At 40.4% G+C, this 115343-nt stretch carries 115 protein-coding genes, 9 tRNA genes, 12 pseudogenes and 1 riboswitch (1 of these 137 running past the window's edge); of the genes and pseudogenes, 87 read left to right on the top strand and 49 right to left on the bottom strand.

All coding sequences use genetic code 11. From position 1 onward, the window contains the following. From alr to AC4CV5_RS17755, 12 genes are all read left to right on the top strand, one after another. On the top strand, positions 1-977 hold the 3' portion of the coding sequence (gene alr / locus AC4CV5_RS17810) for an alanine racemase (protein WP_490923475.1). Its footprint begins 193 nt before the window's first position; only the last 977 of its 1170 coding nucleotides appear in the window; its start codon lies off the left edge, out of view; the stop codon is at positions 975-977. Positions 978-1093: 116 nt separating this feature from the next. Next, positions 1094-1375 carry a type II toxin-antitoxin system antitoxin EndoAI gene (gene endB, locus AC4CV5_RS17805; RefSeq protein ID WP_003225183.1) on the top strand — a complete coding sequence of 94 codons (282 nt, stop codon included), beginning with the start codon at positions 1094-1096 and terminating at the stop codon, positions 1373-1375. 4 nt (positions 1376-1379) lie between these two features. Then, positions 1380-1730 (top strand): type II toxin-antitoxin system endoribonuclease NdoA, encoded by a 351-nt coding sequence (ndoA, locus tag AC4CV5_RS17800; protein ID WP_003156187.1) that lies wholly within the window; start codon positions 1380-1382, stop codon positions 1728-1730. 116 nt (positions 1731-1846) lie between these two features. After that, entirely contained in the window at positions 1847-2671 is an 825-nt protein-coding gene (gene rsbRA, locus AC4CV5_RS17795) for an RsbT co-antagonist protein RsbRA (protein ID WP_166854223.1), read from the top strand. Between the two features lie 4 nt (positions 2672-2675). Next, positions 2676-3041, top strand: coding sequence for an RsbT antagonist protein RsbS (gene rsbS, locus AC4CV5_RS17790; protein WP_003225190.1), 366 nt, complete (start codon positions 2676-2678; stop codon positions 3039-3041). A 3-nt stretch (positions 3042-3044) separates the two neighbouring features. Further along, positions 3045-3446, top strand: a complete 402-nt coding sequence (gene rsbT / locus AC4CV5_RS17785) for a serine/threonine-protein kinase RsbT (RefSeq protein WP_014112733.1) — start codon at positions 3045-3047, stop codon at positions 3444-3446. A gap of 11 nt (positions 3447-3457) precedes the next feature. Continuing rightward, entirely contained in the window at positions 3458-4465 is a 1008-nt protein-coding gene (rsbU, locus tag AC4CV5_RS17780; protein ID WP_248602455.1) for a phosphoserine phosphatase RsbU, read from the top strand. A gap of 62 nt (positions 4466-4527) precedes the next feature. Then, positions 4528-4857, top strand: a complete 330-nt coding sequence (rsbV, locus tag AC4CV5_RS17775; RefSeq protein WP_014662855.1) for an anti-sigma factor antagonist RsbV — start codon at positions 4528-4530, stop codon at positions 4855-4857. After that, positions 4854-5336: an anti-sigma B factor RsbW gene (gene rsbW, locus AC4CV5_RS17770; protein WP_003225198.1), complete on the top strand. Its 483-nt coding sequence runs from the start codon at positions 4854-4856 to the stop codon at positions 5334-5336. The genes rsbV and rsbW overlap by 4 nt, the downstream gene beginning before the upstream one ends. Then, a complete protein-coding gene (sigB, locus tag AC4CV5_RS17765) occupies positions 5302-6090 on the top strand; it encodes an RNA polymerase sigma factor SigB (protein ID WP_003225200.1) in 789 nt (262 codons plus the stop codon). Before rsbW ends, sigB begins: the two co-directional genes overlap by 35 nt. Further along, entirely contained in the window at positions 6090-6689 is a 600-nt protein-coding gene (gene rsbX, locus AC4CV5_RS17760; protein WP_166854220.1) for a phosphoserine phosphatase RsbX, read from the top strand. The genes sigB and rsbX overlap by 1 nt, the downstream gene beginning before the upstream one ends. Positions 6690-6794: 105 nt before the next feature. Further along, positions 6795-8954, top strand: coding sequence for a Tex family protein (locus AC4CV5_RS17755; protein ID WP_490923471.1), 2160 nt, complete (start codon positions 6795-6797; stop codon positions 8952-8954). Between the two features lie 9 nt (positions 8955-8963). Here AC4CV5_RS17755 and cmpA read toward each other — a convergent pair whose 3' ends face one another. After that, the gene (gene cmpA, locus AC4CV5_RS17750) at positions 8964-9077 is read right to left on the bottom strand and encodes a cortex morphogenetic protein CmpA (RefSeq protein ID WP_003225207.1); all 114 of its coding nucleotides are present in this window, start codon (positions 9075-9077) and stop codon (positions 8964-8966) included. 103 nt (positions 9078-9180) lie between these two features. On the opposite strand from cmpA, the gene AC4CV5_RS17745 reads away from it, so the two are divergent. From AC4CV5_RS17745 to phrI, 14 genes and pseudogenes are all read left to right on the top strand, one after another. Beyond that, the gene (locus tag AC4CV5_RS17745) at positions 9181-9633 is read left to right on the top strand and encodes a SprT family protein (RefSeq protein ID WP_166854218.1); all 453 of its coding nucleotides are present in this window, start codon (positions 9181-9183) and stop codon (positions 9631-9633) included. 122 nt (positions 9634-9755) lie between these two features. Further along, positions 9756-9830: transfer RNA gene (locus AC4CV5_RS17740), tRNA-Asn, on the top strand. A 4-nt stretch (positions 9831-9834) separates the two neighbouring features. Next, a tRNA-Ser gene (locus tag AC4CV5_RS17735) sits at positions 9835-9925 on the top strand. Between the two features lie 29 nt (positions 9926-9954). After that, positions 9955-10026 (top strand) — tRNA-Glu (locus AC4CV5_RS17730). Positions 10027-10037: 11 nt separating this feature from the next. Further along, positions 10038-10112, top strand: a tRNA-Gln gene (locus AC4CV5_RS17725). 27 nt (positions 10113-10139) lie between these two features. Continuing rightward, positions 10140-10215 (top strand) — tRNA-Lys (locus AC4CV5_RS17720). A gap of 11 nt (positions 10216-10226) precedes the next feature. Beyond that, a tRNA-Leu gene (locus AC4CV5_RS17715) sits at positions 10227-10308 on the top strand. 81 nt (positions 10309-10389) lie between these two features. Next, positions 10390-10473 (top strand) — tRNA-Leu (locus AC4CV5_RS17710). Between the two features lie 177 nt (positions 10474-10650). Further along, positions 10651-11718 carry an FRG domain-containing protein gene (locus tag AC4CV5_RS17705; RefSeq protein ID WP_490923468.1) on the top strand — a complete coding sequence of 356 codons (1068 nt, stop codon included), beginning with the start codon at positions 10651-10653 and terminating at the stop codon, positions 11716-11718. A 211-nt stretch (positions 11719-11929) separates the two neighbouring features. After that, the gene (locus AC4CV5_RS17700) at positions 11930-12454 is read left to right on the top strand and encodes an NAD(P)H-dependent oxidoreductase (protein ID WP_490923467.1); all 525 of its coding nucleotides are present in this window, start codon (positions 11930-11932) and stop codon (positions 12452-12454) included. 743 nt (positions 12455-13197) lie between these two features. Further along, the gene (locus tag AC4CV5_RS17695) at positions 13198-17778 is read left to right on the top strand and encodes an isopeptide-forming domain-containing fimbrial protein (protein ID WP_490923466.1); all 4581 of its coding nucleotides are present in this window, start codon (positions 13198-13200) and stop codon (positions 17776-17778) included. 6 nt (positions 17779-17784) lie between these two features. Next, entirely contained in the window at positions 17785-18357 is a 573-nt protein-coding gene (locus tag AC4CV5_RS17690) for a class D sortase (RefSeq protein ID WP_490923465.1), read from the top strand. Positions 18358-18796: 439 nt separating this feature from the next. Then, positions 18797-19485: pseudogene (locus AC4CV5_RS17685) on the top strand (response regulator aspartate phosphatase); the annotation flags it as partial. Beyond that, on the top strand, positions 19442-19561 hold the full coding sequence (gene phrI, locus AC4CV5_RS17680; RefSeq protein ID WP_490923463.1) for a phosphatase RapI inhibitor PhrI: 120 nt from the start codon (positions 19442-19444) through the stop codon (positions 19559-19561). The pseudogene AC4CV5_RS17685 and the gene phrI, both read left to right, overlap by 44 nt. A gap of 224 nt (positions 19562-19785) precedes the next feature. Here phrI and AC4CV5_RS17675 read toward each other — a convergent pair whose 3' ends face one another. The 5 genes and pseudogenes from AC4CV5_RS17675 to AC4CV5_RS17655 form a co-directional block, all read right to left on the bottom strand. Further along, positions 19786-20100, bottom strand: coding sequence for a YfzA family protein (locus AC4CV5_RS17675; RefSeq protein ID WP_248602456.1), 315 nt, complete (start codon positions 20098-20100; stop codon positions 19786-19788). 292 nt (positions 20101-20392) lie between these two features. Continuing rightward, positions 20393-20687 (bottom strand): annotated as a pseudogene (locus tag AC4CV5_RS17670) (SMI1/KNR4 family protein); the annotation flags it as partial. Positions 20688-20695: 8 nt separating this feature from the next. After that, positions 20696-21214, bottom strand: a complete 519-nt coding sequence (locus AC4CV5_RS17665) for a hypothetical protein (protein WP_166854198.1) — start codon at positions 21212-21214, stop codon at positions 20696-20698. A 10-nt stretch (positions 21215-21224) separates the two neighbouring features. Continuing rightward, positions 21225-22944, bottom strand: a pseudogene (locus AC4CV5_RS17660) (ribonuclease YeeF family protein). A 304-nt stretch (positions 22945-23248) separates the two neighbouring features. Then, positions 23249-24196 carry a hypothetical protein gene (locus tag AC4CV5_RS17655; RefSeq protein WP_490923462.1) on the bottom strand — a complete coding sequence of 316 codons (948 nt, stop codon included), beginning with the start codon at positions 24194-24196 and terminating at the stop codon, positions 23249-23251. 84 nt (positions 24197-24280) lie between these two features. Between AC4CV5_RS17655 and AC4CV5_RS17650 the strand changes: the two genes are divergently transcribed. Next, on the top strand, positions 24281-24628 hold the full coding sequence (locus AC4CV5_RS17650; protein WP_166854195.1) for a hypothetical protein: 348 nt from the start codon (positions 24281-24283) through the stop codon (positions 24626-24628). 251 nt (positions 24629-24879) lie between these two features. Here the strand turns inward: AC4CV5_RS17650 and AC4CV5_RS17645 are convergent. Together AC4CV5_RS17645 and desA are read right to left on the bottom strand one after the other, a co-directional pair. Further along, a pseudogene (locus tag AC4CV5_RS17645) lies at positions 24880-25132 on the bottom strand (T7SS effector LXG polymorphic toxin); the annotation flags it as partial. A 497-nt stretch (positions 25133-25629) separates the two neighbouring features. Further along, positions 25630-26658 (bottom strand): Delta(5) desaturase DesA, encoded by a 1029-nt coding sequence (gene desA, locus AC4CV5_RS17640; protein ID WP_166854194.1) that lies wholly within the window; start codon positions 26656-26658, stop codon positions 25630-25632. Between the two features lie 861 nt (positions 26659-27519). Here desA and cspC (AC4CV5_RS17635) point away from each other — a divergent pair. Continuing rightward, positions 27520-27723, top strand: a complete 204-nt coding sequence (gene cspC / locus AC4CV5_RS17635) for a cold shock protein CspC (RefSeq protein WP_010333136.1) — start codon at positions 27520-27522, stop codon at positions 27721-27723. Between the two features lie 751 nt (positions 27724-28474). Next, a complete protein-coding gene (gene cspC / locus AC4CV5_RS17630; protein ID WP_166854193.1) occupies positions 28475-28678 on the top strand; it encodes a cold shock protein CspC in 204 nt (67 codons plus the stop codon). Between the two features lie 399 nt (positions 28679-29077). Here cspC (AC4CV5_RS17630) and AC4CV5_RS17625 read toward each other — a convergent pair whose 3' ends face one another. After that, positions 29078-29242, bottom strand: a complete 165-nt coding sequence (locus AC4CV5_RS17625) for a BC1881 family protein (protein WP_490923461.1) — start codon at positions 29240-29242, stop codon at positions 29078-29080. A gap of 548 nt (positions 29243-29790) precedes the next feature. Continuing rightward, the gene (locus tag AC4CV5_RS17620; protein WP_166854191.1) at positions 29791-30252 is read right to left on the bottom strand and encodes a CarD family transcriptional regulator; all 462 of its coding nucleotides are present in this window, start codon (positions 30250-30252) and stop codon (positions 29791-29793) included. A 354-nt stretch (positions 30253-30606) separates the two neighbouring features. Here AC4CV5_RS17620 and AC4CV5_RS17615 point away from each other — a divergent pair, with 354 nt between their 5' ends. The 3 genes and pseudogenes from AC4CV5_RS17615 to AC4CV5_RS17605 all read left to right on the top strand — a co-directional run. Next, positions 30607-31299 (top strand): FadR/GntR family transcriptional regulator, encoded by a 693-nt coding sequence (locus AC4CV5_RS17615; RefSeq protein WP_373924290.1) that lies wholly within the window; start codon positions 30607-30609, stop codon positions 31297-31299. Continuing rightward, positions 31296-32504, top strand: coding sequence for a CynX/NimT family MFS transporter (locus tag AC4CV5_RS17610; RefSeq protein ID WP_490923460.1), 1209 nt, complete (start codon positions 31296-31298; stop codon positions 32502-32504). The genes AC4CV5_RS17615 and AC4CV5_RS17610 overlap by 4 nt, the downstream gene beginning before the upstream one ends. Before the next feature lie 102 nt (positions 32505-32606). Continuing rightward, a pseudogene (locus AC4CV5_RS17605) lies at positions 32607-33026 on the top strand (DUF1259 domain-containing protein); the annotation flags it as partial. Between the two features lie 659 nt (positions 33027-33685). Here AC4CV5_RS17605 and AC4CV5_RS17600 read toward each other — a convergent pair. Next, positions 33686-34558, bottom strand: coding sequence for an AraC family transcriptional regulator (locus AC4CV5_RS17600; RefSeq protein WP_326222580.1), 873 nt, complete (start codon positions 34556-34558; stop codon positions 33686-33688). 256 nt (positions 34559-34814) lie between these two features. Between AC4CV5_RS17600 and AC4CV5_RS17595 the strand changes: the two genes are divergently transcribed. From AC4CV5_RS17595 to AC4CV5_RS17560, 8 genes and pseudogenes are all read left to right on the top strand, one after another. Further along, positions 34815-36203, top strand: a complete 1389-nt coding sequence (locus AC4CV5_RS17595) for an aminotransferase-like domain-containing protein (protein WP_490923458.1) — start codon at positions 34815-34817, stop codon at positions 36201-36203. A 111-nt stretch (positions 36204-36314) separates the two neighbouring features. After that, a complete protein-coding gene (locus AC4CV5_RS17590) occupies positions 36315-37595 on the top strand; it encodes an MFS transporter (protein WP_490923456.1) in 1281 nt (426 codons plus the stop codon). Positions 37596-37837: 242 nt separating this feature from the next. Beyond that, a pseudogene (locus tag AC4CV5_RS17585) lies at positions 37838-37956 on the top strand (ATP-binding cassette domain-containing protein); the annotation flags it as partial. A gap of 119 nt (positions 37957-38075) precedes the next feature. Continuing rightward, complete coding sequence (locus AC4CV5_RS17580; protein WP_166854185.1) at positions 38076-38453, top strand: hypothetical protein; 378 nt, start codon at positions 38076-38078, stop codon at positions 38451-38453. 378 nt (positions 38454-38831) lie between these two features. Then, positions 38832-39149, top strand: a complete 318-nt coding sequence (gene arsR / locus AC4CV5_RS17575) for an arsenical resistance operon transcriptional regulator ArsR (RefSeq protein WP_490923454.1) — start codon at positions 38832-38834, stop codon at positions 39147-39149. Between the two features lie 60 nt (positions 39150-39209). After that, positions 39210-39620, top strand: a complete 411-nt coding sequence (locus AC4CV5_RS17570; protein WP_490923452.1) for an ArsI/CadI family heavy metal resistance metalloenzyme — start codon at positions 39210-39212, stop codon at positions 39618-39620. A gap of 171 nt (positions 39621-39791) precedes the next feature. Continuing rightward, positions 39792-40137 (top strand): annotated as a pseudogene (locus AC4CV5_RS17565) (HAD hydrolase family protein); the annotation flags it as partial. Positions 40138-40352: 215 nt separating this feature from the next. After that, positions 40353-40946 (top strand): YdeI/OmpD-associated family protein, encoded by a 594-nt coding sequence (locus tag AC4CV5_RS17560; RefSeq protein WP_456520753.1) that lies wholly within the window; start codon positions 40353-40355, stop codon positions 40944-40946. 455 nt (positions 40947-41401) lie between these two features. On the opposite strand, the gene AC4CV5_RS17555 is transcribed toward AC4CV5_RS17560, so the two are convergent. Further along, positions 41402-42097, bottom strand: a complete 696-nt coding sequence (locus tag AC4CV5_RS17555; RefSeq protein WP_456520754.1) for a YdeJ family lipoprotein — start codon at positions 42095-42097, stop codon at positions 41402-41404. 617 nt (positions 42098-42714) lie between these two features. Continuing rightward, positions 42715-43476 carry an MBL fold metallo-hydrolase gene (locus AC4CV5_RS17550; RefSeq protein WP_456520755.1) on the bottom strand — a complete coding sequence of 254 codons (762 nt, stop codon included), beginning with the start codon at positions 43474-43476 and terminating at the stop codon, positions 42715-42717. 231 nt (positions 43477-43707) lie between these two features. Between AC4CV5_RS17550 and AC4CV5_RS17545 the strand changes: the two genes are divergently transcribed. Next, a complete protein-coding gene (locus AC4CV5_RS17545; RefSeq protein WP_222143601.1) occupies positions 43708-44118 on the top strand; it encodes an Lrp/AsnC family transcriptional regulator in 411 nt (136 codons plus the stop codon). A 153-nt stretch (positions 44119-44271) separates the two neighbouring features. On the opposite strand, the gene AC4CV5_RS17540 is transcribed toward AC4CV5_RS17545, so the two are convergent. Then, complete coding sequence (locus AC4CV5_RS17540) at positions 44272-45135, bottom strand: DMT family transporter (protein WP_490923450.1); 864 nt, start codon at positions 45133-45135, stop codon at positions 44272-44274. A gap of 154 nt (positions 45136-45289) precedes the next feature. Between AC4CV5_RS17540 and pdxR (AC4CV5_RS17535) the strand changes: the two genes are divergently transcribed. Together pdxR (AC4CV5_RS17535) and AC4CV5_RS17530 are read left to right on the top strand one after the other, a co-directional pair. Continuing rightward, entirely contained in the window at positions 45290-46681 is a 1392-nt protein-coding gene (gene pdxR / locus AC4CV5_RS17535; RefSeq protein WP_490923449.1) for a MocR-like pyridoxine biosynthesis transcription factor PdxR, read from the top strand. A gap of 237 nt (positions 46682-46918) precedes the next feature. Continuing rightward, positions 46919-47344 carry a MaoC family dehydratase gene (locus AC4CV5_RS17530; RefSeq protein WP_166854177.1) on the top strand — a complete coding sequence of 142 codons (426 nt, stop codon included), beginning with the start codon at positions 46919-46921 and terminating at the stop codon, positions 47342-47344. 52 nt (positions 47345-47396) lie between these two features. Here AC4CV5_RS17530 and AC4CV5_RS17525 read toward each other — a convergent pair whose 3' ends face one another. Both AC4CV5_RS17525 and AC4CV5_RS17520 read right to left on the bottom strand, forming a co-directional pair. Beyond that, positions 47397-47969, bottom strand: coding sequence for an alpha/beta hydrolase (locus AC4CV5_RS17525; protein ID WP_456520757.1), 573 nt, complete (start codon positions 47967-47969; stop codon positions 47397-47399). Between the two features lie 82 nt (positions 47970-48051). Continuing rightward, positions 48052-48381, bottom strand: a complete 330-nt coding sequence (locus tag AC4CV5_RS17520; protein WP_456520758.1) for a winged helix-turn-helix transcriptional regulator — start codon at positions 48379-48381, stop codon at positions 48052-48054. A gap of 400 nt (positions 48382-48781) precedes the next feature. On the opposite strand from AC4CV5_RS17520, the gene AC4CV5_RS17515 reads away from it, so the two are divergent. After that, entirely contained in the window at positions 48782-49654 is an 873-nt protein-coding gene (locus AC4CV5_RS17515) for a YitT family protein (RefSeq protein ID WP_166854174.1), read from the top strand. A 100-nt stretch (positions 49655-49754) separates the two neighbouring features. Here the strand turns inward: AC4CV5_RS17515 and AC4CV5_RS17510 are convergent. Then, positions 49755-50190 (bottom strand): annotated as a pseudogene (locus AC4CV5_RS17510) (winged helix-turn-helix transcriptional regulator). A 223-nt stretch (positions 50191-50413) separates the two neighbouring features. Between AC4CV5_RS17510 and aseR the strand changes: the two are divergent. The 4 genes from aseR to AC4CV5_RS17490 all read left to right on the top strand — a co-directional run bounded on the left by aseR (position 50414) and on the right by AC4CV5_RS17490 (position 53504). Continuing rightward, entirely contained in the window at positions 50414-50725 is a 312-nt protein-coding gene (gene aseR / locus AC4CV5_RS17505; RefSeq protein ID WP_376768339.1) for a metal-responsive transcriptional regulator AseR, read from the top strand. A gap of 15 nt (positions 50726-50740) precedes the next feature. Next, the gene (locus tag AC4CV5_RS17500) at positions 50741-52039 is read left to right on the top strand and encodes an arsenic transporter (RefSeq protein ID WP_222143606.1); all 1299 of its coding nucleotides are present in this window, start codon (positions 50741-50743) and stop codon (positions 52037-52039) included. A gap of 22 nt (positions 52040-52061) precedes the next feature. After that, the gene (gene arsC / locus AC4CV5_RS17495; protein WP_166854171.1) at positions 52062-52481 is read left to right on the top strand and encodes an arsenate reductase (thioredoxin); all 420 of its coding nucleotides are present in this window, start codon (positions 52062-52064) and stop codon (positions 52479-52481) included. Positions 52482-52721: 240 nt separating this feature from the next. Then, positions 52722-53504: a GNAT family N-acetyltransferase gene (locus AC4CV5_RS17490; RefSeq protein WP_490923448.1), complete on the top strand. Its 783-nt coding sequence runs from the start codon at positions 52722-52724 to the stop codon at positions 53502-53504. Positions 53505-53792: 288 nt separating this feature from the next. On the opposite strand, the pseudogene AC4CV5_RS17485 reads toward AC4CV5_RS17490, so the two are convergent. Both AC4CV5_RS17485 and AC4CV5_RS17480 read right to left on the bottom strand, forming a co-directional pair. Beyond that, positions 53793-53945 (bottom strand): annotated as a pseudogene (locus tag AC4CV5_RS17485) (LCP family glycopolymer transferase); the annotation flags it as partial. Between the two features lie 45 nt (positions 53946-53990). Then, positions 53991-54893 (bottom strand): DMT family transporter, encoded by a 903-nt coding sequence (locus tag AC4CV5_RS17480; protein WP_490923447.1) that lies wholly within the window; start codon positions 54891-54893, stop codon positions 53991-53993. 156 nt (positions 54894-55049) lie between these two features. On the opposite strand from AC4CV5_RS17480, the gene pdxR (AC4CV5_RS17475) reads away from it, so the two are divergent. Further along, on the top strand, positions 55050-56474 hold the full coding sequence (gene pdxR, locus AC4CV5_RS17475; RefSeq protein WP_490923446.1) for a MocR-like pyridoxine biosynthesis transcription factor PdxR: 1425 nt from the start codon (positions 55050-55052) through the stop codon (positions 56472-56474). A gap of 47 nt (positions 56475-56521) precedes the next feature. Here the strand turns inward: pdxR (AC4CV5_RS17475) and AC4CV5_RS17470 are convergent, their stop codons facing one another. Then, positions 56522-57967, bottom strand: coding sequence for a pyridoxal phosphate-dependent decarboxylase family protein (locus tag AC4CV5_RS17470; protein WP_490923445.1), 1446 nt, complete (start codon positions 57965-57967; stop codon positions 56522-56524). 136 nt (positions 57968-58103) lie between these two features. Beyond that, entirely contained in the window at positions 58104-58727 is a 624-nt protein-coding gene (locus AC4CV5_RS17465) for a flavin reductase family protein (protein WP_166854166.1), read from the bottom strand. 89 nt (positions 58728-58816) lie between these two features. On the opposite strand from AC4CV5_RS17465, the gene AC4CV5_RS17460 reads away from it, so the two are divergent. Continuing rightward, on the top strand, positions 58817-59497 hold the full coding sequence (locus tag AC4CV5_RS17460) for an ArsR/SmtB family transcription factor (protein WP_490923444.1): 681 nt from the start codon (positions 58817-58819) through the stop codon (positions 59495-59497). Between the two features lie 65 nt (positions 59498-59562). Here AC4CV5_RS17460 and AC4CV5_RS17455 read toward each other — a convergent pair whose 3' ends face one another. The 3 genes from AC4CV5_RS17455 to AC4CV5_RS17445 all read right to left on the bottom strand — a co-directional run bounded on the left by AC4CV5_RS17455 (position 59563) and on the right by AC4CV5_RS17445 (position 60418). Then, on the bottom strand, positions 59563-60006 hold the full coding sequence (locus AC4CV5_RS17455) for a carboxymuconolactone decarboxylase family protein (RefSeq protein WP_222143610.1): 444 nt from the start codon (positions 60004-60006) through the stop codon (positions 59563-59565). A gap of 89 nt (positions 60007-60095) precedes the next feature. Further along, on the bottom strand, positions 60096-60272 hold the full coding sequence (locus AC4CV5_RS17450) for a hypothetical protein (protein ID WP_166854163.1): 177 nt from the start codon (positions 60270-60272) through the stop codon (positions 60096-60098). Continuing rightward, entirely contained in the window at positions 60269-60418 is a 150-nt protein-coding gene (locus tag AC4CV5_RS17445; protein ID WP_166854723.1) for a hypothetical protein, read from the bottom strand. The genes AC4CV5_RS17450 and AC4CV5_RS17445 overlap by 4 nt, the downstream gene beginning before the upstream one ends. Positions 60419-60690: 272 nt before the next feature. Here AC4CV5_RS17445 and ydfH point away from each other — a divergent pair, with 272 nt between their 5' ends. The 4 genes from ydfH (at position 60691) to AC4CV5_RS17425 (ending at position 65592) form a co-directional block, all read left to right on the top strand. Further along, positions 60691-61914 (top strand): two-component system sensor histidine kinase YdfH, encoded by a 1224-nt coding sequence (ydfH, locus tag AC4CV5_RS17440; RefSeq protein ID WP_326222571.1) that lies wholly within the window; start codon positions 60691-60693, stop codon positions 61912-61914. Continuing rightward, on the top strand, positions 61907-62548 hold the full coding sequence (gene ydfI / locus AC4CV5_RS17435; RefSeq protein ID WP_490923442.1) for a two-component system response regulator YdfI: 642 nt from the start codon (positions 61907-61909) through the stop codon (positions 62546-62548). Before ydfH ends, ydfI begins: the two co-directional genes overlap by 8 nt. A gap of 121 nt (positions 62549-62669) precedes the next feature. Further along, on the top strand, positions 62670-64841 hold the full coding sequence (locus AC4CV5_RS17430; RefSeq protein WP_490923440.1) for an MMPL family transporter: 2172 nt from the start codon (positions 62670-62672) through the stop codon (positions 64839-64841). A 190-nt stretch (positions 64842-65031) separates the two neighbouring features. Further along, entirely contained in the window at positions 65032-65592 is a 561-nt protein-coding gene (locus tag AC4CV5_RS17425; protein ID WP_490923541.1) for an HAD hydrolase-like protein, read from the top strand. A gap of 99 nt (positions 65593-65691) precedes the next feature. Here the strand turns inward: AC4CV5_RS17425 and AC4CV5_RS17420 are convergent, their stop codons facing one another. Then, a complete protein-coding gene (locus tag AC4CV5_RS17420; RefSeq protein WP_326222568.1) occupies positions 65692-67080 on the bottom strand; it encodes an aminotransferase-like domain-containing protein in 1389 nt (462 codons plus the stop codon). Positions 67081-67221: 141 nt separating this feature from the next. On the opposite strand from AC4CV5_RS17420, the gene azlC reads away from it, so the two are divergent. From azlC to AC4CV5_RS17400, 4 genes are all read left to right on the top strand, one after another. After that, positions 67222-67953, top strand: a complete 732-nt coding sequence (gene azlC / locus AC4CV5_RS17415; RefSeq protein WP_166854157.1) for an azaleucine resistance protein AzlC — start codon at positions 67222-67224, stop codon at positions 67951-67953. Next, positions 67950-68282, top strand: a complete 333-nt coding sequence (locus AC4CV5_RS17410) for a branched-chain amino acid transporter permease (RefSeq protein WP_072565804.1) — start codon at positions 67950-67952, stop codon at positions 68280-68282. The genes azlC and AC4CV5_RS17410 overlap by 4 nt, the downstream gene beginning before the upstream one ends. A 355-nt stretch (positions 68283-68637) precedes the next feature. Beyond that, positions 68638-69960: a branched-chain amino acid transport system II carrier protein gene (gene brnQ, locus AC4CV5_RS17405; RefSeq protein WP_490923438.1), complete on the top strand. Its 1323-nt coding sequence runs from the start codon at positions 68638-68640 to the stop codon at positions 69958-69960. Positions 69961-70111: 151 nt separating this feature from the next. Beyond that, positions 70112-70558 (top strand): Rok-like winged helix domain-containing protein, encoded by a 447-nt coding sequence (locus AC4CV5_RS17400; RefSeq protein ID WP_248602474.1) that lies wholly within the window; start codon positions 70112-70114, stop codon positions 70556-70558. Positions 70559-70901: 343 nt separating this feature from the next. Here AC4CV5_RS17400 and AC4CV5_RS17395 read toward each other — a convergent pair whose 3' ends face one another. The 3 genes from AC4CV5_RS17395 to mneP all read right to left on the bottom strand — a co-directional run bounded on the left by AC4CV5_RS17395 (position 70902) and on the right by mneP (position 73573). Next, the gene (locus tag AC4CV5_RS17395; RefSeq protein ID WP_248602475.1) at positions 70902-71591 is read right to left on the bottom strand and encodes a DUF554 domain-containing protein; all 690 of its coding nucleotides are present in this window, start codon (positions 71589-71591) and stop codon (positions 70902-70904) included. A 90-nt stretch (positions 71592-71681) separates the two neighbouring features. Continuing rightward, a complete protein-coding gene (locus AC4CV5_RS17390) occupies positions 71682-72494 on the bottom strand; it encodes a MerR family transcriptional regulator (protein ID WP_490923437.1) in 813 nt (270 codons plus the stop codon). Positions 72495-72679: 185 nt separating this feature from the next. Further along, positions 72680-73573: a manganese transporter MneP gene (mneP, locus tag AC4CV5_RS17385; protein WP_166854152.1), complete on the bottom strand. Its 894-nt coding sequence runs from the start codon at positions 73571-73573 to the stop codon at positions 72680-72682. A 482-nt stretch (positions 73574-74055) separates the two neighbouring features. Here mneP and AC4CV5_RS17380 point away from each other — a divergent pair, with 482 nt between their 5' ends. The 4 genes from AC4CV5_RS17380 (at position 74056) to AC4CV5_RS17365 (ending at position 76697) form a co-directional block, all read left to right on the top strand. Then, complete coding sequence (locus AC4CV5_RS17380) at positions 74056-74676, top strand: nitroreductase family protein (RefSeq protein WP_222143620.1); 621 nt, start codon at positions 74056-74058, stop codon at positions 74674-74676. Between the two features lie 26 nt (positions 74677-74702). Beyond that, positions 74703-75641, top strand: coding sequence for a ring-cleaving dioxygenase (locus AC4CV5_RS17375; RefSeq protein ID WP_490923436.1), 939 nt, complete (start codon positions 74703-74705; stop codon positions 75639-75641). Positions 75642-75783: 142 nt separating this feature from the next. Next, complete coding sequence (locus AC4CV5_RS17370) at positions 75784-76173, top strand: DoxX family protein (RefSeq protein WP_010333166.1); 390 nt, start codon at positions 75784-75786, stop codon at positions 76171-76173. Between the two features lie 185 nt (positions 76174-76358). Then, positions 76359-76697, top strand: a complete 339-nt coding sequence (locus tag AC4CV5_RS17365) for a thioredoxin family protein (RefSeq protein WP_166854149.1) — start codon at positions 76359-76361, stop codon at positions 76695-76697. A 43-nt stretch (positions 76698-76740) separates the two neighbouring features. Here AC4CV5_RS17365 and AC4CV5_RS17360 read toward each other — a convergent pair. From AC4CV5_RS17360 to AC4CV5_RS17325, 8 genes and pseudogenes are all read right to left on the bottom strand, one after another. Beyond that, a pseudogene (locus AC4CV5_RS17360) lies at positions 76741-76977 on the bottom strand (MocR-like pyridoxine biosynthesis transcription factor PdxR); the annotation flags it as partial. After that, a pseudogene (locus AC4CV5_RS17355) lies at positions 76961-77167 on the bottom strand (hypothetical protein); the annotation flags it as partial. The pseudogenes AC4CV5_RS17360 and AC4CV5_RS17355, both read right to left, overlap by 17 nt. Before the next feature lie 79 nt (positions 77168-77246). Then, positions 77247-77474, bottom strand: coding sequence for a spore germination protein (locus tag AC4CV5_RS17350; RefSeq protein ID WP_490923434.1), 228 nt, complete (start codon positions 77472-77474; stop codon positions 77247-77249). A 213-nt stretch (positions 77475-77687) separates the two neighbouring features. Next, positions 77688-77885, bottom strand: coding sequence for a hypothetical protein (locus tag AC4CV5_RS17345; protein ID WP_490923539.1), 198 nt, complete (start codon positions 77883-77885; stop codon positions 77688-77690). A gap of 26 nt (positions 77886-77911) precedes the next feature. After that, positions 77912-78052 (bottom strand): hypothetical protein, encoded by a 141-nt coding sequence (locus AC4CV5_RS17340; protein WP_490923433.1) that lies wholly within the window; start codon positions 78050-78052, stop codon positions 77912-77914. Between the two features lie 175 nt (positions 78053-78227). Continuing rightward, entirely contained in the window at positions 78228-78662 is a 435-nt protein-coding gene (locus AC4CV5_RS17335; RefSeq protein ID WP_222143623.1) for an Hsp20/alpha crystallin family protein, read from the bottom strand. A 12-nt stretch (positions 78663-78674) separates the two neighbouring features. Beyond that, positions 78675-78917, bottom strand: coding sequence for a spore germination protein (locus tag AC4CV5_RS17330; protein WP_014112826.1), 243 nt, complete (start codon positions 78915-78917; stop codon positions 78675-78677). Between the two features lie 62 nt (positions 78918-78979). After that, entirely contained in the window at positions 78980-79252 is a 273-nt protein-coding gene (locus tag AC4CV5_RS17325; RefSeq protein WP_148964515.1) for a spore germination protein, read from the bottom strand. A gap of 233 nt (positions 79253-79485) precedes the next feature. On the opposite strand from AC4CV5_RS17325, the gene AC4CV5_RS17320 reads away from it, so the two are divergent. From AC4CV5_RS17320 to AC4CV5_RS17310, 3 genes are all read left to right on the top strand, one after another. Next, positions 79486-80085, top strand: coding sequence for a TetR/AcrR family transcriptional regulator (locus AC4CV5_RS17320; protein WP_166854147.1), 600 nt, complete (start codon positions 79486-79488; stop codon positions 80083-80085). Then, positions 80082-80426, top strand: coding sequence for a DoxX family protein (locus AC4CV5_RS17315; RefSeq protein ID WP_166854146.1), 345 nt, complete (start codon positions 80082-80084; stop codon positions 80424-80426). The genes AC4CV5_RS17320 and AC4CV5_RS17315 overlap by 4 nt, the downstream gene beginning before the upstream one ends. Before the next feature lie 156 nt (positions 80427-80582). Further along, complete coding sequence (locus AC4CV5_RS17310; protein WP_166854145.1) at positions 80583-81056, top strand: GNAT family N-acetyltransferase; 474 nt, start codon at positions 80583-80585, stop codon at positions 81054-81056. 11 nt (positions 81057-81067) lie between these two features. Here AC4CV5_RS17310 and AC4CV5_RS17305 read toward each other — a convergent pair whose 3' ends face one another. Beyond that, the gene (locus tag AC4CV5_RS17305; protein ID WP_166854144.1) at positions 81068-81397 is read right to left on the bottom strand and encodes an HIT domain-containing protein; all 330 of its coding nucleotides are present in this window, start codon (positions 81395-81397) and stop codon (positions 81068-81070) included. 486 nt (positions 81398-81883) lie between these two features. Here AC4CV5_RS17305 and AC4CV5_RS17300 point away from each other — a divergent pair, with 486 nt between their 5' ends. Both AC4CV5_RS17300 and AC4CV5_RS17295 read left to right on the top strand, forming a co-directional pair. Next, positions 81884-83062, top strand: coding sequence for an MFS transporter (locus tag AC4CV5_RS17300; protein ID WP_166854143.1), 1179 nt, complete (start codon positions 81884-81886; stop codon positions 83060-83062). 21 nt (positions 83063-83083) lie between these two features. Then, complete coding sequence (locus AC4CV5_RS17295) at positions 83084-83650, top strand: TetR/AcrR family transcriptional regulator (protein WP_166854142.1); 567 nt, start codon at positions 83084-83086, stop codon at positions 83648-83650. A 40-nt stretch (positions 83651-83690) separates the two neighbouring features. On the opposite strand, the gene vmlR is transcribed toward AC4CV5_RS17295, so the two are convergent. From vmlR to dinB, 3 genes are all read right to left on the bottom strand, one after another. After that, complete coding sequence (gene vmlR, locus AC4CV5_RS17290) at positions 83691-85319, bottom strand: ABC-F type ribosomal protection protein VmlR (protein ID WP_490923431.1); 1629 nt, start codon at positions 85317-85319, stop codon at positions 83691-83693. Positions 85320-85652: 333 nt separating this feature from the next. After that, positions 85653-87029 carry an amino acid permease gene (locus AC4CV5_RS17285; protein WP_222143630.1) on the bottom strand — a complete coding sequence of 459 codons (1377 nt, stop codon included), beginning with the start codon at positions 87027-87029 and terminating at the stop codon, positions 85653-85655. A 174-nt stretch (positions 87030-87203) separates the two neighbouring features. Continuing rightward, positions 87204-87722, bottom strand: coding sequence for a damage-inducible protein DinB (gene dinB, locus AC4CV5_RS17280; protein WP_248602481.1), 519 nt, complete (start codon positions 87720-87722; stop codon positions 87204-87206). Between the two features lie 166 nt (positions 87723-87888). Here dinB and AC4CV5_RS17275 point away from each other — a divergent pair, with 166 nt between their 5' ends. The 4 genes from AC4CV5_RS17275 (at position 87889) to AC4CV5_RS17260 (ending at position 92503) form a co-directional block, all read left to right on the top strand. Then, entirely contained in the window at positions 87889-88347 is a 459-nt protein-coding gene (locus tag AC4CV5_RS17275; RefSeq protein WP_248602482.1) for a MarR family transcriptional regulator, read from the top strand. Continuing rightward, positions 88344-91001, top strand: a complete 2658-nt coding sequence (locus AC4CV5_RS17270) for an MMPL family transporter (RefSeq protein WP_490923429.1) — start codon at positions 88344-88346, stop codon at positions 90999-91001. The genes AC4CV5_RS17275 and AC4CV5_RS17270 overlap by 4 nt, the downstream gene beginning before the upstream one ends. A gap of 138 nt (positions 91002-91139) precedes the next feature. After that, positions 91140-91742, top strand: coding sequence for a TetR/AcrR family transcriptional regulator (locus tag AC4CV5_RS17265; RefSeq protein ID WP_490923428.1), 603 nt, complete (start codon positions 91140-91142; stop codon positions 91740-91742). Positions 91743-91762: 20 nt separating this feature from the next. Continuing rightward, on the top strand, positions 91763-92503 hold the full coding sequence (locus AC4CV5_RS17260) for an SDR family oxidoreductase (protein WP_490923426.1): 741 nt from the start codon (positions 91763-91765) through the stop codon (positions 92501-92503). 41 nt (positions 92504-92544) lie between these two features. On the opposite strand, the gene AC4CV5_RS17255 is transcribed toward AC4CV5_RS17260, so the two are convergent. Together AC4CV5_RS17255 and AC4CV5_RS17250 are read right to left on the bottom strand one after the other, a co-directional pair. Next, the gene (locus AC4CV5_RS17255) at positions 92545-93174 is read right to left on the bottom strand and encodes a nitroreductase family protein (protein ID WP_003240607.1); all 630 of its coding nucleotides are present in this window, start codon (positions 93172-93174) and stop codon (positions 92545-92547) included. 15 nt (positions 93175-93189) lie between these two features. Beyond that, on the bottom strand, positions 93190-93684 hold the full coding sequence (locus tag AC4CV5_RS17250) for a MarR family transcriptional regulator (protein WP_222143635.1): 495 nt from the start codon (positions 93682-93684) through the stop codon (positions 93190-93192). 345 nt (positions 93685-94029) lie between these two features. Here AC4CV5_RS17250 and AC4CV5_RS17245 point away from each other — a divergent pair, with 345 nt between their 5' ends. Continuing rightward, a complete protein-coding gene (locus tag AC4CV5_RS17245; RefSeq protein WP_490923424.1) occupies positions 94030-95238 on the top strand; it encodes a Bcr/CflA family efflux MFS transporter in 1209 nt (402 codons plus the stop codon). A 35-nt stretch (positions 95239-95273) separates the two neighbouring features. Here the strand turns inward: AC4CV5_RS17245 and AC4CV5_RS17240 are convergent, their stop codons facing one another. After that, the gene (locus AC4CV5_RS17240) at positions 95274-96011 is read right to left on the bottom strand and encodes a sulfite exporter TauE/SafE family protein (RefSeq protein ID WP_222143637.1); all 738 of its coding nucleotides are present in this window, start codon (positions 96009-96011) and stop codon (positions 95274-95276) included. A gap of 233 nt (positions 96012-96244) precedes the next feature. Between AC4CV5_RS17240 and AC4CV5_RS17235 the strand changes: the two genes are divergently transcribed. The 3 genes from AC4CV5_RS17235 (at position 96245) to AC4CV5_RS17225 (ending at position 99651) form a co-directional block, all read left to right on the top strand. Beyond that, positions 96245-96919 (top strand): GntR family transcriptional regulator, encoded by a 675-nt coding sequence (locus tag AC4CV5_RS17235; RefSeq protein WP_373924336.1) that lies wholly within the window; start codon positions 96245-96247, stop codon positions 96917-96919. Positions 96920-97040: 121 nt separating this feature from the next. Further along, positions 97041-98303: a glycoside hydrolase family 18 protein gene (locus AC4CV5_RS17230; protein ID WP_166854129.1), complete on the top strand. Its 1263-nt coding sequence runs from the start codon at positions 97041-97043 to the stop codon at positions 98301-98303. 160 nt (positions 98304-98463) lie between these two features. Further along, positions 98464-99651: a glycosyltransferase gene (locus AC4CV5_RS17225; protein ID WP_222143640.1), complete on the top strand. Its 1188-nt coding sequence runs from the start codon at positions 98464-98466 to the stop codon at positions 99649-99651. Positions 99652-99690: 39 nt separating this feature from the next. Here the strand turns inward: AC4CV5_RS17225 and AC4CV5_RS17220 are convergent, their stop codons facing one another. From AC4CV5_RS17220 to AC4CV5_RS17205, 4 genes are all read right to left on the bottom strand, one after another. Beyond that, positions 99691-100401 carry a membrane lipoprotein lipid attachment site-containing protein gene (locus AC4CV5_RS17220; RefSeq protein WP_490923423.1) on the bottom strand — a complete coding sequence of 237 codons (711 nt, stop codon included), beginning with the start codon at positions 100399-100401 and terminating at the stop codon, positions 99691-99693. Positions 100402-100466: 65 nt separating this feature from the next. Next, the gene (locus AC4CV5_RS17215; protein ID WP_166854126.1) at positions 100467-101855 is read right to left on the bottom strand and encodes an alkaline phosphatase family protein; all 1389 of its coding nucleotides are present in this window, start codon (positions 101853-101855) and stop codon (positions 100467-100469) included. 425 nt (positions 101856-102280) lie between these two features. Next, positions 102281-102766, bottom strand: a complete 486-nt coding sequence (locus AC4CV5_RS17210) for a DUF4944 domain-containing protein (RefSeq protein WP_248602483.1) — start codon at positions 102764-102766, stop codon at positions 102281-102283. A gap of 17 nt (positions 102767-102783) precedes the next feature. Beyond that, positions 102784-103263, bottom strand: a complete 480-nt coding sequence (locus AC4CV5_RS17205) for a GNAT family N-acetyltransferase (protein WP_248602484.1) — start codon at positions 103261-103263, stop codon at positions 102784-102786. 81 nt (positions 103264-103344) lie between these two features. On the opposite strand from AC4CV5_RS17205, the gene AC4CV5_RS17200 reads away from it, so the two are divergent. Both AC4CV5_RS17200 and AC4CV5_RS17195 read left to right on the top strand, forming a co-directional pair. Then, the gene (locus AC4CV5_RS17200; RefSeq protein ID WP_326222546.1) at positions 103345-104322 is read left to right on the top strand and encodes an HD domain-containing protein; all 978 of its coding nucleotides are present in this window, start codon (positions 103345-103347) and stop codon (positions 104320-104322) included. 158 nt (positions 104323-104480) lie between these two features. Next, positions 104481-105098, top strand: a complete 618-nt coding sequence (locus AC4CV5_RS17195) for a YdhK family protein (RefSeq protein WP_166854122.1) — start codon at positions 104481-104483, stop codon at positions 105096-105098. A 15-nt stretch (positions 105099-105113) separates the two neighbouring features. Here AC4CV5_RS17195 and pbuE read toward each other — a convergent pair whose 3' ends face one another. After that, on the bottom strand, positions 105114-106280 hold the full coding sequence (pbuE, locus tag AC4CV5_RS17190; protein ID WP_248602486.1) for a purine transporter PbuE: 1167 nt from the start codon (positions 106278-106280) through the stop codon (positions 105114-105116). A 54-nt stretch (positions 106281-106334) separates the two neighbouring features. Then, positions 106335-106434: riboswitch (purine riboswitch) on the bottom strand. A gap of 175 nt (positions 106435-106609) precedes the next feature. Here pbuE and AC4CV5_RS17185 point away from each other — a divergent pair. From AC4CV5_RS17185 to gmuG, 8 genes are all read left to right on the top strand, one after another. After that, positions 106610-106921 (top strand): PTS sugar transporter subunit IIB, encoded by a 312-nt coding sequence (locus AC4CV5_RS17185; protein ID WP_166854120.1) that lies wholly within the window; start codon positions 106610-106612, stop codon positions 106919-106921. Continuing rightward, positions 106921-107253: a PTS sugar transporter subunit IIA gene (locus tag AC4CV5_RS17180; protein WP_166854119.1), complete on the top strand. Its 333-nt coding sequence runs from the start codon at positions 106921-106923 to the stop codon at positions 107251-107253. The genes AC4CV5_RS17185 and AC4CV5_RS17180 overlap by 1 nt, the downstream gene beginning before the upstream one ends. 18 nt (positions 107254-107271) lie before the next feature. Beyond that, entirely contained in the window at positions 107272-108600 is a 1329-nt protein-coding gene (celB, locus tag AC4CV5_RS17175) for a PTS cellobiose transporter subunit IIC (RefSeq protein ID WP_166854118.1), read from the top strand. Between the two features lie 18 nt (positions 108601-108618). Further along, on the top strand, positions 108619-110016 hold the full coding sequence (gene gmuD, locus AC4CV5_RS17170) for a 6-phospho-beta-glucosidase GmuD (RefSeq protein WP_490923418.1): 1398 nt from the start codon (positions 108619-108621) through the stop codon (positions 110014-110016). Between the two features lie 147 nt (positions 110017-110163). Next, complete coding sequence (gene gmuR, locus AC4CV5_RS17165) at positions 110164-110877, top strand: transcriptional regulator GmuR (protein WP_166854116.1); 714 nt, start codon at positions 110164-110166, stop codon at positions 110875-110877. Positions 110878-110905: 28 nt separating this feature from the next. After that, the gene (locus AC4CV5_RS17160; RefSeq protein ID WP_490923417.1) at positions 110906-111805 is read left to right on the top strand and encodes an ROK family protein; all 900 of its coding nucleotides are present in this window, start codon (positions 110906-110908) and stop codon (positions 111803-111805) included. After that, positions 111802-112749 carry a mannose-6-phosphate isomerase, class I gene (manA, locus tag AC4CV5_RS17155; RefSeq protein ID WP_490923415.1) on the top strand — a complete coding sequence of 316 codons (948 nt, stop codon included), beginning with the start codon at positions 111802-111804 and terminating at the stop codon, positions 112747-112749. Before AC4CV5_RS17160 ends, manA begins: the two co-directional genes overlap by 4 nt. Positions 112750-112767: 18 nt before the next feature. Then, entirely contained in the window at positions 112768-113856 is a 1089-nt protein-coding gene (gene gmuG / locus AC4CV5_RS17150; RefSeq protein WP_490923413.1) for a mannan endo-1,4-beta-mannosidase, read from the top strand. A gap of 50 nt (positions 113857-113906) precedes the next feature. Here gmuG and AC4CV5_RS17145 read toward each other — a convergent pair. Then, a pseudogene (locus AC4CV5_RS17145) lies at positions 113907-114760 on the bottom strand (manganese catalase family protein). A gap of 336 nt (positions 114761-115096) precedes the next feature. On the opposite strand from AC4CV5_RS17145, the gene AC4CV5_RS17140 reads away from it, so the two are divergent. Together AC4CV5_RS17140 and AC4CV5_RS17135 are read left to right on the top strand one after the other, a co-directional pair. Further along, positions 115097-115173: transfer RNA gene (locus AC4CV5_RS17140), tRNA-Arg, on the top strand. 14 nt (positions 115174-115187) lie between these two features. Next, a tRNA-Gly gene (locus AC4CV5_RS17135) sits at positions 115188-115261 on the top strand. Positions 115262-115343: the final 82 nt, after the last annotated feature.

Raw genomic sequence — 115343 nt, 5'->3', positions numbered from 1 at the left:
CCGTGGCCATTCTGGATGAAGCGATTTCCCTGCGCAAGAAGGGCTTGAAGGCGCCTATCTTGGTGCTTGGCGCGGTTCCCCCGGAGTATGCGGATATCGCGGCTGAATATGACCTGACCTTAACAGGTTATTCTGTTGAATGGCTTCAGGAAGCCGCCCGCCACATGAAAAAAGGTTCTCTTCATTTTCATTTGAAGGTCGATACGGGGATGAACAGGCTTGGCGTAAAAACGGAAGAAGAAGTTCATCACGTGATGGCGATTCTTGACCGCAACCCCCGTTTAAAATGCAAAGGGGCATTTACCCATTTTGCGACAGCGGATGAAAAAGAAAGAGGCTATTTTTTAAAGCAGTATGAGCGCTTTAAAGAACTGATTGCTCCGCTGCCGCTAAAGAAAATGATGGTGCACTGTGCGAACAGCGCCGCCGGCCTTCGTCTGAAAAAAGGCTTTTTCAACGCGGTCAGATTCGGCATTGGCATGTACGGCCTCCGTCCGTCAGCCGACATTACGGATGAAATACCGTTTGAACTGCGTCCTGCATTCACCCTGCATTCGACGCTGTCTCATGTCAAATTGATCAGAAAAGGCGAGAGCGTCAGTTATGGAGCGGAATACACAGCTGAAAAAGACACATGGATCGGGACGGTGCCTGTCGGCTATGCGGACGGCTGGCTTCGAAAATTAAAAGGAACCGAGATTCTTGTGAAGGGTAAGCGGCTGAAAATAGCCGGCCGAATCTGCATGGACCAGTTTATGGTGGAGCTGGATCAGGAATACCCGCCGGGCACAAAAGTCACATTAATAGGCCGGCAGGGGGATGAATATATTTCCATGGATGAGATTGCAGGCAGGCTCGAAACCATCAACTACGAGGTGTCTTGTACAATTAGTTCCCGTGTTCCCCGTATGTTTTTGGAAAATGGGAGTATAATGGAAGTAAGAAATCCTTTATTGCAGGAAAATACAAGCAAATAGCTATCACATAATGGAGAATTCATAAAACAGCTTTGCTTGAAGAGTGAATAATGGTATCATTATCACTGGATGGATAAAAGAGTCGTATCCGTAAGTTTGGTGGAGGTGTATGTTTTTTGTCTGAATCCAGCGCAAGAACCGAAATGAAAATCAGCTTGCCCGAAAACCTAGTAGCTGAATTGGATGGTGTAGCGATGCGGGAGAAACGAAGCAGAAACGAACTGATATCACAAGCAGTGAGAGCGTATGTCAGCGAACGAACAACTCGTCACAACCGTGATTTGATGAGACGCGGCTATATGGAAATGGCGAAAATCAACCTGAATATTTCTTCTGAGGCTCACTTTGCGGAGTGCGAGGCTGAAACGACAGTTGAGCGCTTAGTCAGCGGAGGATAATCATTTGATTGTGAAACGCGGCGATGTTTATTTTGCTGATTTATCTCCTGTTGTTGGCTCAGAGCAAGGCGGGGTGCGCCCGGTTTTAGTGATCCAAAATGACATCGGAAATCGCTTCAGCCCAACTGCTATTGTTGCAGCCATAACAGCACAAATACAGAAAGCGAAATTACCAACCCACGTCGAAATCGATGCAAAACGCTACGGTTTTGAAAGAGATTCCGTTATTTTGCTGGAGCAAATTCGGACGATTGACAAGCAAAGGTTAACGGATAAGATTACTCATCTGGATGATGAAATGATGGATAAGGTTGATGAAGCCTTACAAATCAGTTTGGCACTCATTGATTTTTAGACATATGTGCAGGTTGCTCAAAAAGAGCAACTTTTTTTGTTTTCAAAAAACATAAACGATATAATAGTGAAATAACGTAAAAAAATATGTTGTTTTTTATTGGGAGGTAAGCGAATTTGATGTCGAATCAGACTGTATACCAGTTCATTGCCGAGAATCAAAATGAACTGCTCCAACTGTGGACTGACACACTAAGAGAATTAAGCGAACAAGAGTCATATCAGCTGACTGACCAAGTGTATGAAAATATATCTAAAGAGTATATCGACATTCTTCTCTCATCTGTTAAGGATGACAGCGCTGCTGAAAGCCAAATCAGTGAACTGGCGCTTAGAGCCGTTCAAATAGGGCTTTCTTTGAAGTTTTTGGCTACGGCGCTCGCTGAATTCTGGAAGCGTCTCTACACGAAGATGAACGATAAGAGATTGCCAGATCAAGAGAGTACGGAATTAATCTGGCAGATCGACCGCTTTTTCAGCCCGATTAATACAGAAATCTTCAACCAATACTCAATCTCTTGGGAGAAAACAGTATCACTGCAAAAAATCGCGCTGCAGGAACTATCTGCGCCGCTCATCCCGGTGTTTGAAAATATCACTGTGATGCCGCTTGTCGGAACAATTGATACCGAACGTGCTAAACGAATTATGGAAAATCTTCTTAACGGCGTCGTCAAACACCGGTCACAAGTCGTGTTGATCGATATTACGGGCGTGCCAGTGGTTGATACGATGGTTGCCCATCATATTATTCAAGCGTCTGAAGCGGTAAGGCTTGTCGGAGCGAAATGCCTGCTCGCCGGAATCCGTCCGGAAATTGCTCAGACCATTGTTAACCTGGGGATCGATTTATCCCAAGTTATAACTAAGAATACCCTGCAAAAAGGAATTCAAACGGCTTTGGAAATGACAGATCGAAAAATTGTTTCATTGGGGGAATAACATTTTGAGACATCCGAAAATCCCGATCTTGAAACTGTATAATTGCTTATTAGTGTCCATTCAATGGGAACTTGATGACCAAACCGCATTAACCTTTCAAGAAGACTTATTAAATAAAATATACGAAACAGGTGCTAACGGAGTTGTCATTGATCTGACATCTGTGGACATGATTGATTCCTTTATCGCTAAAGTGCTGGGCGACGTGATCACGATGTCTAAACTAATGGGCGCAAAAGTGGTTTTGACGGGAATTCAGCCCGCTGTGGCAGTGACGCTGATTGAGCTCGGAATCGCACTAGAGGAAATCGAAACTGCGCTCGACTTAGAGCAGGGGCTTGAGACATTGAAGCGGGAATTGGGGGAATAGCGAATGAACGACCAATCCTGTGTAAAGATCATGACAGAATGGGATATTGTGGCCGCCAGACAACTGGGACGAAACGTTGCAAAAGAACTGGGTTTCGGCACGGTAGACCAGGCTAGAATTACAACGGCTATTTCAGAATTAGCCAGGAACATTTATTTATATGCCGGTAAAGGCCAGATTGGAATTGAACAGGTCTCTGACAGAGGAAAAAAGGGCCTGAAAATCATAGCGGAAGACCAAGGGCCGGGAATTCCTGATATCCGTAAAGTCATGGAAGACGGATTTTCAACGTCTGGCGGACTTGGAGCGGGACTTCCCGGCGTGAAAAGGCTGATGGATGAATTCAGTTTAAATTCCGTAGCGGGGGAAGGAACAGAGATACAAGCCATTAAATGGCTTCGGTAGGAGGTAAGAAAGTGGATTTTAGGGAGGTTATTGAGCAGCGATATCATCAGCTGCTTAGTCGATATATAGCCGAATTAACAGAAACATCTTTATATCAAGCCCAAAAATTCAGCCGAAAAACAATCGAGCACCAAATTCCTCCGGAAGAAATCATCAGTATTCACCGAAAAGTGCTGAAGGAGCTGTATCCGAGTCTCCCGGAAGATGTTTTTCATTCGCTGGATTTTTTAATAGAAGTCATGATTGGATATGGAATGGCTTATCAGGAGCATCAAACCCTCAGAGGGATACAGCAGGAAATCAAATCAGAAATCGAAATCGCGGCAAATGTCCAGCAGACGCTGCTCGGAACAAAGATTCCGCAGGAAGAAGCGCTGGATATCGGTGCCATCAGTGTGCCCGCTAAACAGATGAGCGGTGATTATTACCACTTTGTCAAAGACAAGGAATCCATAAATATCGCAATCGCGGACGTGATCGGAAAAGGCATTCCAGCGGCTCTTTGTATGTCCATGATCAAATACGCAATGGACTCTTTGCCGGAAACGGGCATACACCCTTCTCAGGTGCTGAAAAATTTGAATCGGGTTGTTGAACAAAATGTTGATGCGAGTATGTTTATTACGATGTTATATGCAAATTACAACATGGACAAGCATCAATTTACATATGCTTCAGCGGGACATGAACCGGGATTCTATTTTTCTCAAAAAGACAACATGTTTTACGATTTAGAGGCCAAAGGACTCGTTCTCGGCATCTCGCAGGATTATGACTACAAACAATTCGATCAGCATCTCGAAAAGGGCGATATGATTGTTTTATTTTCTGACGGCGTCACAGAATGCAGAACGGAAAACGGTTTCTTGGAGCGTCCTGATCTGCAAAAACTTATTGAGGAACATATGTGTTCCTCCGCGCAGGAAATGGTCAAAAACATTTATGACAGCCTCCTCAAATTGCAGGACTTTCAGCTTCATGATGATTTTACGTTAATTGTTTTGCGAAGAAAGGTTTAGCATCAGCCAGCCGTGGGTATAAGACAATTAGTGATTTGAAGGAAAATTTGAGGTGATACGTAATGAATATAAATGTTGATGTGAAGCAAAACGAAAATGATATACAAGTAAACATTGCAGGAGAAATAGATGTATATTCAGCTCCGGTGCTCAGAGAGAAGCTCGTTCCTCTTGCAGAACAAGGCGCTGATTTAAGAATTTGCCTGAAAGATGTCAGCTACATGGACAGTACTGGACTGGGCGTTTTTGTAGGTATCTTTAAAACAGTCAAAAAACAAGGCGGTTCGCTGAAACTTGAAAATCTTTCTGACCGGCTGATCCGTCTGTTTGACATTACAGGCTTGAAGGACATCATTGATATTTCTGCAAAGTCAGAAGGTGGAGTGCAATGAAGAATAACGCAGATTACATCGAAATGAAAGTGCCGGCCCAACCTGAATATGTAGGGATTATAAGGCTGACACTGTCAGGCGTCGCGAGCAGAATGGGCTATACGTACGATGAAATTGAAGATCTGAAAATCGCAGTCAGTGAAGCGTGTACAAATGCAGTTCAGCACGCTTACAAAGAAGATAAAAATGGGGAAGTGTCAATACGATTCGGTGTGTTCGAAGACCGTTTAGAAATCATTGTGGCGGATGAGGGAGACAGCTTTGATTTCGATCAAAAGCAGCAGGATCTGGGGCCGTACACACCTTCGCACACAGTTGATCAATTATCAGAAGGAGGGCTCGGTCTATATTTAATGGAAACGCTCATGGATGAAGTCAGAGTGCAAAATCACTCCGGTGTCACCGTAGCGATGACAAAGTATTTAAATGGGGAGCGAGTTGATCATGACACAACCATCAAAAACTACGAAACTAACTAAGGATGAAGTCGATCGGCTCATAAGCGATTACCAAACGAATCAAGATGAACAGGCGCAAGAAACGCTTGTGCGGGTGTATACAAATCTGGTTGATATGCTTGCGAAAAAATATTCAAAAGGCAAAAGCTTTCACGAGGATCTCCGCCAGGTAGGCATGATCGGGCTTCTCGGCGCGATTAAGCGATACGATCCCGTCGTCGGCAAATCGTTTGAAGCTTTTGCCATCCCGACAATTATCGGTGAAATTAAACGTTTCCTTAGAGATAAAACGTGGAGCGTTCATGTGCCGAGACGGATTAAAGAACTCGGCCCAAGAATCAAAATGGCGGTTGATCAGCTGACGACTGAAACACAAAGGTCACCGAAAGTAGAAGAGATTGCCGAATTTCTCGATGTTTCAGAAGAAGAGGTTCTTGAAACGATGGAAATGGGCAAAAGTTATCAAGCCTTATCCGTTGACCATAGCATTGAAGCGGATGCGGACGGAAGCACCGTCACGATTCTTGATATCGTCGGATCACAGGAGGACGGATATGAGCGGGTCAACCAGCAAATGATGCTGCAAAGCGTGCTTCATGTACTTTCAGACCGTGAAAAACAAATCATAGACCTTACGTATATTCAAAACAAAAGTCAAAAAGAAACTGGGGACATTCTCGGTATATCTCAAATGCACGTATCGCGTTTGCAGCGCAAAGCTGTGAAGAAGCTCAGAGAGGCCTTGATTGAAGATCCCTCGATGGAGTTAATGTAATGATCCAGGTTGAAGAAAACGAGCATATTCAAACTCTTGTATACCAACTGAATAAAGAAGGAAAATCGATTTGCGGCGACAGTTTTTTTATGAAAGCTGATGATAAGGAGTTAATTTGTGCGGTAGCTGACGGACTTGGAAGCGGATCGCTTGCCAACGAATCTTCTGCAGCCATCAAAGACTTAGTGGAAAACTATGCGAATGAAGACGTACAAAGCATTATCGAACGCTGTAATCAGGCGATGAAAAACAAAAGAGGCGCAACAGCATCTATCCTAAAAATCAATTTTGACCAAAGACAGTTTACGTACTGCTCTGTCGGAAACGTACGGTTTATTCTGCATTCCCCGTCTGGTGAAAGCTTTTATCCTCTGCCGATTTCAGGCTATTTATCAGGCAAGCCGCAAAAATACAAAACGCACACCGCCACCTATGAAAAGGGTTCAAAGTTCATTATACATACAGATGGACTCAACGTGCCCGATATCCGCTCCCATTTAAAAAAAGGCCAATCGGTAGTAGACATATCGAATTCGCTGAAAATGTATACGACATCGAGAAAAGATGATCTGACCTATATTCTTGGACAGTTGTCCTAGGAAGTCAGAAAACGAGAAGCTGGAATACCGGCTTCTTTTTTTATGTGTTTTTTTCGGTTTTTGATACACTAGAGAAAGAACGACAAAATTGGAGGCTTTGGTTACATGGAAACGTCAGCCCTTTTAAAACAGCAAATTGCGAAAGAAATAGGTTTGTCACAAAAACACGTTGAAAGTGTCATCCGCCTGCTTGAGGACGGCAACACAGTCCCGTTTATCGCCCGGTACCGAAAAGAGCAGACGGGTTCAATGGATGAGGTTCAGATTCAGACAATTTCTGAACGCTGGCAATACATACAAAACCTGAATCAGCGAAAAGAAGAAGTCATCAGGCTGATTGCAGAGCAGGATAAACTGACAGATGACTTAAAGCGAAAAATCGAGCACTCGGTGAAGCTTCAGGAAGTGGAAGACCTTTACCGGCCGTATAAACAAAAACGCAAAACAAAGGCGACAGTCGCGAAAAGCAAAGGCCTCGAGCCGCTTGCCGACTATATCCTGACACTTCCGCAAGATAACCGTCTGGCAGAAACCGCAGACCAATACATCAGCGAAGAAAAAGAAGTGTTTACACGGGAAGAAGCGATTGAAGGCGCCAAGCACATTATTGCCGAACAAATTTCAGATGAGCCAAGTTTCAGAAAGTGGATTCGCCAGGAAACCTTTAAAAAAGGAATCATTAAATCTGCAGCAGGAAAGTCGGCAGACACTGACGAGAAAAATGTGTATGAAATGTATTACGAGTATGAAGAGCCCATCGCAAAAGTCGTTCCTCACAGAGTACTGGCGATGAACCGCGGCGAAAAGGAAGACATTTTAAAGGTATCGATCGAACCGCCAGCGGATCACATTAAGGCGTATTTAGAAAAACAAATCATCAAAAACCGCTCAACATCCGTAAAAGAGATTTTGCAGGAAACGATTGAAGACAGCTATAAACGGCTGATCCAGCCGGCAATAGAACGTGAAATCAGAAAAGAGCTGTCAGAAAAAGCGGATGAGCAGGCCATTCACATTTTCTCTGAGAACTTGAGAAAGCTTCTGCTTCAGCCGCCGATGAAAGGCAAAACTGTTCTCGGTGTTGATCCAGCCTTCCGAACTGGCTGTAAGCTCGCTGTGTCAGATGAGACCGGAAAAGTCTTGAAAATTGATGTGATCTATCCACATGCGCCAGTCAACAAAACGAGAGAAGCTCATGAGAGAGTCAAAGCGATTCTAGAGCAACATCAAGTCGAGATGGTGGCAATCGGAAACGGCACGGCATCCAGAGAAACAGAGCAATTCATCGTCAATGTACTGAAGGACATGCCGCGCAACATTTATTATGTGATCGTCAATGAAGCGGGAGCAAGCGTCTATTCGGCTTCAGAGCTGGCCCGAGAAGAATTCCCTGACCTTAAGGTTGAAGAGCGCAGTGCCGTGTCTATTGCGCGAAGACTTCAAGACCCGCTCGCGGAGCTCGTTAAAATCGATCCGAAGTCTGTTGGTGTCGGACAGTATCAGCATGACGTCAGCCAAAAACGCTTAAATGAATCTCTGCGGTTCGTTGTCGAAACGGTCGTAAACCAGGTGGGAGTAAACGTCAACACAGCCTCCGCTGCGCTGCTTCAGTATGTAGCGGGATTATCGAAGTCTGTAGCAGGCAACGTTGTCAAAAAACGTGAGGAAATCGGAAAGTTTTCAAATCGAAAAGAACTGAAGGACATCCCAAGGTTAGGTGCGAAAACCTACGAGCAATGTATCGGTTTCTTAAGAGTACAGGAAGGGACAGAGCCTTTGGATAGAACAGGCATCCACCCGGAAAGCTACAAAGAAACAAAAGCGCTATTGAAAAAGCTCGGCCTTTCAACAGAACAAATCGGCACGGCGGAATTGAAGGACAAAATCAATCAGCTGGCGCTTTCTGAAACGGCACAAGAGCTGGGAATCGGTGAAATCACCCTGAAAGATATTTGTGAACAGCTGACAAGGCCGGAACGCGATCCGCGCGATGAGGTGCCTAAGCCTTTGCTGAAAACAGACGTCCTTCAACTTGAAGATTTGAAAGAGGGAATGGAACTGCAGGGCACCGTGCGCAATGTAGTGGACTTCGGAGCGTTTGTTGATATTGGAGTCAAACAAGACGGGCTTGTGCATATCTCAAAACTCAGCAATCAATTCGTCAAGCATCCTCTTGATGTCGTATCCGTCGGCGATATTGTGACGGTTTGGGTTGACGGCGTAGATGTACAAAAAGGCAGAGTATCGCTGTCTATGGTAAAATAAAAGCACTGCTTACGAGCAGTGTTTTTTCCTATAGAAATACCAGCATTGATTCAGCAGTTTAATTTGGTAATTATCTTTTTCAAGGAATGCTTTTTGCATCTGTTTTTTAAGCCAATTTGGCATAGGCTCATTCCTCCTCAGCTTTTATCATAAGAGGGACGGTGATTACCATATTGTATGCGAACGGTGAATTGTCCCGTTCAATGTTTTTTAAGTGAGGTGCACCATGGATAACAAAGAGCTTCAAAAGCTGACAGAGGATATTTCTGAAACGTATTTTAAAAAGCCGTTCCGCCATCAGGCGCTTTTTAATGACAGGCTTAAAACGACGGGCGGAAGGTACCTGTTAACCTCCCATAACATTGAATTGAACAGGAAATATCTGATTGAACACGGCAGGGAGGAACTGATCGGCATCATCAAGCACGAGCTCTGCCATTATCATCTTCACCTTGAAGGAAAAGGGTACAAGCACAGAGACAGAGATTTTCGAGTGCTGATGCAGCAGGTCAACGCGCCAAGGTTCTGTACACCCCTTAAGAAAAAAACAGAAAACAAAAAAACTTATATGTATATCTGTACGGCATGCGGCCAACAGTATATAAAGAAGCGCGCCATGAACCCTGACAGATACAGGTGCGGAAAATGCCGCGGAAAAATAAAAAGAATTTTTTCGTGAAAAAGGTTGACGGATATGGCAAGCCTATGGTACATTATAAAAGTCGTCACGAGAGATAAATAAAAACATTTACCTCTTGACACTGTAAACCAAGACTGATATAATAAGTCTTGTCTCATTATTCCACAGTAGCTCAGTGGTAGAGCTATCGGCTGTTAACCGATCGGTCGCAGGTTCGAATCCTGCCTGTGGAGCCATATTGGAGAAGTACTCAAGTGGCTGAAGAGGCGCCCCTGCTAAGGGTGTAGGTCGCGTAAGCGGCGCGAGGGTTCAAATCCCTCCTTCTCCGCCATAAGATTTCGATATAAGTTCTCAACCATCGGCCCGTTGGTCAAGCGGTTAAGACACCGCCCTTTCACGGCGGTAACACGGGTTCGAATCCCGTACGGGTCATTCCATTTCGTTGGGCTATAGCCAAGCGGTAAGGCAACGGACTTTGACTCCGTCATGCGTTGGTTCGAATCCAGCTAGCCCAGCCATTTTTATTTTTTAAAATCTAATAGTAAGAGCCATTAGCTCAGTTGGTAGAGCATCTGACTTTTAATCAGAGGGTCGAAGGTTCGAGTCCTTCATGGCTCACCATTTGTCTTTTTGCGGGTGTGGCGGAATTGGCAGACGCGCTAGACTTAGGATCTAGTGTCTTACGACGTGGGGGTTCGAGTCCCTTCACCCGCACTTTATTTACAAAGTGCACGCAAATTGGTTTTACTAGGTTAAGAGCCTACTAAACCAGCACAAACACAATTTAATGATCACGCGGTCGTGGCGGAATGGCAGACGCGCTAGGTTGAGGGCCTAGTGGGTGAATAACCCGTGGAGGTTCAAGTCCTCTCGGCCGCATCAATGATACCAAGGGTTGTAGACCTTTGGTATTTTTTTGTGCTTATTTCTAAATTGTCTAATGGTGTCTCTACAATTTATGAGGTTTATCTTTTTATACTGAAATACATAATTATTCACTGAATTCAATAGATTTGGGCTATAAATGTAATCAACCAAAGGAGTCAATCAATAGACATGGAACAGGTTAATAATTTGTCACAATTTAAAGAGATGGTACAAAAACATTCAACTGGAGAAACATATTATAGAGGTCAACTATCTCATTATACTGATATCAATTCAAGTATTTCGAGAGATAAGGGATATGTATTAAATGAAGATAAAATTTTCACCGAGTCAGTTTTGATAATGCCAAACGAATTCGAACACATTCATGAACCTATTGATTATTTGGCTAAAATGCAACATTATAATATTCCAACTCGTTTAATTGATATGACTGTAAATCCACTTATAGCTTTATTTTTTGCAGTAGAGAATGTTAATGATGAAAATGATGGTATCGTTTATATTTTTGATAAAAATGGTGAAATGAAAGATTGTAAACATGTACGTCTACTTTCATTGTTAGCTAAAATTAATGATTATACCTTCTCTTTTATACAGAAAAAATATGAAGAACCTTATGGCGAAATCATTACCATTCCTGAAATAACTCAATATTCAACAAAACCAGCGTTTATAAAATATAGTCAAAATGAAGATAAAACAAATATTCGAATCACAAATCAAAAAGGTACATTCGCTATTTGTTGTAACGAAATGTCTCCTAATGGTACGCTAGGACAAAATATTATGCCTTTAGTAAGTGACATTAAAGTTAAAATCCGAATCCCATATGAATATAAAAAAGTAGTTAAACAAGAGTTAGATAATGAAGGGATAAATAAAGCTTTTATATACCCTGAATTACCGTCAGTAGGGGATTATGTAAGAGAAAAATACAAATACAGAAACTATGCTAAGGAAAATATTTATACAATTGTTAATACTATGGATGTATCCACGCGTGCTGCAAAACGGCTTTCACTGATGGTAGTGTTGGAAAAGCCTCAGGACATAGAGCAAATTAAAGATATTTGTAAAACTATATTCAATGGTTATCAACAGTCACAAGATGTTATTAGGATATACATAGCGAAAAATGGTGAAGATTACAAAAATGTAAATTGGATAATGAGAGCTCAGTGGATCAGACCTACATTAAATGAGTTGTTTAAACCTCTTCCGATTGGTAACTAAAAAGATGGGGAATAATGCTGGGATTATTCAGAGGATTATTCTGTTATATCAGATTTCTACAAAACAATGTCTTAAGTCATCATTGATTTTGGTGCCCAATTAGTTGCCCTGAATTCATGAAAAGGAATAAAATAGGTGTAAATAAAGTTTCTATTTTAAAATTATCGTAAAAGCAATAATAACTATCGGCGAAGAAAGGATAATCAGTCAAATGAAAACATTAGTTATCGTTATACACCCTAATTTGGAAACGTCTGTTGTCAACAAAACCTGGATGAATCGTTTAAAGCAAGAGAATGACATTACGATTCATGACCTGTACGGTGAATACCCTAATTTTATCATTGATGTAGAAAAAGAGCAGCAGCTCCTGTTAGATCATGAGCGTATCGTTTTTCAGTTCCCAATGTATTGGTACAGCAGTCCCGCGTTACTCAAACAATGGGAAGATGATGTGTTAACACATGGCTGGGCTTATGGAACTGGGGGAACTAAATTGCATGGAAAAGAACTACTCTTAGCTATCTCCTTAGGCGCACAGGAATCTGATTATCAAGCAGGCGGAGAATATAATATCACGATCAGCGAGCTTATCAGACCGTTTCAAGTCACTGCTAACTATATAGGAATGCGTTTTCTTCCTGCATTTACACAATATGGGACACTTCACCTTTCAAAAGAAGATGTTAAGAACAGTGCAGAGAAATTGGTTGAATATCTAAAAGCTGAGCATTGATCCGGTATTCGCGAGGGAAGCTGAAACAAATTATGTGTTGTGAAAATAAGGGTTTGTGATAGATTTTAATAAACTTAATTTCAAAGTTACATCGAATACTGAATTCAGGGGAGCATAGAGCGAGGGCTTAAAATTAATTAAAGCAGGGCAATGAGTACATATTTCTTGATGAAATGTAGAGTTCCTTGGTCTCTAATAGGTGCCCAATTTGTGCCCAGAATTCATGAAAAATGATGAAAATAAGAATAAATAAAATAAACAGATGCTTTGAATAAAAGCTTTTGTAACTCATGATATGTTTTTACTAGGTTGAGGGACTCGAACTCTCAAAGAAGATACCAAACTATATTGGTATCTTTTTTGTTTTTTGCATCAGAGTGATCAAATGTTTCTAGATTGATGATGTTGATGCCTGGTTTCGAACAGATTTAAACAATAAAGGACTATTTAACCTTTACAAATTACGACAAATACTTCATGTTTTTTGTAATTCAACCTTATTTTATGACAAATATATGAATATTTTGTCACATTGTAAAAGGTGTCCTTATTTTATATATTTAGAAAAAAGAGAGGGGGACCATATAAAGAACGAGAGTGAAATCCAGAGAGAGAGGGCTTTTTGCCTAATTCAGAAACCGCTTTTGTAAATGTAAACTTTTTTAAAAAATGGTATTTGGGGTGGGGTTATGAGGAAAGCTTTTTTACCTAAGTCTTACAAACAGCAGTTCAGGAAATGCTTCATGTTATTAGCAATCATATTATTAATCGTAAGTAACCTGTTTACTGTTTTGCCTAACACAGTTAAAAAGGCAAAGGCTGTTACTGCGGATAGTAAGTGGCTAACCATGAAATATGATGGGTTTTCCACTGATACTGCAAATCAATTGTTTTATTTAAATGGTTCTGCAGAAGTTCCCAATGGGACTGATTTTATACGGCTAACACCAGCATCTGAAACACAAGCTGGGACAGCTATTAACAAAAATGAGATTTGTCCAAAAGACAATTATTCATTTAGCACAGCCTTTTCGTTTAAAATGAGTAATCCTGGCCCTAAAGGTCCAAGTGACGGGTTAACTTTTACCATACAGGGTGATACAACCAGCTCACTAACTAATGGAGGAAGCCTAGCGTTTTATGGAATTAAACCGAGTTTTACTATTAAATATGACACATTCCTAAACACAGGTTATGGCGATCCTTCTGCAAACTATATCGGCCTTGCACAAAATGGTAATCCGGTAAACAAAGCTGGATGGTATACAGACTTAGATCAATATAATACAGCTAATGGTACAAACTACGTTTTATCTAACGGAACCCAGTATTATACGTGGATCGATTATGATGGCCTAACTAAGAATGTTCAGGTTCGTCTCGGTACATCACCAGATAGGGCAAGTTCTAAGCAAGTTTTAGATGTAAATGGTATAGATCTTGGTACTGTATTTAATGGAAAACCTTTTTATGCTGGTTTTACTGGGTCAACAGGATCTCCAAATTATGAGACTCATGATATCTATAACTGGTATTTTGTAAACCATTACAACCCTATTGAGACGCTCAATCAGCAAAATGATTATAAACAAGCACCCAGTACTGTAAAAGTAACGACTGATCAGTCAAATCAGCAAGGGGGATATAATGTTACTGTAACGTTGCTTGACCCACTAGGTAATCCGGTTCAGGGGGCACCACTTGATTCTTTTACTGCTTCTAGCGGAGAGTTAACTGGACCTAACGGAGAAGCTGTAACAAGTTTAGTTTCTGATGCAGATGGGAAAATTCATGCGATATTGAAAAATGCTGATCATTCTAAAGACATTACAATATCGGCATCCAATGGATGTGCAAATGATTCTGGTACAATTCCAGCTGGCAACAAGCCACCAACTGCCCCGGATGATTCAAAGACTACAACGGTAAATACGCCGGTCTCCGGAGAAGTAAGCGGGTCAGATCCAGATGGTGATAGTTTAACCTATAAAGAAGGTAAGCAACCAAGCCATGGGACGATTAGAGTAAATGATGACGGAACATGGACCTATACACCTGATAAAGACTATTCTGGTGACGATTCATTTACGATTATTGTTGATGATGGATATGGTGGGACGACAGAAACGACAATCACAATTCACGTTAATTATAACCCTCCATCACTAGAGTCGAAAAAAACTGCGGATCTGAAAGAAAAAGCAGCAGGAAATAAGGATGCTGATCATCCAGAAGTGGGAGACACACTGCTTTACACTATTCAGACTCGAAATACGGTTGAAAACAGTCTTGTGAAAAATCTTGTGATCTCGGATTCTCTTCCGGAAGGATTGGAATATGTTCCAGGAACATTAAAAGTAGATGGTACTGGAGTAAGTGATACCAAGGATGATGATCAGGGGCATTACGTCGACGGAAAAGCTACAGGCGAATTTGGAAATGTAAGCGATACGAAATGGCATGCTGTGACATTTGAAGCCAAGGTGCAGCCGGGGCAATCGGGTAAGGATATTGTTAACACAGCAAGCGTGACAGGGGACAATATTGTTACTCCGGATAAACCAAAACAAGAAGTCAAAGTGTATCCGCGAAATCCTGAACTAGAGTCAAAGAAAACATCTTCTATTCAGGAAAAAGGTGAAGGTAATACTGATGCAGATCATCCTGAGGTGGGGGATACACTTCTCTACAAAATTCAGACTCGAAATATTTCTGAAGACAGTCTAGTAAAAAATCTCGTCATTTCAGATGCAATTCCAGAAGGGCTCGAGTATGTCCCAGAAACATTAAAAGTAGACGGCACTGCGGTAAGTGACTCAGAAGGCGATGACCAAGGTCACTACGCAGACGGCAAAATTATAGGAGATTTCGGTGAAGTCACTGACATGGAATGGCATAATGTCACGTTTGAAGTGAAAGTGAAAACGGGCCAAGCAGGTAAAGACATTGTCAACACTGCGAATATCAGCGGTGATAATGTCGACATTCCTAACAAACCTAGTAACGAGGTCAAAGTATATCCGCGTGATCCTGTTTTAGAGTCAGAAAAAACGGCGAAGAATTTTGACTCGGCAAAAGAAAAATATGAAGTAGGAGACACTGTAGTCTACACCATTAAGGCACGTAATAAAATAACGGAAAGTACCTTAGAAAATCTTGTGATTTCAGATGAGCTTCCAGCTGGTTTATCATATGTAGATGGCAGCTTAAAAGCAAGCAACGGCGGGGAAGCAACAGTCAAGGACGGCAAGGTTACTGCTAACTTTGGCGACGTCACTGACACTGAGTGGCGGACTGTGACATTCCAAGCGGAAATTGAGTCCGGATATGCGGAAAAAACGATTAAAAACGTGGCAACCGTTGACGGCGGCAATATCGATTTACCGGATAAGCCCGAAACAAGTATCAAAATTGATCCTAAGGATCCGAAACTAGAATCAAAGAAAACAGCTTCCATTAAGGAAAAAGCTGATGGAAATAAAGATGCGGACCATCCAGAAGTGGGAGACACACTTCTTTACACAATCGAAACCCGAAACACGATTGAAGACAGCCTTGTCAAAAATCTTGTCATCTCAGATTCTCTTCCGGAAGGATTAGAGTATGTGTCAGGAACATTGAAAGTAGATGGCACAGAAGTAAGTGATGATCAAGACGACGATCATGGATATTATGCCGACGGTAAGATGTCAGGTGAGTTTGGGAATGTAACAGATACGAAGTGGCACTCTGTGACATTTGAAGTAAAAGTGAGGTCTGGTCAAGCAGGTAAAGATATCGTCAACACTGCAAACATCAGCAGCGACAATATCACGACTCCTGATAAACCTAGCCATGAGGTGAAGGTATATCCGCGAATTCCTGTTTTAGAATCTGAAAAGACAGCGAAGAACCTTGATACGGACAAAAAGAAATACGAAGTAGGCGACACTGTTGCTTACACGATTAAGACCCGTAATACAGTATCCGACGGTAAAGTGGAAAATCTGGTTATTTCAGATGAACTTCCAGACGGATTGAAGTATGTCGAAGGCAGCTTGAAAACGAGCAACGGCGGAGAAGCAACAATCAAGGACGGCAAAATCACAGCTAACTTTGGTGATGTTACGGACACGGAATGGCATACTGTGACATTCCAAGCGAAAATTGAGTCCGGCTATGCGGAAAAGACGATTAAAAATGTGGCAACTGTTGATGGTGACAATATCGACGCACCGGATAAACCGGGTACAGACATTAAAGTCGATCCGAAAGATCCAAAATTAGAATCAAAGAAAACAGCTTCCATTAAGGAAAAAGCTGAAGGAAATAAAGATGCGGACCATCCGGAAGTGGGCGACACGCTTCTTTACACAATCCAAACCCGAAACACAATTAAAGACAGCCTTGTTAAAAATCTTGTTATCTCGGATTCTCTTCCGGAAGGATTAGAATATGTGTCAGGAACATTGAAAGTAGATGGTACAGCGGTAAGTGATGATCAAGACGATGATCATGGACATTATGCCGACGGTAAGGTGTCAGGTGAATTTGGCAATGTGACAGATACGAAATGGCATTCTGTGACATTTGAAGTAAAAGTGAAGTCTGGTCAAGCAGGTAAAGATATCGTCAACACTGCAAACATCAGCAGCGACAATATCACGATTCCTGATAAACCAAGCCATGAAGTGAAGGTATATCCGCGAATTCCTGTTTTAGAATCAGAAAAGACAGCGAAGAACCTTGACACAGACAAAAAGAAATACGAAGTAGGCGACACTGTTGTTTACACGATTAAGACCCGTAATACAGTATCCGATGGTAAAGTGGAAAATCTGGTTATTTCAGATGAACTTCCAGCCGGATTGAAGTATGTCGAAGGCAGCTTGAAAACGAGCAACGGCGGAGAAGCAACAATCAAGGAAGGCAAGGTTACTGCTAACTTTGGCGATGTCACTGACACTGAGTGGCGGACTGTGACATTCCAAGCGAAAATTGAGTCCGCATATGAAGGCAAGACAATTAAAAACGTGGCAACTGTCGAAGGCAGCAGTATTGATAAGCCGGATAAGCCTGAAGCAGACATTACAGTCCAACAGAAAGACCCTGTATCTGACAAACCAGAGGTACCTGGAAAACCAAGCAAGCCTAATAACCCAACTAACACTAACAATCCAGAAAAGCTAAACCAAACTGAGCCTACAACTAAAGATCAGGGAAGTGACACAGGAAATGAGCTTCCAAATACAGCAACAAATACGTATAATCTGATCCTTGTTGGTTTGGTATTGTTAGTAGCAGGAACTGCACTCTGGTACTTTAGAAGAAAAAGAAATGTCTGATGTTGCATGAAGAAATATCTTCCTATATGCATCATTATTGCTGGACTCGTTTTTACAGGTTACGGAGTCTGGAAAGTGATGAACATCAATCATAAGACAGAACAAACTTTAGATGAGGCAAAACTTGCACTAAAGAACCCTTCTGGAAAAAGTGAAGGCCTAGATAAAGAAGAATTTAAGCCTAAGTTCGGAGAGGCAGTTGGCATTCTGGAGATTCCAAAGATCGACGCAGAGCTTCCGATTGTAGAGGGAACCGATGCGGATGATTTGGAAAAAGGAGTCGGCCACTACAAAGGCAGTTATTATCCAGATGAAAACGGGCAAATTGTTCTATCAGGTCATCGGGATACCGTCTTCCGTCGAACGGGTGAACTGAAAAAAGGTGATCAATTAAAGGTTAAGCTGCCATATGGAAGTTTTTTGTATGAAATAGACAAAACAAAAATTGTAGACCAAACAGATAAGTCTATTATTACGCTGCAGCATAACAAAGAGGAGCTCATTCTAACTACGTGCTATCCATTTTCGTATATCGGCAATGCGCCGAAACGATATATTATTTATGGAAAACGGATATGAGAACAAAGATTAGGCTGACGATCATTTTCGTCAGCCTTTTTATAATATAGAAGGAATTAAAATTCTTAATCAATATAGATGAAAATGTAAGGACATTCATTGATTTGGCTCACCGTTTTTTAACCATAATTAATGAAAACGTATAGAAATGATGACAAATGAATATAAGGAGTGTAATGAAAACAAGCTTTCATAACCAGTGATATGGATTTACTATGTTGAGGGCCTAGTGGGTGAATAACCCGTGGAGGTTCAAGTCCTCTCGGCCGCATCAATGATACCAAGGGGTGTAGACCCCTGGTATTTTTTTTGCTTATTTTCAAATTTGCCACTGTCCACAAACTGCCCACTGATTTGGAGTAAGTCACCTACAGTAGACACCGCATAAACGTTTTAACCATTTATTGGTAGTTAATAATGCCTCAAGCTCCAAGTTGCAAAAGTAGAGAAAGAATTGCTAAGCATGGAAGAAAACCAAGATGCCCTGTTATATTATCAGCTATTAGAATTTAGACAAGAGCTAATGCTGAGTTATATGAAATCTAAGGAAATAGAAGATCTCCATAATGCTTATGAAACTATAAAAGAAATTGGGAAGCTAGGGCAATTAACTGGCATGTTGGAATACTATTTTTACTTTTTTAAGGGTATGTACGATTTTAGGCGTAAAGAATTAACTACGGCCATAAGTGTCTATCGAATAGATAGAAATTTTCGAAAAATCAAAACGTAGTTTCCTAACATAGACTTTATTCACTTTAACCTATGTTGAAGCAAAACAACAAAATTTTGATGTTGCTTTAACACACTTTAGGAATGAGCGATTTATTGCCGATCAAAGTAATGACAAAGAATACTCAGCGAAATTTAAAATATTAGAGGGATTATTTTTTTGATGGTGAGACTCAATTAATAAAGAATGCATTTTCATATCTGGCTTCGAGAAAAATGTTTGCTGAAGTTGAGAATTTCTCAATTGAAGTCGCTGATTATTTCCATGAACAAGGAAATTTAATGCTCTCTAATGAATATTATCGTATGAGTATTGAAGCAAGGCGAAAAATTAAAAAAGGGGAGATTATTAATGAAAATCAGCCGGATTCTATTGGCAGCAGTGATTTTAAGTAGTGTATTTTCAATAACTTATATGCAAAGTAATCATAATACTGAGATCAAAGTGGCAGCAGATAGGGTAGGGGCATAGGTTACTAAAATAATTAGAAAAAGCTTAATCTTTTTGATTAAGCTTTTTTTAAAAGGTTCTGTTAAAGTTTAATGTTGGTTTACTTATAAAAAATGGAAATCCAAATATAAGGAAGTTTCATTCTTATAACATTGACTTTGTTCAACTAACGCACCCGTTACTTTAAGTACAACTCTTCTCAAACTTTATTCATTTTAATAAACTATATTTATTTTTAATCACGGTTATTTAGAGCTATTACTATAGTGTCTAGGCGAAAATACGTTTTTTAATGCACTTATTATTCCAGGCACTAGAAAGAAGACACCAAAAAAGACAGTAAGTAAATTTAATTGTGGTGTTTCATAAAAAGTAAACCAATTTATAAAAATTGACGATTCCGTAATTCTCCCAAATAGTGTTCCATCAATTTCTCTATAATTAGGTAACCATCCTGTTGTTTCAAATGTAATAAAAATTATCTGTGACAATAAAAATATACCAATTTGAAAAACCCAATATTTTTTCAAAAATGGAACACTTTTTTGCTTTTCAGCCAACTAATATCCCTCCCTGCATTAGATAACATTTTATATTGATATACGGAAAATTAAAGAATAAGTTTCAAAATCTAATGTTGAATGGATTCTAACACTTGAAACCAAGCTAGATAATTGTTCAGATATTGAAGGAAGTTGATGCGGAGAGATACCTGTATACACAGCAAGAATGGGAGCAATATCAAAGAGATTTAGAATTATTTTATTACGACAGGGCAATGATTGATATATCACTTGATGATATGTAGAGTTCCTTTGGTCTCTAATAGCTGCCCAATTTGTGCCATAATTCATAAAAAAATTCATCTATATACTCAATAACAACAAGACCTGGTATAAGATTGTAAAACGTTCTGTATCCTTTTGTTTGCTCTACAACTTCAGCTCCATGAAAGTCATAACCGAGTACTATAGTCCCGAACGCGCCTCCTGAACCATACTCAGTTTAAAAACCACTTATAACTGTCTGGAAGGGTTACTCTGAGATCGTCTTCTATCTCTTTGATTTGTTTATCAGTGACGCCTCCAGTAAGAATTGAATATTTTTTATTCTCATCAAAGAATTTTTTCACGATAGAGTAATTCACATTTAGCCTCACATACATTTAATTTTGGTTTGTAATTCATCGATCTTATTAAGTTCGTACTCATAATCACAGTTTTCTTCTAAAACAAAATTTATAGTTTCAAAGAAACTTTTCGCATTCTTTAAGAGTGATTCAAAAAAATCAAGTTTTGGTAGTAATACTTTTTGTTGTTGTCCAATTTCAAATAACAACATATCATTCGATATTGATTTCATTTTCAATAGAAGGGGTTGATCTGGAAAATAAGTTTCGCTTTCTCCTGTTTCAATAGCTTCTTCAATTAGATTTAAAAAATAAGCCCACAATTGGTCAACCAAGTCCCACATAGTGACATCAAGCAAATCTTGTTCACCATATTTTAAAATAATCGCCCCAGATAAATAGTAAGAGTCTAACTGTGATTTTATGTTCTTTAGTCCCTCTATATTGCTAAGTGGAACAAAGTAATCGTCAATATTATTTTTTAAGATTGAAAGATCGTTTATCTTCTTATTTGGCCTAAGGATTAATGATTGAATATAAAACATATTACCTCTCCTATTTTTCAGGATAGAATTGTCCTACTCTTCCTTTTTGAAAGCCTACAACATATTGTTGACCCTCATATGTTCCTCTAATTTGATAACTAAATTTAGTTCCTTTTTTCGTTAACTCTTCACGGTTTTGTTTTATAATTGATTCTATCGCATCTGCAACATCGTTAACAGTCATCTCTTTATTAAGAAAAGATTGTTGAGACTTAATTGAACCATCCCATAAATTAGGATGATGGCGCTCCAAAATGTGCTTCATTCCTCGTTTGTCTATGAGGAATGATTGTCCTCCAAAAATGTATTTTCTGCATTGAAAAGTTTTTAATTCGTTTACAACTTCATGCGGCTTAGCTTTCTTTAATCCTTGTACAGTAGACGAGGTCTTGAATATTTCAAGTGCAGAGTTTTTATAATTCTCTCCATCAATCACGTTAAAAGGAAAAGTCCCTGAACCACCAGCCATTGCATACTGTTGTTCAAAAACATTTGGTATTTTAACGTATTCAATACTTTTTTTATTCCTGTTTTTGAAACTTCAAGTGTCTTAATTGCAGCAACTTTTGAACCGGCTTTTGCAATTTTGGATACTTTATTAATACCCTTCGGACCAACTATTGCAAGAACAACAGTACTGCCGACATAGGACACCCATTTTACTCTGCTGTAGGTATCTCCATTAATCATATCACGTTGAAAAGTGTCTTCTATGTCTTTAGCTATAATCTTATAAGTATCGATTGGATGTAAGGCTGCGTTCACAGTTCCAGAAAGCGATTCAATCGGTGTCTTGCAAGTTGATACAGACCCATCACTGTATCTTTGCCTGCTTCATACATTCCCATTGCAATACCTTTTCCAATTGCGGCTTTTTCTTGGAGTTCTTCGAGCTGACGGAAATAAAATTGCTGGTCAGGTTCCAAATTCTCGTATCCTATTTTCTTCGCAATTTTTAAATACTCGTCCGGATCTGTTACCTTTACAAGCTGCTTTTTCAAATCTTTTATTTCACGTTTGTTAGCTTCCTCTTTTTTGATCTTTAAATATGCTTCAGATTGCTTTTCGATATCGCCTTTTTTCTTATGTATATCGCTCTCACGATATGCCTTGGCATTATAGTGAAGGGGTGTAGCATTCTTGCCCTTACCTGTTGATTCATGTAACTTTTGAAAATCTGCTTTAATGAATTGTTTGTTAGGTTCAGTTATTGCATATTCAGTTTTTAAGTTTTCGTCCACATCGCCTATTTTATCAACAGTCTTTTTCCGTTTGTTTTCGGCAGAAGAGAGCTCATCCTTAAAAGTCTCAGTTGAAAATAAATCAAGTGAAAGAATGTCATCGATGTCATTCAGAATATCTTTCATTGCTTTCTTCTGCTCAGACATAATTGATTTTGATTTTATATATGCGTTTGCTAGTTCATGTTCTAAGAAGGATTCTTCGATATATGCATCAGATAAGCTGGCCTCTTCTAGAACACCAGAGATACTAGTAAGGAAAGCGATTTTCATTTCAATTAAATCAATCCATTGATCAGTGACACCCACATGGTCGTGATAAAATGCTTTGATATTGTTTGCTCCCTTGCCAGAGAACTCACTGTCGTCCAGATCAGCAACAGCCTTAAATGCTTTTCTTAGCTTAATCATTTGATTTTTCAATTCTTTATAATCTTTTGCTCGGTTTTCAGCTTCAGATAACAAAGACTTAGCTTCAAATACCTTCATTGTCCAATCCTTTCAGTGGTTTTATATCTAAATATTGCCATGGAATGGATGTGAAAGTTTTAAAGAATGTTTAAGGAGAGGGAACGAATTTTAGATCATTTGAGCATAATGAGAGTTGGAGAAGTGGGGAAGTATAGAGTGTTTTTTGCTCACCATATATTAACCATAATTCATACAAAATATCACGGATGATCAATTCCAGCACCTCTTGTCTGCGTGGAGAAAGAAAAGTAAACACCTGTACGATGTTATTTTCTGATTTAAAAAAGAGCATTCCGTTATAGAATGCTCTTCATGAGTTTTATTACCAATTGATGCAAACTGCCAATCCACCGACGCCTGTAATTTCTGCTGCTAAACTTTTAAACGCGCTGCCTCCAACCCTTAGTTTTTCTTCCCATGTAGTAGCACCGGCTAGAAGTTTAGCAGTTTCTTTAAGACCACCAAGTTCCTTTATATATTTCTTTACTCTTATTATTTTTGCAGCTGCAAACAAGTTTGATCCAATGAACCAAGTTATAGCTGCAGCACAAGCTCCGATTTTAGCCCAATCAGGATCTGCGATAACTGGAAATGCAGTGTTTTCATTGAAATCTATTACTTGAATCAACGAGTTTCCCTCGACTCTAAAATGAGAAGGGATATCATTTTTATTCGCATCTTTTGCCCAAGCTGGACTAAAAACACTTGTAACAATGTTATCAGAATCCACAACAAATACTTCTCCCGTATCAAACTCTTCACCTAGGTATTCTGCTGCGCTTATTAGTTTGCTGCCTTTAGGCAATTCCAAATCATATTTATACTCTTTAGGAGCCTTTTTATTTTTTATTTTTATTAAATTTCTTACTCCATCTTTTGTTGGTTGAACACCAAAACCCACACTGCTTTTTGGATGATCAAAAACAATTGTTCCATTTTTAGTTGCAACACCCGGGACGTTTAGTTTTCCAGCTGGTAAGTGGATGCTTGTTGATACATTCTCAAAATGTATTGATTTTTTTGAATCCTTAGGTATTTCTATGATTCCACTCTCATTTTTAACGACTGAGTATGTATCAGTACTTTCGTTTGATTTCATTATGTTTTGAATTCCTGTAACATGTTCAATATCCTGGGCTGTTTGCTGAATCTCCTTATGAACCTCAGTTGTTTTAGCACTTGATACTTTTGGATGGATAACTGAAATGACCAGTGCCAATGATACAATTAATGGTAAATATACAAATAAACGTTTCTTTAAACTTCTCATTTTTGTCTCCTTTCTTATACTAGTAATTTTATAGTATAATTAAATTTTAACATAGATTACAATTATTTAAAATGGAGGAATTTTATGTTTGGGGTAATTATTCTGCTAATTTTAGGATTATCGGTTCTTGCAGCTGGTTTTTTAACTCTAAAAAGAGAATTGTCAATTGAATCTGTTTCTATATCTTCAGCTGATGAAGCCAAATCAGAAATGAAAAACATCTTTAATGACCATGGCTGGTTTTATCTGTCTGGAGTAGCCCTTTTCATGCAGTTTGTTTTTCAGGGTTTCCATTTTACATTTGAGTATTTTTTTCATGCATTTTTAATTAGTTCCGGAATCCAGTCACTATTTTATCTTTTCAATAAAAAAGAGCTGGGCTATAAAGTTTGTGCGGTTATTGTTGTTAGCTTTTTAGTTATTTATTTATAACAAACAAGGAAAAAGAGTGATGGATCGTCCATCACTCTCTTTTTCTACGTAAATTAACAATTTGACAAAGACTAGAAGGCATCTTTTCCGAATTCAGCTATTTGATAGGGTCTTCGATATCACGGAAATAAATTTGCTGGTCAGGCTTCAAATTCCCGAATCAATTTTTTAGCGATTTAAATACTAATTTGGGTCTGTTACTTTTATAAGCTGTTTTTTCAAGTCTTTAATTTCATGTTTTTTCGTATGAAGAAGGGCTCTTCGACATATGCATCTGATAAGCTGGCATCTTCTAGAACACCGGAGATACTAGTAAGAAAAGCGATCTTCATTTCAATTAAATCAATTCATTGATCAGTGACACCCACATGATCGTGATAAAATGCTTTAATATTGTTTGTTCCCTTTCCAGAGAACTCACTGTCATCAAGATCAGCAACAGCCTTAATCTTTTGCTCGGTTTTCAGCTTTATATAACAAAGGCTTAGATTCAAATACCTTCATTGTCCTATCCTTCAGTAAGGTCTTATTTAAATATTACTATAGATATGAAAGTTCGGGATAGTTTAAGGAGAGGTAACAAAATTTTAGATCATTTGAGCATAATGAGAGTTGGAGAAGTGGGGAAGTAAGGGTGTTTTTGCTCACCAATTATTAACCATAATTCATACAAACTTATAGAAATGATGTAAAGTGACGTTAGTAAGTGTAATGAAAACAAGCTTTCATAACCAGTGATATGGATTTACTATGTTGAGGGCCTACTGGGTGAATAATCCGAGGAGGTTCAAGTCCTCTCGGCGCATCCCCATAATGCCAAGGGTTTAATCACCTTTGGTATTATTTTTTGCTGAAAATACGGCAACAAATGTACCGCATTATGAGGTCTACAAGTGTATTTGCACTAAAAAAGTGCTGACCTCTGCACAACACCGTTGCGCGAGTCTGCACTTTTATTCTGCAAGATACACTGCCCCTTATCATTATTATGGGAAGTTTATTTAATCCGTTCTTAGCCCCGCTGATACTTGGCTTTTAGAAGCTTTTTTTAAGTGGCTAAAACCTACAAATTTTTTGCTTTCTTCATCCCATAGGCGGAACTTTAACGACTTAAGACTTGTTGCCAGTGTAATGGTCGGAACGTTTTGCAATGGCTCAGTGTTGTTATGCGCTTTTTCAAGCTTATAGTTTGGGACTCTCGGGCTTAAATGATGAACATGATGGAAACCGATATTGCCTGTAAGCCATTGCATGACTTTTGGAAGCTTGTAAAAAGAGCTCCCTTCAACTGCTGCTTTTACATATTCCCAATGCTCATCTTCTTCAAAATAAGAATCCTCAAACGTATGCTGAATATAAAACATCCAAATTCCGAGAGATCCCGATACCATAAAAATTGGCACCTGAACCAGCAGGAAGTTTTGCCAGCCAATAGCCCAACATAAAAGTGCTGCCAAAGCGACGATCCCCAGGTTCGTTACATACGTATTTATCCGTTCTTTGCGTTTTGCCCCTTTACGATTAAAACGGTTGGTAATCCCGAAGACGTAAATCGGCCCAATAATAAACATAACAAATGGATTTCTGTACAAACGGTACATGATTTTTGTCTTCGTTGAGGCTTCCTTATATTCCTCAACGGTCAGTACCCAAATATCGCCTGTACCGCGTTTGTCCAGGTTGCTGCTTGTCGCATGATGGACAGAGTGGTCGTGTGCCCAATGATCAAAAGGATGCAGAGTCAGAATGCCTGTAATTGTTCCAAGGATTCGATTCGCCTTTCTTTTCTTAAAAAAGGAATAGTGGCAGCAATCATGAAAGATGATGAAGGTTCTTACTAAAAAACCTGCCGCAACGACAGAAATCGCTAATGTAAGGAAATAAGAAATCGACAAACTCTTATATGCCAAATACCATAACAGGAAAAATGGTACCAATGTGTTAATGATTTGACAAATACTTTTTTGTAAATCGGACTTTTCATAGGGTGTAACCAGTTTTCTCAAAGTCCTTAGGTTTTGTTCATTCATTTTCTAAAAATTTCCCCTTCCCTGATGTTCTTCTAAGTATAGAAAACGCTTGTCTTTGAAGTCACAGCGTCATACACCATATATGATAAGTATCTTTCCCATCCGTCTGTGAAATTATTGGAAATGAGAAACAGGTTTCCAGCTCAATTGCATCTTTATTAGCAGAACCAGCCGGGATACAGAAGGTGTATGAAGATTATACCCAGCTCTTTATCGAGCCAAACTCTCTCGCTGTTCCCCTATGGGAATCGGATTGTTTGAGGAACAAACATTACAAGCAAGGGTAAATATGGATCGGTTTTTGAGTGTCAAAATAAAGAGCTAGAAGACCTTGAATTTCCTATTTGCTTAATTAAAAGGCTTTGGAAAGTGGTGATGAATAAAAGGAAGGTGATTTGAGATCAAGTTTTATTTTTATGAGCATCCTGGCAAATGGGGATATACCATGAGTGACGTTTGCAAACATCTGCAGAAATAAAGCTTAACCAGTGAACAGCCCTGTTTTTTAAAGAATATCTTGCACTTGAACAAGAAACAGCTGAGTTTTGTAAAGAGATCTTTAACAATCAATAATTGAAGTATGATTAAGCAAAGAAAAGGTTTGAAGACACCTTCGATTCAATTTCACGGTGTTTTCAAACCATAGTTATTGAAGGCCTCTTATTCTGCATGTTTAACAAATTATGCCTCGAATAAAACAATAATATTAATTTGTATTTATTTCCGTTTCGTGTTATGATAAAGAAGAATTATTTTTGTTCGTGTAAAGGATAGTATGAATATTGACTTTTCGTCTTGATGATACTTTGGGCAGGGATAGTAATTAAAATGTGTGGTAACACGCACTAGGAGGCAACAAAAATGGAACAAGGTACAGTTAAATGGTTTAATGCAGAAAAAGGTTTTGGATTTATCGAACGTGAAAATGGAGACGACGTATTCGTACACTTCTCTGCAATCCAAGGTGACGGATTCAAATCGTTAGACGAAGGTCAAAAAGTAACGTTTGACGTTGAGCAAGGTGCTCGTGGAGCACAAGCTGCTAACGTTCAAAAAGCTGCTTAATCTTAAAACGTTTATAGAAACAGGCTCTTAATATAGGGCCTGTTTTTTTACGTTCTCTGTATAATACTCAAACTCAATAAAAAACCCTACTCAACGTTCGAGTAGGGAGATGTTACAAGGTAATAGCAAAAGATTTAACGCTTCAAAGGTTTGTTTATAGTATAACATACTGGATTGACAATATGCGGAATGTATATAAAATATTTATTTTTCTTTTCGAATACAACTATTCTTTCTTTTTTCACTAACCTGTGGAGACTGTGAACATTGATTGAGGAACAAAACATTACAAGTAAGGAAATACTACCGTAAATACGGATTGAATGTTGAGTGCAAAATTATTAAAAGGCTGTGGAAAGTGGTAAGGAAGAAAAGGAAGATGATTTGTGGTCAAGTATTCTTGGCAAACGGGGATAAACAATGAGTGACAGTTTGGAGACGTCTGCAGAAACAAAGCTTTACTAGTGAACAGCCCTGCTTTTAAGAGAATATCTTGCACTTGAACAAGAAACAAATTTTTTTAATAATCAATTTTGCTTGCCGCTTCTGCACAGTATCCACACCTTTATTAAATAATGCCATGACTAAAACGATAATATTCAATTGCAATTATTTCCGTTTCGTGCTATGATAAAGAAAGATTATTTTTGTTCGTGTAAAGGATAGAATGAATATTGATTTTTCGTCTTGATGATACTTTGGGCAGGGATAGTAATTAAAATGTGTGGTAACACACTAGGAGGCAACAAAAATGGAACAAGGTACAGTGAAATGGTTTAATGCAGAAAAAGGTTTTGGCTTTATCGAACGTGAAGATGGAGACGACGTATTCGTACACTTCTCTGCAATCCAAGGTGACGGATTCAAATCATTAGACGAAGGTCAAAAAGTAACGTTTGACGTTGAGCAAGGTGCTCGTGGAGCTCAAGCTGCTAACGTTCAAAAAGCTTCTTAATCTTAAATCGTTTGTAGAAACAGGCTCTTTATATAAGGCCTGTTTTTTTACGTTCTCTGTATAATACTCAATAAAAAACCCTACTCAACGTTCGAGTAGGGAGATGGTACAGGTAATAGAAAAAGACTTAACGCTTCAAAGGTTTCTTTACAAGTATAACATACTGGATTGACAATATGCGGTAATGTATACCAAACTTTTACGAAATTCTAAAATAATAGCCAACTCTAAATGTGTCGTGTACCAACCGCCACGCTAAACGGGACTCATCCATGATAATTCTGACACTCTCCTTCCTTTTAATCCATCACCCCAGATGAAATTTGTTTATATCCTATTACTACCAGTGGCAAACAAAAAGGATCATCCCTTTTCGTAAGGAATCATCCTTTTCTTCGTTCAATCAACTATTTTTAGGTATTCTTGATTAATTAATATAACAGCTGGTCCATCTACAAGAATTCCACCAACTTCAATTTTTTCATAAGACTCAACCTTAATAGAAGTAACCCCTTTTCGCTTTTTTAACTCGTTACTTAATTCTTGCGTTGGCATGTGTTTCATATCTCTACTCCTTCTTATTGTTTCATTTAACCTTATTATGTTAAATGAATTGTAAAAATAGTTTCTAGTTCTAGTAATTTCGTCATTTTTTTATCGTTGACCATATATTTAGATGTTACCCACTCGTGTATCTCTTTTATGAAAAGAAGATAAACAATTACTATTCACTGTCGCAGTGGATATAAGAAATTCTTAAAGGTATAGGGGAAATGGATTGATTTTTTTCTAGAAATAATCACTTAGAGATACCTAAAACAATGAAAGCCCTACCTCTCTTCCATCTTTACGGCTCCTAGTCCGTGCCAGTGTGAATCAGGATTACAAAAATCAAGTGACTATTTCATCGAGTGTATTGATAAAACTTCAAATGTTCGTAGAAGAAATTTAAATAATAAAAATGGTTTAGATTGTAGGAATAACAAAAGAGGTTAATATTCTAAAAGTAAGTTGAAGAAGTTGAACGTTTTGAAATGATTTACGTTTAATCATAATATTATCTGAAAATTTGGGATGTTTTTAGGGTGCAATACGATCTATAATTAATAACCTTAACAAAAACTTTTTATTTGCTTTTCAGTGATTCCTTTAATTACTTCCAGTTCACTAATCAAAAATTCATATGCATTATCCAACATTTTTTTTTCGCTTGCATTAAGTGCTTTTTCTTTCTTCATACGCATTAAATCACGCACAACTTCAGCGCCTTCTTGTATTTCACCCGTCTTTATTTTGTTCGTGTTTACTATATACCTTTGTTTCCACGGCAGTAACTTATCTGATTCTCCATGCTGAAAAATGTGTATAATGTGTTTTAATGCACGTATATCAGTAACTGGTCGTATACTTGAACTCAGTATTTTACGCGTTGGAATCATAACTTGCATATTACTAATCGTCATTTTTATGACATAATACTGTTGTTTTTTCCCTAAGATTTCTTTTTCTTCTATAGCTTCAATTATACCTGCTCCGTGCATGGGATAAATAATGTTATCGCCAATTTGAAACATATCAACACCTCCATATATGGTAACCTTCTTAAGATTACCATATATACGTTTTTTTATCAAATATTTAATAATAACATGATCGATTTTTTGATGTCAATAACTTTTTTAAAAAATTAGATCGAACAAAAACAACATCAAAACAATAGGAACGTGTCCGGATTTCCAATCAAGGAAAGGTCAATTGGTCGGTGTATATCCTGAAACCCGACTAATTAACACAAATCAGTTATGAGACGCAGCATTCATGCCCCTTTAATCCCTTATTATTTTGTTGTCTTAATTTCATAGGCGTGATAAAATACCAATTAACCAAACATCCTATGTTTGATAAGTGCTTTATAGGAGGATAAACACATGCTTCAGAAAACAAACCGGCAGACGCTGGTTGAGCAAGTCGCTCTACAAATGGAAAGTCTGATCGAATCAGGCAAGTGGAGTGTCGGGATGCGCATTCCGGCTGAGCCGGAGTTGATGAACGAATTGAATGTTAGCCGCAATACATTAAGGGAAGCAATTCGGGCATTGATACATGCGGGACTCTTGAAGACAAAACAAGGTGACGGAACTTATGTCTGCTCTTCAAGTGCTTTAGGGGTCGTGTTGAAGAAACGCATTTTACGCTCTGATACGTTGCAAACATTAGAAGTTCGGTATGCCCTCGAACGTGAGGGAGCCCATCTCGCTGCACAACGCAGAACCGACGACGAGGCCCGCGAACTTCTTCTTCAACTGGAACGCTGCGAGGCGGCGGCAGAACTCGGTAACATTGATGACTTTGTAACGGAGGATATCCGTCTACATCAAAGCATCGTCAAGGCGTCGCATAATGAAATATTGATCGAAATATACAACCATATTGCTGAAGCGCTGCAAGATTCGATTACAAGCCTGACTAGTTATGAAGTCGATACGGATTTTTTGGAAATGCACCGACAACTAGTCGAAGCGATTGTCGGTCAGGACGCGGATCGTGCCGTGGAAGCAGTTCATCGTTATATCCAGGAATCGAAGGATGTTATCGCCGCTGAAGAGGGGGAGCGGGCATGAGCGTACAAAGTGGTACGAAGCCAACTGGGATAAAGCGTTCGCTCTCATTGAGTTGGCCGATCATCATAGGCATCGTCCTTATTTCACTGACGATGCGGTCACCGCTAACGTCGGTAGGCCCACTGGTAGGATCGATTCGCGAGTCCCTTGGATTATCACATACCGCGGCAGGCTTGCTCACGACATTGCCGTTGCTTGCTTTTTCGCTTCTTTCCCCCTTCGCGCCTATCTTGGCGCGCCGCTTCGGTTTGGAACGGATCATACTTTATGCATTGGTTCTGCTCATGGTAGGTATCGCTGTCCGCTCGCTGACTGCAACAGTTCCTTTGTTTGCAGGCACCGTTTTGCTTGGGCTCGCGATTGCGGTGTGCAATGTGCTAATTCCAGGTCTGGTTAAACGGGATTTTTCTCATAATGTCGGTCTTATGACAGGGCTGTATTCAGTGTCGATGAATTTATGCGGTGCGATAGCCTCCGGTGTAAGTATCCCGCTCGCCCGCAATCTCGGTTTTGGCTGGAATGGCGCACTTGGAATCTGGGGCCTGCTCGCTCTGATAGCCGCACTATTCTGGTTTCCTAAAGTGCGGGCGAGTCACGCGTCAGCCATGATAACAACTAGCGGTACGTCGAGGCGGAGAAATTTGTGGTGTTCACCGCTGGCATGGATGATTACACTTTTTATGGGATTGCAGTCTCTGCTTTTCTATGTTCTGATCGCTTGGTTACCTGAAATCATGACAAGCCGGGGCTTGAGTGAAGACAGCGCTGGTTGGATGCTATCGCTATTTCAATTCGCTTCGCTTCCCGTATCATTCATCGTACCGATCGTTGCGGGACGCATGAAGAACCAGCGTTTACTGGTTGTCATGATGACTGTCCTGTTTTTTGTTTCATTGGGTGGCCTTTATTTCGGCGATAATGCACTTATTTTGTTATGGACAATTTTACTCGGAATTGCTGGAGGATGTGCGTTCAGTTTGGCTATGATCTTTTTAAGCTTGCGGACGAAAGATGCCTCCGATGCAGCTTCTTTGTCCGGTATGTCGCAATCTGTTGGATATTTGCTGGCTGCAACAGGACCGACCTTGTTTGGTTTGCTCCATGACGTCACGGCAAGCTGGAACTTCCCAATATTACTGTTGCTTATGGTCAGCATTATGCTGTTCATATTCGGCCTGGGTGCGTCAAAAAATCACACGGTATAGAAGGGGCATTGTTTCAGTAAAGCTCCTAAGAGCCCATGAACTGCCTGGTTGGGGGATTAAGTCCTCTTATAGACGTATCAATGAAACCAAGGGTTGTAGATCCTGATTGAACAGCATGGTCTTTGTGACGAATTCAACGATATTCTTGGCGGAACCATGCATACGTTTGAAAATGGAATTTGTACAGTGATGAGATCGCGCACGAATATAAAACCAGAAGTTCTAGGAAGACCAGGCAGATCATTTTTACTCATTCCTCAATTGTTTTCATTTGAATCAATGACAAAAGATGGCCGTGCTCTTTGCAGTGGAGAAACTGTGATTCTTCAAAAAGAAATCAATCCATTTATAAGTGTACTTCGCGAACATGATATCATTGTAACGGCACTTCATAATCACTGGTTATTTGATAAACCAAGACTGATGTATATTCATTTCGAATCAATCGATAAACCTGTCAACTTCGCATTAAAAGTTAGAGATGCTTTAAAAGTTCTTACTGATAAAGAGGTTAAAGCTTAACATATATTTTGGCTCTGCTGTAACTCAGTGAACATATGGTAAGGGAAATTTTAAAAACGTATAGAGGCAAAAAAGGGTAGGGAACATCAGTAGTTTCGTCTAAAAACAGTGCCCATTTTGTGCCCGAAATGAATATAAAACGGTGTAAATAGATGTAATGAATGACTTCAAACGCTTGAAATAACAGCCTTCTGTAACTGATAATATACTTCCGCTTTATTGAGGGCCTAGTGGGTGAATAATCTGTCAATGTTCAAGTCCTTTCGGCCGCATCAATGGTAGATCCTTGATTTTTTTATGCTCTTTTTTGTTAAAATAATTCACCCAGCTTATCAACTGTTTGCCGGTGTTGAAAGTTCTTTCTGCTGAAATTAGGCATTATTATTATCATCGTGAATATGTAGAGCTATCTAATGAATAGTATCGTATGAGTATTGGAGGCGAGAAAAACATAAAAAAGGGAAATGATAAATGAAGATCAGGCAAGTTCTAAGTGGTATCTCAACAATTTACTCACTTTGTAGATGCAGACAGCGCTTCAAATGGTGATTTCAAAATTGCCGCAGATTGAGTTGATGTATAAAGAATGTATAAAGAGGAAGGGATTAGCCCCCTTCCTTAAAGACCCTTCAATTCCTCTTGCTTCATCGTGAAATATTTTACTTTTTTGAGATCGGTATCCAAATTTCACTTTTAAAAGATGGCGATGTTACATCTTTATGTTCGTTCCACAGTATTTCTGGACCTTCTATTTGTTCATAATTGGACGATGGAAACCATTCGGAATAAATGCGTCCCCATACGTCTTGCAGTGTATCCGGAAATGATCCGATTGCTTCAAATACAGCCCACGTTGAGGCAGGAACCCCAAGCTGTGAGAGGTTATCTGGACACTGTTTCGTTGTGGCTGCGCCAATATAGTGATCAAGTTCGCCATTCTCCTCTGTCCGTCCTTCAGAAAAGTTCGTGGATGCACTAATGAGTCCCAAAGGCGCTACATTAGAAAGCTTTTTAAGATTATTTATTGTGTCTTCATCTAAACTTTCCCACATAGATGCAATTTCCGGGTTAACCCCTTTGAACATAATAGGAACTCTTTTTTTAATGCCAACGATGCGAAATGCCTCTTTTTCTTCAATACGATAGTTCATTTCATTTCCTCCTTGGATTGATAACTGGAAGGTCATTCGTGGATAAGCTTTAAGTGAATGGCCATTATTTCTAGCTTCTGATGGTCTTATGCCATGCAAATTTTGAAATGCCCGTGCAAAAGAATCTGGTGACTTATAACCGTACTTTATTGCAATGTCTATAACTTTTACACTGCTGTCTTTTAGTTCAAAAGCTGCAAGAGTAAGACGTCTGTGACGAATATATTCCGATAGTGAAATGCCTGCAAGGAAGGAAAACATCCTTTTAAAATGATATTCAGAGCAGAAAGCAAGCTTTGCTACTTCTTTAAAATCAATATCATTTGTGAGGTTTTCTTCAATATACTTTAATGCACTATTCATACTTTTAAGCGAATCCATTTATTTGACCTCCTTTAACAAAAGAATAACAGGAGTGAAATGTATCTACCCGACATTCTGTGCACCGTTTTGCAGGATTCCTTATATGTAATAAAGTATGTTATTCACCTTTGTTTGTATAGTTTTTTTAAATAAACACCTATTTGCGAAAAAATTAAGTGAAAAGAACTGCTGCTAGAGTATTCACAAAAAAGCAAGTTATCATTGTGTTATAAACAGCTCATTCTTATAATTGAGTGAAAAAAGGATGCGTATCATGCCGATTAATTCTTTTGAAAACTATCCGATGAGCTGGAAGCCGTCGATTGATAAAACGGAAAAGCCTATTTATAGAGCACTTGCGGGGCAATTGGAACAGGATATAATAAACGGAGTTTTGCTACCAGGAACAAAACTTCCTCCACAGAGAGAACTTGCTGATTATTTAGATTTAAATGTAAGTACCATTTCAAAAGCCTTTAAAGTTTGCGAGTTAAAGGGCTTGCTAAGTGCATCTGTAGGAAGCGGCACATTTGTATCATACGACGCGTTATCGAATGCGTATTTACTTGAGGATACAAAGCCGAAGCATTTAATTGAAATGGGAGCCACACTGCCAGATAATGCTTCTTATGAGCCTCTGTTACTCCAACTAAAAAACATGCTGCAAGATGAAGATTATGAAAAATGGTTTGGTTATGGCCGGGCAGGCGAGAGCCTTTGGCAAAAGGATGCAGCTGTAAAGCTAATCCGAAGAGGCGGGTTCGAAACAACCGTTGATCACATTTTATTTGCAAATGGGGGACAAAATGCGATTGCTGCTGCATTGGCAAGTCTTTGTAAGCCTGGAGACCGCATTGGTGTTGACGATCACACGTATCCTGGATTAAAAACTGTTGCTTCAATGCTTAGTGTGCAAATCGTACCGATAAAATCAAAGAACGATGAAATGAGTCCGGAGTCACTTGAATATGCGTGTAAAAATGAAAATATTAAAGGCATTTATTTGATCCCGGATTATCATAATCCGACAGCTTCCTTTATGTCTGTTGAGAATCGAAGAATGATTGCAGAAATTGCAAAGAAATATCATCTGTTTGTTATTGAAGATGCATCGTACCATCTTCTCAACAAAAATCCGCTTCCCGCACTTGCATCGTTCGCGCCGGAACAGGTTATCCATATTGCAAGTTTATCAAAATCGTTAGCACCAGGACTGCGCCTGGCCTATGTAGCGGTGCCGAATCAATTTAAGGAGCCAATGTCAAAGGCGCTTTATAATTTAAATATAACGGTTTCCCCGCTATTAGCAGAACTAACTGCACGCATGGTTGTATCAAATCAATTTGAAGCCTTAATTGAAGGCCATCGGGAAGAAACGATTCGCAGAAACCAAATCGTAAACCGATATTTGGCGGATTATACATGTTTAGGTGTTGAAACAGGCATCTTTCGTTGGCTGGTGTTGCCGGGTGAAATGACTGGTGCTGAATTTGAAGAGCTAGCTGCACAACATGGCGTGCAAGTGTATGCGGCTGAACGCTTTGTAGTGGGAAATAGTTGTCCGAAAAGGGCTGTCAGGGTTTCAGTATGTGCACCAAAAACACTCGCAGAGCTTGAGCAAGGACTAATAATCCTAAAACGTTTGCTAAACGGTCTTAGCTAATATTGTTCGCCATACAATTATAATATTGTATGGCTTTTTTGTGCGTGTTATGATGATCCACATCTAGAGGGAGGTTTATATCATTAGGCTTTACGAAAGGCAGGTCAGAGTATGGTAAAAACAACAGACGTTCAACAAGCTTCATTACAAAGCTACATCAGTTCTCCGGAAAAACAAAAAGCATTATACAAGCGTACATTATTCGTTGTAAGTATTTCGCAAATTTTTGGCGGTGCAGGGCTTGCGGCAGGAGTTACTGTCGGAGCGCTTATCGCACAGCAAATGCTTGGTACAGATGCGTTTGCTGGTCTGCCTTCTGCTTTATTTACTTTAGGATCAGCAGGATCTGCATTAGTTGTTGGGAGACTTTCTCAACGCTATGGCCGCCGTACTGGTCTTTCAGCTGGTTTTGTAATTGGCGGACTTGGAGCAATAGGAGTCATCATTGCAGCCATCATAAATAGTATTTTCTTGTTATTTACTTCATTGCTTATTTACGGTGCTGGAACAGCGACAAATTTACAAGCTCGTTATGCAGGTACGGACTTAGCCAATCGTAAACAGCGGGCGACTGCTGTTAGTATTACGATGGTTTTTACAACATTTGGTGCAGTTGCAGGTCCAAGTTTAGTAAATGTCATGGGGAATTTTGCTGTGTCTATTGGTGTTCCATCACTTGCTGGTCCTTTCATTTTAGCAGCCGCAGCATATATCTTAGCAGGTGTGGTTCTTTTCATCATGCTTCGTCCAGATCCATTCGTTATAGCAAGAACATTAGAAGCGACCAACCAAGAGCCTAGTGATAAAGGACATTTGGCAACAACTGAGCATACAGAAAACAATACAGGCATAATCGTCGGTGCAGCAATTATGATTCTTACCCAAATTGTAATGGTAGCTATTATGACAATGACACCAGTTCATATGAGACACCATGGACATGGTTTAGGTGCAGTCGGTCTTGTTATTGGTTTTCATATCGGTGCCATGTATCTCCCTTCACTGGTTACAGGTGTTCTTGTTGATAAGTTGGGGCGTACTGTGATGGCGATTGCTTCTGGAACAACGTTGCTTCTGGCAGGCTTAATGGCAGCATTTGTACCAGCAGATTCTATGGTTTTTCTCGTCATTGCTCTTTCTTTACTTGGATTAGGATGGAATTTTGGTTTAATCAGCGGGACTGCACTTATTGTTGATTCAACTGAAACGGCCACACGGGCTAAAACTCAAGGTACAGTGGATGTTCTGATCGCGTTGTCAGGAGCTGCTGGAGGAGCATTGTCTGGAATGATTGTAGCAGGTTCAAGTTTCATGACATTATCATTTGCTGGAGGGATTTTATCCTTATTCCTCATTCCGGTGGTGGTATGGTCTCGTGGAGGTAAAAGATAAGCCAGATTATTTTGTGAAAACAGTAAATTTGAATGCAAGAGATGTACACCAAATGGCATTGTAGTCGGTCTTCTTAGTACTGAAATAGATAAGATTTCTCTGTTTGTTTAATTCCAAATCTATCGGAAATTCATTTTGCTTCAGTTGATTCTAGCAGCACTATAAATTTTGAATTGCTCAATTGCCATTAATTTGTTATGTTGTTATATAAAGGTTATATGTATTATTGGTAAAAAAGATAAAAGTTGTCAAGAGGCCAACATCAACGGATCGATATTGCAAGAAGCTTTATTAAAGATCCTGACATCCTTTTATTGAATGAAAAACAGCTAGCCTGGATAGTGAGAGAAAATGCAGGGTTCCCTAGAAAAATAAATGAAAAATACATTCATATCTTTTATTTCATAACATAATATGGTTGTGAAAATGAAAAAGGCAGAATTCCCGTTTTTAGTACTTTTATAAAAAGGAGTCATAACGTTGTTAAAAAGGCTTTCTCTGGTTTTTCTTACACTGATTATGTCTATAGTTGTTGTACTAATGGTGGCTAAAGATTCCCCTGGAGATAACGTCATTTCATTTAATGAGCCAATTATCTTAATGATATCAATTGGAATCGTTGTATTTTTATTCATCCCTCCATTAGCCATGTCCTTTTTTGGTAACTGGGTTGTTAGAATCATATCTGGAGTCTACCAATGTTTTATTGTTTTAACTTTTATGGGGCTAATTCCAATTGGATTTCTTATTCCCAACGGTTTTTTGACAATTCTTGTTTCTATTGGAGGAACTATAGTCAGTATAGCTAGTGTTGTAGTAACGTTATTAATTGGTAAGAATAAAGAGGTTAAATCATAACAAAATAGATATGGATGATTTTCGTATGAAATAGACAAAACAGATACGTCTATTATTAGCATAACAAAGAGGAGTTCATTCTTGATAAAGAATTAGGCTGACGAAAATTTTCGCCAGCCTTTTTATAATAAGAAAAAATTAAATTTTTAATCAATTTAGATGAAAAAATAACCTTTGAAGATACCGTACTATATGGTATCTTTTTGTTGTTTTTAGAATATAAATCCCTTCTAAAAGCACTCATGACATGAAGTCCAAATAGAAACCTGAGATTACGAATTAAATAATCAAAAAAAATTGATTTAATGGATTGAATTTAATGAAAACTTATGGTTATAATGTATATATCAAAAAAAATTGATTAAAGAAGGTGATAGGATGAATGAAACAAAAACAGAACTGCTTCAGAATTATGAAAAAAAATTTAAAGCTCTTGCTGATCAGAAACGGTTAGAGATCATGTATGAACTTTGTCAAAAGGGAAAAACCTGTGTGTGTGATTTGACTGAAACTTTTAATATGACCCAATCAAAACTTTCTTATCATCTCAAAATTTTATTGGACGCCAACTTAATTACGAAAGAAACGAAGGGAACATGGAGCTACTATGATCTTAATGATGATGAGCTAAATCACTTATTATCTGAAGAACTTTGTTGTGTATTTAGAAAGAATGGAGAAAGAAGCTGCTGTTAAATTTTTTTGTTTGTTAAATCAAATTTATTTGATTAATATGTCAACAAAGGAGATGTTACTGTGAAGTATGTTCATGTAGGGATTAATGTAGTTAACCTAGAGGAATCAATTACATTTTATGAAAAGGTTTTTGGAGAGAGACCCTTAAAAGTAGAATCAGACTATGCAAAATTCTTATTGGAAACACCGGGGTTGAATTTTACGTTAAATGTGCGTGATGAGGTAAACGGGAATCAGGTGAATCACTTTGGGTTTCAAGTCGATCGTTTAGATGAGGTCTTGAAACATAAGGAACGGCTTGAAAAAGAAGGATTTTTTGCTCGTGGAGAAATGGATACAACATGTTGTTATGCAGTACAAGATAAATTTTGGGTATCAGATCCCGACGGCAATGAATGGGAGTTTTTCTATACCAAATCGAATAGTGATGGTCACAAACAAGATTCCTCCTCTTGTTGTGTGACTGAGTAAAAGTGCAGTTTTATTAGCATTAGTTGTCAATTGATATTCTAAATTGGCAACTTTTTTTATGAAATCAAATAGCATAACAGACACGGCCTAGTGACATGCACTTTGCAGATGGAGACAGCGTTCAAATGATGGTTTTAAAATTGCCGTGGATCTAGTTTGCGCGTAAAGAGGAAGGGATTAGACCTTCCTTCTCTTCTAATTTGCCTGGAAGGGGAAGAGAAATCATCCCAACAATCTTATAAATATTTTGATTTTGTGAGGTGGCATCCTGTCTCTGTCGGTGTGATTCCAAAGGGCGGTTAGAAAGCTAAGGGTTTAGAAAAGATTATTGAGAAAGTAAATTTTCCTCCAGAACGTGTTTATGCATTTGATGACGGGCTGAATGATAAAGAAATGCTATCATAGTCTCGCCATGGGAAATGCTGAAGAAGAAATAAAAAAGGTCGCAAAATATGTAACCAAAGCAGTTGATGACGATGGGATTCATCATGGTCTTCGTATGGTTGGTCTTTTATAATATTATTTTCTGGAGTCTATTGAATAAATAATATAGAAGGAACCAATATATTTGATGTTAGGAGAATAAAACAAAAACAAATACCGTAATGCGAAAAAATAAAATTGAGGGCAGGAAAATGGGATGTTAAACGAGAAAAATCAAGAGCGTGATATTTATGTGGAATGGGCGAAAAATCTAAAAATTAACGTAAATGACTCTGAGAGGGAGTTCCTATGACAAATAACAGAACGAATCCTAAGGTTGATGAATTTTTAAGTAAAGCTACAAAGTGGAAGGAAGAATTTGAGAAGTTGAGAGCTATCGTTCTTGACTGTGAGCTGACCGAAGAATTTAAGTGGAAGCATCCTTGTTACACGCTTAATAATAAGAACATCGTTTTAATACATGGATTTAAAGACTATTGTGCGCTTCTGTTTCACAAAGGCGCCTTGTTACAGGATGCCCATGGGATTCTCATCCAACAAACGGAGAACGTACAGGCGGCACGCCAGATCCGGTTCACCAATGTTCAGGAAATTGATGAAATGGAAACGATCTTGAAAGCTTATATTCGTGAAGCCATTGAAATTGAAAAAGCCGGATTGGAAGTGGATAAAAAAAAGAATACAGAATATAAAATTCCTGAAGAACTTCAAAATAAATTCGATGAAATCCCTGCTTTAAAAGCAGCTTTTGAAGCACTGACCCCGGGACGGCAAAGAGCATACATTCTTCATTTTTCTCAAGCCAAACAAGCCAAAACCCGAGAGGCGAGGGTTGAAAAATGTGTGCAGAATATTCTCGATGGAAAGGGATTAAAGGATTAATATATTCGATGAGAATATAAATTGATCATACAAGGGAACTTGATAAGCTGGGGAGGTATCTAAACAAGAAACATACCAAATGAACCTACAAGGTACATTGCTGCTAAATAAGGTCAGAGTAGAGAGTGATTTGGATTCTCCTGGCCGTTTGGATATTGCTGAGGAATTGATTGAACAAATAATGGAACACGTTTTTTACTGTGATGTTGCTCAAAAGAATCATAGTTTGCGGTTATAGCTAACGTGAGTGCAAAAGTTCAACCATGTTTAACATCTTAGAGACTGAAGGTATGGAGTCTGAAGGAATTAGCTACTATATGTAAAAGAAAAACAAGCATCATGTTAAATGCTTGTTTTTCGTAAGGCATCATTCACTTACTACTGAGATGTTGTCTATTGATTAATACTGTATGCGTGAAAAAGTGCGGTGTCAGCTGTAGTCAAACGATTACTGACTAATGAATAACCATAATGTCAATGAGTCGCTTGATTTTTTCATTGTCGCCTGTATCAACGTACACCTTTTTTGTATTATTAATGATATTCTCAGTCACATCCCGCATCACGCCTTGATCTAGATCATCAGCGGAATCCCAGCGTAAAGGGACATTGTATACATGAATCGTGCCATCTCCATTTCCATGATAAGTGACTGATCCATCCACTAATCGAGAACCAGCTAACTGGATCACATCTTCTGGATAGCTCGCACTTGTATCATCATTAGGATTAATCGGTTCGCCAGCTGAAATGTGCCGAACATTCAATTCATCTATCTCTTGATTGGGTCCAAGCTGCAGCCAAGCTCGGGCATATTCGATTTTTTCAGAAGAGTATGCCGCCAATACATTGCCCTCTTTACCTTCCTCGTCGTTTTTTACTTCTTTTGATGAAGTTTCATTTGATTCATCCGCTGCGGTTTCTTTAGAAGAATGTTCATTTGAAGCCTTTGTTACGGATTCTTCTGATTCATCCTTGCCTATTTTGGTGCTATCTTCAGTCCCGTTACGATTTTCGTCAGATGGTGCAGCAGTATCATGATTTGAAGACTGTTTTGATTCCTCATTCTCACTGCCCGTACATCCGGCAAGCAATAAGGCAAGCAGCAGCAGGGCAACATTACTATAAAATATCTTTCTCAGTTTCTTCATTATTTCATTCCTCTCCATCAACTCGGTTTCAGCTTCATATAAAAGTTCTTTATCTAAATATTACCATGTGATAGATATGATCGTTTTGAAATTTGTTTAAAAAGAGGAAACGATTTTAGGTCAATCCTGGAGACCGGCTGTTAGCTTCGCCGAAACTTAAGAATTCTTAAGAACTTTTGTCCCTAATTCTTCAGGTTTTGAATGTAAAGTAGGGTAAAGTACCCCGTTTCAAGCGAGGTACACCTTGGACATAAATCTTGCAGATGATCATATCAACATAAAGAGTGTTGATATGATCAATTTTTGAACAGAAAAACGAGTTTCTTTTTATTGGCTCTATCAGTAAAAAACATACCAAACAAATTTGGTATGTTTATTTCACATATAAAAAATTTTCTCTATCAATTGGGTATCATGTATTTAGATGCGTATCTTTTCAGATTCAATGAAACCTTCTACACCCGGAAATGGTGTATCTCATTGCGGGTAGAATACACAGTCTTTATGGCAGAAGCCTTTTAGAGCATCGTTTCTGGTTAATCGTTTCAAAAAAAGACTTGCTGATTCTTTATTGTTTTCAACGGTCATCATGACCCCTTCTGTCATTAAATAAACATTTAAAATGAATATGATTCGCCATCATCAGGCACTAAGACACGAGAGGAGATTCTTTTTTCATGAATAAAGGATTTTAATTCTTCTCTTGATAATCCCCAATGGTTTACAGCTTCCATGTGGCTCACGATGATGTTTGCTTTTGGAGCAGCCTTATACGTTTCATAGATATCTTCTTTACCCATAACGAGAGAACCGCCTTCATAGAATTGATTATCTCCGCCGTTCACTACAATAATTTCTGGCTGATGTGTATCAATCTCTTCTTGAACCGCATCATACCAGACAGTATCTCCGGCTACATATAACGTTTTCTCACTTTGGTGCTTGAACACAACGCCGCAAACAAGACCTGCAAGTTTTAGAATGTCTCCTCTTCCGTGTTCGCCTTTGGTTTTGATTAGCTGAATGCCTTCAAAGACGGTATCATTTGTTAAAACTTCGACGTTTTTGAACCCGGCATTTCGTATTTCTGCTGCATCCTCTTTATTTTGGGAGAACAGCTTGATATCTTTTGGCAATACCTTTTTAGCTGCCTCATCCCAATGATCATCATGTAAATGAGTTACAATGACAGCATCAATATGATGAATAATATGATCGACAGAAGTTGGCAATTCAACCAAAGGGTTGTTTTGGTCCTGTCTTGGCGCGTTTGGGAATGGAGGATAAGCTCCTTTCTCGGCTAACATTGGATCTATTAAAAACGTTTTGCCTGCAAATTCGACAACAAGTGTGGCATTACGGATTTGTTGAATGTTCATGTATAAAACTCCTTTTCATTAATATGTGTATAGTGTACATACAGCCACTGAATAAATACATGGAACAAATCAAGTCTTTCTGTCGATTGACTTGATTTTTGAAAGTATGTAATTTATTTTGTATAAATTGTCACTGAGCTAGAATCAGGATAATTTAAGAAGGGTGCAGGACTGCACCTTGATATAGAGATGATGATGTTATTTTAGCGAATATTGAAGGGATTTGATTTCATGTTGGATCACACAGACATGCAAATATTAGAGGAGTTATCTCAAAATAGCCGTATTACGATGAAAGAATTAGGTGAGAAAGTTCATTTAACAGGGCAGGCAGCAGCCTCAAGGGTGGCCAAATTAGAAGACAACGGTGTGATTGAGGGATATACAATTAAAGTGAACCAAGTGAAATTAGGGTGTTATATTCATGCTTTGCTTAATATCTATACAAAAAGCACCCATCATCAGCCATACCTGTCATTTATCAAAACACAAAAGAAATATGTCATGAATAATTATAAAATCAGCGGGGATGGCTGTTATCTGCTTGAATGCAGATTTCCGTCTAATGAAATGTTAGATCAATTTTTAGTGGAGTTAAACAAGCATGTCAATTATAAATTGTCGATTGTGATTAACAAATAGAGAGACCTACTACTTTATTGAGGGCCTGGTGGATAAAAACCGGTCAGGTTCAAGTCCTCTCGGCCGCATCAATGATACCAAGGGCTGCGATCCCTTGGTATTTTTCATGCTTTCATTTATTATCGTCACCCGGCTTTTTTAAAGTAAGTCTGCCTACTTTGCGAATCGCCGAGCAGCTGCCACGCACATGATAACGGCGATATTCACTGCTACGAGTGCCCAGCCCACTTTCTCGTGCAGAATTACTGAGGCAAGCAGCAGTCCAAAAAAGGGCTGAAGAAGCTGCAGCTGACCAACCGCTGCAATTCCGCCTTGGGCGAGACCTCGATACCAGAACACGAAGCCGATCAGCATGCTGAATAAGGACACATAGGCAAGACTGAGCAGCGCAGGAACGCCGATGCCCGACCATGAGTCCGGTGTAAAAAAGAACGACAAAGGCAGCATCAGAGGAAGCGACAGAACGAGTGCCCAAGAGATCACCTGCCAGTTCCCCAGACGCCGTGAGAGCTTAGCCCCTTCTGCATAACCAAGACCGCATACGACGATAGAAGCCAGCATGTACGCGTCGCCGAGCGGGGATGATCCTCCGCCTTGGATCAGAGCGAATCCTGCTACTAGTAAGCTGCCAGCAGCTGAGAAAACCCAGAAGACTGGGCGGGGGCGTTCACCTCCGCGCAGTACCCCGAAGATCGCTGTCGCGAGTGGAAGGAGACCGACGAAGACAATGGCGTGTGCGGATGTGACATACTGAAGCGCTAAGGCTGTCAGCAACGGGAAACCGATCACCACGCCGAACGCTACCACCAACAGCGGGGTGATGTCTCTTTTGGCAGGATGCTGCTGCCGGAAGATGAGAAGGAGACCCCCAGCCAATACACCAGCTATCGCAGCGCGGCATACGGTGAGGAACAATGGGTTGAAGTCCGTCACAGCTAAGCGGGTTGCAGGCAGCGAGCCGCTGAAAATGAGTACGCCTATAAAACCATTTATCCAGCCATTTGTTGTTTTGTTCATTGCAATCACTCCAAATATGTTTCTTTTTAACGATCTGGATTTTCTTAACAAAACCAGTATCTAAGGATTACAATGACTATAAACTGGAATTGGCCTTTTATAAACAGCCAGTTTTCATAAAAAAATGCATACCAGTTAGGAGAACAACGTGCAAATGGATATCACGCCTTTTTTGAATAGAAATCTGGATATTCCGCTTTATCAGCAGCTTTATCGGTATTTCAAAGAAAACATGCATCAGGGGCATATTCAAAAAGGAATGAAGCTCCCTTCAAAAAGACTCCTGGCGAGTCAGCTTTCCATCAGTCAAACGACTGTAGAACGTGCCTATGAACAGCTTGCCGCTGAGGGCTATATTATGAGCAAGCCAAGAAGCGGATGGTTTGCTGATTATCATGATTCTGATTTTTCCTATCGTAAAATGCCAAGTACATCACCAAGTAAAGAGAAAGCACAAGAACATAAACAATGGATTGATTTTCACTATGGAAACGTAGATTCTTCTTACTTCCCTTTTTCCGCATGGCGAAGAAGCATGGTCAATAGTTTAGACCAATATGGCCACGAGCTTTATCAGCCGGGACATGTTTTAGGAGAGTTTGAGCTGAGAACACTCATTGCAGAGTACCTGTATCAATCACGCGGTGTTCATTGTATCCCTGAACAAGTCATCATAGGTGCCGGGAACCCTATTCTTCTGCAAATCTTGTGCCAAGTTTTTGAACCGAATATTTCCATAGGATATGAGGATCCCGGTTATCCAAGAGCCCGCAAGATTTTTGAAGCCAATCGGATGAATATACTTCCTATACCGGTTGATGATGAAGGAGTCTGCATACAGAAGATCAAAGAACAACAGCCCAACCTTGTATATGTCACGCCTTCTCACCAATTTACGCTGGGAACCATTATGACGATTAACAGAAGAATTGAACTGCTCAAATGGGCGGCTGAAAATCAATCTTTTATCATAGAGGATGATTATGATGGGGAATTTAGATACACAGGACAGCCGGTTCCTTCCTTACAAGGGCTTGACAAGCATAATCGTGTCATTTATATGGGCACTTTTTCTAAGTCTCTTCTTCCCTCGCTGCGTATCAGCTACATGATTCTTCCTTCGGATCTTTTAAAAAAAGGCCATGAAATCACATCCTTATATAAGCAAACGGTGTCCTGCCACAGTCAGCTTACGCTAGCTGACTTTATAAAAAATGGAGAGTGGCAAAAACACATCAACAGAATGAGAAAGCTTTACCGTAAAAAAAGAGCCATTTTACTTGAGACTGTACAAAGAGAATTAGGGGAGCATGTCAGGATTCGCGGAGAAAACTCTGGACTTCGTATCTTACTGGACGTTTATTTGCCATTTAGTGAAAACGAGTTAATTGAGAAGGCAAAGGAACATGGAGTGAAAATTTATCCTGTATCTCTTTCATATAAAAACCATCCTCCTACAAAAACGGTCTCACTTGGATTTGCAGGAGTTTCTGAATTTAACATCCAAGAAGGGATAAAAAAACTGAAAGCTGCCTGGAAATTATGAGGGAGCTTTTAGTTTAGATTATAAAATACTTTTGATATTCAAAGGATGGCGGTTTCTTCAATGGTGAAATATTGTTTCATGCAATTGATCCACCTTTTTCTTTCTCTTTTTTCTTACTCTTCATGAAACGCTTTGGAGGATAGGGAGCTGAAGAAGCCTCCGAAACGATTTTTTTATTTGCTGTTTATCAGTGCTAAAATAAAAAAGTACACAATTGACAAAAATAGAGGTGTAACAATGAAGTTAGATGAGTTTACAATTGGACAGGTATTCAAAACGAAATCATTAAAAGTAACAAAAGATGATATTATGCGGTTTGCAAGTGAATTTGACCCTCAATATATGCATTTAGATGAGGAAAAAGCGAATAAAGGCAGATTTAACGGAATTATCGCTTCTGGCATACAAACGCTAGGCATTTCTTTTAAACTTTGGATTGAAGAAGGTTTCTATGGAGACGATGTGATTGCTGGAACAGAAATGAATAACATTAAATTCATAAAACCCGTGTATCCAAATGATGAACTCCATACAATTGTTGAGGTTCTTGATAAACAGCCAAAGAGAAACGAAATGGGAATACTCACTGTTTTGTTGTCTACTTATAATCATAAAGAAGAAAAAGTATTTGAAGGTGAGTTATCGGTATTGATTAAACAATAACTTAGAAAGCCCGCTTTTATAAAGTGGGCTTATTCAAATACGATGAAAGATTTTAGCGGGTTTCTTTTGAAAAATAGGAGTGTAGAACATCATAAACGATGGGCAAAGAAGTAAACCCCTCATTTTCCAAAAAATGACCTCCGTGTTGGACTTCATACAACGCAGCGTCAATTTGTTGTGCTAGATCCATGCTCCATGCAAATGGCACAATTTGATCGTCCCTAGAAGCAATGACAGCACGGTGCTTTGCGGACCTGATGATTTTTTGATCATCAAACGATCCCTCTGTAAATTCATCTAACATCTTTAAATTAGGCAATGATTTGGCAAAGCCGGAAACAAGGATGATTCCGCCAAGTTGTTCGCGCAATTGAGTACGTTCCAAAAATCTCAAAATGGCAGGACACCCTAAGCTGTGAGCAACGACATACGTATTTTTATGTAAAGTGTGTTGATTAGAAGAGAGTGTATCCAGCCAATCTTCAAGTTTTGGCTCAAGCGGATTAGGCATGTCTAAAACTTCTGCTTGAATGTCGTCTGCGAGCAGGCTTTTTTTCAGCCATGGAAACCAATGGTTTGCCGAAGAGGCTTTGTAGCCATGAATGATATAGACTTGTTTTGTCATTTTTTCCTCCTAACAAAATATTTTTATTTAGTATAAAATTCCTCTCATTGGTAGACAAGTACGCACTTTTTTGTAAGTAGGTTTATTCATGAGGTGCGCCTTGTGTTATCCCCCACTTGCACATTTCATCTATAAGGGGATACAATGACAGCCCTTTGTCTGATAACGAATACTCTACTTTGAGGGGGATTTGGGAAATTTCCGTCCGCTGAATAAGGCCGTCGGTTTGTAATTCCTTAAGCTGTGCGCTTAACATTTTATGGGTGATTACGGGCATAGCCCGTTTCAGCTCGCCGTATCTCATCGTTTTTTCACACCCTAACTCATAGAGAATTCTCATTTTCCACTTGCCCCCTATAAGAGTTAAGGTGTATTCAAATGGGGCTTGTTTGCTGCGGCATAAGCTATTCAATGTAATCAAACCTCCTTTTAAAAAGTATAATATCAAAATGAATCAGGATATTCGGTGTTCTGATCCGGGAGCGTACTTGATAATCTAGTGCACAAAGAGGTTCAAGGCTTCTCGTTTTTATGAAGGATACCGAGGAATTTAAGTTACTTGGTATTTGTGCTTTAAACGGACTGCTAGATCACACCTGTATCAGGTGCATGTTGAATGTTCTAAGTCATAAAGGGTTACCTTATCTTTTAGATTTGTTATTCTCTCGGTTTATATATGGGGTAAAGTGGTATCGGAAGCGATCTGCTTACAAAAATACCTGATTGTCCTTTTTAATAAGCATGTTTTTAGCCGGAAAAATCTATTATGGTATAGTTAAATATAACGAAATATTTAAGAAATGAGGAATGGTATGAATACAATCAAAAAACAAAAGAAATTTAAAGCAAAAAAGATTCTGCAAGTCATCATGGTCATTATCGGAGGAATCATAGCGGCATATGGGTTAGAAACAGTTTTGATTCCGAACAGTGTCTCTGATGGAGGGGTGACAGGCCTCAGCATTGTTGGTTCACAGCTATTCAATTTGCCGCTGGGGATTCTTATTGCTGTTATTAACATTCCATTTGTCTGGTTAGGATATAAGCAAATTGGGAAAAGTTTTGCGTTATTATCAATTATCGGAATTATATCACTCGCCGCGGGGACAAGTTTTTTCCACCACACACCCGCTATTATAGAGGGAGATACCTTGTTAATCACCGTTGTTGGCGGGATTATCCTTGGATTCGGAATGGGGTTGGCGCTGCGAAATGGCGGCGCATTAGATGGAATTGATATGCTTGCTGTGCTCCTATCCCGAAAACTGCCATTCGGAACGAGCGATCTCATTTTATTCCTAAACCTTTTTGTGTTTATTTTTGTTTCCACTGTATTTGGCTTGCAAGGGGCATTGCTTTCAGTCATTGCTTACTATATTGCATCGAAAGTCATTCATGTCGTTGAGGAAGGCTTAAGCGGTTCTAAAATGTTTCAAATTATTACAACCCAACCTGAATTGATGGTAGAGACCATACGTGATCAACTAGGCAGAAGCGCCACATATAAAGAAGCTTACGGGGGTTTTTCCCACGAGAAATTTAAAGAAATCACATGTGTCATCAACCGCTTAGAAGAAACCAAACTAAAGGAAATTATTAATGATATTGATAAAAGTGCCTTTGTGACCGTATATGACGTAGCTGAAGTGAAGGGCAGCAATTTTAGAAGTCTCAATCATCATTAGAAAAAAGAATGACCTTTTAACGGTAACTCTCCTTGCCGCCAGTGATATAATCAAAAACGCTTTATTGAGGGTCACGGGTGAATAACCTGAAGGCCTAATCTTAGAAATACCAAGGGTTTTGACGCCCTTGGTATTTTTGTATTTTGCTGATTTTATGTTTAAAACCAGCTTTACGTGTTGTTTCGATTTTATTGATTTTGTCTCTGTATTTTTCTCGCCAGTCCTTCATGTGAAAGGTAATAGGTTCTAACGTTCTTCCAAACTCGGTTAATGAGTATTCCACTTTTGGAGGGACCTGTTTATAAACCTCGCGGTGAATCACGCCATCCCGTTCAAATACCCTTAATTGTAAAAAAACATATGTTGGGTAATTTTAGGACATAGCCTTTGGGATTCATTAAACCTCTTTTTACCGTCTTGAGATGATAAAGGAGAATGCCTTTCCACTTACCCCCGATGATATCTAATATTGTCTCCACGGGGCATCCTTCAAATTCATCCGAAGAATAATCAATAGCAAGTTTTCGATTTCTCAAGCCGTTCACTTCTATTTATTTGATGTTTATCATATAAATGATTGATTATATAAATAAAAACTTATATAATCACGGTGTAACAAAATCTAATGATTCACAGCGCTATGGTTGCGTGGACAGTGACTCAGGTTTACGTTTTTGGCCCATATATAATGATTTGGTTATATATTAATTTGAAGGAGGGGTCCATTTGACTGTTGATTCAAAAATAGGAGTTGCTGCGATGACCTGCTGTTTAAAAACACTTAGTGATCAAACAAGGCTCATGATGATGAAACTATTTCTTGAAAAAGAGTATTGTGTCTGTCAATTGGTTGATATGTTTGAGATGAGTCAGCCTGCCATAAGCCAGCATTTGCGAAAATTAAAAAACGCAGGGTTTGTGAACGAGGAGAGAAGAGGGCAATGGCGTTATTATTCAATCAATCAATCATGTCCCGAGTTTGACATATTGCAATTTCTTTTACAACAAATTGATCAGGAGGACGATTTGTTAAAGAATATCAAACAAAAGGAAACTCAATCGTCTTGCTAGTAAGGAGGTATTTGATTGACTTCAGTCATTTTGGCGTTAGTCATCTTTTTATTCACTTTAGTATTGGTCATATGGCAGCCGAGAAACTTGTCTATAGGGTGGTCAGCCTGTGGAGGAGCTGTTTTAGCTCTCATAGCCGGAGTTGTCAGTTTTCATGATGTGTTAACTGTGACCGGGATTGTTTGGAATGCGACATTGGCATTTGTGGCCATCATTATTATATCGCTAATCCTCGATAACATCGGTTTCTTTGAATGGGCAGCGCTTCATATGGCTAAGGCTGCAAAAGGAAACGGTGTGCGGATGTTCGTTTATGTATCTATATTAGGGGCTATCGTCGCCGCATTATTTGCAAATGACGGTGCCGCCCTTATATTGACACCGATTGTATTAGCGATGGTTAGAGCTTTAAACTTCAATGAAAAATTGGTTTTTCCTTTTATCATTGCCAGCGGTTTTATTGCAGATACGACCTCGCTTCCATTAGTCGTGAGCAATTTGGTCAACATTGTTTCAGCGGATTATTTTCATATTACGTTTATTGATTATGCATCCAGAATGATTGTTCCCAACTTGTTCTCACTGCTGGCGAGCATCATTGTACTTTACCTTTTCTTTAGAAAAAGCATACCAAAACGCTATGATCTCACTGAGGTGAAAAAACCTGTTGAAGCCATAAAAGATCAGAACATGTTCAAACTATCATGGTATATCCTGGGGCTGTTGTTAGTTGGATATCTTGCAAGTGAATTCTTATCTATCCCTGTATCAGTGGTAGCGGGTATTATTGCACTCTTTTTCTTAATTGCCGCCCAAAAGAGCCCAGCCGTTCATACAAAAAAAGTACTGAAAGAAGCGCCATGGGCTATCGTGTTCTTTTCAATTGGCATGTACGTTGTCGTGTACGGTGTCCGTAATGCTGGATTGACAGATGTCCTTTCAGATGTGATTCAAGCCGTGGCTGATCAGGGAGTGTTTGCGGGTACGATTGGGATGGGCTTTATCGCAGCGATTCTTTCTTCCATTATGAACAACATGCCAACTGTCATGATTGACGCACTGGCAATTGCCGGCACAGATACACATGGGATGATGAGAGAAGCGCTTATATACGCAAATGTCATAGGTTCAGATTTAGGGCCTAAAATCACGCCGATTGGTTCCTTGGCGACACTATTATGGCTCCATGTCCTTTCACAAAAAGGTGTGAAGATTTCCTGGGGAACGTATTTTAAAACAGGAATCATTCTGACAATCCCAACATTATTGATTACACTTGTCGGCCTATATATTTGGCTGATGATCATCCATTAATGTCTAAAAGGAGAAGATAAACATGTCAAAGAAAACAATCTACTTTTTATGCACCGGAAACTCTTGCCGCAGTCAAATGGCTGAGGGATGGGGGAAAAAATATCTTGGAGACAAGTGGAACGTGTACAGCGCAGGAATCGAAGCTCATGGGTTAAATCCTAATGCTGTCAAAGCAATGAAAGAAGCAGGGATTGATATTTCCAATCAAACTTCAGATATCATTGATCCGAACATTTTAAACAATGCTGATTTAGTTGTAACTCTCTGTGGGGATGCAGCTGACAAATGCCCAATGACACCGCCGCATGTAAAACGCGAGCATTGGGGATTTGATGATCCGGCAAAAGCACAAGGAACGGACGAAGAGAAATGGGCGTTTTTCCAAAGAGTCCGTGATGAAATTGGAGACCGCTTAAAACAGTTTGCTGAAACTGGGGAATAAAAAAACAAAAGGAAAAGCTGAGATATACTCAGCTTTTCCTTTTTATATATAAGTGGATGATCTAGCAATGTATTGTTCAACAGGTGTCTGCAGGCTAAGTGCAAACACCTGTTTTTTGGTTTAACTTGTCTGTGATCCGTGAACTGTCCGCTTAAAAGGGAAGTTAATTAGCTTGCGACAGAGGAAAATTGTTTTGTTAACAGAATCGTAAAGGAAACGCTGTTTTAAGGAGTTGTCAGTTTGCAGGAGTTAACAATAGAAAAATATAACGGCTTAAAAACATTGTTTGATGAAACATTTTGCCCAACATTTGTTTATTCAATATTAGAACAAACCATTCCGGGGGTTGTTTATGTAGATGACCAAACATTCCCTAGATCGTTTTTTATAGGGACTGAATCAGGAATTTATTTTATTGCAGGAGAACAAGGGAATCGAGCTTTTAATGATTTCATTGCAGGATATTATGAAGAACAAATGAAATCAACAAAACGATTTACCCTGTTTTCTTCTAACAATACATGGGATAGAGTAATGAAAACGATGCTGAAAAACGATTTGAATCAAATGAATAGAGTGGCATTTTCTTTTCAGCAAAAACCTTCTAAAACGGGTTTGGAACTTCCAAAGGGGCTTGTATTGAAAAGAATAGATGAAGACGTCATTTCATACAGTACAGAGTTTAACAGATCTTATTATGAAGAGTATTGGGATTCTGTTTCACAGTTTTCTTCTAAAGGTTTTGGGTTTGCCGTATTACATGGCAATCATGTTGTTAGTGAATGTACCTCTATATTTTTAGGGCATAATCGTGCAGAAATGGATATCTATACACTTGAAGAATATAGAGGCATGGGTTTAGCTTATTGTGCAGGAAGTGAGTTTATCAACTTTTGTTTGAAAAATGGGATTATTCCTAGTTGGGATTGTGATGCACGCAACAATTCGTCCATTACTTTAGCAGCTAAACTAGGCTTTAAGGCAAAAACCGAATACACTATTTTCTATTCTGGAAAATCGTGATGAAAAAGATCCTTAAAATATTCTTTTTCATTAAGTACACTTTTCATAAACTGGCCTTAAACCCGGACAATGGTGAGATGGCATGTTGTCATTTTGATGATATCGTATGAGCGGTAAGGCAAGGCGAACAATTACCGATGAAAATCAACTGTAAATAGCAGAAGGCGAGTTTGTTAGGGCATAAAACATTTGTCAAATAAAAATAAGAGAAGAGATAAGAACTCTTCTCTATACCTATATTTTAAGATTCTAAATTCAGTTGCTGGCGCAGTTCTTTAGATATGTCCTTTCTCGTTTCATCCGTGCATATGTAAGAGCAACCTTTCCATCAAGGTGCTGCTCCCCTTTTGGTATATGCACTCCTTCAAGGGTGAAAGGGAACTCATTATTCACTGTGATTCCGCCAATAGCATCTACAATGTCTTTAAAACCTTCCATTGATGCTTAAGCTTATAAAGAAGATACCAAATGATGTAGGTATCTTTTTTATTTTTGTCTAAGCGCGTTTCCATACCAATTCATTTTATTTGGTTTTAAATAGGTGAAACACACCCCGCCGACTGTCACCACTCCGCCTAGCAGAGAAATGAATGCGGGTATTTCACCTATCCACAACCAAGAAATAAGCAAGGCTAAAGTTGGTGTTGCATAAAGCGAAAGGGTTGCTTCTGATGAGCCGACGAGTGAAGTGACATATGCAAGGGCAAAGTAAGGCACGATTGTTGGCAGCAAACCTAAATAAACAATAGACAATGTTGAGTTCATGGAAGCGTTCATCATCTCTCCGCCTAAGCCTGGCAGAAACATAAGCATAGGTATAGTTCCGCCCCAAATTGAAAATGTAACGAATCGGATAAAGCCATATTTTTTTATATAGCGGGGTTGAAAAACGAAATAAATACTCTCCGAAAAAGCGGCCAGCAGGATGAACAAAATACCTTTCATTGAATAGGTATAGTCTCCAGGCCCAAATGCAATCAATGACACACCCAATAAACTGATCATAGAGCCAATCCATTTCGTAAATCCAAAATGCTCTCTAAAAAACAGGCGGGATAACATGGCAGAAAAGATCGGTGCTGTGGTGACGAGTAAGCTTGCAACGCCAGCACTAACTGTTTTTTCACCGATATTCAGCAAAATGTGATAGAGTGCAAAACCTAAAACTCCTAAAAGAAAAATGCCAGGTATGTCTTTTATGTCAGGCCCGCGCATCTTAGTCAAAAAAGCAAAAAGCAATAAAGCTATAGAGCCGATTAACAAACGAAATAAAGCAAGGTGTTCTGGTGTGTAACCTTCTAAGCCTGTGCGAATTCCCGGAAAAGCTGATGCCCACAAACCGATCATCAAACTGTTAGATATAATCATTTGAACTGTTTTCTGTTTCATATTTCTCACTCCTCTTTACAAAATCCAACCAGTTATATAATGTGTTTCTATACTAATAAAGATTTTGTGGTGTGGCTTCAACCAGTTAAACAGTTTTTGACCCAACCAATTTAATTACAAGGAGACTGCTTTCATGAGCTTACTAGAAGAAAAAAGATGAAAAAGCTTCCTAAGTACAGACAAATCGTTCATTTTATTAAGGAGAAAATAGGAAATGGAGAGTGGCCGATTGGAAGCCAAATTCCAAGCCAGCGTACGCTTGCAAAAGACTTTCAGGTAAATCGAAGCACAGTGATTACGGCCTTAGAGGAATTAATGGCAGATGGGTTAATAGAAGGCAGAATGGGGAAAGGCACAGTTGTTATCAACAATACATGGACACTTTTAGCTAAGAATTCTGCTCCTAATTGGGGTCAATATGTAACCTCCGGGATTCAGCAGCCTAGCCATAAAATCGTGCAAGAGATAAACCAATCAGAATCAAATACGGATCTGATACAGCTTAGTAAAGGCGAGCTTTCAACTGAGATTTTTCCTTTAACTGCTATGAAAGAGATGATGGGCAAGGTATCTCAAAACATGGAAGCATTCGGATATGAGGAACCGAAAGGATATTTTCCGTTGAGAGAGGCATTAAGCAACTATTTAAGAACCTTTGGAATCAATGCCTCACCTTCTTCCATTCTAATTGTGTCGGGAGCATTGCAAGCTCTGCAGCTGATATCAATGGGGCTTTTGCAAAGGGGATCAACCGTTTATCTTGATCAGCCATCCTACCTATATTCATTACACGTATTTCAATCAGCTGGCATGAAATTGACTGGGCTTCCTATGGATAATGAGGGGCTTTTGCTAGAAAATCTTCAAATGACAAGAGGGGAACGGGGAAGAGCTATATTATATACAAATCCTTGTTTTCATAATCCGACCGGTATTTTAATGTCGCAAAACCGGCGGGAAGAAATCCTTGAAGCTAGTGAGAGTACACAGCTTCCCATTATTGAAGATGACATTTATCGTGAGTTATGGATAGATGGAATTCCGCCATATCCTATTAAAACAATAGATAAAAGTGGGCATGTGCTATACATAGGCAGTTTATCAAAAACATTAAGTCCGGGCTTGAGGATTGGATGGATAGTCGGACCGGAACCAGTAATTGAACGTTTATCTGACATTAAAATGCAAACAGATTACGGGTCCAGTTCGTTATCTCAGAGAGTAGCGGCTGAGTGGTTTACATCCGGCCAATACCAGCAGCATTTAGAAAAGGTTAGACAGCAATTAAAAGTGAGAAGAGAATTGGCCTTGAGTGCATTAGAAACCCATTTGAAGGATGTTGCGACATGGAACATGCCAAAGGGAGGGTTCTTTGTCTGGATAAAAATATTGCCTTCAATATCAATGAAATTACTTTATACTAAAGCTTTATCAAAAGGGATTCTTCTCAATATCGGCAGTATATATGCTCAGGAAAAAGGGAATTATGTTCGCTTATCATATGCTTATGCATCCCTTGAAGACCTTCAAAAGGGGATTTGTGAGTTAGGTTTGATGATAAAAGAATTGGCAAGTAAGTAACTACTTAAAAAAAGACCAAGCCCAATAACCGCTTGATCTGATGAGTTTTATACCTTCATTTTTTTATATTCATCATGAAATTGATCTATTTTCCTAAACAGTTCTTGTATAAGTGTGCCTGTTATAAATGGATTGAGTAACACTGCCCGCAGCCAGCGATGTCCCTTAAAATCTGGCAGTGACAAGAAGATATATTCTTCTGTCAATAAGAACTGCTGCAGTTCCAAGTTCCAGTTATCCCATTGATCAATATCAATATCATTCGGTATACCTCGAAAGCAGCAGATGTTTGTATCAGGCTGACAATAAAGCTCAAGAAAAGGCCGCTGTTTTACTTGTTTTATAAATTCTTCTTTTAATGCGAAGCTTTCGTTTATCAACTGATTGTATCCTTTTGTTCCAAGGTGTTGAAGTGATAAGTATAATTTTAAAATATCCGCATGTCTTGTGCCTTGAACGCCTATTTCTCCCAGATTAATAAAATCAGTATCATTCATATAAGGGGCAGATATGCGAAAATCTGTTTCAAGGATTTCACGGTTTTTAAAAAGAGTCATTGCACAGGTCTTTGTGATGTACATCCACTTTTGCGGATTAAAAGTAACGGAATCAGCCATTTCTATACCAGCCAGTTTATCACGATATTCGTCAGAAAAAATGAGAGCGCCGCCATATGCTGCATCTACATGTAACCACAGTCCGTTTTTCTTTGTAATTCTTGCAATAGGCAAAATTGGATCTATACTTCCTGTCACAGTTGTTCCGGCAGTTGCGACAACAGCAAATGGAATGTTGCCTTCACTCTTTGCATGTTGAATTTTTGTTTCCAAATCATAGATATCCATGCGTGCCAGATTGTTGCTTTTTACAGGAATAATACTAGAGGTTCCTAAACCGAGTATCATAGCTGCTTTGTGCAGGGAAGTATGGCTTACATCTGAAACAAAGATGACAGGCTGCCCAGAAAGCCCACATATACCTGTCTTTTTTACATTCAATTTAAAATTTCTTGCTGCTGTAAGTGCATGAAGATTAGCAAGGCTTCCGCCGCTTGTCATAACTCCCCCTGACTTATCATCATATCCGAACATACGGGCAATGGTTTTGAGTAACTGTACTTCCATTTTTGAAAAAACAGGGGACATTTCAAGGCTTAGCATATTGTTATTAATGGAACTGCTAATGAACTCCCCCACGCATGACATGAGAGTGGGGATTGAATCCATATGCCCCATATATCTTGGGTTTTGAGGATTCATTGAGTTTTTGATGATAACCTGCAGGTTTAGCAAAAGTCTTTCAAGCTCTATACCAGTCTCGGGTATAGAACTATAATCAAACGACTCCATAGAAGGCAGTGTCTCTCGCTTTGCAGCATGAATTGAGTTTTCAATAACTAATCCGACTAATTGATCTACTAACCCCCTTATGTCATTTACATTGTGTCCATTAGGGTCTATGAATGCGTTGTTAGGTAAAAAAGACAATTCCATAGAGGGCACACTCTCCTGTCATTACAATTTTTTCAATTATATCATGATGTCTGAATGAGGATTGCGTGTGCTCTTTATCCCTAAGGTTACTAGAATAGACCAAGCCATGGCTTGGTTTTTAAAAGGTAAAAAAGGGTCATGTTCCTGAACGAAAGGTCTTTCCTATTTCTCTTCCTAAACCAAAATAATGTCTAAAATTATAGATAAGCGGACTCCATTTTGAAGGGTTTATGTGATTTTCGTTCAATATGATACTTTCCTCGGCGTGAAAATGTAATGCCTGCGTCTCTACAATCGCAAATGATGGTTCATATTCAGGAATCCGAATATGTTTGACTTCAGCTTCGATTTGGATAGGGCATTCTTTAATTCGTGTTGGTAAAACTGTCTTTGATTGTAAAGGTGTTAACCCTGCTGACTCGTATTTTTCTTTTTTATATGTAAACCCGAGCTGTTTCTTCAAAGGCGGTATATTCTTTTTTCCGCTATAAGACGAAATTCTTTCAACGTTTTCCCATAATTCCGGGCCAGGCAAGTTTATGACACATTCTTTGTGTCTTTCCAAATTTTCAATGGCTTTTCCTCCTAGTCCAACTCCAAGGACAATATAGTTTCCGAGAGCCCAAGAAGAAGACATAGGACTGATATTAGTGGTTCCATCTTCATTCAATGTGGTAAGAAGAAATGTTGAGGTCCCATAATACATGATTGTTGGTTTGATTTCTTTAAAATGAAGAGTGTCTTGTTTTTCAATGTCCAACGCTTATTCCTCCTTGTCATCATTACATTCATATTGTAAAGGTTTAACATTTCAACTATCATCGAAATATGAATGTAAGGAGGAAAATCATGAATCCTAATATCGCAAAAATCTCTTCGCTGCTATCTGATCCCTCGCGCTCTTCCATTCTTCTCACCTTAATGGATGGAAGGATACACCCTGCGGGAGAGCTTGCCTATCTCGCTAACATTACACCTCAAACCGCAAGTTTTCACCTGAAAAAATTGCTTGATGAAAAACTGATCAGCGTAGAGAAGCATGGAAGGCATCGGTATTATAGATTGTCTAACTCAGATACTGCAAACGTGATTGAACAATTGCTTCGTATTGCGCCTAAAGCTAAAGTCACATCTTTAAAAGGTTTAAAAGAGAAAAGTGACTTGCATTTCGCCCGCACCTGCTATGATCATCTGGCAGGTTATGTGGGCGTGCAAATGACAAATTCGCTAGTTGAGCAGGGAATATTAAAAAAAGTCGATCTAAACTTTGAGGTAACGTCAGAGGGTTCTTTGTTCTTTTCGAATTTAGGCATCAACGAAGAGCAACAGCGAAATAAGAGGAGAGCATTTGCCCGCTGCTGTTTGGATTGGAGTGAGCGGCAGCATCATATTGCAGGAGCGTTAGGGAACGCTCTGTTGGTGCGAATGTTAGAGGAAAAATGGATTGTTCGTATGCCTAAAACAAGAGCGATTAAGATGACACAAAGCGGGAGAGCTGCATTGGAGAAATACTTTAAAATGAATATTTAGGGAACTTTTTATTAAGGGAATGAGAAAGAAGGAGTAAGATTCGTTAAGAATCTTACTCCTTCTTATTATTTTGAAGTTGCTTGGTTTCCCATTGCAATAGAAATGCGATTCCAACTGTTTATTTGATTGATGATGAGAACAAGGTCAACATATTGTTTTTCATCATAATGTTCCCGCACTCGCTGATATAGCTCATCAGGAACCCTTTTAGATGGAATAAGCGTGATGTGTTCAGATAGTTCGAGCGCTACTTTCTCTTCAGGTGAATAAAAATCACATTCATTCCAAGCATGTAAACAGTAAATTCGCTGTTCTGTTTCGCCCATTTTGCGAGCATCAGAAGTATGCATATCTATGCAGAATGCACAGCCGTTTATTTGAGAAACTCTGATTTTGATTAGTTCTCTCGTATTTCGGTTAATTGAAGATTGTTTCGTATATTTCTCCATATCCATCATCATCTTCATACCTTCAGGTGCAACATCGTAGTAGGACACTCTTTGACTCATAAGGCAAGACTCCTTTTCTAAAGAAACATTAGATTTTATTCCGATATTGATCATTTTACCAATATGCAATTTGTATGGCATCTATTTCACTATCTTTTGGCAAGAAGCTGCTTTGAATAAAAATAGGGATAGCCAACAATGATGAGTGGAGCTGCTAAGGCAAGGAGTATCCATGAGCCTGAGTGACTGTCTTTAATGACTCCAATGAATATACAAGTACCGATGAGAAAATATAATAAAGTAGCTAAAAACCAATACATATTCATTCCTCTTTTTCTTTACACGTAATCTTTGATTGAGTATTTTTGTCTTTCACATTGCTTAATCGATCAGGGCATTGATTTTTTAACACTTTCTCAGTTCGGATTCCTTTTCTTTTTAATGATAAAATGGTGAGATCAATCGATTTCATGATGATCATTCCTTCAATGAATAGTGAGTTCCTCATTATTTTAAATGTAAATTTGAAAAGATAAAACGTACATAAAGGCAGAACGATTATGTACGTTTGGGCAATGATTACATGTTGCGAACCTCTAATGGTTCACTGCACCCTGGTATTGTTGTGTTCCTTCTCTTCCTATAAAATGAGTGGATAAAAGTATGAGTTGCACGTTCAAATAAATGGTGTGCCGCTTTCATTAGAATCGGTTCAGTTAAACTGTTAAAGGAAGTGGATGAGGTTTGTTTAGAAGGAATCCATTCAAAGAAAAATACTACTCACATGATAGGCGGGCATTAAATATGCTTGCGCTCAGAGTTCCGGGACTGGCTTTTATTCTCATGATCTATATAGCCTCTATCGTGCTGCAATTTATTATTGGGAGCTGGTCCATTTTATTGCTTCATGTGTTTACAGTATTGACCGCCATTTTTGCTTTGCTGCATTGGCATTCATATCGCTGGGTTAAGAAAAGGGTCATTCTCTATTTTGTGCTGCAAGGTTTGATCACTTTTACACTGGCTAATGTCATGACTGGCTTCTTAGTGCTGATCATCATTGGCCTTTATGCATTTTTGATTGGACAGATTTCAGGAATGGCAGACAGAAGAAAGACTTTCCTCATTCTTTATTTATTGATTCTGCTGTCGATCAATGTGCCATATCAGATTCACAAAGGTCAATATTTGCATTTTCTTGTCATTGCCGTACCTATTATGATCGTGATTATTACTTATGCCGCTACATTATTTGCCCAAGTCGATGAAAAGATAAAAGCGCAGCTGACTCTTGAAAGGCTGGAGCTGGCTCATCAGCAGGTCGAACAGCTGACGCTGCAAAACGAGAGACAGCGTATGGCCCGGGACTTACACGATACGCTTGCTCAAGGGCTGGTCAGTTTAAATATGCAGCTGGATGCGATTCATGTTCATCTCGCCAAAGGCAATACAGAGAGAGCAAAAGAAATCATTCAACAATCTATGAAAAGAGTGAGAGGCACATTAGCGGATGCACGTTCAGCGATTGACGATCTGCGCAGCAAATCAGACGAAATCGATTTTTTGAAAGAAAGAATTACATCACTAATGGATCATTTTCAAGAATCGACAGGCATGGGTGGTTTTTTAGACTATCGATTACATCAGGTGTTAGACGTTCGTACAGCTGAAAATTGTTATTACATCATTGGAGAATGCATAACGAATGCAGCAAAGCATGCTGAAGCAGAAACGATCTCGGTATCCATTTGGGATGATGAGAAGGGGATGCTCCATTTAACTGTCAAGGACAATGGCAAAGGATTTGATGTTGAAAAGGGCAAGAAAAAGAGAGGACATTATGGGCTTCTCGGCATAGAAGAACGCGTCAGAGCAATGAAAGGCCAATTCAATATTAATAGTAAAAAATCTAAAGGAACACAAATTGAAATCACTGTACCAATTCAGGGAGAGATGCAAGATGAATAAGGTTTTAATCGTTGATGACCATCTTGTCGTGAGGGAAGGTCTGAAGCTTTTAATTGAAACGAATGATCACTACACCATCATAGGAGAGGCGGAAAATGGCATAGCAGCAGTCCGCCTTGCAGAAGAATTAAAACCGGATATCATTCTCATGGATTTGTATATGCCGGAGATGAGCGGGTTAGAAGCCATTAAACAAATAAAAGAAAAACACGACATCCCCATCATTATTTTGACTACGTATAATGAAGATCACTTAATGATCGAAGGAATTGAATTAGGAGCGAAAGGATATCTGCTGAAGGATACGAGTTCAGAAACCCTTTTTCATACAATGGATGCAGCAATAAGAGGAAACGTGCTGTTGCAGCCTGATATCTTAAAACGCCTCCAAGAAATCCAATTGGAGCGGATGAAGAAGCAGAGCAGTGATACGCAGCTGACAGAAAAGGAAGTCATTGTTCTAAAAGCAATTGCTAAAGGTCTTAAGAGCAAAGCGATCGCCTTTGATTTGGGCGTCTCTGAGAGAACCGTAAAGTCTAGATTAACGTCCATTTACAATAAATTAGGCGCGAATTCGAGAACTGAAGCAGTGACGATTGCCATGCAAAGAGGCATTCTGACATTAGATGAATAACATTATATATTTGAAATTTGCCCAAACGTACATGCCCGAATGTACGTTTTTTTTATTTGATTGTCAACTACAATGAGAAAGCAAACAATGTTATCAAGCAATGTGCTGAAAGGAGATTATCATGTCTAGAATGTTATATAAATTAGGAGGATGGGTTGCTCGCAATCGCATAAAAGTAATATGTGCGTGGATCGTTGTGTTAGTTGCTTCGATAGGGCTTGCAATCACGTTAAAACCAAGTTTTTCTGAGGATATGTCCATACCTGACACACCTTCGGAAAAAGCGATGGATGTCATTAATAAAGAATTTCCTCACGGCCCTGATAAAGGGAGCATACGGGTCATTTTCGGAGCTGAAAACGGAGAGAAACTTACTGCAAAATCAGCGAAAAAAACAATAGAAAATACGTTCAAGGAAATCAATAAAGATGATTCCGTTGACTCGATTGCGAGTCCTTTTGTTACAGGAACAATCGCGAAAGATGGCACAGTTGCCTATGCCGATATCAAGTATAAATCTTCAGCAGATGATATCAAAGATTACTCTATCAAACACTTAAAAGACAGTTTGAAAGTGGCTGATGATGAGGGACTACAGACTGAGTTAAGCGGAGATGTACCGGGAGCCGAAATGGAGATAGGCGGAGTATCTGAAATTGTCGGCATTATCTTGGCTTTTGTCGTTTTAGCCATTACATTCGGGTCTTTATTGATAGCTGGTTTGCCGATTTTAACTGCACTGATTGGATTAGGTGTAAGTATTGGACTGGTGTTGATTGGGACACAAGTATTTGATATTGCTTCCGTCAGTCTTTCATTAGCCGGAATGATTGGCCTTGCTGTTGGGATTGATTATGCTTTATTTATTTTTATGAAGCACCGACAGTTTTTAGGCGAAAGTATTCAAAAAAATGAATCCATTGCGAGAGCCACGGGAACAGCAGGAAGTGCAGTCGTTTTTGCCGGACTTACTGTTATCGTCGCACTTTGCGGATTGACTGTCGTTAACATTCCGTTTATGTCTGCAATGGGGCTGACAGCAGGGCTTAGTGTATTGTTAGCTGTTCTCGCTTCAATCACGCTTGTGCCTGCCGTTTTGTCGATAGCGGGGAAACGGATGGTTCCGAAGTCAAATAAGAAAAAAGAAAAACAAAGCGCTGAAACAAATGTCTGGGGACGCTTTGTCACAAAAAATCCTATCATGCTAAGTGTATGCAGCATTCTTATTTTGCTCGTCATTAGTATCCCGTCTATGCATTTGGAGCTGGGCTTGCCTGATGCAGGGATGAAAGCGAAGGATAATCCAGATCGCCGGGCTTATGACTTGCTTGCCGATGGTTTTGGAGAAGGATTTAATGGTCAATTAACAATCGTAGCGGATGCCACAAGTGTGAGAGGAAATAAGGCGGAAGCATTCACAGATGCAGTGAAAGAAATAAAGGAACTAGACCATGTAGCGAGTGTCACTCCTGCAATGCCTAATAAAGAAGGGAACTTTGCCATCATTACGGTAGTTCCTACAACAGGTCCAAATGATGCAGCAACGAAGGATTTGGTAAAGGATGTACGCAGCTTATCAGACAAAAATGGGGTTGATTTGCTCGTTACTGGATCGACTGCAGTGAATATTGATATTTCTGATCGCCTTAATGATGCGATACCGGTATTTGCTGTACTCATTGTTGGCTTTGCGTTTATATTGCTGACAATCGTATTCCGTTCGCTGCTTGTGCCGCTTGTTGCGGTTGCAGGTTTCATATTGACGATGACAGCGACTCTTGGAATCTGTGTATTTGTCTTACAAGACGGGAATTTCATCGACTTTTTCAAAATACCTGAAAAAGGGCCGATACTCGCGTTCCTGCCGATTTTATCCATTGGGATTCTGTTTGGATTAGCAATGGATTATCAAGTGTTCCTTGTAAGCAGAATGCGTGAAGAATATGTGAAAACAAAAAATCCGGTACAAGCGATTCACGCTGGATTAAAACACAGCGGTCCTGTTGTCACCGCAGCCGGCCTGATCATGATATTCGTTTTTGCAGGATTTATCTTTGCTGGTGAAGCTTCTATTAAAGCAAACGGATTGGCTCTTTCCTTTGGTGTGCTCTTTGATGCATTTATTGTACGGATGACACTGATTCCAAGTGTCATGAAGCTGATGGGGAATGCAGCTTGGTATTTGCCAAAATGGCTAGACAAGATCATTCCGAATGTGGACATAGAAGGGCATCAACTCACGAAGGAAATACAGCCAGAAATAGATCATGAACAAAAGAAACAAATCATGTAATAGAAAAAGCAGATCTTTTATGATCTGCTTTTTTGCTTAACGTATATTCCCTGGTCAGGCTGTAGGCGATTCTATAGCTTTCAATGTGGTAGTATTTAGAAGGTGAAGCCAGTGCAGTTAAAAAGGAGAATATGTTATGATGCAATCGCTCATTTTCGATATGGATGGAACTTTGTTTCAAACTGATTAAATTTTAGAATTATCATTAGATGATGCTTTCGATTATTTAAGGTCACTGGGCAAATGGGATACGGTCACCCCTATTGAGAAATACAGGGAGATCATGGGTGTTCCTTTACCAGAAGTTGGGAAAGGTGCATTATATCCTCATGTTGAAGAGATGTTCAGTTATTTGAAAAACAACAATTATTCAATTTTTATAGCCAGTAATGGCTTAATAGAATATCTAAAAGCAATTGTGAGTTTTTATCAATTGGACAGGTGGGTCACTGAAACATTTAGTATTCAACAAATACATACACTGAATAAAGGTGATTTAGTTAATTCTATTGTGCAAAAGTACGGCATTCAACATGCAGCAGTTGTCGGAGACCGTCTATCTGACATAAATGCGGCTAAAGATAATGGTTTGCTGGCAATTGGATGCCATTTTGATTTTGCAAAGGAAGAGGAACTTGCTCAAGCTGACTTTGTCATACATGATTTAATAGAGCTGAAAACATTATTGCGCGAAATGAAAATAGTGGGAAAGAATGCAGGCACCACTGACTATGCGGATTCTGAAAACTAAATATTTAAAGCCATTTCTATGAGTTTCAAAAAAACATACCAAGCGTATGGTATGTTTTTTTGGATAAAGCATTCATTCTAGCAATGTTCGATGATTCAATTAGCCGAGATAATGTTTCAATCTCTCTAAACCCATTCTCAACTCGTCTAATGAATCTGTTGAAGAAAGCGCAACACGCAAATACTTATGAGGAGTGGCAGAACCGCTCAGAAAACGATCGGAATGAAATGCACGGATTCCATGTTTCTTCAAATCTGTTTCTAGCTGTAACGCATCGGCATAATCATTGATGGAAAGCCACCGATAAAAGCTGAGAGGATGTCCGTTCAGCTCTTGTTCAGGAAAAAATTCTGCAAACATATTATTAGCTGACTGGGCAAGCTGTTTTTTTTGAGAAACAATATTGTGCGCTTTTCCTGATAAGATAAGCTCTGTTATCACCTCTGCATCAAAAGAAGACGTTTTTACATTAATATTGAACATCGCCTGATGGATTTTCTCGCGTAAGGCATCCCCATAGACCATATAGGCCACTCTTAATCCTGAACAGATTGACTTAGAGGTGCTGCAAATATATACGCTTTGTTCGGGAAGCAAATTGAACATGGGCTCTTGGTAATCAGAGATCAAACCTGCGGTCATAAACGCATGAATATCGTCTTCAATCAATAGTAAACGATGCTTGCCGATGACTGCCGCGATTTCTTTCTTTCTAGCATTCGACATCATGACAGTAGTTGGGTTACAGCAAGAGGGCATCAGAAAAATGCCATGAATGTTGAGTTGAGTACATTGCTTTTCTAGTTCGTCCGGCAGCATTCCATACTCATCTCCGGGGATTGGCACTAGCTGAATGTGGTGCATTTTTGCAAGTTCGATAAAGTTTGAATACGTGTATAAGTCAGTGGCAATTCGATTCCCTGGCTCAAACAGCGCGGCCAATGAAATGGCCAGCGCATTTTGGGCACCGGAAACAATTGAGATATGGTCTTGATCAGTTTGAATGCCAAACGATTTCATCCAGTTTAGCCCCGCTGTTTTTTGATGAGGAATGCCTGTTGGATCATTGTAATTGAGTAACTGTTCTACGTAATGTTTACTCGCAACCTGTTGAATCACCTCAGATACAATTTGATTGGTTTCTTCAAAAGAGGCGATTAAACCAAGATCGATACAGTTGGTGATTTTATCTTTAGAAATCGTAATTGAACGAGCGGCACTAGGAGAAACAAAGGTTCCCTTTCCAGTGACCGCATAAATCAGCCCCTTCACCTCACACACTTTATAGGCTCGGGTAATTGTAGTGAAGTTTAAGTCAAGAAAGTCAGCCAATTCTCGCTGCGGGGGGAGCTTTGTACCCGGTGCTAAAAAACCGTTTTTGATATCGTGTTCAAGCAGTGCAGCGATTGATTCATAAAAAGGCCGCTTTAATGCTTTTCTTTCAGGCTTCCAAGACATTGGGTAATTGTCGAATGAATTGACTGGCATAATCCACCTCTATTGTCTAAATTCCCGCGAATGGTTTCTAAAGGAGTGCAGCAGGTTTCTCTATCATTATACAAAGGATAATTGTAATCCATACAATTATCTTATTTGTTGTATGGATTTTATATGGTACTTTAAGATAAAATGTTGCAAGGTGTGAATTTTATGACAAAAAGAAATCAAATAGGGGCTGCATTTCGTTCGGCTTTCCCGTATACGATTCCGATTTTTGCCGGATTTTTATTTTTGGGAATTGCGTATGGAATCTTTATGCATTCTTTAGGGTTTAGTGCAATTTATCCGATCATCATGAGTTTTATTATATTTGCAGGATCGATGGAGTTTGTTGCCGCCCATTTTTTGCTGGGCGCGTTCAACCCGATGAATGCTCTTTTTTTGACGTTAATGGTAAATGCCCGGCATTTGTTTTATGGGATTTCCATGTTGGATAAGTACAGAGGGACTGGAAAGAAAAAACTTTATCTGATTTTCGGAATGTGTGATGAATCATTTTCTATCAATTATACCGCTAATGTTCCAGCGAATGTTGATAAGGGCTGGTTTATGTTTTTTGTGACGCTGCTTAATCATTTATATTGGGTCGCAGGAGCAGCGATAGGAGGTATTTTTGGATCGTATGTGAAGTTTAATACTGAAGGGCTTGATTTTGTGATGACCGCCCTCTTTATTGTGATCTTCATAGAACAGTGGATGAAAGAGAAAAAACACCACAGTGCTCTCGCAGGACTTGGGCTTTCTGCTGCCAGTCTTATGATTTTTGGAGGAGACCATTTTATTATTCCTGCTATGCTTGCCATTTTAGGGATACTTACTGTTCTGAGAAAACCATTAGAGAAAGCTGAGGTTTCGGTATGACGATGAGTATAACGCAGCAAATTATTACCGTTGCAATGGTCGTGCTGGGCACAATGCTGACACGGTTCCTTCCATTCATGATTTTCCCGTCTGGCAAACCGACACCGAAATATGTACAATTTCTAGGGAGAGTGCTGCCATCAGCCGTAATCGGGCTTCTGGTTATTTATTGTTTTAAAGATGTGAGCCTACTTTCTGGAAGCCATGGCATCCCTGAATTGATTGGGGCAGCTGCCGTTGCACTTCTTCACTTTTGGAAGAAGAATATGCTTCTTTCTATAGCGGGGGGAACCGTTGTCTATATGGTTCTGGTACAATTGGTTTTTTGAACGATTTAGGCTTGTGAAAATCAAAGGGGAATGGTGAATAAGAAAATGGAAGAGTATCAAATCTATGAACATGCGCAGTCGTCAATTTATTCAGCCGGCTAAACCCGGGGTCCTGTGACAGAGCGAAGATGCATTGATTGCACAGGATTCTATCGAACCAGAATCTTGCATGGCAAAAGTCTGAACCCAGCTATGGGAGCCTATCGAAATGATCATGATTTTATTGAACTTGATAAAAATATGTAAAACTGACACAAGCTTATGATTTTAGAGTCAACGCCGTGTCAATGCAAATAGCAGCTGCAATGTTTGCTGGTCATTTAAAAAAGTATCTACGGTAATCGGAGGATTTATCATGTCAAAGAAAGTTTCTTCTTCCTATATCATCATTATAGGATTAATGCTATTTGCATTGTTTTTTGGAGCAGGAAATCTCATTTTCCCGCCTATGCTAGGTCAAATGGCTGGAACAAATGTATGGATCGCCAATGCTGGCTTCTTAGTGACAGGAGTTGGCTTGCCATTGCTGGCAATGACAGCATTTGTTTTTTCGGGTAAACATAACTTACAATCGCTAGCCAGCCGTGTGCATCCAGTGTTTGGAATCGTGTTTACGACGATGCTCTATCTGGCAATCGGGCCTTTTTTCGCAATCCCAAGATCCGGGAACGTATCGTTTGAAATTGGAGTGAAACCTTTTTTATCAGACGATGCAGGCCCTGTTTCATTGATCATATTTACAATTTTATTTTTCACGGTTGCATGTCTGTTATCACTCAACCCTACAAAAATCATTGATGTAGTCGGAAAATTTTTAACGCCAATTAAATTGACATTTATCGGATTGCTTGTAGTGGTAGCTGTTGTTCATCCAATCGGAACAATCCAAGCACCATCAAAAGGGTATACATCACATGTGTTTTTTAAAGGCTTTCAGGAAGGGTACCTGACTCTGGATGCCCTCGTAGCGTTTGTTTTTGGAATCATCATTGTGAAGGCAATTAAAGAACAAGGTGCTGCCACCAAAAAACAGCTGGTCATAACTTGTGCAAAAGCAACTGCGATTGCTGCGACACTCTTAGCTCTTATCTATACTGCCCTTTCATATATGGGAGCCTCCAGTGTTGAAAAGCTGGGGCTTTTAGAAAATGGAGCCGAGGTTTTGGCTAATGTTTCATCCTATTATTTTGGATCCTATGGTTCCGTCTTTTTAGGCTTAATGATCACAGTCGCATGTCTGACAACAAGTGTCGGACTGATCACAGCATGCTCTTCCTTTTTTCATGAATTATTTCCGAACATTTCGTATAAAAAAATTGCTGTGATCCTAGCGGTGTTTAGTGCGCTTGTCGCAAATATAGGGTTAACACAGCTCATCAAAGTGTCAATGCCTGTCTTAATGACGATGTATCCAATCGCGATTTCCTTAATCTTTTTAACGTTTTTGCATTCTGTATTTAAAGGGAAGGCTGAAGTGTATCAGGGCAGTTTACTGTTCACGTTTATCATTAGCCTATTCGACGGTTTGAATGAAGCTGGGGTAAAAGTTGAAGTCGTGAATCGCGTATTCACTCAGGTTCTTCCTATGTACAACATAGGGCTCGGATGGCTCATTCCAGCTATTATAGGGGGAATAGGCGGCTATATACTAAGTATGTTCCGAACAAAAAAATCGTGATAAGCGCTGCTATAAAACGAATAAAGGATTAACAGCGCACTCATCTTCACTATTTTGATTTCCCTGGTCAGGGTACTAAAGAGTTGGACGATCACTCAGATCTGCAGGTGGAATAAAGCTCTTGTCCGCCTGCTTAATTGGGGGGAAGAAGATGGCTGATCAAAGAGAAGCTTTGTGTTTGAGATTAGCAGAAATAGATAAACATGAAATGTCGATACTTCGTGAGTTCCAGTTAGAACGGGAGAAAATCTTTTCAAGCTTAAGAGCATTAGAACAGTCTAATATAGAAAAGAAGCGCCCATCTCAAGTCGCGCTCATTGAACAAACAGCAAATGATGTAAAGACATATCATATCACATCAAAACCAATCCAGCGGAAAAAAAGAAGACAGGGCAGAGCTGAATCAAAAACCTCTCGTGAAGCAGCGTTAAACATATTAAAGCAGCAGGATAAGCCAATGAGCAGTATTGAGCTGAAAAGAAAGATTGAGAAAGAAACCGGTGTGCACATCTCTAATATGACATCATTTATGAATACTTTAATGAAAATGCACCCAGAGGTGAAAAAACCTTACAGAGGACAATATAAAATGATTTAATGCTTGCGCAGTAGTTGGCTTCTGATTTCGAAAAACTGAGCTGCATATTGTTTGATTTTGGATCGACATAAAAGACATCCTTGCTATTACGAATGTAGAACAGAGGCTAAGGTAGTGGCAGGGAATTTTCATCATGATACCAAGGGTTGTGAATACCTTGGTATTTTTTGTGCGCGTGTTGTGAAGTGAGCTGCTGTCTCAAAACTGCCGCCCGGTCATTAGGATTGGTTCATGTCGCAAAATAGAGCCCCATTACAGAGCCCCTATTTTGCGATATTAGTGAATCAAGTTTAACGATATGGAACGAACTCCCTTCCTTGAAGCATGTGTTTGAAGGTTGCCATTAAAACCGCAATCCAAATACATGAATGACGTAAATGACTACAGGCGGAATCAACAAGGACGGCAGCAGATTCAGCGTTTTAAACTTTTTAATTCCCAGAATGCTTAACCCTGAGCTGAGGATGAGTATGCCTCCTACAATTGTGATTTCGTTTATAAGGTCTGTATTGATTGCGCTCTCCATTACTTTAGCAAATAAAAAGATGGAGCCCTGCCAGGCAAATAAGACAATGGCAGCCGCTGCTATTCCAAATCCAAATGTCGAAGCGAGCACAATGGAGGTAATCCCATCTAACATACCGTTTGTCAGGAGATACGTATAATTTTCATTCAGCGCGGCTTCAACAGGGCCCAAGATTGACAGCGAACCTATACAAAATAATAGGATCGCAGTTGATAAACCCTCCGCTAAATTGCTTTTAGAGAATTTGTTCACCAGCTTGTTGAACCGTAATTCCAGATTGATGCTCTGCCCAAGCAAACCTCCAAGGGCTAAACTCACGATAAAGAGAATGGGGTATTTACTATCAGGCAAATGCTGTGTAATCGCGTTGATCCCCAGGGCGACTGCAGCGAATCCCATTGCCTGCATCAGGATATTCTGGTATTCATCTTTAATGCCTTTTTTGAATATCCCGCCAATTATGCTTCCCGCAATGATCATAACTGTGTTAAAAATGGTTCCAAACATACGCGTTCTCCTCCAATAATGATTCCTGCATAAAAAATAAACCCTCAAGTTAGTAGAGAGTCAAGGGAGAATAAAAACATATTATGAGATTTATTTAATGGGCAGCAGGATTTCAGTCACATAATTGTCTAGATTATTTGTAATCCCATAATCAATGAGTGTGATTTCGATTGAGTCTCCCGCTACCTCATAATGATGTTCTTTCATGTATGCCAGTAACTGTTTGTAATATGGTTCGGCTTCTGGATGTGACCCTTTAAACCTGATTTGCAGATATTCTCTAGAAGGAAATATAATTTCGGATGAAGTTTCTTCATTTTCATCTTCAAGAATCATGAATATGCTGGAATATTTGTCGAACTGATTTGCTTTTACATTTGCTGCTGAAATGGATAAACCGATCTTTCCTATAAATATATCCTCGTTCACATTCAGATGAGTTCTCAATTCTGCTAATGAATGTTCGATATCATGTCCGAGAATATACTCATGCTGTAAATAAGCCACACGTAATGCGGGAAGTTTGATTGTTGAAATGTGATGTAATGGCGTGTGAACGGCATCTTCTATTTGTAAGATGCGGCGGGAGATCTTTTTTTCAATGCGCTCCAATTCTCTCTTTTTGCGATCAATTTCAGTTTGCTGGCTTTTCAGTAAATGAATCAGATTGGTTGTATTTTGAGAATTATAAAAATCAAGAAGTTTATTGATTGGCAGGCCTAAAGCCCTCAAATACTTGATGGTATCCAACCGCTCAAACTGTTGGGTAGAATAATATCTATAGTTCGTATGCTCGTCTTTATATTCCGGTTTCAAAAGACCGATTTCATCATAATACCTAAGAGCAGAGACTTTCACATTGAATAACTTTGAAACTTCTCCAATTGAAAAAAAATCCTTCATTCTAACAACCTTTCTGTTGATATGATTTATACATTCACATTATATAGTATGGCGAGTTCTAAGGGGAAAGTTTGCGCATGTAACATATGAGGCCAATATGTCTTCAACAAATTGATATTCTCGAGGATAGGAAGCGTATTTGAACAAACGGCATAAAGCAAAAGCTCCTTTTAAAAAGGAGCTTTTCACTCTTCAAAATATGGATTCACATGGATGAGCACTTCTTCCACATCTGAAAACTGTCTTTTGATTTCATTTCGGATTTCACGGGCAATATCGTGTCCCTGCTTAATCGTCAAATCATGATCCAAAGATAAACGGACATCAAGCAATTTATAGTGGCCATGTTCTCGCGCGCGGATTCTATCGATTCGTTTTACTTGATCACATTGAAAAATAACAGCTTTATATTCCTCTATCAGCTCGGGATCAACACTTTTCTCCATAAGAACATCAACAGACGGCCTGATTAATTCCATTGAAATCTTAAAAATAAGGTAAGCCACGATGGCACTGGCAATTGCATCGGCGTACAACAGATAAGACCATCCGCGGGTGTTTCCGATAATCGCCAATAGGACACCGATAAAAGCGGCAAGAGAGGCAACGATATCGCCTTTATGATCGTATGCAATCGCTATAATCGCTTTGCTGTTCCATTTTTCCCCCTGCTTTATGGAATAACGATATAAGATCTCCTTAGCCACGTACGAAATCAGAGCTGCAAACAATGCGTTGTATTGTGGAACGCTAGGCCCTTCAACAAAGGACAGAATCGCTTCTATGAGGATATAAATGGATACGATCACTAAGATAATTCCTACAATCGCTTCACTAATGACTTCAGCTTTTCCATGCCCAAAAGGATGGTCTTGATCAGGCGGTTTATTGGAAATGCCGATCACTGCCAGGACAGCAATCGAAGCAACGACATCCGCTGCGGAATGGATTCCGTCTGCAAATACGGCTTCACTATCGCCTATCAGCCCAAAAAAGACCTTTCCTGCCATTAAGATCAGATTGGCTATCAATGCTATCAAAGCAACCTTTTTGCTTATTTGTTCTCTTTCACTTGCCATTTTTTCCTCCTGTAAAACTGCACAAAAAAATAGGAGTGCTTTTTATTCGCTCTCCGTATCCTTTCTTGTGTAATCACTTTGCTTATCATACCAATTCAATTTCGAGTGGGTCTATAGCAACGTTGTTTCCTGTTTACTAATAAATAAGGTGAAAGAAAAAAAGTTGGACGGGCTAAAAGATCACACAAATAAATGGATTCTTATGTCACAAACGGTGATGATCTACCAATCAACATGTTGCTTCAGTGAAAAATTTCCACTTAATTTTTAAAAACCTGTTGACATTAGAACATCCGTATTTTATTATTATCTCACATTCAAGATATTTTAGTTCGAGATAATTTAGTAACGATCAGGCGTAAACCTGCTTGTTGCTGAATAATGTAGAGGATATCAATCATTGTCAGTTCTTTTGAATGTTATGCAATGTGTTTTTTTATAAAGAAATATCTCGAATTCGAGATAAAGGGAGTGTATCGTAAATGGCTGAATTTTCACAGCTAGTCAATGAAAGAAGATCTGCAAGCAATTTCCTTCCAGACCATCCAATCACCAAGGATGAACTCAATGAGATGTTTGAATTGGTCACATTGGCTCCATCGGCTTTTAATTTGCAGCATACAAAATATGTGACGGTTTTAGATCCGGATGTAAAAGAAAAGCTGAAGCAGGCTGCAAACGGACAATATAAAGTGTTTAGCTCATCTGCGGTTCTTTTGGTATTAGGGGATAAGCAGGCCTATCAGCAAGCGGCTGACATTTATGAAGGATTAAAGGTGTTGGGGGTTTTAAATAAGCAAGAGTATGATCACATGGTTCAAGACACCGTTTCGTTTTATGAAAACAGGGGAGAACAATTTAAGAGAGATGAGGCGATAAGGAATGCTTCACTTTCTGCGATGATGTTTATGCTCAGTGCTAAGGAAAAAGGCTGGGACACCTGCCCTATGATCGGTTTTGATGCTGAAGCTGTGAAACAGATTTTGAATATAGATGATCAATTTGAGATTGTCATGATGATTACAATTGGGAAAGAAAAAACAGAGAGCAGAAGGCCGCGCGGCTACCGGAAGCCTGTGAATGAGTTTGTTGAGTATATCTAAATGAACGTTTAAAGGAGCGGATAAAATTGGCTAAAAAAACGATGGGAATACATCATATTACAGCAATTGTCGGTCACCCTCAAGAGAACGCAGATTTCTACGCAGGAGTGCTGGGGCTTCGATTGGTCAAGCAAACGGTCAATTTTGATGATCCAGGTACGTATCATCTTTATTTTGGGAATGAAGGCGGGAAGCCTGGAACAATCATCACCTTCTTTCCGTGGGCGGGAGCCCGCAAAGGCATCATTGGAGACGGTCAAGTAGGCGTGACGTCTTATGTCGTGCCGAAGGGAGCTATGGCTTTTTGGGAAAAGAGACTTGAGAAGTTCAACGTTCCATACACGAAAATCGAGCGTTTTGGTGAACAATATGTAGAATTTGATGATCCGCACGGCCTGCATTTAGAAATCGTGGAAAGAGAAGAAGGAGAAGCCAATGCATGGACGTTCGGAGATATAACACCTGATGTTGCCATTAAAGGTTTTGGCGGTGCAACCCTGTTATCAGCACATCCTGAAAAAACAGGTGAACTGCTAGAAAATATCATGGGGCTGGACCGAGTCGGCAAGGAAGGAGACTTCGTTCGTTATCGTTCTGCCGGAGATATCGGAAATATGATTGACCTTAAATTAACGCCTATTGGCCGCGGGCAAATGGGAGTCGGCACGGTGCATCACATTGCTTGGCGGGCTAGCGATGACCAAGATCAATTAGATTGGCAAAGATATATTGCTTCTCACGGTTATGGTGTGACTCCTGTTCAGGATCGAAACTATTTTAATGCGATTTACTTCAGAGAACATGGGGAAATCCTATTTGAAATCGCAACGGATCCTCCAGGCTTTGCACATGATGAATCACAAGAAACAATGGGCGGAAAATTGATGCTGCCTGTGCAGTACGAACCGCATCGAACACAAATTGAACAAGGGCCGCTGCCTTTTGAAGTGAGAGAATTAGACTGATTGTAATGGGTGAACCTGACGCATGAAGAAACATAAAATGACATATATTCAACAGATGATTGCTGGAAGTTACTGAAGGTAAATAACGTGACGTACTGCCTTTTAGCACATCATGTTACATCAAAAATAAGGAGAGATAAAAATGGAAGATGCAGGACTGTTGCTTATTCGCATTATGATTGGTGTGGTGTTTCTGTTTTATGGATCACAAAAATTATTCGGCTGGTTTGGCGGATACGGAATTAAAGGAACCGGACAATGGTTCGAGTCAATTGGGGTTAAACCAGGTAACGTCGCGGCCGCTTTATCAGGTCTTGGGGAGTTAGTAAGCGGAATTTTATTTATTTTAGGTGTATTCCTCCCGCTTGGAGCCGCTATCATAACGATCATTATGTTAGGTGCCATTGTAAAAGTACATGGAGCGAAAGGATTTGCAAATGGCGCAGGCGGTTTTGAATATAACGTGGTGCTGATTGCAGTCTCCATCGGGGTTGCACTCATCGGTTCAGGAGCTTACGCTTTGCATTTTTAATACGAAGGGATTAAGAACAGTTACTGGCAAGCAGTAACTGTTCTTTTGTTTTGCGATATTCGTGCAAACTTACAGGTGCCCTGCAAAGCAAAAAAGCGGATATAATAACTATAAATGTGTATAGTGAATGATACGTATCGATGAGCTTGGTCATGAAAGACAGACCAAATTGAAGGAGTAAATTGATGAAAGAGATGACAGAATTACATTCATTAGATGCTATAGAGAATTTTATTAAACAGCATCAATTCAGTTTTATCTATATATCAAGACACAGCTGTACAGTATGTCACGCTGTTCTGCCGCAGCTCAGAATATTATTGGATCAGTTTCCAAAGATCACATTGGGGCATATCAATGCTGACGATGTAGAAGAGGTCGCCGGCAGATTTTCAGTCTTCACTGTCCCTGTGCTTCTTTTGTTCATTGATGGGACTGAGTTTCTGAGAGAAGCCCGTTTTGTTCATTTTGAACAGCTCGAAGAAAGGCTGAAAAGGGTTTATCGGTTATATGAAGATGAATAATAGCCCCCTTTAAGGGGCTTTTTGAATTAGAAAGGGAACCACGTCATGCCATCCCCCATGCTTGTTTTAAAAGCTGGACACCATGTGTTATCTCATCAAAGCCAAGATGGCCGAACCCCAATTTAATCAGTGGCTGATCAGGGGTGTTGTTTACCAAATAGAGCGCGGTAGGAAAGACTTTTACTCCGTACGCCAAAGCACGCTGAATCAGCAAATCCTCTGAACAATGCTGATGAACCTTGAATAATATGTATAATCCAGACTGTTCGCCTATTTGAGTAGGAACCGATAGCGGCGTAGCCGTAAAACCAGCCCATAAATATGCCAGAAAAGAGGCTGTGTCGATGGCTTATGAAAACAGAAATGATAAGACCTGTTAGTAAGGCAACTGAGAGTACAAATGTTTTGGGGATCTTTAATAATATTTTGAGGATTTGAGTTAACAAGATAATTGTTGGAACGGCTATCATAGCATCCTAAAAGTTTGTGTGAATAATTGGAAAATCCATACGCCACCTCAGCAGAGTTGTATTTAAAAAGTGGAAAATATCAAGGATCAAAAAGGTTTTGGAAAAGCTCTTGCAGTGTGTTTATCACATGTTGACTATTGGTGGAGCTTGTTTGATTAAAAAGATTATATCGAAAAACAATTCCCGTATTCGGTCCGCCAGCACCGGATTCTGATTTAGACACCGTTAGCGGACTGATTGAAAATGCGCCGCCAGTATTCGAGACGCCGTTTTCAGAAATCGAATGAATATTTGGATGTTTGTCCATCCCATTTCTCCTTTCTCTGTATGAACTGCTTATTAGTTTACGTAGCGTGAGGATCAACTGGTTAAACAAAACGGTAAAAAATGACGTGAAAAAACGAATAGACGCCCAAAGTTGGCGTCTTTTTAATGCGTCTTATAGGACTTGGCTTTACATTCTCATTAATTTTATCAAAAGGATTATGGTTTGTTGTTTGTGAAGGCTGATAGTCTTTATTTATAAAGTCTGTTTCATTCCCTGACTGTTAAGGGTTTGGCCGCGTCTGTTCATTTTAATCCTAACTGGCCGTTTGCCTCTAATGTCGTTTTTTTGACATCCTGTATAGCTGACACCCTGAAGTCTCAGTTGCATTTCAAGCTGATCAGCAAGCCTCATCCTCTTTAAGTTTTCTGTATGTACATGTCCAAAATCAATAACGATGCTTGCTTTTCCAGTTAAAGTTAGACTTCACTTGAATCCATTCCATAAAGAGAAGAGCAATCGTAAAGGTTCAATGATAGCTGAACAATAATCGTTCCGATAGAAATCATGACAACGGTTTGGGTAGAGGTCATTTGCGCAATTGATTTTCTTCCCGACATCCTCTGCAAGATGACATCAGATATAAGAGAACAAAAGCATCCAGAATAAATTCATGCTACCACCTGACCAGTTATTTGGTCATTCATTCGTATAAGGATACCGGGCGGTTTCTTTTGAGGATCATATTCACAGTTTCTCAACCATGACTGCTTGATTAGATGGTATAAATGTACCTTATTTAAGCCCTTTATCGAACGCGATGGTTTCGACTTGTCTTGGGTACGAAATGTGAAGAAGCCCGTTTAACATCTGAAGCTGTAATAAATGGGGTTCGGTGGCTTCAGGAAGATGAATCGTTCGCTCAATTTCACCGTAATATCGTTCACGCAGCACCTCCATTTCGGCGGGGAAAACAGGTGTGATCGTTCCTTTAATTAACAGCTGGGTTTTAGATATTAAGCTGATCGTTAATTCCTCCTTATACACACCGGGGATTTCCACAATGATGAAATTATTCTCTTCATCTTGATAAAGGTCATAAACGAACGTATTAGTATCGGAATCAAAAAATTGTTCCGGGGTTTTATGCTTGAGCACTTTTGTCCAAAAATCACTTTGCTTATATTCATTGGTAATCTCAAGCCACTTTCGTATTTTTTCGATATCCATACGACGTACTCCTTATATTTGATTTGCAATTGGTGCAGAAAAATTTCCGATTTTGTCTTGGTCACTGACGTCAGTATCAAGATTTCCAGTGTTTAAAAGTGAAGAAGAAGGCGAAAAATCCCCTAAAGAAAAGTTTGCTCCAAAATATTTGCTGTTCGCTGTATGACTGTTATGCAAAGTTGGACCGATATCCACATTCCCGTTTTGCGTAACTCCATTAACCTTTATATTCGCGATATTAATTTGATATGGCATAAACGAAACCCCTAACCTTTATATTCGCGATATTAATTTGATATGGCATAAACGAAACCCCTTTAATCTAAGATTGGCGGCGGTACAATCGGAGGTGTATTAACGTTGGATGTAGCAGAGCTGCCGATAGATGTCTGATCATTTACATCAGGATCATTTAAGAAGTTTTCCATTACTGATTCTGTAGGTGATGTATCACCGAAAGAAGAATTGGTTCCTTGAGATTTTTGATTGTTGGTAGGGCTGTTATATGCGGCTTCGCCTATTGTAATTGAACCATTGCCTGAAATGCTGTTGATCTTCAAGTAATATAGATTGATTACTGTAGTCGGCATCCCATCACACCTTCCCATCCTTCTGTACAGTACAGTATGCGCCGCGCCATCCAATTGTTCCTTGTATTAGAGATTCAATAAGCAATGAGGCGGCCTATATAATGAGATGAGGGTAAAATGGGCAGGACAAGTCTGGAGAAAAATGAAACTCATTGACATAAAATCCAATGCTATGAAACAATACTCACGAGTAACATTACTTTTGAGTATCTTTTTGTGGAGGATGATCCTAGTTGAAAAGCAAAAAAGGACGTAAAGGAGAAGAAAGCCGGAAACGATTACTCAAAGCTGCTGCTAATGAATTTTCGATTCGGGGATTTCATGAGACAAAAGTAAGTGAAATTGTGAAAAAAGCTGGGCTGACGCAGCCTTCCTTTTATCTGTACTTTCAAAGCAAAGAAGCCGTCTTTGAGGAGTTAATCACCGATTTTCACTCTCGTGTAAGAAAGCTGACAGAGTCTCTTCTTCTGGAAAACGGTTTAAAGACGGAGGATGTGTCAAAACGGGTGCTGTCTGCTGTGGAAACTGTTTTTCAATGTCTGGCTGAGGACAAGGATGTAACGAAGATCGGCTTTTTTCTGAACCCAGAAGCGAAACAAATGAAAAAAGACTTGGCGATGGTTTTGAAAGAGAACTTAGAAGCAGAACAGCGGCTTGGCTATTTTCACTCCGAACTCGACATGGAAACGGTCGCTGAGTGTTTGATCGGCATGATCGAACATTTAACCGATTCATTTTTGTTAACCGGAATCAAAGATCCGGCGAGCCTCGCAGCACAGGTTGTGAATCTATTAATATACGGGATGCTTCCAAAAGGGAGTGGCGTAAGATGATATCTATGATCATGAAAGTCAGTTTGGCAGCTTTTATGCTCGCGGGAGGGATCATAAAGGTGCTCCGCGTTCCCTTTCAAGTGGAGCATTGGCGGCATTATCAATATCCATTGTGGTTTCTGACTGTTACTGGCATTCTTGAAATAGCCGGGGCACTTGCTATGACAGCGGGAATTTGGAATCGGTATGCAGTATTTGGAGCAGGCGTACTGTTTGTCTTTCTCATGGCGGGAGCGGTTCATGGGCACATTGTTCGAGCACGTCAATCGGTTCTCATGGCGATACCCGCAATGATCTGTTTGATTGTTTCGATCATGATAATCATTTGGGAGGTCACGTAAGCTTTTCTCTTATATTCTCACAGTCTTTTATACTGGTTTGCAGGAAATCTATTTCTCTTATCGAATGATAGAGAGTCAAAGGCTGAAAACGGCTTATTGAAGAGATTTTCAATTGTCTGGCATTGGCTGGACTTTTTTCATAAGGAGGAATACAGGATGACGTTAACTTTGGAAGATATGACTGTGGAAGAGTTCAAAGCATTTCGCGGGATGTCCGTGCAAAATTATGCGAAACAAAACATTGCGTCGGGAACTTGGACAGAAAAAGAGGCGATTGAGAAATCGAAGCAAGCATATGAGAAAATGATTCCGGATGGTCGAAACAGCAGCAATCATAACTTTTGGAACATTACAAATGAACAAGGAGAAAGGATAGGCTGGCTTTGGCTGTATGCTGATCCGCTCCATCCACAAAAGGAAGCGTTTATTTATTCCTTTGGATTATATGAAGCCTATCGCGGAAAAGGGCTGGCGCAATTGGCGCTTCAAACGCTGGATGAAAGAGCAAGAGAGATTGGAGCGGAAAGAATTGCGCTTCATGTGTTTGCGCACAACGAGATAGCCGTCCATCTCTATCAGAAGATGGGCTATGCCATGACCAATATACGTATGCGGAAACAGCTGTGCTGACCCAGACGCTTTTACTTAAGCGGTTCTCCAAACACAATATGCCAATGTAAATGTTTAGAGTCCTGGTAAGCTCCTAAGTTGGTGATTACACGGCATGCGCCTTTTTCTTCCGTCACCATGGAAGCGACCTCTTGAATGACACTCATTAATTCAAGAAGTAAGTCATGATCGGACTCTTCCAAGGTGATTAACGAAGAGATATGTCTCTTGGGAACAGCTACAATATGAACCGGATAAAAAGGCTTTGTATGATAGTAAGCCAATACGTTATCCGTCTCTATTACCTTAGTCACTTTCGTTTTGCCGCTAAATACCTCATCACAGTAAAAGTCTTCAGTCATATGATCCATCCTCATTTTGTTTGTTGGGTTTATTCTTCTACTGTCTTCCGTTATTTTCCTTCTTTTGCATTTGATGTAGGGGAACACTTTTTATCATTTTCAGTTCGTTTTGATGTTTGAAAACAAAATGGTGTCCTATGATGGCAGCCAGGCTCTGATCCTTTCCTCCAGTATGGAAATGCCTATCTGGAAGTGGTGACAGGGTACTTTAAGATATCAACAAGGACAACGTGTGTTGTTCTTTTTTTATGTACATTATTATTGAAATCGTCAACATTTTACGGAGCTCCTCGCCTGTAACGATCGAATCAAACTTATTTTCTTCTTTATGGATGTCTGACTATTGTCAGTTTTTTTGAGTGAAAAACATTTAAAAATAAGTGGTTTACATAAATTTTTCGTGGATTTCCAGTTTACAATCTGACTATAGTCAGATAAAGTGAGTGTATCCAATTAAATCGATCAACAGAAAAGGAGAAGAAGCTCATGGAGTTACAGGTGGAAAAAATACATGCTGCAAAAATGTGGTCTATATCATTTATTTTTGTCACGCTTTCAAATGCATTTTTATTTATGGTGTTTGAAATGTTATTGCCGACATTGCCTTTGTTTGTAACTGCTATCGGAGGCGGGGCAAAGCAAGTCGGATTGGTTACAGGGATTTTTATGATATCTGCCATTGCCATACGTCCTTTTGCAGGGGTTTTGGCTCAACGATTTAATAAAAAATATTTACTTATATTTGGAATTGTTATCAGTGCCTGTTCAACCGGTGCATATTATCTGGCGTCAGATGTGAGCGTCCTATTGCTCATTCGCTTAATACATGGTGCCGGTTTTGGATTAGCAACTACTTATTTTGCGACGATTGCCGCGGAGATTATTCCGAAGGAGCGCCGAGGCGAGGGGATTGGATATTTTGGGGTAGGCGAAACGATTGCTGTTTCGGTTGGGCCTATGATTGGTATCTCAGCACTGGAGCTTTATGATTTTGAGAGGCTTTTTCTAGGCGGGATGTCCATTCTTTTACTGGCAGTGCTTATGGCTGCACTTGTGCGGAGGCGGCCTGAAGCAAAAGACACGGGTGAAAAGGGAAGGGTAAAGATAAAGGTGTTAGAAAGACGTGTGCTGTTTCCTTCGTTTTTAATTTTATTAGTCGGCATTGCTGCATCAGGGATTATGTCCTTCTTTGCGCTCTATGCGATCGAAAAGGGTTTCCGAAGTGTCGGAATGTTTTTCTTTCTGATTGCAGCAGCCAGTTTTTTTATACGTCTTATCTCCGGGAAAATATTTGACCGATTCGGAGCGGCAGCCATCCTTATCCCCGCATCAATATTCTCAATAGCAGGCCTTTCAATATTATATATTGCCCAAACCAATGCAATGTTTTTTACAGCGGCAATATGTTACGGATTTGGGTTCGGCTCAATATTTCCGGCTATCCAGACATGGTGTATCAATCTTGTAGAAGAGCATGAACATGAGGATGCTATGGGGACATTCTTTAATTTTTTTGATATGGGAATTGGCGGAGGATCGTTGTTATTAGGTGTGGTGGCAACGCTTTATTCTTATCGGGAGCTTTATATCGCTTCTATTTTGGTGTACCTGCTGTTTCTTTTATTATATATTTTATTTATCTGTTCCAAGAGAAAACGGATGTAATAATTTGGGGAGGGCAGAACAGTGACCCGTGAGAATATAAAACGCACAGCCGTTCGCCAATTTAATGAACTTGGCTACGAGGGAGTCAAAATGGCGCATATTGCAAAAGAATTAGGAATTCGGAAACAATCTCTGTCCTACCATTTCTCGTCAAAAAAGGATCTGCTGATGGAAGTGTACCCCGAGATTGTTGAAGAAGAAGTAGCGTTTATCAATGATTTTTTTGAATCACGAAAGCATATGCCAGCCAAGAATCTTATATATGATTTTTTAAAAGAAACACAGATGCGCTTTCATGCTATGCCCAATGTAGCCTTTTTGCAGGCGATGTCGTTTAAGGCTCCTGCTGAAGTAAGTGATTTTATTTCAGCCCAGTACCTGATGTTTCTGCATGCTTTGAAAAGCCGGGTTGCACTTGTTTTTAAAGAATCGGGCATCACTTGTCCGCCCGAGAAGTGTGCGATAGCCTTCATCACTCTTTTTGACGGGCTGAACATTCAGCTGGTTTACGAGAATAAACAATCATTTGAGCGGTCTTTAGAGATTTCCTTCGATATTTTTTGGCGAGGGCTGAAGGCGAAAGTTTGAAAAATACCAAGGGCGAACAGCCCTTGGTATCCCCTACACGCTATTGATCCAGCTCTTTCATTCGTTTCGTAAGCTCATTGAAAGCCTGATCAAGCTCCTTGTACCCTTTATCATTTGGCGTCATAAAACTGAGCTTGCCCAGCACTTCTTGTCTTTCTGTCTCAAGCTTTAAACGAAGCTCCTTCCGGTCATTTCTTTCTGATGGAACGCCACTCAATTGCTTTTCGATGCCATTGTCTGAGATGACGAGTTTACTGTTTGTTGTTTTTTCGAGAAAGTATCGGTCATGTGAAACCGCCAGCAATGTGCCGCTGTAGTGTGACAGTGTTTCCTCCAGCTGTTCGCGTGACGGCAGGTCGAGATGGTTTGTCGGCTCATCTAAAATCAGCACGTCTTTTTCCTCCAGCATATATGCCATCAGCTTGACCTTTACACGTTCACCCATACTCATATGCTTGATCGACTCAGTCCATTGCGAAGCTGTAAAACCTAAGTGCCTTATCAGACTTTGAACGTGCCCTCTTGCTTTGTATGTTTCATGATCAAATAACTCTTCCGGTGTTTGTTCTAAAGGCAAATCAAACACCTCTTGCGTTAAATAGCCGATATTTGCAGACGGCGATACCCATACGCTTCCCTCGGCCGTTTCCTGTCCCAGAATGATTTTCAATAATGTTGTTTTTCCGCTGCCATTGGGTCCTATGATCGCAACTTTTTCGCCGTGCTGAATTGTAAAATGTGCGTCTTTAAAGAGGATCCTTTCGCCAAAAACCTTCGTTACATGCTTAACTTCTAAAAAACGTTTTCCTGTTTTTTTGGTTGTATCAATTGAAAAGCGGACAGTATATTCCGGCTCAACGGGTTCGGCCTTTGCTTTCTCCAGCTCTTGTTCAAGCCGCTTCCGCTTGGATTTAATCTGGGCATCCGTACGCTTCGCTTTTACCCGGTGATATTCTTTAAACCCTTCCTTTTTCGTCGATTGGGCGTGGGCTTTTTCCGACCATGAAGCAAGCTCATTCATTTGTGCTTCAATCCGTTCAACCATTTTTTGCTGCTTATCATATTCACGCTGCTGGGCGAGTCTTTTCTTTTCCCGGAACTTCATATACCCAGAGTAATTTCCTTTGAATTCAATCAGGGTTTGAGCTTCGAGCGACCATATTTTTGTTGCGGCTTCGTCTAAAAAATAACGATCGTGAGAAACAAGAATTACAGTGCCTCTATAACTTTTCAGCTGTTGAATGAGAAATTGCAAGCTTTCTTCATCAAGGTGGTTTGTCGGTTCATCTAACAGTAAAAGATCTGCATCCTCTGATAGTCCTTTCGCCAGCCGTGCTTTCAGTTTTTCACCGCCGCTTAACTGTTGGAAATCCCTGACGGGCACACGCCATTTCTCCAGTAACTTCTTTTCGGCAGGCGTTAGATCCGCAAAGGAATACGACGCGGTTTCCTGCTTAACCAACGTCATTTTTACATCCTGCCGAAGGATTTGTCCTTGTGCAGGAGCTAAGTCATTGTGAATGAGGTGCAGCAGCGTAGACTTCCCAGCACCATTTTTTCCAATAATCCCAATGATATCTCCTTGCTGAACACTGGCATTTATGTTTTTAAAAACAGTCAGATCCTTCACTTCATAGCTGACATTTGTTAATGTTACGATCTCTTTCATCCATATCCCTCGCTTTAAAGGGAGAATAAAAAAATCCTCCCAAAATGTGTTGGAAGGATTAGCCGCGCCGTTGCATGATCAAATAAGCTATTTATTTATAAATAGCAATTCGTATATATAGAAAATGGGCAGACTAATCCTATTTTTTCTGATTTGAAATATTGATTTCAAACGGCAAAAATAAGATTAGTTAATCATTGTCCACCCATCATCCCTTCTTGTTTTGATTACACACACTATAGCATAACTTCAAATTCAAAAGCAAAGGTCATTTGTCATTTATTTTCATCAAAAAAGCTCCTGCTCTCATTTCTGAGGCAGGAGCTGCGAATCTTATTGATGCTTCGCTTTTCTCACTTTATAAATCACAATCAGCAAAATAAACCAAACCGGCGTGACAAATAAGGAAACACGAGTATCCTCAGCCAATGCCAGCACAACCAGGATAAACGCCAGGAACGCAAGAATCAGGTAATTGGTAAACGGGTAAAGCGGAAGCTTAAATTTGTTTGTTTTCGCTAATTCAGGTCTTGTTTTCCGGTATTTCATATGGCAGATGACCGTAATCCCCCAAATATAAATAAAGCAGACGGTTGAAATGCTTGTGATCAGGGTGAATACGCCTTCTGGCATGATGTAGTTTAACGTAACACCGATTAAAATCACGATAGCTGAAAAGAACAACGCATTTCTAGGTACTTTACGCGGAGTCAGTTTCGCCATTGATTCAGGCGCATTGTTATCTTTCGCAAGGGAATAGACCATACGGCTTGTACTGAATACAGCGCTGTTGCATGCTGAGGCAGCGGATGTCAGCACCACAAAGTTGATAATGCTTGCTGCCCCGACGATACCGACCGCGACAAATACCTGTACGAATGGGCTCTCGCTAGGATTAATGACATCCCAAGGATAGATGCTCATAATCACGAGAAGAGCACCGATATAGAAAAGCAGGACCCGGACAGGGATATTGTTGATCGCTTTAGGGATTACTTTTTCAGGGTTTTCTGTTTCACCGGCTGTCAGTCCGACCAGCTCAATGCCGACAAAGGCAAATACAACCATCTGGAACGAGAGGATAAACCCGTGCATGCCATTCGGGAACATACCTCCGTGGCTCCAGAGATTTGTGAAACTGGAGACGCCTGAGCTTGTGGAAAAACCTTTAAAGATCATCACAAGGCCAATGACGATCAGCGCCAAAATGGCAATGACTTTAATTAAAGCAAACCAAAATTCTAATTCTCCAAAGAGCTTGACGGTTGCCAAGTTCATAATCAGTAAAATAATCAGAGCGATTAAGCCGGGCACCCATTGCGGCACTCCCGGAAGCCAATATTGAGTGTAAAGTCCGACGGCTGTCAGATCAGCCATTGCAATCGAGATCCAGCAGAACCAATAGGTCCAGCCGGTGATAAAGGCTGCCATATCGCCTAAATAGTCTTGTACAAAATCAACAAAAGAGTGATAGTTCAAATTCGATAACAGCAGTTCACCCAGAGATCTCATAATCAAAAAGCAAATGATGCCTGTGATCATGTAAGCAAATAGAATCGACGGTCCGGCAAAATGAATGGATTTTCCTGAGCCGAGAAATAAGCCCGTTCCAATGGCCCCGCCGATGGCGATGAGCTGGATGTGCCTGTTTTTCAAGCCTCTCTCCAATTTTTGCTGATTTATATTGTCTTTCGTCATATCGTCTGTCACTTTGTGTGTTCCTCCATTGAAAATTGTTTATTGGGTCAGCAATATATTTTTAATGATTATTATAACACTAAAATTTCTATCTTTTTTACTATACAGGAAATATGAAAAGAAATTTTTATGGTTTTGAACGATGCATCATAAAAAAAGCGGCTCAATTTAGGGAGCCGCTTTCTTTTATGCCATTTCAGTTTTTTTCATGTACAGGTATAGCCCATAATCTGTCGGAGCGGATGCGTATCCTGTCTGCCGCAGCATTGCTGTGATATTGCCGCGGTGGTATGTCCCGTGATTGACAACGTGGGGAACCAGCTCAGAAACAGTCGTTTTCATGATTCCGCCTGAGGGATTTATAATCTGGAGGGGCTTATTGAGCTGCTCTTTTTGCTGTAAAAATAATGTATAGCGCTCGGATAATGTCAGAAACAGGTCTTCCATTTCCTCCATTTCTTTTGCCTCTGTCTGTTCTTTAAGTTGTTCAGCTAATGCCAAAGCATCAGTCATGCTTTGGCCGGAAAACACTTCAATCCAGCCGAGATCAGAAAGATAAACATGAGACAGCACATGGGATATCGACGGAAACACGCTTTGGATTTCTTGGCGGTACACCTCTTGTGGAAGCTCTTTTAATCGGTTGAAGATTTGCTGATTGGCCCAGACGTTATATTCATACAATTTTAATGAAAAATCTGACATGTTAATTTTCCCCTTTCGCGTTTATAACGTCTATTATACACGAACAAGCGTTCCTGGTAAGGTGTTCGTGAATAAAATTTGTTGACAGACATAGTTTAGGGGAATAAACTAATTGACATTGATCATAAAGTTTAGAGGGGTAAACTATAGTGAGGAGGGGCAGTTGTTGAATGAACAAAAGCTATGTCAGGCGATAAACCTGTTCGTGGAAGTATTACTTGAAGGGACAGAGTTTGTGCATCATGAAATCAATCAGGATGTCTTCAAGAATATCTCAAGGGAGCAGGCAGACCTGTTAAAAATTTTAAAAGTCAAGGGCCCAACCTCTCCCGGCAGCCTAGCCATGTATCAAAATGTACATAAAAGCGCGATTTCAAACAGGCTGAAAAAGCTGCTCGATAAGGGATTGGTTGAATGGGATGCCTGTCCGGCGAAAAGTGATAAGCGCTCTAAGCTTATTAACATCACATCCAGCGGTGAAACCATACTGGAAGAATTAGATTCAGCCATTTTTAATGCTCTCAAAGAGCTGATCGATGATATAGATGAGAAACACTTAAATTCCATCATAGAGATATTCACCATTCTAAAAAGCAAATTTAAAGGAGGAGATTCTGCAGAATGAGGCCAATCATCAAATTCAAGTGGGCAATTGCAGCGGTTATATTAGCACTTACCGTCGTTTTGGGTTTGTTTTCTCCGAACTTAACGGAGCTGGCCAATCAAAAGGGGCAGGCCCAGCTTCCTGCAGATGCTGTTTCAGAAAGAGCAAATGCCATTTTAAAACAAGCGGGCGAAGACAATAATTCGATCAGTATAGTCTTTACATTAGATCACGCTTTGAAGAAAGAAACAGAGGATCAGCTCCGGACAATGATTGATAAAGTCAAAAAGATCGACGGTGTAGAAGAAATAACGTCTCCTCTAACAGCAGACAAAGAAGTCAAAGACCAATTGATTTCAAAAGACAAAAAAACCGTTCTCATTCCTGTCACGATTACAGGTTCTGATAAAAAAGCGGAAAAAATCGCGGATGATATTTATAAAATCGTTCCTAATGATTTGACTGCATATATTACGGGAGCCTCTCTCATTAATCAGGATTTCGCTCACAGCTCAGAAGAAGGGCTCAAGAAAACGGAAGTGATCACAGTCTGCTTGATCATCGGTTTACTGCTGATCGTGTTCCGATCTGTTGTGACGCCTTTTATTCCGATTGTAGTTGTCGGTTTCTCTTATCTGATCAGTCAATCCATATTGGGCATCCTTGTGTACAATGTTGATTTTCCTATCTCGACGTTTACGCAAACCTTCTTAGTTGCCATCCTGTTCGGTATCGGAACAGATTACTGCATTCTGCTTCTTACCCGATTCCGTGAAGAGTTAGCGAACGGGCATGACAAAAAAGAAGCGGCGCTTATCGCTTACCGTACGGGGGGAAAAACCTTATTTATTAGTGGATTTGCGGTATTGATCGGATTTTCCGCCTTAGGATTTGCGAAGTTTGCGATTTTCCAATCCGCAGTAGGGGTAGCAGTCGGTGTAGGGATATTAATGATCATTCTCTATACACTGCTGCCATTATTTATGGTGACGCTGGGCGAAAAATTATTTTGGCCTTCTAAGAAAGTGCTGTCGCACAGTGACAACAAATTATGGGCGTTTCTCGGCAGACATTCCGTTGTGCGTCCGTTTCTGTTTATTGTCATCACGGTGATTATCACGCTTCCGTTCATTTTGACCTATGATGACCAGATTTCATTCGATTCGACTGCGGAAATCAGCAGCGATTATAAATCAGTAAAAGCTCTCGAGGCCATCAAGGATGGATTCGGTGAAGGGAAAGCGTTCCCGATCAATGTTGTCGTAAAAGGAGACAAAGATCTCACAACAGCTGATACAATCCCTTATCTCGGAAATATCAGCAAAGCGATTGAGAAAGTCGAGCATGTTGACTCTGTCATGACCATCACGCAGCCGACTGGTGAAAAAATCAAAGATTTATATATTGATAAACAGCTAGGCTCAGTTTCAGACGGGCTGGATAAGACGGTAAAAGGAATCGCCGATGTCCAAAGCGGTTTAACGGATATCGAAAACGGGTTGAATCAAATGACGGGTCAAACCGTCTCAGCCTCAAATAGCAGCGCCGGCGGTTCACTGGGCGATGCGGCAGACGGATTGGGCAAAATCAATCAGCAACTGCAGCTCGTGAGCAAACAGATTTCCCAATCCGGCAATACTGCACAGACCGTGCAGCAGCTTACGGCAATCAGCGGACAGCTTGGACAGATTCAAACCGGACTTGAACAAGCGAACCAGCAGCTCTCAGGCCAGCAGGCACAAGCTGGAACACTGACCGAAAGCCTGAAGAAGCTTGCCGGGGGTGTGAAGAGTGCAAATGATGGCCTGACGAAAATCTCTGACGGCATTACAGCTTCCAGTGATATGTTAGAGGATATGAGCAAAAGCTCAACCGTAAGGGATACAGGGATATTCATTCCTGATCAAGTAATGAAGGATAAAGACTTTAAGAAGTCAATCGACCAATATTCCTTTGAAGACGGCAAAGGCGTGCAATTAAGCGTCGTCTTGGACTCTAATCCTTATTCAGAACAAGCCATTACAACAATAAACCAAATCAAAAAAGCTGTAGCAAACGAAGTGGACGGCACTCCTCTCGAGGATGCACAGATCGTATACGGCGGGGTCACGAGTGTGAATGCTGACTTAAAAGAGCTTTCCACAACGGACTTCTCCAGAACAATGGTGATCATGATTATTGGCCTGTTTATTGTGTTAACGATTTTGTTCCGATCAATGATCATGCCGATTTATATGATCGCGTCACTGCTGCTGACGTATTACACCTCGATATCCATAACGGAATTAATTTTTGTAAACGGCTTAGGAAACACCGGCGTCAGCTGGGCGGTACCATTCTTCAGCTTTGTCATCTTGATCGCGTTAGGCGTGGATTATTCGATCTTCTTGTTGGACCGATTTAAGGAAGAGGTGCACCTTGGCATTGCGCAAGGTGTTGTCAGATCAATGAGCAAAATGGGATCCGTCATTATTACGGCGGCCATTATTTTGGCCGGAACGTTCGCGGCGATGATGCCTTCAGGCGTCAATACGCTGATGCAGGTGGCAAGTGTCATCATTATCGGGCTGTTGCTTTACGGCCTTGTCATTCTCCCGCTCTTCATTCCGGCAATCATCATGACCTTTGGCGAAGGCAACTGGTGGCCGTTTGGAAGAAAGAAAATCAAAGAATAATAGAGAGAAGAGTGATGCATAGTACATCACTCTTTTTTTTGTGACAAATGACAGAAATGGATATTTGTCATTTGTTTGTGGTTTTGCTAAGATGTCTTCAGGGAGGTGTTGTATGCGGCCCTGAAAAGCCGCAGTACTATGAACAGATCTTCAGAAGGTGACGTATTAACCAAAAAACAAATACTGGCAGCGACAGAAGAAACATTAAGGCGTTTTGGTGTCGCGAAAACTTCGATTACAGATGTAGCGAAAGCATTACAGGTAAGCCATGGAACGATCTATCGCCATTTCAAAAGCAAAAAAGAGATTTTGGAAGCGGCGACTGAAATGTGGCTGAATGAAAAGATCATCGTGCCTCTTACCGCTGTATATGAAGATTCTTCTCTAAAAGGCACTGCGCATGTAAAAGCGTATATCAAGAAATTGTTTGATCTTAAGCGGTATTATGCTTTAGAAGATGAAGAATTATTTGCCATGTATACGAAAGTGACGGGTGAATGCTCGGAGATGGTCAACAAAAGCATTGTTCATATGGTCAAGCAGTTGAGTGTCCTTTTGAATGACTGTGACACAAAAACAAAGGATCATGAGGAGCTGGCGCGGGGCATTTTTTTCGCGACAGAACGTTTTCATCATCCCGCTCATGCGTACGAGTGGGAACGAGATACGATTGAAGAGGAATTTGAAAATGTTTGGTCATTACTTGAAAATGGTTTTTTGGCTTTTACGGAAAAATCGTAATCAATCGGAGGGTGGCATACATGGGACAGGTAAATGGTAAAACAGCGATTGTAACGGGAGCTTCAAGAGGAATCGGCCGTGCGATTGCCGAACAGCTGGCTGATCTCGGCATTAAAGTGGCAGTCAATTTTTCAAGCAGCCCGGAAAAAGCGGAAGAGGTTGTGGAAGGCATCAAGAAAAAGGGCGGAGAAGCTGTAGCTATCCAAGCCGATCTCAGCAAGGTAGCCGGCGCAGAGTCATTATTTACAAAAACCATCGAGGCATTTGGAAAAGTAGATATTCTGATCAACAATGCGGGTATCAATATTTATCAGCCAATCGAAGAAGTAACAGAGGAAGATTTCGACAAGCAGTTTAATCTCAATGTAAAAGGAACATTTTTCGCCTGCCAGCAAGCAATGAAATACATGGAGGAAAAGGGGAGAATCATCAACTTCTCTACATCCGTCGTTGGGCAAATGTTTTCGACGTACAGCGTATACGCAGGAACAAAGGGAGCGGTTGAGCAATTCACCCGCCAGCTTGCAAAAGAATTCGCAGAGAAGCAAATCACCATTAACGCGGTTGCGCCGGGGCCTGTAAATACTGAGCTGTTTACTGTTGGCAAAACCGAACAGCAAATCGAAGGCTTGAAAAAGACCATTGCACTCGGCCGAATTGGCGAACCCGAAGATATTGCAAATGTCATTGAGTTCTTGGTAAGTGAAAAATCACAGTGGATCACAGGCCAGACGATTCGTGTGAACGGCGGATTTATTTAAGATTCAAAAAGAGCCCAGAAAATAGATCTGGGCTCTTTGTTTTATTTCCATTCTGCAATTGTATCAATCGGCAGACGGTAGGAAGCATAGCCTTCGTCTGCTGCTTTTCCGATAGAAAGAAGCATGACCGGTACATAACGTTCTTTATCTAATCCGAACGTCTCCGCGATGTTTTCTTTATCGTATCCGCCGATCGGATTTGTATCATAACCGTGCGCACGTGCAGTCAGCATCAGCTGCATTGAAACAAGACCTCCGTCAATCAGGATCGTTTCGCGGTTTACCTGTGCCGGCAGCTTTTCAAAATGAGCGGTTAGCGCGGCGATTTGTCTGTCTTTGACTTCCTGCGGCATGTAACCGAGTTCCACGGCTTTTGAATAGATTTCTTCTAAGTAGTCTGCATTGTTCATATCTGCAAATACAGCGATGACGGCAGATGATGTTGTGACTTGAGTTTGGTTAAAGCTTGCAAGCGGTGCGAGTTTTTCTTTTCCTTCAGGGCTGTCAATGACGAGAAAACGCCACGGCTGTGCGTTGACAGAAGATGGAGCAGTTGTTGCTTCTTCTAAGATTTCTGTCATTTCTTCCTTGGTGATTTTCACTGTCGGATCATAGTTGCGAATAGAACGGCGGCCTTTCATAATCTCCATAAAATCGTTTGTTTTGATCATGTTGATACACTCCTCTTATGCTTTGATATTGTCTATGTTGTTCCGCATGCGCGCCAGCACATCAATGAGCAGGCGGCGCTCGTCTGCATTTACATTTGCGAGCATTTCCTTCATGAAACGCTCCTTTTCTTTCTTTGAAGACTCGATGCGCTCTCTACCTTGGTCTGTTAACCGAACAAGGGTGATGCGGTTGTCTTCAGGCTTGCGCCGTCTTGAGACCATGCCTTTGGCTTCCAGTTGTTTTAAGTGTCTAGTGACGGCGGCGCTATCAATATTTACTTTCTTTTGAAGGTCGCTTTGACTGATCTCATCTGCATGATAAAGCAATGTCAGCAATTCCAAACGAGATTGGCTGATGCCCGTGCATGCCTCGAACTTCACGCCAATCACCTTGTTCACGCCTTGCAGCTGATATAAAATCTCGGCTTCCTCTGAACAAAATGACGCCAAAACCCATCCCTTCCTTCTTGTCAAAACTATTAATTGATATATCAATGATTGACACGTCAATTAATATACAACGATTGATTCCAACTTGCAAGTCATTTGCACATTTGAAAAACCTCCCACGTATTTAGCTGGGAGGTTGTTTTCATCCTTGCGGCTCGGGATCATACATCAGCAGAAAAAAGCTGGGCGTTTCTTCAGATCATGTAGCGGCTGGTCACGTGATGATTCCCCGCATTATCCCCTTTATAGTAGTTCGAAATGTCACTTTGCTGGAGACCGTGCTCAAGCTGCTTTCACAGGCTGAAAGTTATGATACAATATACAAATGTTTTACAGCTTCAATCCATCGTTGGAGTTGATATCGATTTTACATAAGGGACTAGGTTGAAGGGAAGGTTTGATAACATGCTGCACAATCCAACTGGAAAAGAACGCTTGGCATTGGCGTTTCTGCTCGGCATGCTTGCTATATTGGGCCCGCTTAATATAGATATGTATTTGCCGAGTTTTCCTGAAATCGCGAGTGACTTATCAGCAAGTGCTTCACTTGTACAGTTAAGTTTAACAGCCTGTCTGGTCGGGCTTACGATCGGCCAGCTGATTGTCGGGCCGGTCAGTGACGCGCAGGGAAGACGGAAACCGCTATTAATCTGTATTTTTTTATTTGCATTATCTTCTCTGTTTTGTGCGCTGTCGCCCAATATTACAACACTAGTGGCTGCGCGTTTTTTACAGGGGTTTACCGCTTCCGCGGGGCTTGTGCTGTCTCGCGCCATCGTCCGCGATGTGTTTACCGGCAGAGAGCTTTCTGAATTTTTCTCGCTGTTAATGGTCATTACAGCTGTTGCGCCAATGGTTGCACCTATGACAGGCGGTGCCATTTTGCTTTTGCCATTTGCAACGTGGCATACGATTTTTCACGTATTAATGATCATTGGATTTTTACTTGTTTTTTTGATTGCTTTTCGTTTAAAAGAAACGTTGCCGCCGGAAAAGCGGATTCCAAGCTCAATTGGAACGTCTGTAAAAACGATGGGCAGCCTGCTGAAGGATCGGTCCTTTATGGGGTACGCGTTAACTGTCGGATTTATTCATGGTGGAAGCTTTGCTTATGTATCCGGTACACCATTTGTATACCAGGATATCTACGGGGTGTCTCCGCAGGTGTTTAGTATTCTTTTCGGCATTAACGGCCTGGCAATTATATCGGGAAGTTTTATTATTGGGCGCTTTGGCGGAATCATTCATGAAAAAAGCCTGCTTCGCATCGCAGTCATTACGGCTATGATTGCGACTGCTGTGCTGTTGACCATGACCTTAATTCACGGCCCTCTTGCCACATTAGTCATATCCATTTTCATTTACATGATTACGATCGGCATGGTTTTGACCAGCACGTTTACGTTGGCCATGGAGAAGCAGGGGGACCGTGCCGGAAGTGCAAGTGCGCTGCTCGGCATGCTTCCGCTGCTCCTCGGTTCGATCGTGTCGCCGCTTGTAGGCATTAACGAGACGACAGCCATTCCGATGGGAGCGATCATGTTTGTGACAGCGGTCATCGGCTCACTGGCGTTTTTTGGATTAACGAAAGAACAAGCGGAGCAAAACTCATAAAAAAACCTGACATGACGTCAGGTTTTTTGTTTTATTTAGAATAACAACAGCAGGCCCGCAATCGCAGGAGTCAAGAAGATGGCCGATTTTAAGACCACCTTTGGCATGAGGTTGGTGAATTTCGCGCCTGCATAGGCACCGCACATTGTGCCGACCAGAACTTTGACCAGCAATATATAATCGACAAATCCTTCTGTGATATATCCGATGCCTCCTCCTACAGCGAGAGGGATGATCACAAGCATCGTCGTTCCCACAGAATGGCGGATGGACAGGTTCAGCATAATCATTAAACCGATTTGAATAAAAGGTGCCGACCCGATGCCGAATGTGCCGGAAAGAACGCCTGCTACAATTCCTAAGATAACCGCTCTCGTATACGTTGAAAGAGTGCTTTGATTCACTTGTGCCTTCTCTTTTAAAAGAAACAATCTGATTAAAATGAGAATCGCTGATAAAAATAACATCCCAGCCGTCAAGTAATGAAGCAAATCAGCCGGAATGAAAGATGTCAGCTTTGCGCCGAAAAATGAGCCGACCGCAGCAAAGCATCCGACTGTTAAGCCGATTTTCATTTGAATGTTCCCTTCACGATAGTGACTGTACGCCCCTGATAAGCTGGTGAAAGCCATCCCGGCGAGGGAAGTGCCTAAAGCCGTATGAATCGGAACATGAAATAGAAGAGTTAAAAGGGCAATGACAAATCCTGCTCCCCCGGCACCAATAAAGCCTAAAATAATTCCGAGAAGAAACATAACAAAAATGATGAGCATATTTTTTCCTCCATTGAAAAGATCTAATAAAATAAGTGCGCTATTCTGGCGGAGGTATGGTGTCCTATTGGCGGTGTAAAATAGTTTCCAGTAGTCCGTCGACCGTCGTTCAGCAAACATATCGTACCTCATATTCTGAAATCTGACAAGGCAGTTTGTTGCTTCCCATTACCATCTGTTATATGATTTTGATGAAGAAAAGCCCCTGAATATATTCAAAAGAGGTATTATATATGGACGATTTTAAATTAGACAAACCGACTCCTTACTACCTGCAATTTTATAACCAGCTGAAAAAAATGATCTTCAACGGGACTTTTAAGCCGGGGGAACGGATAAACGAAACACAGCTGGCGAAAAGCTTTGGCGTCAGCCGCTCTCCGATAAGAGAAGCCATGCGGCTGCTTGAGAAAGACGGTTTGTTAAAAGCAGATGACCGAAATGGATTTTCTATCACGTCATTAACGGCAAAAGATGTAGATGAGATTTATAGAATCAGAATTCCGCTGGAGCAGCTGGCAGTCGAGTTAGTCATAGACGAAGCGGATGAGAAAGAGCTTGCCATGCTTGAAAAACAGCTTGAAGAAACAGAAAAAGCCATTCACAACGGAATGGAAGACACGGAAATCATCCATTTAAACCAAAGGTTTCATGAGCTGCTTGTGGATTTTAGCCATAACCGGCATTTGAAAAATTTGCTTGAGCATGTAAATGATCTGATTCACTTTTGCAGAATCCTTAATTATACTGGCGACCACCGTGCAGAAACGATACTGAGTGAGCACCGCAAAATATTTGAAGAAGTGAAAAAGAAAAACAAAGAAGCAGCCAAACAGTATGTGATGGCTCATTTCAATCATGACTGTGAGCATTTGAAAAGAGTGCTTGAAGAAGGAAAAGAGAATTGATTTGCGTGATACAGTACCAAGGGGAGCTGCTCCTTGGTTTTTTTGTTTTCACAAACATATAAAAGGGCTCCCGTTAATAACATTTTATGATGGATTTATTAACGAATAATGGGGGTTAAACATGTTTATTCATATCGTCCGGCCTGGTGATTCTTTGTTTTCCATAGGCAGAAGTTACGGTGCTTCTGTTGATCAAATCCGGGGTGTGAATGGGTTAGACGAAACGAATATAGTGCCGGGGCAGGCTCTGCTAATCCCTCTTTATGTATATACAGTTCAGCCGGGAGACACGCTGACCGCCATTGCGGCAAAAGCGTTTGTTCCCCTAGAGCGATTGCAGGCCGCAAACCCGGGCATCAACCCAAATGCTTTACAAGCGGGAGCAAAAATAACGATTCCTTCTATCTCAAATTACATTGCGGGTACGTTAAGTTTTTATGTGCTCCGAAACCCTGACCTCGACCGGGAATTAATCAACGATTATGCGCCATACTCGTCTTCGATTTCGATTTTCGAATACCATATTGCACCTAACGGCGACATTGCAAACCAATTGAATGATGCGGCGGCTATTGAGACAACATGGCAAAGACGAGTGACGCCGCTTGCCACCATAACAAACCTTACATCAGAAGGCTTCAGTACGGAACTTGTTCACCAAGTCCTGAACAATCCGACAGCAAGAACCAATCTGGTCAACAATATTTATTACTTAGTCTCCACAAGGGGATATGGAGGTGTGACAATCGATTTTGAACAGGTGAGCGCCGCGGATCGTGATCTTTTTACTGGGTTTTTACGTCAGCTGAGAGATCGTCTTCAGGCGGGAGGGTATGTACTGACGATCGCTGTTCCGGCAAAAACAAGCGATAATATCCCATGGCTGAGAGGCTACGATTATGGAGGGATAGGAGCAGTTGTCAATTATATGTTTATCATGGCTTATGATTGGCATCATGCCGGAAGTGAGCCGGGTCCTGTAGCGCCAATTACTGAGATCAGGAGAACCATTGAGTTTGCGATTGCGCAGGTGCCAAGCAGAAAAATGATCATCGGAGTCCCGCTCTACGGGTACGACTGGATCATCCCGTACCAGCCAGGCACAGTTGCTTCAGCCATTTCAAATCAAAACGCAATCGAAACAGCGATGCGGTACCAAGCCCCGATACAATATTCAGCCGAATATCAATCACCTTTTTTCCGATACAGAGATCAGCAGGGACGGACACATGAGGTATGGTTCGAAGATGTCAGGAGCATGAGCCAGAAGATGCTGATCGTCCGCGAGTACGGATTGCAGGCCATAGGCGCTTGGCAGTTAACCTTGGGTTTTACGCCAGGCCCATGGCTTCTGCGGAAATTTTTTACGATCAGAAAGGTATAAAAAGAGACACCAAAGCTGGGTGTCTTTTTTTAGATTTTAGTCCAAAGCAGCAGAATTGTTCATTCATTAGTCCCTTGCATGGGTTACGTTCCCATTTTACGATTAGTAGTAGTCTGATCAAACAAAGATTCAGAATACGATGTGAGAGGGAGTTGTCTAGATGAAGTCAGTATTGATTTTGAATTTTCCTGCGGAAGGTCATGTGAATCCTACCTTAGGCATTACAAAAGCGTTTTCCGATAAGGGATATGACGTCCATTATATTTCCACTGAAAAATATAAAAAACGATTAGAAGCGGCGGGAGCGACTGTCCATCTTCACCGGGATCTGCTGCGGACAACACCTATCCATATCGCTTCGCCCAATGGCATTCTTGATTTCCTGAAGATCCATATCAAAACCTCACTGGACATTTTACATATAGTCAAAGACTTATCTAAGAGCATTCAATTTGATTTTGTGTATTATGATAAATTCGGCGCGGGGGAATTGGTGAGGGATTACTTAGATATTCCAGGGGTCGCTTCATCAGCGTCCTTCCTGTTTGGCGAAGAGCATCTGAAAATCCTGCCCCTGCACCCTGAGTCTGGAGCGCCGCTTGAATTGGATCAAGAATGCGAAGACCTTTTGGCAAAAATGAAAGAAATGTATGGTGTTGCCCCGAAAAACCTGGTTCAATTCATGAACAATAAAGGGGAATTGAATGTAGTGTATACGAGCCGTTATTTTCAGCCTGAAAGCGATCGTTTCGGGGATGAATGTCTGTTTATCGGCCCCAGCTTTCCAAAGAGAGCGGAAAAATCAGATTTCCCGATTGAACAGTTAAAAGATGAAAAGGTCATTTACATTTCAATGGGGACTGTTCTCGACAATACGGAGGAATTTTTCAACCTTTGTATTGATGCATTTTCTGGCTTTAACGGAAAAGTTATCATCGCAGCCGGAGAAAAAGCGGACCTGGCCAAATTAAAGCGGGCGCCGGAAAACTTTATCATCGCCCCATATGTCCCTCAGCTGGAAGTGCTGGAGCATGCTGATGTTTTCATTACACATGGCGGAATGAACAGCGTAAATGAAGGCATTCATTTCAATGTGCCTCTGGTTGTAATGCCTCATGACAAGGATCAGCCGATGGTGGCGCAGCGCCTTTCTGAACTCCATGCAGGCTATGTCATTTCGAAAGATGAAGTCGATGTACAAAAATTAAAACAGGGCGTAGAGGCGGTTTTACATCATGATCAATATACGGAAGGCATTAAAAAAATCAATCAAAGCTTCCAAGAGTCTATGAACATGGATGAAGTGATGGAGCGGATTGACGAATTGATTCAACAAAAAACCAAGTAAGCAAAAGAACTCCCGTACCTGGTACGGGAGTTCTTCATTTTAAAACTTGATTTTGATCTTTTGAGCATCACTGATTTTCTTATGGTTGTGGTCAAAGACGTCACTTGTTTTGATTTCGATCCACTTGATCGCTGTTTCTTTCTCCTTATCATCAGCATCTTCATCGTGTGCATGGCCGCTTGATGCATTCACAATAAAGCCAAGATTTCCGGATTTTTCGGCTCCTCCTTCCAACTCACCATTTAACTCTTCAAGATAAATGTCTTTGTTCCAATCAAAGGTTTCCCCTGTATTTGTTTTCATCAAGGCAATCGGCGCAACGTTTACTTTCTTTGAAGAGGTGTTCTTGATGTCAACGAAGACCTTAACGAAATCAAACTCTTCATCATGTGTTAACACATGAAAATAATCAATCATGCTGTAATCCGGACGCAGATGGATCAGCTTCATTTCTTTTACTGTTAACTCCACATCGCCAATCTTATAGGTTTGATTCACTTGCTTGATATCCTTTAAAACAGCTTTTCCCTTGTCACCAGAAAACGTTTGGCCAACCTTCAGCAATGACCGGTCATCGGTTACTTGGGAATTAGGCTGATACTCATCAATACTGTCTTTTAGAGATGATGTGCTTTGCGGTGTGGCTTTTACCGCTTGCTCGCCGGTCGCACTTTGTTTTTCTGAATTGGCGTTCGATGAGCAGCCCGCAAGCACGATGGCAAAAACAAAAATTGAAAGAATTCTTTTCATGATGATTCCTCCATTAAAAAGAGATCCCGTTACTTCATACAAGCAACGGGACACCTTGTATTCTTTTACTTATCGTTAATCTTAATGTTGTATTGTAAAGCCTTAAAGACATTTTTGGCGATTTCTGTGTTATCGATTTGGCCGGCAAATGTCTCACTAGACGGTCCGTACGCATAGACGGGAACATCTTCACCAGTATGTCCGCCTGTCGTCCATCCAGTGTGAGAGCGTTTATTGAAAATCTCCTCGATCGCATTATCGATTTCAAGCACTTCTTTCGATTTTGCGGCTTTTTCAACAGATTGAATTTCTGATTCAGTTAAAGCCAATTTCTTTTGGTCAATATACGTTTTTAATGTTTTTTCAACATCCGCGCCGTCAGCGATTTTTTCTGCCATAAAGTCAGGTGTGCGCTTTGCGGCTTTAATTGGTTCACTGAACCAGTTGTAGATGCCGTCCGCACCGATGGAGTATCCACCGGTTGAGTGGTCAGCCGTTGCGACAACCAATGTATGCTTGTCCTTTTTGGCGAAATCAATAGCCGCCTTATAAGCTTGTTCGAAGTCTTCCATTTCACTCATGGCGCCGACGATATCATTGTCATGGCCCGCCCAGTCAATCTGGCTGCCTTCCACCATGAGAAAGAACCCGTCTTTATCCTTGTTTAATTTTTTAATCGCTGTGTTTGTCATATCTTTTAATGAAGGGATATCCTTCGTACGGTCAATCTTTTTAGGCAGGCCGCCGTCAGCGAATAGGCCGAGAACTTGGCTGTCTTTATTGTTCAGCATGTCCTTGCGGTTATCCACATAGCTGTATCCCGCTTTTTTGAATTCTTTAATCAAATTGCGGTCTTTCCGGTCAAAATTGCTTTTTCCTCCGCCAAGCAGCACATCAATTTTGTGCTTGCCGTTGACCATTTCATCATAATAATCATCGGCAATCGAGTTCATATTTTTTCGGCTGTGATCGTGTGAACCGAAAGAGGCCGGAGTGGCGTGTGTAATTTCTGAAGTGGCCACAAGCCCTGTTGATTTTCCTTTCTCTTTTGCTGCTTCAAGTACCGTTTTGGCTTCTGAACCATCGTTATCCACGGCAATTGCATTGTTATATGTTTTGATCCCGGCTGACATAGCCGTTGCTGCAGATGCAGAATCTGTTACATTTTGTTCTGGATCTTCAGGGTAAGTCGTTTGCTGGCCGACAAGGTATTGATCAAAGGCGGTAGGCTCTACAAACTTTGTCTTTTTATTATCTTTTAAATAGCGATGTGCAGACGTATAGGACACACCCATACCATCACCAATCAGAACGATAACATTTTTAATTTCGTTTTGATTCCCCTTTTTCTTTTCCTGGGCGCTGGCTTCAGGCACACTGCCGCTGGCTAAGCTGCTGAACGCAATAGATGATAGAACCGCTATAGGCAGTAATTTCTTCGGGAATTTTTTCAACTGGATAACCTCCTAAAAATAGATGAATCTCAATGACAACCCCATTATATTTTTAAACTGTTAAGCTAGTATTAATCGATTTTAAAGATTGGATTTACAAGAATAAGAGGATGACGAATAATTGCAGAAAAGCGAGGGGGCTAATCTCATCCAGTGATAAAAGAGAAGGCAGCTGAACTTTTCATTCATCTCGAACAGAAATAGACAAAGCGAAAATCGTGCGGGAATTAGGAGGGGGCAATACACCATTTACAATTGAGAAAGAGAGACTGGCATTTCAGTCAACGGGAGAATGGGTGAACAAGGTAAGCCGCTGATCTATACAAGTCTAAAGTGTCTTACAGACGCCTTAAAGAAGTATCTATACCATTTACCGGACAATTTGTAAGCGGCATGCAGGGATCTCTATGGGAGAATCCCTGCTTTTAATCAAACAAGGTCTTTTCATTAAGGGTAAAATGACTTGCAGCATAATGATCACCTTGCTTCCATTTTACCTCAATCGTAATATCATGGCCTTTAAGCTCATGTTCATCCAACCGCTCTAAAAAAGAAACGGACTTTTCTTTTGCGCTCCCATCACGAGAAGTGCCGCCGGAATAATCACGCATGGGGATTTCTGTATCAGAACTCAGCAAAACCTCATCATCTTTTTTTACAATCAGTGATTCCACATAAGTGATGTCTGCTTCAGCCGTATCACCGATCCAATATAGATTGCCGCTGTATTCATTCAGAGCATCTTCATTTTTTGTAAAAACAGCTTCCCAATTCTGATCTTTGCTTTCTCCCTGCCAATTTGGATACTCCAATCGCACATGATGAATCAGCTGATAGGAAAAGAAGATCAAGCAGAAAGCCAATAATAAAGTTGCTGTGAAAATGAGAGGGTATTTAAAAGAACTGGACATAAAAAACTCCTATTTGTTTAATCAATTACTTTTGAAAAAAGAATTTCATCCCGAATCAAAATGCCATTATCAGCTTTCTCGGGAATCTCTGGCTTGAGGCGCCTCGCTTTTTCAACTGCGTTCGGAAACAATGCGGCGAATTGATAGCCTCTCTTTTGATAAAACGCCATCGCATGTACATTATCATTCGTTGTGATAAGCTTTATTTGATGACAATGTGCATGTTTAGCCGTCTCTTCAACCTGATGCAGTAAAGCTGTGCCGACTCCTTTCTTTTCAATGATACTATCTAATGAAATGATTTCACAATCTTTTCCATGTATCACGTAAGTAATATAACCGATGATTTCGCCACTCCCATCTACAGCGGCATAGCCATCTAATTCATCACATCGAAAAATGCCGCTGGAAATCACCATCTCGGGTGAACCCCAATGCTTGGCAAAAAAATCGGTCATCAAATGTTTCGACAACTCACTGCTTGAGACGATCTTCATCTTAACCCCCCTTACTAGAAAATATGTAATATCAATATATACAATAAATAACAATAAGAAAATAGATATTGAGGTGACGGCATGAAAATCAACGATGTCATTTACGGGCAACACCATGTAGACGGGGTGCTGGAAGAGCTTATCAAGAGCGCGCCGGTGCAAAGATTAAAAGGAATCTACCAAGGCGGAGCAAGCTTTTTAGTCAATCAAAAGTGGAATGTGACCCGGTATGAGCACTCCATCGGCGTGATGCTCCTTATTAAAAAGCTCGGAGGAACCGTAGAAGAGCAGATTGCAGGCCTGCTCCACGATGTGTCACACACGGCTTTTTCCCATGTAATTGATGTTGTCTTTGAAAATGAGGCGGAAGACTACCATGAAAACATCTTTCAACAAGTCATTGTTCACTCTGAGATCCCGGGTATTCTAAGAAAACACGGTTATGATGCCGAAGAACTTTTATCAGACGATACGAGATGGACATTGCTGGAACAGCCCGCACCGGAGCTCTGTGCCGATCGGACAGACTATACGCTGCGGGATATGTACCGATATGGGCACATTAGTTTGCACGAAGCACAAACTTTTTTGGATCATCTTATTGTGAGAAATGGAAGGATGTTTCCGGAAGGTATCGAAGCCGCCGAATGGTTTGTCACGGTGTATTACAAGGAAGTGATAGATTTCTTTTTGAATCCCGTGAATGTATATGGATATGAATATTTAGCGCGAACGTTGAAGGCCGCGCTGCGGCATAAAGTCATATCCCCAGAGGATCTGCTGAAAACGGATCAAGAGGTGCTGAACATCCTGCACGCATCAAAAAATGAAGAAGTACTGAGCTTGCTTAAACATATTCATCCCCGTATCCAAGTAAAAGAAGATAACTTCCAGTACGATTTCCATCAAAAGAAGAAAATGCGGCTCATCGATCCATCCATTTTTCATCATGACGAATGGGTCAAAGCCTCTGCTGTATCTGAAAACGTCAGAAAAATGGGAGAGGCCGCTTATCAAAAAGCAAAAAAAGGTGTGTATATAAAAGTGTTGCATCACTGATTGCCGTGTAACAGCGGCTTTTTTCAAGTTTGATTAAGCAAATCAAAGGGAATAGGACAAACTGCGGGAACGTTTTATGAGAATATCAGCGTATTTACATACCGTTCGGGGGTATAGTATTATCGAGAGAGCATGTTTGCTTGCGGATATGCGGTTTCATGGTCTGCGGGCAAAAATCACAGAAAAAAATGAAGCAAAGGAGAATGAACATGAAAGTCTCTAAAAAAGCACTGGGAATTCTGATGTTATCTCTTATTTTTGTTTTATCAGCTTGCGGCAATAACAATAGCACGAAAGAAAACACTCATGAAAATCATTCAGATTCATCATCACATGAAGAAATGGAGCATTCCGGATCAGCTGATGTACCAGAGGGATTACAGGAATCTAAACATCCGAAATATAAAGTAGGCAGCCAAGTGGTCATCAATGCATCTCATATGAAAGGCATGAAAGGTGCCGAAGCTACAGTGACAGGAGCCTATGACACAACGGCGTATGTTGTCTCTTACACTCCGACAAATGGAGGACAGCGCGTGGATCATCACAAATGGGTGATCCAAGAAGAGATCAAAGATGCCGGAGATAAAACGTTAAATCCCGGAGATCAGGTGATTTTAGAGGCTTCACATATGAAAGGCATGAAGGGAGCAACAGCCGAGATCGACTCAGCAGAAAAAACAACCGTATACATGGTTGACTATACATCGACAACAAGCGGTGAAAAAGTGAAAAACCACAAATGGGTGACCGAAGACGAGCTTGCAGCGAAATAATAAAAAATCCTCCTTTTACAAGGAGGATTTTTTTGCTGTCTGAACAGGTCTTGTTAACGAAATTAAGGCAAACAGGACAGCGATAATGACAATCGATCCGCCGCACCATGCCGTTGAGACAACAGTTCCCGTTTGATCCAGAACAATACCGCCAATGGCTGAGCCAAGAGCAATTCCGACTTGGAGGGCAGACGTGTTAAAGCTTTGCTGAATGTCAGACGAATCTGGTGCGATTTCAATTAAATAGCTTTGCTGAGCGGGGGCGAGGCTCCAGCTCAGAAGTCCCCAAATTACCATGACAGGCAAAAAGAAAATCATAGACGATGTTGACAGCGGCAGTAAGAACATAATGATGGCAAAGGAACCGGTCACCAGCAATATGCTCTTAAAGGAACCAAGCCGGTCAGAAAGCGCACCGCCGAAAGGACCTCCGCACACAGCAGATATCCCGAAAAGGAAATAACAAACGCTGACCCAGAAAGAGCTCAGGTGAAGAGTCTCTTCTAAAAACGGTGCAAAGTAAGCGTATAGCGTGTAGTGACCCGCTAATGTAAACATCGTGACGAGGTGTGAACTCGCGATTTTCAGATTGCCAATCGTCTTGAGCTGATCCCGGAAAGGAATCATTTTCTCCGCGGGTATTCTTTCAAAGAAGATTGAAATAATCAGCATGGAAACCAGCGCCAACAGGCCGATGCCAAGGAACAAAATGCGCCATCCGAAGGAATCGCTGATTAAGATGCCGAGCGGCACGCCTAATGCGATAGCGGAGCTGAATCCCATAAAAATAATTCCAATGGCGCGCGCTCTGTATTCAGGCGCTACAATTTTTGGGGCAATCGTTAAAGAAAGTACAACAATCAGCCCTGTACTCATCGCAGCCAATACCCTTGATACCATCAGCGTTGCAAAATTAGGGCTGAAATAGGCCACAAGATTGCTAAGGAAGAAAACAAATAAGGCAATTAAATATAAACGCTTCCGCTCAATCTTCGCAGTCAATGCCAAAAGCAGCGGCCCTGACACTGCATATCCCAGCGCAAACACACTGATCAGCTGCCCGGCTGAGACAATGGAAATGTCTAAATCATTTGCGATCTGAGGAAGAATCCCTCCCACAATTAATTCAACCAATCCGACTGCAATCGTAGAAGCTGCAAGCAGGAAAACTTTAAAATTCATAACAAACTCCTTTACTTAAATGTTTTGACAAATAAAAAAATCCTGATTACAAAAAATGTCATAAACAAATTTTGTAATCAGGATTTTACGGTTCCTGGTAGACACCCTCAAACCATATTATTGAGGTTATACAAGTGATAATAGCTATTTAATTGATTCGTTTCCGTGATGAGTGTACCACATTATGAATGAATCTTCCATAGAAAATTTTACAAAGCGGTGAACCGGACGAGTATATGATTATATTTATTTTTTAAAAGTATAGACATTTAAATATAAATGACTATAATAAAAATTGTAAGCGTTTTAACCATAAGGGGGGATAGCAGTTGAAAAAAATATTACTTGCGTGCAGTTCAGGAATGTCCACAAGCTTATTGGTGACAAAAATGAAGGAATACGCACAATCCATTGGAGAGGAAGCGGAGATTTGGGCAGTCGGCCAAGATAAGGCGAAAGAAGACATGAAAGAAGCGGATGCTGTTTTGATCGGCCCACAAATGAGCTTTCTGAAAAGCGAACTGCAAAAAGAGGCGGATCAATACAATATTCAGGTTGAAGTCATTGACATGATGGCCTACGGAATGGCAGATGGCAAAAAAGCGTATGAGCAGGCATTGTCATTAATGGAGAATCAATAATGGAACAGATGAAAATCACGGATTTAACAGACGAACAAATCAGTTTTCAGCTTATCCTTCACAGCGGCAATGCCCGCAGCTGCCTCATACAATCACTGCGCACCTACAAAGAAGGGAACATGGAGAAGGCGGATGCCCTCATTGCCAAAGCTGAGCAGGATTTATCCGCGGCCCATGACATTCACTTTCAAATGATACAGAAAGAATCCGGCGGGCAAGAGGCGGCTTTCTCCTTGCTGCTTATGCATGCGGAGGATCACCTGATGTCAACATTGACCATGAAGGAATTAGTGAAAGAACTGCTTGATCTCTTTAAAACAAAGAATCTATAAACAATCGGGGTGGATAGGGTGTTCGAAAAAATCAGCCAATTCCTTGTTCCAATTGCAGGGAGGTTAAACAACAACCGCTATTTGCAAGTGCTGCGTGATGCATTTATGCTGGCTTTCCCGCTTACGATATTCGGGTCCATTTTTGTGGTGTTAACGAACCTGCCATTTTTAAACAAAATCATGAATGCCTCAATGCTGACATCGTTTCAGTCTCAATTCGGCATTGCCTCCACGGCGACTATGGGCATTATGTCTGTCTTTGTTGTCTTCGGGATAGGCTATTACCTGTCAAAAAGCTATCAGGTCGAAGCTGTATTTGGCGGCGCGATCGCTTTGGTTTCCTTTTTGCTCTTAACGCCATTTATCGTTCAGCCGGAAACAGGAGATGCCATTACAGGGGTTATCCCGGTCGACCGTCTCGGTGCAAAAGGGATGTTTCTTGGCATGATTACGGCATTTCTTGCTGGTGAAATCTACAGAAGAATTGTTCAAAAAAACCTGACGATCAAAATGCCTGCCGGTGTTCCGCCCGCTGTAGCAAAATCATTTGCCGCACTTATTCCGGCTTTTATAACTTTAACCGTGTTTTTGCTGATTAACGTTCTGGTGACTCAGCTTTTTAAAACAAATATGCATGACGTCATTTACCATGCGATTCAGGCTCCGCTTGTCGGACTTGGAAGCGGTATCATCCCGACGCTGATTGCCGTATTTTTCATTCAAATCCTTTGGTTTTTCGGACTGCACGGACAGATTATTATCAACTCCGTGATGGACCCGATTTGGAATACCCTGCAGGTAGAAAACCTTTCTGCTTACACGGCGGGAAAAGAAATCCCGCATATTATTTCAAAACCGTTTATGGAGATTTATACAGTAGGGATGGGCGGAACCGGGATGACGCTTGCGATTGTGTTTACCATTCTCATATTCATGAAAAGCAGGCAGATGAAGCAAGTTTCTAAACTTGGCCTCGCTCCCGGTATTTTTAACGTAAATGAACCGATTATCTTCGGGCTTCCGATTGTCATGAACCCGATCATTATTGTGCCTTGGGTATTGGCGCCGATGGTAGTTACGCTCGTCACCTATCTGGCCATGTCAGCCGGGCTCGTTCCGCCTCCGACTGGTGTTACGGTACCGTGGACGGTTCCATTATTCATTAATGGCATCATGGCAACGAACTCGATCATGGGTGGCGTCATGCAGCTTGTCAATCTGCTGATTGTCTTCGTGATATGGTTTCCGTTCCTGAAAGCGATGGATAAATTAAATCTGGCAAAGGAAAAAGAACAGGCTGTTAAGGAAACAGCTGCTCAGCAAAATGATAACAATATCAAAATGTGACATAAGGGGAGAGAGACCTTGACACAAACAGAACAATATCGTTTTCCGAAAGATTTTTGGTGGGGATCATCTGCCTCAGCAACACAAACGGAGGGTGCCGCCGATAGAGACGGAAAAGGGCAGAATATATGGGATTACTGGTTTGAAAAAGAACCGCATCGTTTTTTCGATCATGTTGGGCCCGCTGCCACATCTCAATTTTACGACAACTATAAAGAAGATATCAGGCTGATGAAGGAGCTTGGCCACAACTCGTTCCGGATGTCGATTTCCTGGTCGCGTTTAATACCGGACGGAACAGGAGAGATCAATACGAAAGCTGCAGATTTTTATAGTAGCGTCATTGATGAGTTGATCGCAAACGGAATTGAGCCTTTTGTCAATTTGTTTCATTTTGATATGCCGATGGAACTTCAAAAAACCGGCGGCTGGGTAAACAGAGAAACGGTTGACGCTTATGAAAACTATGCAGGTACGTGTTTCCGTTTGTTTGGCGGCCGGGTGAAAAAATGGTTTACGCATAATGAACCGATCGTCCCCGTAGAAGGCGGATACTTATATGATTTTCATTATCCAAACAAAGTCGATTTTAAAGAGGCTGTCCAGGTCGGGTTTCACACAATGCTATCAAGTGCCCGTGTCATTCAGGCATATAGGGAGATGAAGCAGGACGGAAAAATCGGCATCATCTTAAATTTGACGCCTTCATACCCGAGAAGCAGTCATCCGGCGGATGTGAAGGCCGGAGAAATAGCAGATGCATTTTTTAACAGATCCTTTTTAGACCCTTCTGTTAAAGGGGAATTCCCAAAAGAGCTGGTTGAGATTTTGAAGAGCGAAGGCTTTGTGCCTGATTATAAGAAAGAAGATCTTGAAGTCATCAAACACAATACGGTCGATCTGTTGGGTGTGAATTATTATCAGCCGAGACGTGTAAAAGCAAAAGAACATCTTCCGAATCCTGACGCTCCTTTTTTGCCGGACAGGTATTTTGATCCTTACGTCATGCCGGGCCGCAAAATGAATCCGCATCGCGGCTGGGAGATTTACGAAAAAGGCGTTTATGATATTTTGATCAATTTAAAAGAAAACTACGGGAACATCGAGTGCTTTATTTCGGAAAACGGCATGGGAGTCGAAGGCGAGGAACGCTTCAGGGATGAACAAGGCATTATTCAAGATGAGTACCGGATCGAGTTTATAAAAGAGCACCTCAAATGGATTCACCGTGCCATCCAGGAAGGATCGAACGTAAAAGGCTATCACTTATGGACGTTTATGGACAACTGGTCTTGGACAAATGCCTATAAAAACCGATACGGGTTTGTATCAGTCAATCTCGAAAAAGACGGGGAAAGGACCGTCAAAAAGAGCGGAAAATGGTTCAAAAAGGTAGCTGAGCAAAACGGTTTTTAGATTTTCGAAGGATACTGATCTTCCGGCAATCATCATGATGAATAGAGATTACAACCAGCCGCAACATTGATGAAATAGGGAAAAGAACTTATGATATCCGTAAAAGCTTATGTGATATTAAACTCTAACAGCTGCCGGAGGATACCAATGAATAAATACGAAATCATTGCAAATGAAATGAGAAATAGAATTAAAAATAACGTATATCCAATCGATCAGCCCATTCCCGATGAAGTATCTCTTGCAAAAGAGTTCAACTCAAGCCGCATGACGATGAAAAGAGCCTTGGATAATTTGGTTGCCGAAGGGCTGCTGTTTAGAAAACGGGGTCATGGCACGTTTATTATTCAATCAGCGATACAAGATGACCATGTCCATGTCGTGAGTAATGAAATCCTCGGATTGACCAACTTGCTGAAAGATAAGGAAATCAAAAGCAAGATCATTCAGTTTGAAGTGCAATTTCCCACAGAAGACGTAGCTGCTCATTTGTCCATTGATCAGAAAACACCGGTTTATTATGTTGTACGGCTGCGGATTGTAGAGGGAGAGCCCTATGTATTGGAAAAAACATATATGCCGACTCATTTAATACCGGGCATTAATGATGATGTCCTTCATGATTCGGTCTACAACCACATCACAAACGAGCTGCAGCTGAAAATAGCCGGATCGCATCGAAAAATCAGGGCATGTAAATCTGATCATATTGACCAGGAGCATCTGGGCTGCAAACAGGATGATCCAATTCTTGAAGTCGAACATGTGGGCTTCTTAGATAATGGCATTCCATTTGAATATTCCTTTTCACGTCATCGGCATGACAAGTTTGTCGTCACTTCGGTAAACATACGGCGCTGATCGCAGAGATAACAAGGAGGCCATCTGTATGCTTGGCGGTATTGAAGCAGGCGGCACAAAATTTGTTTGTGCCGTCGGTAAAGAGGATGGAACGATCATTGACCGACTAGAGATCCCCACAACGATGCCGGATGAAACGATAGAGAAAGTCATTCAATATTTTCGCCAATTCTCATTACAGGCCATCGGCATCGGCTCCTTTGGTCCCGTTGATAACGATAAAACCAGTAAAACCTACGGAACCATTACAGCCACGCCGAAAACAGGCTGGAGACACTATCCCTTTTTGCAGACCGTTAAGAATGAAATGGAAATTCCAGTCGGATTTAATACAGATGTCAACGCTGCGGCGCTGGGTGAATTCCTTTTCGGTGAAGCGAAGGATATAGACAGCTGCCTGTATATGACGATTGGAACTGGCATTGGCGCAGGAGCTATTGTAGAGGGCCGGCTTCTTCAGGGGCTGTCACATCCAGAGATGGGTCATATTTATATTCGCAGGCACCCGGAGGATGAATACCAAGGGAAGTGCCCATATCATAAGGACTGCTTTGAAGGCTTGGCTTCCGGTCCCGCCATAGAAGCGCGCTGGGGAAAAAAAGCTGCTGATTTATCTGATATCAATCAAGTCTGGGAACTGGAAGGGTACTATATTGCCCAAGCGCTGGCTCAGTATATTTTGATCCTTGCACCTAAAAAAATCATTCTTGGCGGCGGCGTCATGAATCAGAAACAAGTGTTTCCTTATATTTATCAATATGTTCCGAAAATCATGAACAGCTACTTTGATTTTTCTGAATTATCGAAAAGTATAAGTGATTATATTGTATCTCCACGTTTAGGCGGTAACGCTGGAATTATCGGCACGCTTGTTTTAGCGAATCAGGCCTTTCAAGCAGAATCAGCATCGGGGGAGGTGCGGTCATGAGGCACCCTTTATTTTTGGAGCCTATCTTTAAAGAAAGAATATGGGGAGGAACAAAGCTTCGTGACGTTTTCGGCTACGCAATACCCTCAGTTAGAACAGGTGAATGCTGGGCCGTTTCTGCACATGCCTATGGCTCGTCGGTTGTTAAAAACGGGCCGATGGCAGGAAAGACACTAAATCAAGTATGGCAGGATCATCCGGAGGTTTTCGGTTTTCCAGATGGAAAGGTGTTTCCGCTGCTGGTAAAGCTGCTGGACGCCACTATGGATCTCTCCGTGCAAGTACATCCTGATGATGATTATGCGATACTGCATGAAAACGGTGATCTCGGAAAAACGGAGTGCTGGTATATTATTGATTGCAAAGATGACGCCGAACTGATTTTGGGCCATCACGCAAGCACAAAGGAAGAGTTCAAACAACAAATAGAAAGCGGGGATTGGAATGGGCTGCTGAGACGCATCAAAATCAAGCCCGGAGATTTCTTTTATGTCCCAAGCGGTACGCTTCATGCTATATGTGAGGGAACCTTTGTCCTTGAAATCCAGCAAAACTCTGATACAACGTATCGCGTATACGATTATGACCGCTGTGTTGACCAAGGCAAAAAAAGAACTCTTCATATAGAAAAGGCCACCGAAGTCTTAACGATACCGCATATCGATAAAGTGCATACACCGAAAGTGAAAGAAGATAATAACGTGGTGATCACTGCTTATGTACAATCGGATTATTTCTCAGTGTACAAATGGAAAATTAGCGGCCGAGCTGTTTTTCCTTCTCATCAAACTTATTTGCTGGGGAGTGTTCTGAGCGGATCAGGACGAATCGTAAATAATGGTATTCAGTATGAGTGCAATGCAGGCTCACACTTTATTTTGCCTGCCCAATTTGGCGAGTTTTCAATAGAAGGAACATGTGAGTTGATAATATCTCATCCTTAATGAATGGGGGAATTGCATTTGTTTAAGAAACCTACGATCTCTTTGCTCATTTTATTTTTACTTGCGTCTTGTATTTTAGCAAAACCAATGGAAGCCCATACTGTGTCGCCTGTAAATCCTAATGCACAGCAGACAACACAAGCAGTGATGAATTGGCTTGCTCATCTGCCGAATCGAACAGAAAACAGGGTCCTTTCCGGAGCGTTTGGAGGCTACAGTCATGACACATTCTCTATGACCGAAGCTGAAAGAATCCAAAGTGCCGCGGGACAATCACCTGCTATTTACGGCTGTGATTATGCCAGAGGGTGGCTTGAAACAGTAAACATTGAAGATTCAATTGATGTAAGCTGCAATAGCGATTTACTCTCGTATTGGAAAAGCGGAGGAATCCCGCAAATCAGTTTGCACTTGGCGAATCCGGCTTTTCAGTCAGGGCATTTTAAAACACAGATCACAAACGATCAATATAAAAACATATTAGATGCATCAACAGCGGAAGGGAAACGGCTGAATGCCATGCTCAGCAAAATTGCTGACGGACTTCAAGAACTGGAGAACCAAGGTGTGCCTGTACTGTTCAGGCCGTTGCATGAAATGAACGGTGAATGGTTTTGGTGGGGACTTACATCATATAATCAAAAGGATAATGAAAGAATCTCTCTATATAAACAGCTCTACAAAAAAATCTATCATTATATGACCGACATAAGAGGACTTGATCATTTGCTATGGGTTTATTCTCCCGACGCCAATCGAGATTTTAAAACCGATTTTTACCCCGGGGCGTCTTACGTTGATATTGTCGGATTAGATGCATATTTTCAAGATGCCTATTCGATTAACGGATACGATCAGCTAATAGCGCTTAACAAACCATTTGCCTTTACAGAAGTTGGCCCGCAAAATGCAAACGGCAGCTTCGATTACAGCCTGTTGGTCAATGCAATAAAACAAAAATATCCTAAAACCATTTACTTTCTGGCTTGGAATGACGAGTGGAGCCCAGCTGCAAACAAGGGTGCATCAGCTTTATATAACGACAGCTGGACACTCAATAAGGGAGAGATATGGAATGGTGATTCTTTAACACCTATCGTTGAATGAATACGAAGCAGAAGGTGCTCAAGAAGTTTCTTGAGCACCTTCATACCTGATCAGGCATTCATATCGCCTAATCCAGGACTGTGTTCATTTGGCATTTCCGGAAGCACTGGAACAGGGAACCCTGCCGGAGGCTCTATTACTTGTAACTCTCCGCCATTTCTGCTCGGGGATGTTCCTTGATAGATTTCGCCAATTCTTGTCTCATCCAATCTGAAGTTAAACTGCGCATTGTGGTAGCCTAATTCAACATACTTTCTGCACTCAGGGTATTTATTAATGTCGTAATTCGGCACAGGTAAGAGCTTCGCCCACTCAACGCCTAATGTCTCGAGCGCTTTCGCAAACGCATTCTGGTGAGCATTGTCGCGTACAATCAGAAAAGCAAGAGTTTCCCGAAACGTCTGATTCGAGCTCATTTCATAAATTCTTGTTTTTTGCAGCACGCCTGTTGATTCAAGAAGCAAGTTATCCAATAGGTCGGTAATTAAGTTTCCATGGTTATACACCCATGACCCATTCCACGGATTGCCTCCTGCATCAACAGGTAAGGAACTTTGCGCCCCAATTATATAATGATGAGGGTTAGCATGTTTAATCGCTTCATCAAGTGGTGCCTGATCTGCACCTTGACTGCCGACTCCTTCTCCGCCTGATTCATCTAATAGAGCATTAATTGTGTTTTGAACCAGTTCAACGTGGGCAATCTCCTCTAAAAAAATGCCACGGAGCAGATCGCGGTACTGTTTTTGTTTTCCTCTGAAATTGGAGCTTTGGAAAAAAACTGCATCATCGTACGCATTTCTCCGTAATGACCGCCCAATATTTCCTGAAGGACCTTAGCTGCTGCCGGGTCTGGCTTATCTGGCTTAATGATATTTATCAGCTCTTCTTTGTAGTAATACATAACACGCCTCGTTTCTTTTCTAGTGATTGGTTTCTTATATCCTTTGTAAAAGGAGATAAAGTCTATACATGATAAAGCGTGAAAGAATAAAATAAAAAAAATATAGAAAAAGTATTGACCGAATGAAATACACATGGTATATTGTTAAACGTCGCTGATGAACAGCACGAAACAAAACGGAAAACAAAAAAGTTTTTCTAAGGTGTTTACAAATTTTTAAAAACGTGTATAATAAGAAAAGTCGAATTGAAAAAAAGATTTGCTCTTCAAAAAACATTTTAAAAACTTCTTGACTTTAACTTCAAATGATAGTATGATAGTTAAGTCGCTTGATAAGCGCCCGTAGCTCAATTGGATAGAGCGTTTGACTACGGATCAAAAGGTTAGGGGTTCGACTCCTCTCGGGCGCGCCATTATAAGATACCACGCGGGTGTAGTTTAGTGGTAAAACCTCAGCCTTCCAAGCTGATGTCGTGAGTTCGATTCTCATCACCCGCTCCATTATTAGAATGATCTTTGAAAACTAAACAAGACAAAACGTACCTGTTAATTCATTTTTATAAAATCGCACAGCGATGTGCGT

Source organism: Bacillus sp. NS1 (assembly GCF_058248265.1).
Note: the sequence above shows the minus strand (reverse complement) of the source record. Positions and strands in the feature narration are given on the sequence as shown.

What these genes read in the sequence shown, in the direction of transcription:
- AC4CV5_RS17370 (WP_010333166.1), top strand. Translation starts at nt 75,784, where the DNA reads ATGGAAGATGCAGGACTGTTGCTTATTCGCATTATGATTGGTGTGGTG.
- AC4CV5_RS17260 (WP_490923426.1), top strand. Translation starts at nt 91,763, where the DNA reads ATGGGACAGGTAAATGGTAAAACAGCGATTGTAACGGGAGCTTCAAGA.
- AC4CV5_RS17335 (WP_222143623.1), bottom strand. Translation starts at nt 78,662, where the DNA reads ATGGATATCGAAAAAATACGAAAGTGGCTTGAGATTACCAATGAATAT.
- AC4CV5_RS17195 (WP_166854122.1), top strand. Translation starts at nt 104,481, where the DNA reads ATGGTCTGCGGGCAAAAATCACAGAAAAAAATGAAGCAAAGGAGAATG.
- AC4CV5_RS17235 (WP_373924336.1), top strand. Translation starts at nt 96,245, where the DNA reads ATGGACGATTTTAAATTAGACAAACCGACTCCTTACTACCTGCAATTT.
- arsR (WP_490923454.1), top strand. Translation starts at nt 38,832, where the DNA reads ATGAATGAAACAAAAACAGAACTGCTTCAGAATTATGAAAAAAAATTT.
- AC4CV5_RS17445 (WP_166854723.1), bottom strand. Translation starts at nt 60,418, where the DNA reads ATGAAATCGATTGATCTCACCATTTTATCATTAAAAAGAAAAGGAATC.
- cspC (WP_010333136.1), top strand. Translation starts at nt 27,520, where the DNA reads ATGGAACAAGGTACAGTTAAATGGTTTAATGCAGAAAAAGGTTTTGGA.
- AC4CV5_RS17230 (WP_166854129.1), top strand. Translation starts at nt 97,041, where the DNA reads ATGTTTATTCATATCGTCCGGCCTGGTGATTCTTTGTTTTCCATAGGC.
- dinB (WP_248602481.1), bottom strand. Translation starts at nt 87,722, where the DNA reads ATGTCAGATTTTTCATTAAAATTGTATGAATATAACGTCTGGGCCAAT.
- AC4CV5_RS17205 (WP_248602484.1), bottom strand. Translation starts at nt 103,263, where the DNA reads ATGAAGATCGTCTCAAGCAGTGAGTTGTCGAAACATTTGATGACCGAT.
- desA (WP_166854194.1), bottom strand. Translation starts at nt 26,658, where the DNA reads ATGAATGAACAAAACCTAAGGACTTTGAGAAAACTGGTTACACCCTAT.
- aseR (WP_376768339.1), top strand. Translation starts at nt 50,414, where the DNA reads ATGACCTGCTGTTTAAAAACACTTAGTGATCAAACAAGGCTCATGATG.
- AC4CV5_RS17755 (WP_490923471.1), top strand. Translation starts at nt 6,795, where the DNA reads ATGGAAACGTCAGCCCTTTTAAAACAGCAAATTGCGAAAGAAATAGGT.
- AC4CV5_RS17525 (WP_456520757.1), bottom strand. Translation starts at nt 47,969, where the DNA reads ATGACAAAACAAGTCTATATCATTCATGGCTACAAAGCCTCTTCGGCA.
- rsbX (WP_166854220.1), top strand. Translation starts at nt 6,090, where the DNA reads ATGATCCAGGTTGAAGAAAACGAGCATATTCAAACTCTTGTATACCAA.
- AC4CV5_RS17180 (WP_166854119.1), top strand. Translation starts at nt 106,921, where the DNA reads ATGGAACAGATGAAAATCACGGATTTAACAGACGAACAAATCAGTTTT.
- AC4CV5_RS17665 (WP_166854198.1), bottom strand. Translation starts at nt 21,214, where the DNA reads ATGTTTTATATTCAATCATTAATCCTTAGGCCAAATAAGAAGATAAAC.
- pdxR (WP_490923446.1), top strand. Translation starts at nt 55,050, where the DNA reads ATGAAAAAGCTTCCTAAGTACAGACAAATCGTTCATTTTATTAAGGAG.
- AC4CV5_RS17200 (WP_326222546.1), top strand. Translation starts at nt 103,345, where the DNA reads ATGAAAATCAACGATGTCATTTACGGGCAACACCATGTAGACGGGGTG.
- AC4CV5_RS17540 (WP_490923450.1), bottom strand. Translation starts at nt 45,135, where the DNA reads ATGAACAAAACAACAAATGGCTGGATAAATGGTTTTATAGGCGTACTC.
- AC4CV5_RS17210 (WP_248602483.1), bottom strand. Translation starts at nt 102,766, where the DNA reads ATGTCCAGTTCTTTTAAATACCCTCTCATTTTCACAGCAACTTTATTA.
- rsbT (WP_014112733.1), top strand. Translation starts at nt 3,045, where the DNA reads ATGAACGACCAATCCTGTGTAAAGATCATGACAGAATGGGATATTGTG.
- AC4CV5_RS17160 (WP_490923417.1), top strand. Translation starts at nt 110,906, where the DNA reads ATGCTTGGCGGTATTGAAGCAGGCGGCACAAAATTTGTTTGTGCCGTC.
- AC4CV5_RS17625 (WP_490923461.1), bottom strand. Translation starts at nt 29,242, where the DNA reads ATGAAACACATGCCAACGCAAGAATTAAGTAACGAGTTAAAAAAGCGA.
- AC4CV5_RS17530 (WP_166854177.1), top strand. Translation starts at nt 46,919, where the DNA reads ATGAAGTTAGATGAGTTTACAATTGGACAGGTATTCAAAACGAAATCA.
- AC4CV5_RS17450 (WP_166854163.1), bottom strand. Translation starts at nt 60,272, where the DNA reads ATGAATATGTATTGGTTTTTAGCTACTTTATTATATTTTCTCATCGGT.
- AC4CV5_RS17555 (WP_456520754.1), bottom strand. Translation starts at nt 42,097, where the DNA reads ATGAAGAAACTGAGAAAGATATTTTATAGTAATGTTGCCCTGCTGCTG.
- phrI (WP_490923463.1), top strand. Translation starts at nt 19,442, where the DNA reads ATGAAAATCAGCCGGATTCTATTGGCAGCAGTGATTTTAAGTAGTGTA.
- AC4CV5_RS17620 (WP_166854191.1), bottom strand. Translation starts at nt 30,252, where the DNA reads ATGTTTCAAATTGGCGATAACATTATTTATCCCATGCACGGAGCAGGT.
- AC4CV5_RS17265 (WP_490923428.1), top strand. Translation starts at nt 91,140, where the DNA reads ATGAACAGATCTTCAGAAGGTGACGTATTAACCAAAAAACAAATACTG.
- AC4CV5_RS17590 (WP_490923456.1), top strand. Translation starts at nt 36,315, where the DNA reads ATGGTAAAAACAACAGACGTTCAACAAGCTTCATTACAAAGCTACATC.
- AC4CV5_RS17220 (WP_490923423.1), bottom strand. Translation starts at nt 100,401, where the DNA reads ATGAAAAGAATTCTTTCAATTTTTGTTTTTGCCATCGTGCTTGCGGGC.
- AC4CV5_RS17700 (WP_490923467.1), top strand. Translation starts at nt 11,930, where the DNA reads ATGAAAACATTAGTTATCGTTATACACCCTAATTTGGAAACGTCTGTT.
- AC4CV5_RS17695 (WP_490923466.1), top strand. Translation starts at nt 13,198, where the DNA reads ATGTTATTAGCAATCATATTATTAATCGTAAGTAACCTGTTTACTGTT.
- sigB (WP_003225200.1), top strand. Translation starts at nt 5,302, where the DNA reads ATGACACAACCATCAAAAACTACGAAACTAACTAAGGATGAAGTCGAT.
- AC4CV5_RS17410 (WP_072565804.1), top strand. Translation starts at nt 67,950, where the DNA reads ATGACGATGAGTATAACGCAGCAAATTATTACCGTTGCAATGGTCGTG.
- vmlR (WP_490923431.1), bottom strand. Translation starts at nt 85,319, where the DNA reads ATGAAAGAGATCGTAACATTAACAAATGTCAGCTATGAAGTGAAGGAT.
- gmuR (WP_166854116.1), top strand. Translation starts at nt 110,164, where the DNA reads ATGAATAAATACGAAATCATTGCAAATGAAATGAGAAATAGAATTAAA.
- AC4CV5_RS17610 (WP_490923460.1), top strand. Translation starts at nt 31,296, where the DNA reads ATGAGCGTACAAAGTGGTACGAAGCCAACTGGGATAAAGCGTTCGCTC.
- ydfI (WP_490923442.1), top strand. Translation starts at nt 61,907, where the DNA reads ATGAATAAGGTTTTAATCGTTGATGACCATCTTGTCGTGAGGGAAGGT.
- AC4CV5_RS17515 (WP_166854174.1), top strand. Translation starts at nt 48,782, where the DNA reads ATGAATACAATCAAAAAACAAAAGAAATTTAAAGCAAAAAAGATTCTG.
- AC4CV5_RS17255 (WP_003240607.1), bottom strand. Translation starts at nt 93,174, where the DNA reads ATGATCAAAACAAACGATTTTATGGAGATTATGAAAGGCCGCCGTTCT.
- AC4CV5_RS17315 (WP_166854146.1), top strand. Translation starts at nt 80,082, where the DNA reads ATGATATCTATGATCATGAAAGTCAGTTTGGCAGCTTTTATGCTCGCG.
- AC4CV5_RS17455 (WP_222143610.1), bottom strand. Translation starts at nt 60,006, where the DNA reads ATGAGTCAAAGAGTGTCCTACTACGATGTTGCACCTGAAGGTATGAAG.
- AC4CV5_RS17270 (WP_490923429.1), top strand. Translation starts at nt 88,344, where the DNA reads ATGAGGCCAATCATCAAATTCAAGTGGGCAATTGCAGCGGTTATATTA.
- brnQ (WP_490923438.1), top strand. Translation starts at nt 68,638, where the DNA reads ATGTCAAAGAAAGTTTCTTCTTCCTATATCATCATTATAGGATTAATG.
- AC4CV5_RS17705 (WP_490923468.1), top strand. Translation starts at nt 10,651, where the DNA reads ATGGAACAGGTTAATAATTTGTCACAATTTAAAGAGATGGTACAAAAA.
- AC4CV5_RS17225 (WP_222143640.1), top strand. Translation starts at nt 98,464, where the DNA reads ATGAAGTCAGTATTGATTTTGAATTTTCCTGCGGAAGGTCATGTGAAT.
- pdxR (WP_490923449.1), top strand. Translation starts at nt 45,290, where the DNA reads ATGGATATCACGCCTTTTTTGAATAGAAATCTGGATATTCCGCTTTAT.
- arsC (WP_166854171.1), top strand. Translation starts at nt 52,062, where the DNA reads ATGTCAAAGAAAACAATCTACTTTTTATGCACCGGAAACTCTTGCCGC.
- AC4CV5_RS17380 (WP_222143620.1), top strand. Translation starts at nt 74,056, where the DNA reads ATGGCTGAATTTTCACAGCTAGTCAATGAAAGAAGATCTGCAAGCAAT.
- AC4CV5_RS17650 (WP_166854195.1), top strand. Translation starts at nt 24,281, where the DNA reads ATGTTTGGGGTAATTATTCTGCTAATTTTAGGATTATCGGTTCTTGCA.
- AC4CV5_RS17240 (WP_222143637.1), bottom strand. Translation starts at nt 96,011, where the DNA reads ATGCTCATCATTTTTGTTATGTTTCTTCTCGGAATTATTTTAGGCTTT.
- AC4CV5_RS17560 (WP_456520753.1), top strand. Translation starts at nt 40,353, where the DNA reads ATGACAAATAACAGAACGAATCCTAAGGTTGATGAATTTTTAAGTAAA.
- AC4CV5_RS17420 (WP_326222568.1), bottom strand. Translation starts at nt 67,080, where the DNA reads ATGCCAGTCAATTCATTCGACAATTACCCAATGTCTTGGAAGCCTGAA.
- AC4CV5_RS17310 (WP_166854145.1), top strand. Translation starts at nt 80,583, where the DNA reads ATGACGTTAACTTTGGAAGATATGACTGTGGAAGAGTTCAAAGCATTT.
- AC4CV5_RS17340 (WP_490923433.1), bottom strand. Translation starts at nt 78,052, where the DNA reads ATGTCGGGAAGAAAATCAATTGCGCAAATGACCTCTACCCAAACCGTT.
- AC4CV5_RS17545 (WP_222143601.1), top strand. Translation starts at nt 43,708, where the DNA reads ATGTTGGATCACACAGACATGCAAATATTAGAGGAGTTATCTCAAAAT.
- AC4CV5_RS17470 (WP_490923445.1), bottom strand. Translation starts at nt 57,967, where the DNA reads ATGGAATTGTCTTTTTTACCTAACAACGCATTCATAGACCCTAATGGA.
- AC4CV5_RS17595 (WP_490923458.1), top strand. Translation starts at nt 34,815, where the DNA reads ATGCCGATTAATTCTTTTGAAAACTATCCGATGAGCTGGAAGCCGTCG.
- AC4CV5_RS17430 (WP_490923440.1), top strand. Translation starts at nt 62,670, where the DNA reads ATGTCTAGAATGTTATATAAATTAGGAGGATGGGTTGCTCGCAATCGC.
- AC4CV5_RS17460 (WP_490923444.1), top strand. Translation starts at nt 58,817, where the DNA reads ATGAATCCTAATATCGCAAAAATCTCTTCGCTGCTATCTGATCCCTCG.
- AC4CV5_RS17395 (WP_248602475.1), bottom strand. Translation starts at nt 71,591, where the DNA reads ATGTTTGGAACCATTTTTAACACAGTTATGATCATTGCGGGAAGCATA.
- AC4CV5_RS17350 (WP_490923434.1), bottom strand. Translation starts at nt 77,474, where the DNA reads ATGGACAAACATCCAAATATTCATTCGATTTCTGAAAACGGCGTCTCG.
- rsbW (WP_003225198.1), top strand. Translation starts at nt 4,854, where the DNA reads ATGAAGAATAACGCAGATTACATCGAAATGAAAGTGCCGGCCCAACCT.
- AC4CV5_RS17400 (WP_248602474.1), top strand. Translation starts at nt 70,112, where the DNA reads ATGGCTGATCAAAGAGAAGCTTTGTGTTTGAGATTAGCAGAAATAGAT.
- AC4CV5_RS17245 (WP_490923424.1), top strand. Translation starts at nt 94,030, where the DNA reads ATGCTGCACAATCCAACTGGAAAAGAACGCTTGGCATTGGCGTTTCTG.
- cmpA (WP_003225207.1), bottom strand. Translation starts at nt 9,077, where the DNA reads ATGCCAAATTGGCTTAAAAAACAGATGCAAAAAGCATTCCTTGAAAAA.
- AC4CV5_RS17300 (WP_166854143.1), top strand. Translation starts at nt 81,884, where the DNA reads ATGGAGTTACAGGTGGAAAAAATACATGCTGCAAAAATGTGGTCTATA.
- AC4CV5_RS17655 (WP_490923462.1), bottom strand. Translation starts at nt 24,196, where the DNA reads ATGAGAAGTTTAAAGAAACGTTTATTTGTATATTTACCATTAATTGTA.
- rsbV (WP_014662855.1), top strand. Translation starts at nt 4,528, where the DNA reads ATGAATATAAATGTTGATGTGAAGCAAAACGAAAATGATATACAAGTA.
- azlC (WP_166854157.1), top strand. Translation starts at nt 67,222, where the DNA reads ATGTTGCAAGGTGTGAATTTTATGACAAAAAGAAATCAAATAGGGGCT.
- pbuE (WP_248602486.1), bottom strand. Translation starts at nt 106,280, where the DNA reads ATGAATTTTAAAGTTTTCCTGCTTGCAGCTTCTACGATTGCAGTCGGA.
- AC4CV5_RS17745 (WP_166854218.1), top strand. Translation starts at nt 9,181, where the DNA reads ATGGATAACAAAGAGCTTCAAAAGCTGACAGAGGATATTTCTGAAACG.
- AC4CV5_RS17480 (WP_490923447.1), bottom strand. Translation starts at nt 54,893, where the DNA reads ATGAAACAGAAAACAGTTCAAATGATTATATCTAACAGTTTGATGATC.
- AC4CV5_RS17390 (WP_490923437.1), bottom strand. Translation starts at nt 72,494, where the DNA reads ATGAAGGATTTTTTTTCAATTGGAGAAGTTTCAAAGTTATTCAATGTG.
- AC4CV5_RS17330 (WP_014112826.1), bottom strand. Translation starts at nt 78,917, where the DNA reads ATGCCATATCAAATTAATATCGCGAATATAAAGGTTAATGGAGTTACG.
- cspC (WP_166854193.1), top strand. Translation starts at nt 28,475, where the DNA reads ATGGAACAAGGTACAGTGAAATGGTTTAATGCAGAAAAAGGTTTTGGC.
- manA (WP_490923415.1), top strand. Translation starts at nt 111,802, where the DNA reads ATGAGGCACCCTTTATTTTTGGAGCCTATCTTTAAAGAAAGAATATGG.
- mneP (WP_166854152.1), bottom strand. Translation starts at nt 73,573, where the DNA reads ATGGCAAGTGAAAGAGAACAAATAAGCAAAAAGGTTGCTTTGATAGCA.
- AC4CV5_RS17550 (WP_456520755.1), bottom strand. Translation starts at nt 43,476, where the DNA reads ATGAACATTCAACAAATCCGTAATGCCACACTTGTTGTCGAATTTGCA.
- AC4CV5_RS17305 (WP_166854144.1), bottom strand. Translation starts at nt 81,397, where the DNA reads ATGACTGAAGACTTTTACTGTGATGAGGTATTTAGCGGCAAAACGAAA.
- AC4CV5_RS17615 (WP_373924290.1), top strand. Translation starts at nt 30,607, where the DNA reads ATGCTTCAGAAAACAAACCGGCAGACGCTGGTTGAGCAAGTCGCTCTA.
- AC4CV5_RS17325 (WP_148964515.1), bottom strand. Translation starts at nt 79,252, where the DNA reads ATGCCGACTACAGTAATCAATCTATATTACTTGAAGATCAACAGCATT.
- AC4CV5_RS17690 (WP_490923465.1), top strand. Translation starts at nt 17,785, where the DNA reads ATGAAGAAATATCTTCCTATATGCATCATTATTGCTGGACTCGTTTTT.
- AC4CV5_RS17365 (WP_166854149.1), top strand. Translation starts at nt 76,359, where the DNA reads ATGAAAGAGATGACAGAATTACATTCATTAGATGCTATAGAGAATTTT.
- AC4CV5_RS17600 (WP_326222580.1), bottom strand. Translation starts at nt 34,558, where the DNA reads ATGGATTCGCTTAAAAGTATGAATAGTGCATTAAAGTATATTGAAGAA.